Annotated in this window: 107 protein-coding genes, 4 tRNA genes and 2 rRNA genes (1 of these 113 running past the window's edge); 32 read left to right on the forward strand and 81 right to left on the reverse strand. The window is 58.7% G+C overall.

Annotation, left to right across the window (positions count from 1 at the left end; all coding sequences use genetic code 11):
- Positions 1–89 precede the first annotated feature (89 nt).
- The 10 genes from AB9N64_RS14250 to fic all read left to right on the forward strand — a co-directional run bounded on the left by AB9N64_RS14250 (position 90) and on the right by fic (position 11,181).
- Positions 90–1,610 carry an aldehyde dehydrogenase family protein gene (locus AB9N64_RS14250; RefSeq protein ID WP_005791797.1) on the forward strand — a complete coding sequence of 507 codons (1,521 nt, stop codon included), beginning with the start codon at positions 90–92 and terminating at the stop codon, positions 1,608–1,610.
- Positions 1,611–1,826: 216 nt separating this feature from the next.
- Entirely contained in the window at positions 1,827–3,260 is a 1,434-nt protein-coding gene (eat, locus tag AB9N64_RS14255) for an ethanolamine permease (RefSeq protein WP_003194515.1), read from the forward strand.
- A gap of 63 nt (positions 3,261–3,323) precedes the next feature.
- Positions 3,324–4,718 (forward strand): ethanolamine ammonia-lyase subunit EutB, encoded by a 1,395-nt coding sequence (locus tag AB9N64_RS14260; RefSeq protein ID WP_014720103.1) that lies wholly within the window; start codon positions 3,324–3,326, stop codon positions 4,716–4,718.
- Positions 4,715–5,551 (forward strand): ethanolamine ammonia-lyase subunit EutC, encoded by an 837-nt coding sequence (eutC, locus tag AB9N64_RS14265; RefSeq protein WP_102666340.1) that lies wholly within the window; start codon positions 4,715–4,717, stop codon positions 5,549–5,551. Before AB9N64_RS14260 ends, eutC begins: the two co-directional genes overlap by 4 nt.
- Before the next feature lie 98 nt (positions 5,552–5,649).
- Positions 5,650–6,108 carry an N-acetyltransferase gene (locus AB9N64_RS14270; protein ID WP_014720105.1) on the forward strand — a complete coding sequence of 153 codons (459 nt, stop codon included), beginning with the start codon at positions 5,650–5,652 and terminating at the stop codon, positions 6,106–6,108.
- A gap of 321 nt (positions 6,109–6,429) precedes the next feature.
- Entirely contained in the window at positions 6,430–7,086 is a 657-nt protein-coding gene (locus AB9N64_RS14275) for a DedA family protein (RefSeq protein ID WP_003194521.1), read from the forward strand.
- A 6-nt stretch (positions 7,087–7,092) separates the two neighbouring features.
- Complete coding sequence (locus tag AB9N64_RS14280; RefSeq protein ID WP_014720106.1) at positions 7,093–7,908, forward strand: zinc-dependent peptidase; 816 nt, start codon at positions 7,093–7,095, stop codon at positions 7,906–7,908.
- 109 nt (positions 7,909–8,017) lie between these two features.
- On the forward strand, positions 8,018–8,545 hold the full coding sequence (ppa, locus tag AB9N64_RS14285) for an inorganic diphosphatase (RefSeq protein ID WP_003176323.1): 528 nt from the start codon (positions 8,018–8,020) through the stop codon (positions 8,543–8,545).
- A 211-nt stretch (positions 8,546–8,756) separates the two neighbouring features.
- Complete coding sequence (locus tag AB9N64_RS14290) at positions 8,757–9,512, forward strand: helix-turn-helix transcriptional regulator (RefSeq protein ID WP_371359487.1); 756 nt, start codon at positions 8,757–8,759, stop codon at positions 9,510–9,512.
- Positions 9,513–10,059: 547 nt separating this feature from the next.
- Positions 10,060–11,181, forward strand: coding sequence for a protein adenylyltransferase Fic (fic, locus tag AB9N64_RS14295; RefSeq protein ID WP_032904192.1), 1,122 nt, complete (start codon positions 10,060–10,062; stop codon positions 11,179–11,181).
- Positions 11,182–11,245: 64 nt separating this feature from the next.
- Here fic and AB9N64_RS14300 read toward each other — a convergent pair whose 3' ends face one another.
- Positions 11,246–11,482 (reverse strand): DUF6124 family protein, encoded by a 237-nt coding sequence (locus AB9N64_RS14300; protein ID WP_073452042.1) that lies wholly within the window; start codon positions 11,480–11,482, stop codon positions 11,246–11,248.
- 510 nt (positions 11,483–11,992) lie between these two features.
- Here AB9N64_RS14300 and ycaC point away from each other — a divergent pair.
- Positions 11,993–12,625, forward strand: coding sequence for an isochorismate family cysteine hydrolase YcaC (gene ycaC / locus AB9N64_RS14305; protein ID WP_073452040.1), 633 nt, complete (start codon positions 11,993–11,995; stop codon positions 12,623–12,625).
- A gap of 137 nt (positions 12,626–12,762) precedes the next feature.
- On the opposite strand, the gene AB9N64_RS14310 is transcribed toward ycaC, so the two are convergent.
- The 9 genes from AB9N64_RS14310 to AB9N64_RS14350 all read right to left on the reverse strand — a co-directional run bounded on the left by AB9N64_RS14310 (position 12,763) and on the right by AB9N64_RS14350 (position 20,145).
- The gene (locus AB9N64_RS14310; RefSeq protein WP_014720110.1) at positions 12,763–13,920 is read right to left on the reverse strand and encodes a glutathionylspermidine synthase family protein; all 1,158 of its coding nucleotides are present in this window, start codon (positions 13,918–13,920) and stop codon (positions 12,763–12,765) included.
- A gap of 11 nt (positions 13,921–13,931) precedes the next feature.
- Positions 13,932–14,639, reverse strand: a complete 708-nt coding sequence (locus tag AB9N64_RS14315) for a DUF1190 domain-containing protein (RefSeq protein WP_014720111.1) — start codon at positions 14,637–14,639, stop codon at positions 13,932–13,934.
- 18 nt (positions 14,640–14,657) lie between these two features.
- The gene (locus AB9N64_RS14320) at positions 14,658–15,086 is read right to left on the reverse strand and encodes a DUF350 domain-containing protein (protein ID WP_003194539.1); all 429 of its coding nucleotides are present in this window, start codon (positions 15,084–15,086) and stop codon (positions 14,658–14,660) included.
- A gap of 16 nt (positions 15,087–15,102) precedes the next feature.
- Positions 15,103–15,777 (reverse strand): DUF2491 family protein, encoded by a 675-nt coding sequence (locus AB9N64_RS14325; protein WP_014720112.1) that lies wholly within the window; start codon positions 15,775–15,777, stop codon positions 15,103–15,105.
- Positions 15,764–16,798 (reverse strand): ion channel, encoded by a 1,035-nt coding sequence (locus AB9N64_RS14330; protein WP_019818834.1) that lies wholly within the window; start codon positions 16,796–16,798, stop codon positions 15,764–15,766. Before AB9N64_RS14330 ends, AB9N64_RS14325 begins: the two co-directional genes overlap by 14 nt.
- Before the next feature lie 72 nt (positions 16,799–16,870).
- A complete protein-coding gene (locus tag AB9N64_RS14335; protein WP_038451651.1) occupies positions 16,871–17,431 on the reverse strand; it encodes a rhomboid family intramembrane serine protease in 561 nt (186 codons plus the stop codon).
- 156 nt (positions 17,432–17,587) lie between these two features.
- Positions 17,588–18,286: a PspA/IM30 family protein gene (locus AB9N64_RS14340; protein WP_014720114.1), complete on the reverse strand. Its 699-nt coding sequence runs from the start codon at positions 18,284–18,286 to the stop codon at positions 17,588–17,590.
- A gap of 17 nt (positions 18,287–18,303) precedes the next feature.
- A complete protein-coding gene (locus tag AB9N64_RS14345; RefSeq protein WP_083535088.1) occupies positions 18,304–18,885 on the reverse strand; it encodes a YjfI family protein in 582 nt (193 codons plus the stop codon).
- A 228-nt stretch (positions 18,886–19,113) separates the two neighbouring features.
- Positions 19,114–20,145, reverse strand: a complete 1,032-nt coding sequence (locus tag AB9N64_RS14350; RefSeq protein ID WP_106111414.1) for a YhcG family protein — start codon at positions 20,143–20,145, stop codon at positions 19,114–19,116.
- A 174-nt stretch (positions 20,146–20,319) separates the two neighbouring features.
- Here AB9N64_RS14350 and AB9N64_RS14355 point away from each other — a divergent pair, with 174 nt between their 5' ends.
- The 6 genes from AB9N64_RS14355 to AB9N64_RS14380 all read left to right on the forward strand — a co-directional run bounded on the left by AB9N64_RS14355 (position 20,320) and on the right by AB9N64_RS14380 (position 26,584).
- Positions 20,320–20,964, forward strand: a complete 645-nt coding sequence (locus AB9N64_RS14355) for an NAD(P)H-dependent oxidoreductase (RefSeq protein WP_014720117.1) — start codon at positions 20,320–20,322, stop codon at positions 20,962–20,964.
- Positions 20,903–21,280, forward strand: coding sequence for a MerR family transcriptional regulator (locus AB9N64_RS14360; RefSeq protein ID WP_102666618.1), 378 nt, complete (start codon positions 20,903–20,905; stop codon positions 21,278–21,280). Before AB9N64_RS14355 ends, AB9N64_RS14360 begins: the two co-directional genes overlap by 62 nt.
- Positions 21,281–21,436: 156 nt before the next feature.
- Positions 21,437–21,679, forward strand: a complete 243-nt coding sequence (locus AB9N64_RS14365; protein ID WP_003194556.1) for an exodeoxyribonuclease VII small subunit — start codon at positions 21,437–21,439, stop codon at positions 21,677–21,679.
- Positions 21,676–22,563, forward strand: a complete 888-nt coding sequence (gene ispA / locus AB9N64_RS14370) for a (2E,6E)-farnesyl diphosphate synthase (protein ID WP_014720119.1) — start codon at positions 21,676–21,678, stop codon at positions 22,561–22,563. Before AB9N64_RS14365 ends, ispA begins: the two co-directional genes overlap by 4 nt.
- Positions 22,564–22,673: 110 nt before the next feature.
- Entirely contained in the window at positions 22,674–24,572 is a 1,899-nt protein-coding gene (gene dxs / locus AB9N64_RS14375; protein WP_014720120.1) for a 1-deoxy-D-xylulose-5-phosphate synthase, read from the forward strand.
- A gap of 137 nt (positions 24,573–24,709) precedes the next feature.
- Entirely contained in the window at positions 24,710–26,584 is a 1,875-nt protein-coding gene (locus AB9N64_RS14380; RefSeq protein ID WP_371359488.1) for a TonB-dependent receptor domain-containing protein, read from the forward strand.
- A 90-nt stretch (positions 26,585–26,674) separates the two neighbouring features.
- Here the strand turns inward: AB9N64_RS14380 and AB9N64_RS14385 are convergent, their stop codons facing one another.
- The 11 genes from AB9N64_RS14385 to nrdR all read right to left on the reverse strand — a co-directional run bounded on the left by AB9N64_RS14385 (position 26,675) and on the right by nrdR (position 34,850).
- On the reverse strand, positions 26,675–27,460 hold the full coding sequence (locus AB9N64_RS14385; RefSeq protein ID WP_014720122.1) for a cobalamin-binding protein: 786 nt from the start codon (positions 27,458–27,460) through the stop codon (positions 26,675–26,677).
- A complete protein-coding gene (locus tag AB9N64_RS14390) occupies positions 27,457–27,876 on the reverse strand; it encodes a hypothetical protein (protein WP_014720123.1) in 420 nt (139 codons plus the stop codon). Before AB9N64_RS14390 ends, AB9N64_RS14385 begins: the two co-directional genes overlap by 4 nt.
- Positions 27,873–28,490: a GTP cyclohydrolase II gene (gene ribA, locus AB9N64_RS14395; protein WP_005791841.1), complete on the reverse strand. Its 618-nt coding sequence runs from the start codon at positions 28,488–28,490 to the stop codon at positions 27,873–27,875. The genes AB9N64_RS14390 and ribA overlap by 4 nt, the downstream gene beginning before the upstream one ends.
- Positions 28,491–28,619: 129 nt before the next feature.
- Positions 28,620–29,342, reverse strand: a complete 723-nt coding sequence (locus AB9N64_RS14400) for a substrate-binding periplasmic protein (RefSeq protein ID WP_371359489.1) — start codon at positions 29,340–29,342, stop codon at positions 28,620–28,622.
- Positions 29,343–29,396: 54 nt separating this feature from the next.
- Positions 29,397–30,362 carry a thiamine-phosphate kinase gene (gene thiL, locus AB9N64_RS14405; protein ID WP_019818852.1) on the reverse strand — a complete coding sequence of 322 codons (966 nt, stop codon included), beginning with the start codon at positions 30,360–30,362 and terminating at the stop codon, positions 29,397–29,399.
- 18 nt (positions 30,363–30,380) lie between these two features.
- The gene (gene nusB / locus AB9N64_RS14410; protein ID WP_014720126.1) at positions 30,381–30,881 is read right to left on the reverse strand and encodes a transcription antitermination factor NusB; all 501 of its coding nucleotides are present in this window, start codon (positions 30,879–30,881) and stop codon (positions 30,381–30,383) included.
- The gene (gene ribE / locus AB9N64_RS14415; RefSeq protein WP_014720127.1) at positions 30,878–31,354 is read right to left on the reverse strand and encodes a 6,7-dimethyl-8-ribityllumazine synthase; all 477 of its coding nucleotides are present in this window, start codon (positions 31,352–31,354) and stop codon (positions 30,878–30,880) included. Before ribE ends, nusB begins: the two co-directional genes overlap by 4 nt.
- Positions 31,355–31,442: 88 nt before the next feature.
- Positions 31,443–32,534 carry a bifunctional 3,4-dihydroxy-2-butanone-4-phosphate synthase/GTP cyclohydrolase II gene (gene ribBA / locus AB9N64_RS14420; protein WP_003194579.1) on the reverse strand — a complete coding sequence of 364 codons (1,092 nt, stop codon included), beginning with the start codon at positions 32,532–32,534 and terminating at the stop codon, positions 31,443–31,445.
- Positions 32,535–32,549: 15 nt separating this feature from the next.
- Positions 32,550–33,212, reverse strand: coding sequence for a riboflavin synthase (locus AB9N64_RS14425; RefSeq protein ID WP_014720128.1), 663 nt, complete (start codon positions 33,210–33,212; stop codon positions 32,550–32,552).
- A 49-nt stretch (positions 33,213–33,261) separates the two neighbouring features.
- Complete coding sequence (gene ribD, locus AB9N64_RS14430) at positions 33,262–34,389, reverse strand: bifunctional diaminohydroxyphosphoribosylaminopyrimidine deaminase/5-amino-6-(5-phosphoribosylamino)uracil reductase RibD (protein ID WP_019818853.1); 1,128 nt, start codon at positions 34,387–34,389, stop codon at positions 33,262–33,264.
- Positions 34,386–34,850 (reverse strand): transcriptional regulator NrdR, encoded by a 465-nt coding sequence (nrdR, locus tag AB9N64_RS14435; protein ID WP_019818855.1) that lies wholly within the window; start codon positions 34,848–34,850, stop codon positions 34,386–34,388. Before nrdR ends, ribD begins: the two co-directional genes overlap by 4 nt.
- Positions 34,851–34,989: 139 nt before the next feature.
- Between nrdR and AB9N64_RS14440 the strand changes: the two genes are divergently transcribed.
- The 3 genes from AB9N64_RS14440 to trxA all read left to right on the forward strand — a co-directional run bounded on the left by AB9N64_RS14440 (position 34,990) and on the right by trxA (position 37,096).
- Entirely contained in the window at positions 34,990–35,445 is a 456-nt protein-coding gene (locus AB9N64_RS14440) for a YbaY family lipoprotein (protein ID WP_003194586.1), read from the forward strand.
- Positions 35,442–36,098: a methyltransferase gene (locus AB9N64_RS14445; protein WP_014720130.1), complete on the forward strand. Its 657-nt coding sequence runs from the start codon at positions 35,442–35,444 to the stop codon at positions 36,096–36,098. The genes AB9N64_RS14440 and AB9N64_RS14445 overlap by 4 nt, the downstream gene beginning before the upstream one ends.
- A gap of 125 nt (positions 36,099–36,223) precedes the next feature.
- Positions 36,224–37,096: a thioredoxin gene (gene trxA / locus AB9N64_RS14450; protein ID WP_069868792.1), complete on the forward strand. Its 873-nt coding sequence runs from the start codon at positions 36,224–36,226 to the stop codon at positions 37,094–37,096.
- Here the strand turns inward: trxA and AB9N64_RS14455 are convergent.
- A complete protein-coding gene (locus AB9N64_RS14455; RefSeq protein WP_003194591.1) occupies positions 37,093–37,434 on the reverse strand; it encodes a hypothetical protein in 342 nt (113 codons plus the stop codon). The two genes, trxA and AB9N64_RS14455, sit on opposite strands and share 4 nt — an antisense overlap.
- A gap of 129 nt (positions 37,435–37,563) precedes the next feature.
- On the opposite strand from AB9N64_RS14455, the gene AB9N64_RS14460 reads away from it, so the two are divergent.
- The 5 genes from AB9N64_RS14460 to AB9N64_RS14480 all read left to right on the forward strand — a co-directional run bounded on the left by AB9N64_RS14460 (position 37,564) and on the right by AB9N64_RS14480 (position 41,668).
- Positions 37,564–38,163 (forward strand): DUF2796 domain-containing protein, encoded by a 600-nt coding sequence (locus AB9N64_RS14460; RefSeq protein ID WP_047711882.1) that lies wholly within the window; start codon positions 37,564–37,566, stop codon positions 38,161–38,163.
- Positions 38,164–38,311: 148 nt separating this feature from the next.
- Entirely contained in the window at positions 38,312–39,022 is a 711-nt protein-coding gene (locus AB9N64_RS14465; protein WP_371359490.1) for an ABC transporter ATP-binding protein, read from the forward strand.
- 1 nt (position 39,023) lies between these two features.
- Complete coding sequence (locus AB9N64_RS14470) at positions 39,024–40,289, forward strand: ABC transporter permease (RefSeq protein WP_014720134.1); 1,266 nt, start codon at positions 39,024–39,026, stop codon at positions 40,287–40,289.
- A gap of 11 nt (positions 40,290–40,300) precedes the next feature.
- Entirely contained in the window at positions 40,301–40,822 is a 522-nt protein-coding gene (locus tag AB9N64_RS14475; RefSeq protein WP_020302441.1) for a DUF3299 domain-containing protein, read from the forward strand.
- A gap of 147 nt (positions 40,823–40,969) precedes the next feature.
- Positions 40,970–41,668 carry an OmpW family protein gene (locus AB9N64_RS14480; protein WP_014720136.1) on the forward strand — a complete coding sequence of 233 codons (699 nt, stop codon included), beginning with the start codon at positions 40,970–40,972 and terminating at the stop codon, positions 41,666–41,668.
- 164 nt (positions 41,669–41,832) lie between these two features.
- On the opposite strand, the gene AB9N64_RS14485 is transcribed toward AB9N64_RS14480, so the two are convergent.
- Positions 41,833–42,717 (reverse strand): sugar nucleotide-binding protein, encoded by an 885-nt coding sequence (locus tag AB9N64_RS14485; protein WP_072435451.1) that lies wholly within the window; start codon positions 42,715–42,717, stop codon positions 41,833–41,835.
- Between the two features lie 166 nt (positions 42,718–42,883).
- Here AB9N64_RS14485 and AB9N64_RS14490 point away from each other — a divergent pair, with 166 nt between their 5' ends.
- Entirely contained in the window at positions 42,884–47,131 is a 4,248-nt protein-coding gene (locus tag AB9N64_RS14490) for a DEAD/DEAH box helicase (RefSeq protein ID WP_371359491.1), read from the forward strand.
- A 14-nt stretch (positions 47,132–47,145) separates the two neighbouring features.
- Here the strand turns inward: AB9N64_RS14490 and AB9N64_RS14495 are convergent, their stop codons facing one another.
- Positions 47,146–49,236 carry a mechanosensitive ion channel family protein gene (locus AB9N64_RS14495; RefSeq protein ID WP_166406265.1) on the reverse strand — a complete coding sequence of 697 codons (2,091 nt, stop codon included), beginning with the start codon at positions 49,234–49,236 and terminating at the stop codon, positions 47,146–47,148.
- 188 nt (positions 49,237–49,424) lie between these two features.
- Between AB9N64_RS14495 and AB9N64_RS14500 the strand changes: the two genes are divergently transcribed.
- From AB9N64_RS14500 to AB9N64_RS14515, 4 genes are read left to right on the forward strand one after another with little or no spacing between them, the layout of a single operon-like run.
- A complete protein-coding gene (locus AB9N64_RS14500) occupies positions 49,425–50,351 on the forward strand; it encodes a DUF72 domain-containing protein (RefSeq protein WP_019818872.1) in 927 nt (308 codons plus the stop codon).
- Positions 50,348–51,124 (forward strand): endonuclease/exonuclease/phosphatase family protein, encoded by a 777-nt coding sequence (locus tag AB9N64_RS14505; RefSeq protein ID WP_014720141.1) that lies wholly within the window; start codon positions 50,348–50,350, stop codon positions 51,122–51,124. The genes AB9N64_RS14500 and AB9N64_RS14505 overlap by 4 nt, the downstream gene beginning before the upstream one ends.
- Complete coding sequence (clsB, locus tag AB9N64_RS14510) at positions 51,121–52,383, forward strand: cardiolipin synthase ClsB (protein ID WP_020302445.1); 1,263 nt, start codon at positions 51,121–51,123, stop codon at positions 52,381–52,383. The genes AB9N64_RS14505 and clsB overlap by 4 nt, the downstream gene beginning before the upstream one ends.
- The gene (locus AB9N64_RS14515; RefSeq protein ID WP_014720143.1) at positions 52,373–53,338 is read left to right on the forward strand and encodes a lysylphosphatidylglycerol synthase domain-containing protein; all 966 of its coding nucleotides are present in this window, start codon (positions 52,373–52,375) and stop codon (positions 53,336–53,338) included. The genes clsB and AB9N64_RS14515 overlap by 11 nt, the downstream gene beginning before the upstream one ends.
- Before the next feature lie 114 nt (positions 53,339–53,452).
- On the opposite strand, the gene AB9N64_RS14520 is transcribed toward AB9N64_RS14515, so the two are convergent.
- The 3 genes from AB9N64_RS14520 to AB9N64_RS14530 all read right to left on the reverse strand — a co-directional run bounded on the left by AB9N64_RS14520 (position 53,453) and on the right by AB9N64_RS14530 (position 56,448).
- Positions 53,453–54,208: a S9 family peptidase gene (locus AB9N64_RS14520; RefSeq protein ID WP_019818878.1), complete on the reverse strand. Its 756-nt coding sequence runs from the start codon at positions 54,206–54,208 to the stop codon at positions 53,453–53,455.
- Positions 54,198–55,307, reverse strand: a complete 1,110-nt coding sequence (locus AB9N64_RS14525) for a DUF3182 family protein (protein WP_371359492.1) — start codon at positions 55,305–55,307, stop codon at positions 54,198–54,200. Before AB9N64_RS14525 ends, AB9N64_RS14520 begins: the two co-directional genes overlap by 11 nt.
- Positions 55,308–55,476: 169 nt before the next feature.
- Positions 55,477–56,448, reverse strand: a complete 972-nt coding sequence (locus tag AB9N64_RS14530; RefSeq protein WP_073452015.1) for a GlxA family transcriptional regulator — start codon at positions 56,446–56,448, stop codon at positions 55,477–55,479.
- A 96-nt stretch (positions 56,449–56,544) separates the two neighbouring features.
- On the opposite strand from AB9N64_RS14530, the gene AB9N64_RS14535 reads away from it, so the two are divergent.
- Positions 56,545–57,108 (forward strand): cysteine hydrolase family protein, encoded by a 564-nt coding sequence (locus AB9N64_RS14535; RefSeq protein WP_019818884.1) that lies wholly within the window; start codon positions 56,545–56,547, stop codon positions 57,106–57,108.
- A 22-nt stretch (positions 57,109–57,130) separates the two neighbouring features.
- Here AB9N64_RS14535 and tam read toward each other — a convergent pair whose 3' ends face one another.
- The 3 genes from tam to AB9N64_RS14550 all read right to left on the reverse strand — a co-directional run bounded on the left by tam (position 57,131) and on the right by AB9N64_RS14550 (position 59,998).
- Positions 57,131–57,892: a trans-aconitate 2-methyltransferase gene (gene tam / locus AB9N64_RS14540; protein ID WP_020302450.1), complete on the reverse strand. Its 762-nt coding sequence runs from the start codon at positions 57,890–57,892 to the stop codon at positions 57,131–57,133.
- Between the two features lie 186 nt (positions 57,893–58,078).
- Positions 58,079–58,594 carry a single-stranded DNA-binding protein gene (locus AB9N64_RS14545; protein ID WP_003232445.1) on the reverse strand — a complete coding sequence of 172 codons (516 nt, stop codon included), beginning with the start codon at positions 58,592–58,594 and terminating at the stop codon, positions 58,079–58,081.
- Positions 58,595–58,603: 9 nt separating this feature from the next.
- On the reverse strand, positions 58,604–59,998 hold the full coding sequence (locus tag AB9N64_RS14550) for an MFS transporter (RefSeq protein ID WP_014720149.1): 1,395 nt from the start codon (positions 59,996–59,998) through the stop codon (positions 58,604–58,606).
- Positions 59,999–60,176: 178 nt separating this feature from the next.
- Between AB9N64_RS14550 and uvrA the strand changes: the two genes are divergently transcribed.
- Entirely contained in the window at positions 60,177–63,011 is a 2,835-nt protein-coding gene (uvrA, locus tag AB9N64_RS14555) for an excinuclease ABC subunit UvrA (protein ID WP_014720150.1), read from the forward strand.
- A gap of 67 nt (positions 63,012–63,078) precedes the next feature.
- On the opposite strand, the gene bfr is transcribed toward uvrA, so the two are convergent.
- The 51 genes from bfr to AB9N64_RS14810 all read right to left on the reverse strand — a co-directional run.
- The gene (gene bfr / locus AB9N64_RS14560) at positions 63,079–63,543 is read right to left on the reverse strand and encodes a bacterioferritin (protein WP_003176400.1); all 465 of its coding nucleotides are present in this window, start codon (positions 63,541–63,543) and stop codon (positions 63,079–63,081) included.
- 155 nt (positions 63,544–63,698) lie between these two features.
- Positions 63,699–65,147 (reverse strand): catalase, encoded by a 1,449-nt coding sequence (locus AB9N64_RS14565; RefSeq protein ID WP_014720152.1) that lies wholly within the window; start codon positions 65,145–65,147, stop codon positions 63,699–63,701.
- A 237-nt stretch (positions 65,148–65,384) separates the two neighbouring features.
- The gene (gene rplQ, locus AB9N64_RS14570; protein WP_003176402.1) at positions 65,385–65,771 is read right to left on the reverse strand and encodes a 50S ribosomal protein L17; all 387 of its coding nucleotides are present in this window, start codon (positions 65,769–65,771) and stop codon (positions 65,385–65,387) included.
- Positions 65,772–65,812: 41 nt separating this feature from the next.
- On the reverse strand, positions 65,813–66,814 hold the full coding sequence (rpoA, locus tag AB9N64_RS14575; protein WP_003176403.1) for a DNA-directed RNA polymerase subunit alpha: 1,002 nt from the start codon (positions 66,812–66,814) through the stop codon (positions 65,813–65,815).
- A 22-nt stretch (positions 66,815–66,836) separates the two neighbouring features.
- Positions 66,837–67,457: a 30S ribosomal protein S4 gene (gene rpsD / locus AB9N64_RS14580; protein WP_003176404.1), complete on the reverse strand. Its 621-nt coding sequence runs from the start codon at positions 67,455–67,457 to the stop codon at positions 66,837–66,839.
- A gap of 18 nt (positions 67,458–67,475) precedes the next feature.
- A complete protein-coding gene (rpsK, locus tag AB9N64_RS14585) occupies positions 67,476–67,865 on the reverse strand; it encodes a 30S ribosomal protein S11 (protein WP_002555466.1) in 390 nt (129 codons plus the stop codon).
- Between the two features lie 30 nt (positions 67,866–67,895).
- A complete protein-coding gene (rpsM, locus tag AB9N64_RS14590) occupies positions 67,896–68,252 on the reverse strand; it encodes a 30S ribosomal protein S13 (protein WP_003194635.1) in 357 nt (118 codons plus the stop codon).
- Positions 68,253–68,381: 129 nt separating this feature from the next.
- Positions 68,382–68,498, reverse strand: coding sequence for a 50S ribosomal protein L36 (gene rpmJ, locus AB9N64_RS14595; protein WP_002555468.1), 117 nt, complete (start codon positions 68,496–68,498; stop codon positions 68,382–68,384).
- Between the two features lie 28 nt (positions 68,499–68,526).
- The gene (secY, locus tag AB9N64_RS14600; RefSeq protein WP_003194637.1) at positions 68,527–69,855 is read right to left on the reverse strand and encodes a preprotein translocase subunit SecY; all 1,329 of its coding nucleotides are present in this window, start codon (positions 69,853–69,855) and stop codon (positions 68,527–68,529) included.
- Positions 69,856–70,293: a 50S ribosomal protein L15 gene (rplO, locus tag AB9N64_RS14605; RefSeq protein WP_003176407.1), complete on the reverse strand. Its 438-nt coding sequence runs from the start codon at positions 70,291–70,293 to the stop codon at positions 69,856–69,858.
- 3 nt (positions 70,294–70,296) lie between these two features.
- Entirely contained in the window at positions 70,297–70,473 is a 177-nt protein-coding gene (rpmD, locus tag AB9N64_RS14610) for a 50S ribosomal protein L30 (RefSeq protein WP_003176408.1), read from the reverse strand.
- A gap of 2 nt (positions 70,474–70,475) precedes the next feature.
- On the reverse strand, positions 70,476–70,976 hold the full coding sequence (rpsE, locus tag AB9N64_RS14615) for a 30S ribosomal protein S5 (protein ID WP_003176409.1): 501 nt from the start codon (positions 70,974–70,976) through the stop codon (positions 70,476–70,478).
- A 3-nt stretch (positions 70,977–70,979) separates the two neighbouring features.
- On the reverse strand, positions 70,980–71,330 hold the full coding sequence (gene rplR / locus AB9N64_RS14620; RefSeq protein ID WP_003186037.1) for a 50S ribosomal protein L18: 351 nt from the start codon (positions 71,328–71,330) through the stop codon (positions 70,980–70,982).
- A 10-nt stretch (positions 71,331–71,340) separates the two neighbouring features.
- Entirely contained in the window at positions 71,341–71,874 is a 534-nt protein-coding gene (gene rplF / locus AB9N64_RS14625) for a 50S ribosomal protein L6 (RefSeq protein ID WP_003194640.1), read from the reverse strand.
- A 12-nt stretch (positions 71,875–71,886) separates the two neighbouring features.
- Positions 71,887–72,279, reverse strand: a complete 393-nt coding sequence (gene rpsH, locus AB9N64_RS14630) for a 30S ribosomal protein S8 (RefSeq protein WP_003176413.1) — start codon at positions 72,277–72,279, stop codon at positions 71,887–71,889.
- Between the two features lie 208 nt (positions 72,280–72,487).
- Positions 72,488–72,793, reverse strand: a complete 306-nt coding sequence (gene rpsN / locus AB9N64_RS14635) for a 30S ribosomal protein S14 (protein WP_003176414.1) — start codon at positions 72,791–72,793, stop codon at positions 72,488–72,490.
- 13 nt (positions 72,794–72,806) lie between these two features.
- The gene (gene rplE, locus AB9N64_RS14640) at positions 72,807–73,346 is read right to left on the reverse strand and encodes a 50S ribosomal protein L5 (protein ID WP_003194642.1); all 540 of its coding nucleotides are present in this window, start codon (positions 73,344–73,346) and stop codon (positions 72,807–72,809) included.
- A gap of 22 nt (positions 73,347–73,368) precedes the next feature.
- Positions 73,369–73,683 (reverse strand): 50S ribosomal protein L24, encoded by a 315-nt coding sequence (gene rplX, locus AB9N64_RS14645; RefSeq protein ID WP_003176416.1) that lies wholly within the window; start codon positions 73,681–73,683, stop codon positions 73,369–73,371.
- Between the two features lie 11 nt (positions 73,684–73,694).
- Positions 73,695–74,063 carry a 50S ribosomal protein L14 gene (gene rplN, locus AB9N64_RS14650; RefSeq protein WP_002555479.1) on the reverse strand — a complete coding sequence of 123 codons (369 nt, stop codon included), beginning with the start codon at positions 74,061–74,063 and terminating at the stop codon, positions 73,695–73,697.
- A 23-nt stretch (positions 74,064–74,086) separates the two neighbouring features.
- Entirely contained in the window at positions 74,087–74,353 is a 267-nt protein-coding gene (gene rpsQ / locus AB9N64_RS14655; RefSeq protein ID WP_003194644.1) for a 30S ribosomal protein S17, read from the reverse strand.
- Positions 74,354–74,355: 2 nt separating this feature from the next.
- Positions 74,356–74,547, reverse strand: coding sequence for a 50S ribosomal protein L29 (rpmC, locus tag AB9N64_RS14660; protein WP_002555481.1), 192 nt, complete (start codon positions 74,545–74,547; stop codon positions 74,356–74,358).
- Positions 74,547–74,960 carry a 50S ribosomal protein L16 gene (rplP, locus tag AB9N64_RS14665; RefSeq protein WP_003176421.1) on the reverse strand — a complete coding sequence of 138 codons (414 nt, stop codon included), beginning with the start codon at positions 74,958–74,960 and terminating at the stop codon, positions 74,547–74,549. Before rplP ends, rpmC begins: the two co-directional genes overlap by 1 nt.
- Positions 74,961–74,972: 12 nt before the next feature.
- Entirely contained in the window at positions 74,973–75,659 is a 687-nt protein-coding gene (gene rpsC, locus AB9N64_RS14670; RefSeq protein WP_003176422.1) for a 30S ribosomal protein S3, read from the reverse strand.
- Positions 75,660–75,672: 13 nt separating this feature from the next.
- On the reverse strand, positions 75,673–76,005 hold the full coding sequence (rplV, locus tag AB9N64_RS14675) for a 50S ribosomal protein L22 (protein ID WP_003103908.1): 333 nt from the start codon (positions 76,003–76,005) through the stop codon (positions 75,673–75,675).
- A gap of 11 nt (positions 76,006–76,016) precedes the next feature.
- Positions 76,017–76,292, reverse strand: coding sequence for a 30S ribosomal protein S19 (rpsS, locus tag AB9N64_RS14680; RefSeq protein ID WP_002555486.1), 276 nt, complete (start codon positions 76,290–76,292; stop codon positions 76,017–76,019).
- Between the two features lie 16 nt (positions 76,293–76,308).
- Positions 76,309–77,133 carry a 50S ribosomal protein L2 gene (rplB, locus tag AB9N64_RS14685; protein ID WP_003186055.1) on the reverse strand — a complete coding sequence of 275 codons (825 nt, stop codon included), beginning with the start codon at positions 77,131–77,133 and terminating at the stop codon, positions 76,309–76,311.
- Positions 77,134–77,147: 14 nt separating this feature from the next.
- Positions 77,148–77,447, reverse strand: a complete 300-nt coding sequence (gene rplW / locus AB9N64_RS14690; protein ID WP_371359493.1) for a 50S ribosomal protein L23 — start codon at positions 77,445–77,447, stop codon at positions 77,148–77,150.
- Entirely contained in the window at positions 77,444–78,046 is a 603-nt protein-coding gene (rplD, locus tag AB9N64_RS14695; protein ID WP_003176424.1) for a 50S ribosomal protein L4, read from the reverse strand. The genes rplW and rplD overlap by 4 nt, the downstream gene beginning before the upstream one ends.
- 12 nt (positions 78,047–78,058) lie before the next feature.
- On the reverse strand, positions 78,059–78,694 hold the full coding sequence (gene rplC / locus AB9N64_RS14700) for a 50S ribosomal protein L3 (RefSeq protein ID WP_003194649.1): 636 nt from the start codon (positions 78,692–78,694) through the stop codon (positions 78,059–78,061).
- A gap of 81 nt (positions 78,695–78,775) precedes the next feature.
- On the reverse strand, positions 78,776–79,087 hold the full coding sequence (gene rpsJ / locus AB9N64_RS14705) for a 30S ribosomal protein S10 (RefSeq protein WP_003186070.1): 312 nt from the start codon (positions 79,085–79,087) through the stop codon (positions 78,776–78,778).
- A gap of 157 nt (positions 79,088–79,244) precedes the next feature.
- A complete protein-coding gene (gene tuf, locus AB9N64_RS14710) occupies positions 79,245–80,438 on the reverse strand; it encodes an elongation factor Tu (protein WP_003176426.1) in 1,194 nt (397 codons plus the stop codon).
- Between the two features lie 30 nt (positions 80,439–80,468).
- A complete protein-coding gene (gene fusA / locus AB9N64_RS14715; RefSeq protein ID WP_003194651.1) occupies positions 80,469–82,574 on the reverse strand; it encodes an elongation factor G in 2,106 nt (701 codons plus the stop codon).
- A 30-nt stretch (positions 82,575–82,604) separates the two neighbouring features.
- Positions 82,605–83,075 carry a 30S ribosomal protein S7 gene (gene rpsG, locus AB9N64_RS14720; RefSeq protein WP_002555493.1) on the reverse strand — a complete coding sequence of 157 codons (471 nt, stop codon included), beginning with the start codon at positions 83,073–83,075 and terminating at the stop codon, positions 82,605–82,607.
- A 118-nt stretch (positions 83,076–83,193) separates the two neighbouring features.
- Positions 83,194–83,565, reverse strand: coding sequence for a 30S ribosomal protein S12 (gene rpsL / locus AB9N64_RS14725; RefSeq protein ID WP_002555494.1), 372 nt, complete (start codon positions 83,563–83,565; stop codon positions 83,194–83,196).
- Positions 83,566–83,781: 216 nt separating this feature from the next.
- Positions 83,782–87,981 (reverse strand): DNA-directed RNA polymerase subunit beta', encoded by a 4,200-nt coding sequence (rpoC, locus tag AB9N64_RS14730; protein WP_019819137.1) that lies wholly within the window; start codon positions 87,979–87,981, stop codon positions 83,782–83,784.
- 64 nt (positions 87,982–88,045) lie between these two features.
- A complete protein-coding gene (rpoB, locus tag AB9N64_RS14735) occupies positions 88,046–92,119 on the reverse strand; it encodes a DNA-directed RNA polymerase subunit beta (RefSeq protein ID WP_019819139.1) in 4,074 nt (1,357 codons plus the stop codon).
- A gap of 219 nt (positions 92,120–92,338) precedes the next feature.
- Entirely contained in the window at positions 92,339–92,704 is a 366-nt protein-coding gene (gene rplL / locus AB9N64_RS14740) for a 50S ribosomal protein L7/L12 (protein ID WP_003176432.1), read from the reverse strand.
- Positions 92,705–92,782: 78 nt separating this feature from the next.
- Positions 92,783–93,283: a 50S ribosomal protein L10 gene (rplJ, locus tag AB9N64_RS14745; RefSeq protein WP_003176433.1), complete on the reverse strand. Its 501-nt coding sequence runs from the start codon at positions 93,281–93,283 to the stop codon at positions 92,783–92,785.
- A gap of 199 nt (positions 93,284–93,482) precedes the next feature.
- Positions 93,483–94,178 (reverse strand): 50S ribosomal protein L1, encoded by a 696-nt coding sequence (gene rplA / locus AB9N64_RS14750; protein WP_003176434.1) that lies wholly within the window; start codon positions 94,176–94,178, stop codon positions 93,483–93,485.
- Positions 94,178–94,609: a 50S ribosomal protein L11 gene (gene rplK, locus AB9N64_RS14755; protein WP_003176435.1), complete on the reverse strand. Its 432-nt coding sequence runs from the start codon at positions 94,607–94,609 to the stop codon at positions 94,178–94,180. The genes rplA and rplK overlap by 1 nt, the downstream gene beginning before the upstream one ends.
- Before the next feature lie 116 nt (positions 94,610–94,725).
- Positions 94,726–95,259 carry a transcription termination/antitermination protein NusG gene (nusG, locus tag AB9N64_RS14760; RefSeq protein WP_003176436.1) on the reverse strand — a complete coding sequence of 178 codons (534 nt, stop codon included), beginning with the start codon at positions 95,257–95,259 and terminating at the stop codon, positions 94,726–94,728.
- Positions 95,260–95,268: 9 nt separating this feature from the next.
- Positions 95,269–95,637, reverse strand: coding sequence for a preprotein translocase subunit SecE (secE, locus tag AB9N64_RS14765; RefSeq protein WP_003194658.1), 369 nt, complete (start codon positions 95,635–95,637; stop codon positions 95,269–95,271).
- 45 nt (positions 95,638–95,682) lie between these two features.
- Positions 95,683–95,758: transfer RNA gene (locus AB9N64_RS14770), tRNA-Trp, on the reverse strand.
- Positions 95,759–95,901: 143 nt separating this feature from the next.
- Positions 95,902–95,977 (reverse strand) — tRNA-Thr (locus AB9N64_RS14775).
- Positions 95,978–96,003: 26 nt separating this feature from the next.
- Positions 96,004–96,077 (reverse strand) — tRNA-Gly (locus AB9N64_RS14780).
- A 24-nt stretch (positions 96,078–96,101) separates the two neighbouring features.
- A tRNA-Tyr gene (locus tag AB9N64_RS14785) sits at positions 96,102–96,186 on the reverse strand.
- A 142-nt stretch (positions 96,187–96,328) separates the two neighbouring features.
- Positions 96,329–96,775, reverse strand: a complete 447-nt coding sequence (locus AB9N64_RS14790) for a hypothetical protein (protein WP_014720155.1) — start codon at positions 96,773–96,775, stop codon at positions 96,329–96,331.
- 7 nt (positions 96,776–96,782) lie between these two features.
- Complete coding sequence (locus tag AB9N64_RS14795; protein WP_130175060.1) at positions 96,783–97,532, reverse strand: pantothenate kinase; 750 nt, start codon at positions 97,530–97,532, stop codon at positions 96,783–96,785.
- Positions 97,522–98,481 (reverse strand): bifunctional biotin--[acetyl-CoA-carboxylase] ligase/biotin operon repressor BirA, encoded by a 960-nt coding sequence (birA, locus tag AB9N64_RS14800; protein ID WP_014720157.1) that lies wholly within the window; start codon positions 98,479–98,481, stop codon positions 97,522–97,524. Before birA ends, AB9N64_RS14795 begins: the two co-directional genes overlap by 11 nt.
- A 155-nt stretch (positions 98,482–98,636) precedes the next feature.
- A 5S ribosomal RNA gene (gene rrf, locus AB9N64_RS14805) occupies positions 98,637–98,752 on the reverse strand.
- A 156-nt stretch (positions 98,753–98,908) separates the two neighbouring features.
- Positions 98,909–100,613: ribosomal RNA gene (locus tag AB9N64_RS14810) — 23S ribosomal RNA — on the reverse strand (it continues 1,187 nt past the right edge of the window).

Below are 100,613 nucleotides of genomic sequence, written 5' to 3' on the forward strand. Positions count from 1 at the left end.
GCACAGCAGTGGCCCAACCTTTGCTCTACGCTTTATAACGCGCTTGCCGCGCTGTACTCCAATAAACATAAAAGCAGGAGATGCTCACCATGCGTTATGCACACCCCGGTACTGAAGGCGCCATCGTTTCGTTCAAGGCCAAATACGGCAACTACATCGGCGGCGAATTCGTGGCGCCAGTCGATGGCAACTATTTCTCCAACACCTCGCCGGTCAACGGCAAGCCGATAGCCGACTTCCCGCGTTCCACCGCCAAAGACATCGACAAGGCGCTGGACGCCGCCCACGCCGCTGCGGACGCCTGGGGCAAAACCTCGGCCCAGGACCGTTCGCTGGTGCTGCTGAAAATCGCCGACCGCATCGAGCAAAACCTCGAACTGCTGGCCATCACCGAAACCTGGGACAACGGCAAGGCCGTGCGTGAAACCCTTAACGCCGACATCCCCCTGGCTGCCGACCACTTCCGCTACTTCGCCGGCTGCATCCGCGCCCAGGAAGGCAGCAGCGCCGAAATCAATGAACTCACCGCCGCCTACCACTTCCACGAGCCGCTGGGCGTGGTCGGCCAGATCATCCCGTGGAACTTCCCGCTGCTGATGGCCGCCTGGAAACTCGCCCCAGCCCTGGCCGCCGGTAACTGCGTGGTGCTCAAGCCCGCCGAGCAAACGCCGCTGGGCATCAGCGTGCTGATGGAGCTGATCGGCGACCTGCTGCCACCGGGCGTGCTGAACGTGGTGCACGGTTTCGGCAAGGAAGCCGGCGAAGCCCTTGCCACCAGCAAGCGCATCGCCAAGATCGCCTTCACCGGCTCAACGCCTGTGGGCTCGCACATCATGCATGCGGCGGCCGAGAACATCATTCCGTCTACGGTGGAGTTGGGCGGCAAGTCGCCGAACATCTTCTTCGCCGACATCATGAAAGCGGAACCTGCATTTATCGAAAAAGCCGCCGAAGGCCTGGTGCTGGCGTTCTTCAACCAGGGCGAAGTGTGCACCTGCCCTTCCCGTGCTCTGGTGGAAGAGTCGATCTACGACGACTTCATGAAAGTGGTGATGAAAAAGGTCGAGTCGATCAAGCGTGGCGACCCGCTGGATACCGACACCATGGTCGGCGCCCAAGCGTCCGAGCAGCAGTTCGACAAGATCCTGTCTTACCTGGAAATCGCCAAGGGCGAAGGCGCGCAATTGCTCACGGGCGGCAAGGTGGAGAAGCTCACCGGCGACCTGGCCACCGGTTATTACATCCAGCCGACCCTGCTCAAGGGCACCAACGACATGCGCGTATTCCAGGAAGAAATCTTCGGCCCGGTGGTGAGCATCACCACTTTCAAGGATGAAGCCGAAGCCCTGGCGATTGCCAACGACACCGAGTTCGGCCTGGGCGCTGGCCTGTGGACCCGCGATATCAACCGCGCCTACCGCATGGGCCGGGCGATCAAGGCTGGCCGCGTGTGGACCAACTGCTACCACCTGTACCCGGCGCATGCCGCGTTTGGCGGTTACAAGAAGTCTGGCGTGGGCCGTGAAACCCACAAGATGATGCTGGATCACTACCAGCAGACCAAGAACTTGCTGGTGAGCTACGACATTAATCCGTTGGGCTTTTTCTAACTCAGCCTTATAGCAAGCAACCAGTTCCCAACTTGAAATGCAATCAAGTGTGGGAGCTGGCTTGCCTGCGATAACGATGTATCAGCCAAATAAGGGGTAGCAGACAGGCCGCTATCGCAGGCAAGCCAGCTCCCACATTTGATATCACACGCAATTGCTACCTCGTTCGGCACACAGACGCCGAGTCAAAAACAATAAGAATGGAAGGTACTTCCCATGCCTAGCGAACCCACTGGTTCTTCTGTCGACTTCGAAAAAGTCGGCACCGATTATTTTCAACAACGCGAACTGAAAAAAGGCGCCGCCGGCTGGGTACTACTGGTTGGCCTTGGCGTCGCTTATGTTATTTCCGGCGATTACGCCGGCTGGAACTTCGGCCTGGCCCAGGGCGGCTGGGGTGGCATGTTCCTCGCCACCTTGCTGATGGCCACCATGTACCTGTGCATGTGCTTTTCCCTGGCCGAGTTGTCGTCCATGATCCCCACTGCTGGCGGTGGCTACGGTTTTGCCCGCAGCGCTTTTGGCCCTTGGGGCGGGTTCCTCACCGGTACTGCCATCCTTATCGAATACGCCATCGCGCCCGCCGCCATCGCGGTGTTTATCGGCGCCTATTGCGAGTCGTTGTTCGGTATTGGCGGCTGGATGATCTACCTGGCGTTCTACATCATCTTTATCGGCATCCACATCTTTGGTGTGGGCGAAGCCTTGAAGCTGATGTTCGTGATCACCGCCGTCGCCGCGATTGCCCTGGGCGTGTTCCTGGTGTCGATGGTGCCGCACTTCAACGTCGCCAACCTGCTGGATATACCCGTGACCGAGGCCAAGGGCGCCAGCAGCTTCCTGCCGTTCGGCTACGTCGGCGTGTGGGCCGCGATCCCTTATGCCATCTGGTTTTTCCTGGCGGTGGAAGGCGTGCCGCTGGCCGCTGAAGAAACCAAGAACCCCAAGCGCGACCTGCCGCGCGGGCTGATCGGCGCGATTGTGGTGCTGACCAGTTTTGCCCTGTTGATCCTGGTGATCGCGCCGGGCGGTGCGGGCACTTATGCGCTGATCAAATCCGGCAACCCGCTGGTTGAAGCCTTGGCGTTGTCCTACGGCGGTTCCACCTGGATGGGGAGCTTCGTCAACCTGGTCGGCCTGGCCGGTTTGATCGCGAGCTTTTTCTCGATCATCTACGCCTATTCGCGGCAGATCTTTGCCTTGTCCCGTGCCGGTTACCTGCCGCGCAAATTGTCCGAGACCAACAAGAGCAAGGCGCCAGTATTGGCGCTGGTGATCCCCGGGATTATCGGTTTTGGCCTGTCGCTGACCGGCCAGGGTGACTTGCTGATCCTGGTGGCGGTGTTTGGCGCCACGATTTCCTACGTGTTGATGATGGCCGCCCACATCACCCTGCGCATCCGTCGCCCTAAAATGGAGCGGCCATACCGCACACCCGGTGGCATCTTCACCTCAGGCGTGGCACTGGTGCTGGCTTGCGTGGCCGTGGTGGCGGGCTTTCTGGTGGACCCGCGCGTGGTGATTGGCGCGGCGATCATCTATGGAGTATTAATTGCTTACTTTGCTTTCTACAGCCGGCATCACTTGGTAGCAGGCACGCCGGAAGAGGAATTCGCGGCGATCCAGGCCGCAGAGGCCGCCCTGCACTAACTGCCGAAAACCTCGACGCGGCGCCTTGCCCACAGCAGGCGCGCGTCATCAAGGAGACACTGTATGGCAAGCTTTTCCCACGCGGTGGGTGCTCAAACCTACCGCTTCGACAGCCTCAAGGACGTGATGGCCAAGGCCAGCCCGGCACGCTCCGGGGACTTCCTCGCCGGTGTCGCCGCGCAGAATGACGGCGAACGTGTGGCGGCGCAGATGGCGCTGGCAAATATCCCGCTCAAGCACTTCCTGCAGGAAGCATTGATTCCTTATGAAAGCGATGAAGTCACCCGGCTGATCATCGACACCCACGATAAACAGGCGTTTGCAGCGGTCAGCCACCTCACTGTCGGCGGCCTGCGCGACTGGCTGCTCAGCGATGCGGCCGATGAACAGGCCCTACGCGCATTGGCGCCAGGGCTGACACCGGAAATGGCCGCGGCCGTGTCCAAGATCATGCGCGTGCAAGACCTGGTGCTGGTGGCGCAGAAGATCCGCGTGGTCACCCAGTTTCGCGGCACCCTGGGCCTGCGCGGGCGCTTGTCCACGCGCTTGCAGCCCAACCACCCCACCGATGAACCGGCCGGCATCGCGGCGAGCATCCTCGACGGCCTGCTGTACGGCAACGGCGACGCCATGATCGGCATTAACCCGGCCACCGACAGCATCGCCTCGATCTGCGCCATGCTTGAAATGCTCGACGCGATCATTCAGCGCTACGACATCCCCACCCAGGCCTGTGTGCTGACCCACGTCACCACCTCCATCGAAGCGATCAACCGCGGCGTACCGCTGGACCTGGTGTTTCAGTCAATTGCCGGTACCGAAGCGGCCAATGCCAGTTTCGGGATCAACCTGAACGTGCTGCAGGAAGGTTATGACGCGGGCTTAAGCCTCAAGCGCGGCACCCTGGGCCAGAATCTGATGTACTTCGAAACCGGCCAGGGCAGCGCTTTGTCGGCCAATGCGCACTTTGGCGTCGATCAGCAAACCTGTGAAACCCGTGCCTACGCCGTGGCCCGGCACTTCAAGCCGTTTCTGGTGAACACCGTGGTCGGCTTTATCGGCCCGGAGTACCTGTACAACGGCAAGCAGATTATCCGCGCCGGCCTGGAAGACCACTTCTGCGGCAAACTGCTCGGCGTGCCCATGGGTTGCGACATCTGCTACACCAACCACGCCGAAGCCGACCAGGACGACATGGACACCCTGCTGACCCTGCTCGGCGTGGCCGGCATCAACTTCATCATGGGCATCCCCGGCTCCGACGACATCATGCTCAACTACCAGACCACCTCGTTTCACGACGCCCTGTACGCCCGGCAAACATTGGGTTTAAAACCGGCGCCGGAGTTCGAGCAGTGGCTGGCGAAAATGGGCATCTTCACGCAGGCCGATGGCAAAGTGCATTTTGGCAATAGCTTGCCACCGGCCTTTCGTCACGCCTTGGCGCAATTGGGATGAAGGAGCCGACTGTGCAACCAGAAATGCCTGACAACCCGTGGCTGGAACTGCGCCGCCTCACCCCGGCGCGTATTGCCCTGGGCCGCACCGGCACCAGCCTTCCCACCAGCGCCCAACTGGACTTCCAGTTTGCCCACGCCCAGGCGCGGGACGCGGTGCATTTGCCGTTCGATCACACCGGCCTCAGCCGCCAATTGGCCGAACGTGGCCGAGACAGCCTGTTGCTGCACAGCGCCGCCACAGACCGGCACATGTACCTGCAACGCCCGGACCTGGGGCGACGCTTGAGCGATGAGTCGGCGCAAACATTGCGCGACTACGCTTCGGCCCAGCCCGGCGGGGTGGACTTGGCCATCGTAGTAGCCGATGGCCTGTCGGCATTGGCGGTGCATAAACACACAGCGCCGTTTCTGGCGCGCCTGGAAGAACAGACCCACGCCGAAGGCTGGTCCTTGTCACCGGTGATCCTGGTAGAGCAAGGCCGCGTGGCGGTAGCCGATGAAATCGGGCAGCTACTGGGCGCCAAGATGGTGGTGATCCTGATCGGCGAACGACCGGGGCTCAGCTCGCCGGACAGCCTGGGCCTGTATTTCACCTACAACCCCAAGGTCGGCCTCACCGATGCCTATCGCAACTGCATCTCCAACGTGCGGCTGGAAGGCCTGAGTTATGGCATGGCGGCCCATCGCCTGCTGTACTTGATGCGCGAGGCGTGTCGCCGGCAGTTGTCGGGGGTTAATCTCAAGGATGAGGCACAGGTTCAGACCCTCGAATCGGACGACCCGGACCTGATGAAGGGCAATTTCCTGCTCAGCCCGCCCGATGACCGATAGCGGCAAGATTGCGCTTTTTGGCGTCATTAGGCAGCATCGAGTCACGGCCGCTCGTGTGGTCATACCCCACATACCCCATTTGGAAGTTGAGGCCTGGCATGCGGATTACTCAAGCGACCCTGGAACACCTGGACCTGTTGACCCCGTTGTTCGTCAAATACCGCGAGTTCTACGGGGCCCTGCCGTTCCCGGACTCGTCACGGGCCTTTTTGGAAAAGCGCCTGCGGCGCAAGGAGTCGGTGATCTACCTGGCCCTGGCCGACGATGATGACAAGCGGCTGCTGGGGTTTTGCCAGCTCTATCCGAGCTTTTCCTCACTGTCTCTCAAGCGGGTATGGATCCTCAACGACATCTATGTGGCCGAGGATGCGCGCCGGCAACTGGTGGCCGACAACCTGATGCGCACGGCCAAGAAAATGGCCAAGGACACCCACGCGGTACGGTTGCGGGTATCGACCAGCAGCGATAACGACGTGGCGCAGAAGACCTATGAGTCGATTGGGTTTCGCGAAGACACCGAATTCAAAAACTACGTGTTGCCGATCAACGAAGACTGAAAACCGGTAAGCCAAACACCGCAATATCCTTGTGGGAGCTGGCTTGCCTGCGATGGCGAAGTGTCAGCGAGCACTTCTCATACTGACCCACCGCTATCGCAGACAAGCCAGCTCCCACATTGGGTCCGGCGACTGGCTTGAAGCCCAACCCCTTCACAATTTCGCGACACTCCCCGCTACAAAAGCCACACGCTTTTCACCTCTCAATCCGTATAATGCCGACCTTTCAGGGTTGTAAGAACCGCGACAATTACTTGTAGCCTTATTGCCTGAGCTTCCGCACAAGCCCGCTGAGTCGGGCTATTCACACAGGTGCCATCCATGGATTTCAACCCGCTCGACCTTATCCTGCATCTCGACGTTTACCTCGACATGCTGGTAACCAATTACGGTCCGTGGATCTACGCCATTCTGTTCCTGGTGATTTTTTGCGAAACCGGCCTGGTGGTCATGCCCTTCCTGCCAGGCGACTCCTTGCTGTTCATTGCCGGTGCCGTCGCGGCCGGCGGCGGTATGGACCCAGTCCTGCTGGCCGGCCTGCTGATGCTGGCGGCCATCCTCGGCGACAGCACCAACTATGTGATCGGACGAACGGCGGGCGAGCGCTTGTTCAGCAACCCGAACTCCAAGATCTTCCGCCGCGACTACCTGCAAAAGACCCACGACTTCTACGACAAGCACGGCGGCAAGACCGTGACGCTGGCGCGCTTCCTGCCGATCCTGCGTACCTTCGCGCCGTTCGTCGCGGGCGTGGCCAAGATGCCGTATCCACGCTTCTTCGGCTTCAGCGTACTGGGCACCATCCTGTGGGTCGGCGGCCTGGTGACCTTGGGTTACTTCTTCGGCAACGTGCCTTTTATCAAGAAGAACCTGTCGCTGCTGGTGGTGTTCATCATTCTGCTGTCCCTGGTGCCGATGATTATTGGCGTAGTGCGCAGCCGCTTTGGCCGCACGTCCTCCGAAGCCAACCCGCACTGATTGCCCGTGTGGTCCTTCAGCGCCTGGCGTCGCCGGCGCCTGCTGGCCAAGCACCCGATTGCCGATGACATCTGGCAACGGGTGCGCCACCACCTGACCTTCCTCGACGGCATCACGCCGGAGCAAGATCAGTGGCTACGCGAAGCCTGCGTGGTGTTCCTCAGCGAAAAACACCTCACCGCCCTGCCTGGCGTCGAACTGCACCAGGAACAACGCCTGCTGCTCGCCGCCCAGGCGCAACTGCCGCTGATGAACCTGGGCGACCTCGACTGGTACCAAGGCTTTCATGAGATCGTGCTGTACCCCGACGACTTCCTCAGCCCACAACGCCATCGCGATGCCAGCGGCGTCGAACACGAGTGGGACGGCGAACACAGCGGCGAAGCCTGGCAACAGGGCCCGGTGATCCTCGCCTGGCCCGGCGTGCTCGCCAGCGGCCAATGGGAAGGCTACAACCTGGTCATCCACGAACTAGCGCACAAGCTGGACATGCTCAACGGCGACGCCAACGGCCTGCCGCCGCTGCACCACGACATGCGCGTGCAGGATTGGGCCAGCGTCATGCAAGGCGCCTTCGATGACCTCAATCGCCAGTTGGACGCCAACCCGGACGCCGAGACCGAGATAGACCCTTACGCTGCGGAAAACCCGGCGGAGTTCTTTGCCGTCACCAGCGAGTATTTCTTCAGCGCCCCGGATTTACTGGTCAACAGTTATCCACAGGTGTACGCCCAACTCAGCCGCTTTTATCGCCAGGATCCCCTGGCCCGCCTGACCCAACTGCAAGCCAGCGACCTGCGCTACGCGCCACAGGGCGAATGACCGTACGACGCTTAGCGCATGGCATCGGCGTCAGAATATGCCTATAATCGCCGCCACTTTTAGGCCAATCCGGCCATGTCATATGGCCAACTAACGGGGGCAACGCCCAATGAGCTACAGCAAGATTCCGGCTGGCAAAGACCTGCCGAACGACATCTACGTCGCCATCGAAATTCCGGCCAACCACGCGCCGATCAAATACGAAATCGACAAAGACAGCGACTGCCTGTTCGTTGACCGTTTCATGGCCACCCCGATGTTCTACCCGGCCAACTACGGTTTTATCCCTAACACCCTGGCTGACGACGGTGACCCCCTCGACGTGCTGGTCGTGACCCCTTACCCGGTCACCCCAGGCTCGGTTATCCGCGCACGCCCAGTCGGCATCCTGAACATGACCGACGACGGCGGCGGCGATGCCAAAGTCATCGCAGTGCCACACGACAAGCTGTCCCAGCTGTACGTGGACGTGAAGGAATACACCGACCTGCCGCCACTGTTGCTGGAACAGATCAAGCACTTCTTCGAGAACTACAAAGACCTCGAAAAAGGCAAGTGGGTGAAGATCGACGGTTGGGGCAACGCAGACGCCGCCCGCGCCGAGATCATGAAGTCGGTTGCCGCCTACAAAGGCTGATACCCGCGCCTCATTGCCACGGCAATTAAAAAGCCCCGTTAATTCGGGGCTTTTTTATGGGCCGAATTAAACATCAAGTTCAATGTTTATTTGCAGCGTTTAACTAAGTTGCACACCTGAAAGATCCGGCCACAACTAAGCCAAATCCTACAACCGCAAATCAACGCATGGTTTATTTGATTAGACTTTCCGGCCAGTAAACTCTGCGTTTATGAATACATCAGGTGATCGTTTAAAAGCGCTACTACGGGAAGTTCATCTTTCCGCCTCCGACTTCGCCAAGAACCGCGGCGTCACGCCTCAGCACGTGAACAACTGGTTCAAACGCGGGGTCCCCATGGGCCGACTCAACGAGATCGCAGAGTTGCTGTGCGTCTCAAGTCGCTGGTTAAGCGACGGCAAAGGCCCCAAACACCCGCCCGCCAACTACCTGTTGGAAGGCCCCACCGCAAGGATTGCAACCGCCCGCGAAGACACAGGCAAATACCTCACAGGCCCCGCCTGCCGCCCGGAAAAAACCGACGTGGAGATCCCCCTCCACCCCACCTTCACCTCAACCGAACGCATCCGCGTCTCCCTGCACAGCCTGGAAACACTCAACGTAAACCCCGACCGCGCGATAGGCGCCTACATGGTCGACATCATCCAACAAGTCTCCACCCTCGCCATCGACCGAGGCCGTACCCAAATCATCGACGGTGAAATCTACGCCGTCGAACACGACGGCATGCTGCGCATCAAATACCTCTACAACCGCCCTGGCGGCGGCCTGCGCCTGCGCAGCCACAACGCCAGCGAACACCCGGACGAATACCTCAACCACGAGGAACGCTTCGAGCAAAGCTTCAAGATCGTCGGCTGGGTATTCTGGTGGTCCACCCTCAACAACCGCCGCCCACCGGTGCCACTGGATGAACACCTGCTGGGCTGGGAAGGCTCTAAATCGGAACCGGAGGTGGGCAACTGAAGCGAATGTGAGTATCATGCGCCGCACATTTGGCAGGGGTCGCTTCTAGCTGACTCCCTGCTGGCGAAGCGGAGGAGTTCCCGCGGATGCCCTACTATTCAGCCCGACGCAATGTGGGCTGAGCGATTTGAAGGCTGGTGAGGCTTGTCAAAAACAAGCTGAGGCAGTCCCCGAGAAGCCGGCCACAAGCCGGCTTTTTATAATCCCCCCCCTTAAACATCAATCACGTAGCCTTAAAGATCCACTCTGCCCCCCCTGAACATGTCTCTGGTGCAATAGGCAGCCATTCAAAGGCCAGTGGGCTCCAGCAATATCAAAATGACTCGACGCAATCTAGGTGTATTACCCCTTCTTCATTGCTTCACCCAAATAGTCAGCGACCTGATCGATATCCAACATGTCGCCAACAGCGACGCGAGGATGAAACATGTCGCAAAAATACAAAAATAACGACACGTTATGCACGCAGGCTTACACTAGCGACATGACAAGGGCGCTTATAAAAGCGGCCTTACCTTTAACTGGACGTCCTAGTGAGCGTGCGCCCATGACTAACCCCCAACGGCCTTGGCAGGCGGATAGACCCTATAACCAGCTTCCACCCTTGCCGCCAAAGGCAGAACTGGAAACCCGAGCAGTCCTCAAACGCTGCATCGAAGCTCGAGCAGCCTTGGCCGAATTGAAACAAGCAGCCGAGCTGATTCCTAACCAGACGATGCTGATCAATACGATCCCGCTGCTGGAAGCCAAGGACAGCTCCGAGATCGAAAGTATTGTCACTACTACAGATTTACTCTTTCAGCATGCCCAGGATTGCGCCAATCATGCAGATCCCGCGACCAAAGAAGCCCTCCGGTACCGCAAGGCTCTACATAACGGTTTCCAGTCTCTGGCTGAACGTCCACTCTCTACCGGCACAGCAGTAGAGATCTGTCGAACGCTCAAGGGTGTAGACATGGACATCCGTCGAGTGCCAGGCGTCCAGCTAGCCAATGATCGGACCGGAGAAATCATCTATACCCCACCAGAGGGCGAAGATCGCTTACGCGACTTGCTCACCAACTGGGAACGTTTTCTACACAACGAGACAGACCTCGACCCGCTGGTTCGCATGGCTGTCGGACACTATCAGTTCGAGGCTATTCATCCATTCACAGACGGCAACGGTCGTACCGGGCGCGTGCTAAACACCCTGTATCTGATCCAGGAAGGTCTGTTGAATCTACCGATTCTTTACCTTAGTCATTTCATCATTGCGCATAGAGCCGATTACTATCGACTACTGCTTGATGTCACACGCGAACAGGCCTGGGAGCCCTGGCTGCTGTACATGCTTACTGCCGTGGAAGAAACCGCTCGCTGGACCAGTGCAAAAATTGCCGCCATTCGCAGCCTGTCCGAGCACACCAGCCAATTTGTTCGCGAACGTTTGCCGAAAACCTACTCACGCGAATTGGTGGACGTGATTTTTGAGCAGCCCTATTGCCGTATTAGCAACGTCGTCGACAAGCAGATCGCTCAGCGCCAGGCTGCTTCTCGCTACCTCAAAGAGCTGGTCTCCATTGATGTTCTGCAAGAGGTTCAGGTCGGAAAGGAAAAACTGTTCATTCATCCAAAGCTGATGCAGTTGCTGATTCGCGACAGCAACGAATTCAAGCCCTATTTCTGAGCCGAAATTAAGGAAATCGTGAATAAGTCGCCTGGACGATCAAAACCGAACAGGCGACGTCATATCACCTAGGCTGCAAACACTCCACCGCCCTATCCGCCACCATCTTCGCCATCTCCACCAAGTGCATTACCGCCCTCTGTGGTGCAGCCACTGACTCGCTGATCACTTGCGACGTAGCCAGCGCACAATGCAGCAGCTCAGCCACCTGCACCCAGGCATCCTCGAAGCTCAGTTCTTCATTGACCGTGAAGGGGTTGGTCAGGTGTGACGACAGCGTATCTGAACAAACGTTATCCATAGCAAAACTCCTAGCAGTAAGTGACTACCACCGTCCTTTCGCGACTAAACGAGCAGAGGTGGCGGCTGTACGCAGGTTAGTCGACCGGCCGCTAGGCACCGGCGCACCCGAGGGTGCCCTGCGCACAGCCACCATAAAGTGCAGGCAAGAAGACACCTGTCTTTGGGATGGCGCGTGCGCCTAGCGAGGTCCGGGCGACTAAACCCGATCACTGAATTAGCAGTGACGGTCAGCAGCCTAGACACCCAATTCCACTGGCGCAAGCGGTTGGGATTTTCTCGGAAACGTCCTGCAAATGAAAGGGATCGGACCTGCTGGCTACTCAAAATCAGGCAATTCACTCCTGTTCTGCACAGCAACCCGGAGGCCTGAAATCGGGCGTCAACCATTGTCCACTTTAAGTTGACAGTAAGACTCCTCCCACCCGATTTATCCCTCGTCACCCACCCATTAATCTGTGTCCATGTTGAACGCAACGCCCAACCAACCTAAACAAAAAAGGATTCAACCATGAGCACTACAACCTACAACCGCTTGAACAAAGACGACGCCATTGTTCTGCTGGTCGACCACCAAACCGGCCTGATCTCCCTGGTGCAGGACTTCTCTCCCAACGAGTTCAAGAACAACGTGCTGGCCCTGGCTGACCTGGCCAAATTCTTCAACTTGCCGACCATCCTCACCACCAGCTTTGAGCAAGGCCCTAACGGCCCGCTGGTGCCGGAGTTGAAGGAGATGTTCCCGGACGCGCCGTATATCGCTCGCCCTGGTCAGATCAATGCCTGGGACAACGAGGATTTCGTCAAGGCGATCAAGGCCACCGGGCGTAAGCAGATCATCATTGCCGGTGTGGTGACGGATGTGTGTGTGGCGTTCCCGACATTGTCGGCGCTGGCAGAAGGGTTTGAGGTGTTTGTGGTGACGGATGCGTCGGGCACGTTCAACACCACGGTGCAGCAGGCGGCGTGGAGCCGGATGACACAGGCCGGTGCACAGTTGATGAACTGGTTCTCGGTGGCGTGTGAGTTGCACCGCGACTGGCGCAACGATATCGAAGGGCTGGGGAATCTGTTGTCCCAGCGGATTCCTAACTACCGCAATTTGATGAACAGCTACTCGGCCCTGTCTGCTCGCCAGAGCTAAGACTGCCATGCTCCGTATTGAGCCTGCCTGAAAAGGCAGGCTTTTTTATGGGTGTAGATTGAGAGGCGTGCGGGTGACGCAGAGCGTCACTGGATGCGTTACCACGCGGAGCGTGGGAACGAACCCGTCAGACGTCCCTAATCCAGGATCAAGTGCGGCAGAAACCGGCTTGAATCCTTGGTGATCAAGCTATTGTCCTCGCGCACACCGATGCCGGCGGCCTGGTCGCCAATGACCCAAGAGCCGATCAGCGTGTAGCTGTCACCAAATTTTGGCAGCGGTGCGAACTCTTGAAGGATGAAGGGCGCATCCGTGTAGGGGCCGTCTTCTTTTACGGTCAGGCCTTCGGCGGTTTGCAGTTCGATGTTGGCGCCTTCACGGGAGAAGAACGGCTTGCGCACCCAGCCTTTTGGCACGGCTTTGCCTGGGTCGGTGTCCAGGTGGGACGCGAGCAGGTTGGGGTGGCCTTTGTTGAATTCCCACAGCAGCGGCAGGATGCCTTTGTTGGAAATAATGGATTTCCACGCGGGCTCGAAGAACTGTGTGTCGCTCTGGGCAATCGCGGCACCAAAGGGTTCGTGGAAGATGAACTCCCAGGCGTGCAGTTTGAACAGGTGGGGAATCCAGCGATCTTCAAGGTCGACGAAGCGGCCTTCGCTGTTCAGGCCGATGTCTTCGATGTCGATGTGGCGCGATTCGATGCCGACCTTTTCAGCGACCAGGCGCAGGTAGTCGGTGGTGCCTTTGTCTTCGATCGAGTCTTTCATCGAGGCGAAGTAGAACGGCTGGTTGACCTGCAGTTGCGCGAAGGCCTGGTGCAGTTTGGTGTCGATGCTATTGAACTGGTCGGCGTGCTTGGGCAGCAGGCCGCGTTCGATGCATTGTTCCAGCCAGCCCCACTGAAACGCGGCTGCTTCGTAGAGGCTGGTGGGGGTGTCGTAGTTGAGCTCCAGCAACTTGGCGGGCCCGCTGCCGTTGTAGGAGAAGTCCATGCGCCCGTAAAGGTGCGGGTGGCCTTCGAGCCATGAGGTTCGGATCATGTCGTAGAAAGGCGCGGGGATGCTCAGGCGTTCAAGCAGTTCTTCGCTGTGGACCACGCGGGCGACGAGGTCCATGCACATGTCATGGAGCTCGGTGGTCGGGTCTTCGAGGTCGCGCTCGATTTGCTTGAGCGTGAACTGGTAGTACGCGCTTTCGTCCCAGTAGGGTTCGCCGTCGATGGTATGGAACAGGAAGCCGAGGCTCTCGGCGGTGTGTTTCCAGTCATGACGCTCTGCGCATTGGATCTTCTTCATGGCCGGTTTCCTTAGCTGCTCGACCCGCCGCCCCAGCCGCTGCGTGCGCTGGCTTTGCTGCCGAAGCCGCCGCGGGAGGTGGCCGATGAAACCGAGCTCGACTTAGGTGAAGATCGCAGCGTGCTGGTGTAATTGCTGCTGCCGTAGCGGGCTTGGTTGGAACGGCCAAAGGTCGCGCCATTGGACACGCGTTGGTTGAGCGTCGAGTTACCGTAGTTGCCGCGATCATCGCGGTAGCGGTACACCGGCTCGGAACGGTAGCTGTTGCGGTTGTTGCTCAGCATGTTGCCGATCAGCAAGCCGGTCAGCAGGCTGCTGGTGGAGAAGCCTGAGCCGCCGCTGGCCTGAGCGTTGGCCGCTTGCGCATTGGCAGCGTCGACTTGGGATTGGGTCACCTGGCCTTCGGCGGTCAGTTCGAAACCGCCCAAGCGCGGGATGAATTTGCCGGTGGAGTCTTGCTGGCACCAGTCAGCGACAAAGTCGGCGTCGCAATCGGCCTGGCTGTCATACACCGGCGCAATGCGGCGATGCTCGGCCATGGCCGTCATGTAGGCGTCCGAGCAGACGTCTACCGGAAGTTTCTCATCGGCGCATTGCTGTACCGATTGGAAGTTGTACTTCTTTTGCAGGTCGTAGGTTTTTTCCGTTGGGCCACAGCCGGATATCGCCATGGCGACCGACGCTGCCAGCGACAGCTGGACGTACTTGCTTCGTTTCATCGGGAGCTCCGTGGGCAATCAGTTCGAGGTGGGCGTCATGCACGCGGCATTCAGCATGCCGACGCTGATGGCCACCGCGGCCACGTAGATACCGGCCGCCAGTTCGCCCTTCTTGATGCGCTCGGACGTGCCCTTGAGCACCAGGCTGGTCAGCAGGAACGCCAGCAGTTGGACGACGGCGGCGATCACGGCCCAGACGATGAAGTCGAGAACGTTGATCGAGTAGGCAATCACATTGCTGGCCGGAATGGCGAAACCGACGATGGCACCGCCCAGGGCGACCGCTGCGGAGGTGTTGCCCGCACGGATCAGTTCGAACTCCTTGTGCGGGGTGATGCGGGTGTAGATGAACTGGAACAGCGCGAACAGTACCGCAGCCCCCAGGATGTAGAGGACAAAGCCGAGCACCGCAGCTTTGTTGAGGGAGATGGAGAGTGCTTCTAGCATGGACGGCTTCCTTTTTTTAGAGCGTAGTCAGGTCGGTGGTGTACAGCGAAATGCCTAGGGATGTGCTCAGGCTGATGGTGCCTTCGGCATCTTCTTCGACGGAGAACAGCAGGAACTCTCGGCGGTCGGTCAAGCCGGTGTCGCGGGCGTATAGCATCGAACGGTGCTCGATGCTGTAGGTGGCTTCTGGGCTGATGACCTGTTCGCTCATCGCCACCAATTCAGTCTGGCCATCTTCGCTGCCCCACTCCCGGAAGAACTCGACGCCGTCGTGGGTGTAGGTCGGCAAACCGATCAGGCTTTGTGGGCCCGCAAGCCTGCTCAGTTCCGCTTCACTGCTGATGGTGACGTAACTCAGGTAGTTGAACAGAATCACTGACTCGACCTGGCCCGCTATCTGGCCGGTGGTGTGCACCTGCAACCAATAATCTTCGTCGTTCATGTAATAGCGCGACAGCCAGGTGGACTGGCCGAGGTCGATGGTGCCGTTGCTCCAGATTTCCTGGGAGCCGGGGATCACCACGTTGGTTTTTTCATCGAGCAGCAATTTCAGAGTCGTGTCAAACATCACGCCCTTGCCCGGCGCCAGGCCCAAAGGGCCGGTGGCGGGCAGGCTTGGGCTGGCGGTTCGGCTCGAGTCGGTAGTGGCTTTTGGGGCCTCAAGCCCCATCAACTGTTTAAGCCATCCCATGAAAGATTTCCTTAAGGCGAGTGGAAGCGATGTAGAAGAGTTCGCCGCCTTTGACCGCTGTGGCACTGGGCGGGTTGATCGACGGCTGCTGAACACCTTTGGCGCGATAGCCAATGAGGGTGGCGTTGTGGCGCTCCTTCATCTGCGTGTACAGCTCGCCGAACGTTGCCTCAAAGGCGTCGGGCAATTTCATCAGGTACTGGGTGGCGCCCTGCCCCACGCACAGCAACTCATTGATGACCACCGACGAGCCCGGATCCTGAGAGGCGCGCACCAGCATTTCGATCGCCATGCTGGACGTGCATTCCAGGCGCGGGGCGTAGGAGCTGGCCAGTGCAGCGATTTCACTTTCGTTGAAGTGGGCGACCACATGCCCGACGGGGCTCAGTTGATTCACCGCCAGCACGGTGGCCAGCGTCAGGTCATCAGACGGGGTCCGCACCAGCACACGCTCGGCACCGGGCACACCGGCACGCAGCAACAGTGCGGTGGAAGACAGGCTTTCGCCGCGGATGAACGCTGCTTTGCCCGGCATCGGGTTTTCTTCAAGGCTGCAATCGCAGATCACGATCAGGTTGTCGTTCGAGGTTTCGTCTTGCAGCAACAACTCAATCACCCGCTCGCTGGACGCGCCCTCCCAGCCGATCAGCACGGTATGGCCGACCTTGCCGGTGAAATCACCTTTGCCCTTCATGCCCTTTCTCCATGCATCGATAACACTGCTGGTGGTTTTGCCGATGGCTGCCGTGAGCAGCGCAATGCCCCCGAGCATGACCCAGGCCGCCACGAAAATTCGCCCAGCAGACGTCTGCGGCGCGAGGTCGCCATAGCCGACGGTGAGTGTGGTGGTGAGATAGAAGTAGATAAACGTGGCGGCAGCGGTGAGGTGTTGTTCGCCCAGCAACACCAGGCCCAGGTAAGCGGTGCTCAGGTGGACACCCAAGGCAACGATCAGGCCTGCCCAACCGAAGCGATGAAAGAGGGACGAGGCGTACATGCGTAGCAGTAGGAAAATCGACATTTAGCCCCTGGCTCCCTGGGTACTTGAATCCTGACGACAGCATCGCCTCGACGTCTGGATGCTCAAGTGCGTTCACCCGGCATTAAACCCGCTGCGCGGCGTGGATAGAAGTACCTTGGCTGCAATAAATCCGGCGAGCGCACCAAACAGATGCCCTTCGAAGGAAACGCCCTGCCGCGGAAGGAAGCCCACGACCAGTCCGCCATACAGCAAAGCCACAACAGCGGCTGTTAGCAGGTTGCCCCAGCTTCTGTGAAACCAGGCGCGAGACAGCAGATAGGCCCATAGCCCGAACACCCAGCCGCTGGCGCCGACGTGTACGCCTGAAAAACCGAACAGCCAGACCAACAAGCCGCCCAGCAGAATGACGATGGCACTGACGGCGATGAACCGGTTGACCCCTTCGATGATGACCAGAGAGCCCAAGACCAAAAAGGCAATCAGGTTGGCGCTCAGGTGAGCGAAGGAGGCGTGCAAAAACGGCGAGGAGAGTATGCCGAACAGACCCTGCACCGTTCTAGGGATCAGCCCGAATGCCATGAGGCTGTAACCGGTCGCCACATTGAGCAGTTGCAGCGCGACCATGAAGAGGGCCAGGCCTGCGATTGTCTTGAAACCCTTCAAGGCGTTCATCCTGACCTCAACATACAAAAGAAGAGCACTGCGACTGTGGCGAGGGAGCTTGCTCCCGCTGGGGCGCGAAGCGGCCCCAAAAACAGGACTGCTGCGCAGCCCAGCGGGAGCAAGCTCCCTCCCCACAGAGTTGCAGGCTTAACTGACCTGCGTTGATTACTCAGCCGACTTTTGCTTCAGACGCTCCAGAATCGCATTGGCACTGCCTTCGTTCGGCGTGATGCCGGCATCGCGCAGTTTGCGTTCCAGGTCTGTCCCCGTCGACGCTTCAGCCAGCTCATCCTGGGCTTGCAGCTCAGCGGCGCGTTGTTGCTGTTTGGCCTGCAAGCGATTGAGCGTACCGACGGCGGTTTCCAGCTTGCCGTTGGCACCGCCGCTGGCAATGGAGGCACTGACCTGGGCCTTTTGCACGCTGTCGCGAGCCTTGGCCATGTCCACTTGCTGGCGCAGGCTTTTGATGCGGCTTTCGGCCTTGGTGATGTCTTTGCGCATGCTCTCAGCGTACCCACCGAACTCGGTGGTCTGCTTTTGCTCAACGTCCCGCTCGTTGGTCAGGGTCGAAATGGCTTCGGCCACTTCCAGGGCGAGGTCTTCACGGTTGGCCTGGATAGCGGCCATCGCCTTGGATTCCAGGTCTTTGATCTTGGCGTCGTACTCGCCAACACGATCAGCCGCCAGTTTGTGCTTGGCCATGATGCTCACCAGCTCACGCTTGGCGTTGGCCAAGGCGCTGTCTGCATCGCGAATTTCCTGGTCAAGGATGCGCAGGGCCTGTTGGTCGACGATCGATTCGCCGACTTCGCTGGCACCGCCACGCAACGCGGTGAACAATTTGCTCCAGATGGACTGAGTCATTGGGTTTTCCCGAATAATTAAATGAAGAAACGTTCGAAGGCTTCGCTGGCGCGCTGCACGTTATCAACCAGGGTTTTCACCTCGGTCACGATGTTGGTCAGGCTGGAGTCGGAGCTGAGCGCACCGAACATGTTGTAAACCACCTGCCCGTTCGGCATGGACTCGATACCGATCGACGACAACGGGAACATCTCCCGGCTGCGCAGCACGGCGTCATTGAAGGCCGGCACGTCGTTGATGGACTCGGCGTCGACCAGGACGGTATCCACGATGATTTGCTCGCCCACCACCGCGATGTAAATCGGCAAGCCACCAAAGTCGTTCATTTCCAGCTTGATGCTGGACTCGGAGCCTTGGACGAGAGAAAGCGTAATGTCATGGGACGTCACGTCATCCAGCGCCTGAAGAGCACTGAAGAGGCGATCGATATTCCAGTTAGTACCTGCGCTCATGAAATTCTCCGACATGAATGAGCCAGCCAGGATCGGTTGGCGTAGCTGTTTCTCCATTTGCTTGAGCAGGCTTCGGTTTTCGGGAAGCACCCAAGTCTCGTGTTTCACATAACCGGCCGCCGCCAGCCCCGCACGCATCTGCTTCATGTAAAAGCTCGACGGCTTTTTTGCGGACGGCTTCAAGCGCTCTCCCTTGAGGCTTGTTGAATCGGTATCGGGCCCAGTTGATGGGCTCGATGGAGAGCTGCTGTTCATGGTACTGACCTCGCTGTGAAAAACTCACGCGTGAGAAAATCTACAGGCAATCCGCAAGGTACTCAATAGCTCACGCGTGAGATTTTTCCTTACATTTTTCAGCCACCGAAAAGACCCAGCCTACCCCGCCAACTCTCGCTCGATTTGCTCGATGCTAGGCAAGCTCGATTGCAGTTCGGCTGGCAAAGACTCCATCAGTTGATATTGCGCCACACCAATAGGCCGGTTGTTATCGCGCAGTGCGTATTCAGCCACCACTTCATTTTTACCCTTGCACAACAAGAGGCCGATAGTCGGGCCATCCTGTGGGTGCTTTATCTCGGCATCCACCGCCGCAAGATAGAAGCTCAATTTGCCCAGATGCTCGGGCTTGAACTTGCCTGCCTTGAGTTCGATCACCACATAGCAACGCAGCTTCAGGTGATAGAACAACAGGTCGATGAAGAACTCATCGCCGCCTACATTCAGCAGCACTTGCCGGCCAACGAAGGCAAAACCTGCGCCCAACTCCAACAAGAAGTCAGTGACATGCTTGATCAGGGCGTTTTCGATTTCGCGCTCTTGTGCATTCTGGCCCAGGCTGAGGAAATCAAAGCGGTACGGGTCTTTGAGGGATTCGCGCGCCAGGTCGGATTGCGCTTTGGGCAGATGGCTTTCGAAGTTGCTGACGGCCTTGCCACTGCGCTCCAGCAGGCGATTTTCAATGTGCATCACCAGTGTGTTGCGCGACCAGTTATGTTTTAAGGCCTGGATGATGCACCAACGACGAGTTTCGGGGCCGGGAAGCTTATCGAGCAGCACCACGTTGTGGCCCCAAGGCAATTGTGCAGCAGCCTGTTGCACAAATTCCGAATCCGGCCACGCCTCGGCAAAAGCACGCATGTATTTCAGATTGCGCGGCGAAAAACCCTTGATGTCAGGAAAGGCCGCCCGCAGATCTTGCGCAAGGCGGTCGATCACTTTACTACCCCAACCTTGAGCGTGCTGACGCGCCAAAATATCGTGACCGAGCTGCCAGTAGAGCAGCACCAGCTCACGATTAACGGCAATTGATGCGCGCTGTTGCGCCTGATGGATACGGCCCTTGAGGTCTGTCAGCCAATCGCCGTAGCCCTCAGGAGGCGCGATCAACCCGATAGAAGTTTCGCTCATGCCTTTTTTACTCTGGTGTTTTCGGCAGGCTAGCCAGCCGACAGTACCGTCACAAGCATTCGAGAACAGTTCAGGAAGGGTCCTGCGTACCTCACAGAAAGGTCCTGCTGGCACTTGACTCTCCCCTATACGGCACCCCCTACCCTGAATGCCCTTTTCTCAGAACTTATCACCATGAGTCAGCGCATTCTGGTCATTCTCGGCCACCCGTCCGCCGATAGCTTTTGTTCCGCCCTCGCGCACACTTATATCCACGCTGCTAAAACGGCCGGTCACGAAGTCCGCGTCCTGCGCCTGGGTGATCTCAGGTTCGACCCCATCCTTCATCATGCTTACACCCAGGTTCAAGCGCTGGAACCTGACTTGCTCAGCGCCCAAGCCGACATCCTTTGGGCCGAGCATCTGGCCTGGGTTTTCCCTGTCTGGTGGGGCGGTATCCCGGCACTGATGAAGGGCTTTATCGACCGCGTTTTCCTCCCCGGCTTTGCCTTCAAGTACCGCGCAGGCAAGGCATTCCCAGACAAGCTGCTAAAGGGCCGAACCGCGCACTTGTTAGTGACCCTCGACACGCCGCCGTGGTATTACCGCTGGGTTTATCGCATGCCGGCCATCCACCAAATGCGGCGCACCACGCTGGCGCTGTGCGGCATCGCGACGAGCAAGACGCTGCTGTTGGGGCCGGTGCTGGGCTCTTCGCTGACGCAGCGGGCCAAGTGGCTGAAACAGGCCGGCGCACTATTTGAAAAAGGGAGTTTTCATGTACATCGGCAAAGCCGCGCAGTTGTCCGGCACGACCATCAAGGCGATTCGTCACTATGAGGCAATCGGGCTGATGCCAGCGCCTGCGCGTCGGGGCGGTTATCGCGTTTATACCGAGCAGAGTGTCGAGCGGCTGCTGTTTATAAAGTGCGCGCAACAGCTGGGGTTCAAGCTCAAGGAATTACAGGAGATTTTGCAGGGGTACGAGGGTGATGCGCTTCCCTGGGACAAGGCTGACCAAGCCATCGCCAATAAGAAGCAAGCGTTAGCCATGCAAATTGTGGCATTGCAGAATATGCATCAGGGTTTATTGGTCTTCGAGGCCCAATTGAAAGCGGCGCAGGGGGAGTGCTGGGTCGCCACGAAGGCAAGCTGAGACTCGGTGAGCCGAATAAGGTCGCTAATCGGCTCATGGGGTGAGCCGAATAAAACCATCAATCGGCTCACATCACCGTGTGTGCGCCACTCATTTGCCCCAATCCCCCATGTCTGCTAGTGTCGCGCCGGTTTACCGTCTACCGGAATTGCCGCCATGGCCCGCAAAAAAGTTGCACTCGATTTCGAACAATCCCTCGCCGACCTGCAAGCCCTGGTCGAGCGTCTGGAGAACGGCGAGTTGTCGCTGGAAGACTCGTTGACAGCGTTTGAGCAAGGCATCGGCCTGACCCGCGACTGTCAGAGCGCGTTGGCGCAGGCGGAGCAGAAGGTCCAGGTGTTGCTGGAGCGTGACGGGGAGTTGGCCGAAGAGCCTTTCGATGCGGAACAGCCGGAATGATCAGCGCATACCAAGCCAGTAGCCAAGCCCGGGTGAATGCCGCGCTGGAGCCCCTGTTTGTTGCGCCAAGCCCGGAAATGACGCGCCTCTATGAAGCCATGCGCTACAGCGTGATGAATGGCGGCAAGCGGGTGCGCCCGTTGCTGGCCTATGCCGCCTGCGAAGCTCTCGGGGCGCCGGCAGCCGAGGCGAATGGCGCGGCCTGTGCGGTCGAGTTGATCCACGCCTATTCCCTGGTGCATGACGACTTACCGGCAATGGACGACGATGATTTGCGTCGCGGCCAGCCCACCACCCACAAAGCCTTCGATGAGGCCTATGCAATTCTGGCCGGAGATGGCTTGCAGAGCCTGGCGTTCAGCGCATTGCTGGACCCGACGCTAAGCAGCGTCAACGCCGAGATCCGCTTGCGCATGGTCACCGCCCTGGCCCATGCAGCGGGCCCGGCTGGAATGGTCGGCGGGCAGGCCATCGACATGGGCTCGGTCAGCCTCAAGCTCGATCAAAAAGCCCTCGAACACATGCATCGCCACAAGACCGGTGCGCTGATTGAGGCCGCCGTGCAACTGGGCGCCCTGGCCAGTGGCCGTGCCGACGCCGAGCAATTAGCGGCGCTGCAGACCTATTCTCGCGCTGTCGGCCTGGCCTTCCAGGTACAGGACGATATCCTCGACGTGGAAAGCGACACCGCCACCCTCGGTAAACGCCAGGGCGCCGATATCGCACGTGACAAGCCGACTTATCCTGCCTTGCTGGGGCTGCAAGCCGCCAAGGCCTATGCCATCGAGCTGCGTGACCAGGCTCTGGATGCCCTGCGACCTTTCGACGCGGCGGCCGAGCCACTGCGTGACCTGGCGCGGTATATCGTCGAACGTCGCCACTGACAGCCGCGGCCATTTGCGCTGCATATCGGCCAAGTTCGGCCCTCTGCGTGGGCAGTTTGCACGGCTTGAGGTAAACTGCCGCCTCTTCTATACCTATAACGATTCGCCTGATGCCCACGACGTTTCAAGAGATTCCCCGCAAACGCCCGTCTACGCCCCTGCTCGACCGTGCTGCCACGCCGGACGGCCTGCGTCGACTGGGTGAAGCCGAGCTGGAAACCCTGGCCGATGAGCTGCGCCTGGAATTGCTCTACACGGTCGGCCAGACCGGTGGGCATTTTGGCGCCGGGCTGGGCGTGATCGAGCTGACCATCGCCTTGCATTACGTGTTCGACACCCCGGACGACCGGCTGGTGTGGGACGTGGGCCACCAGGCGTATCCGCATAAAATCCTCACCGGCCGTCGCGAGCGCATGGCCAGCCTGCGCCAGAAGGACGGCCTGGCCGCCTTCCCACGCCGTGCCGAGAGCGAGTACGACACCTTTGGCGTCGGCCACTCCAGCACGTCCATCAGTGCAGCACTGGGCATGGCGATTGCCGCCCGCCTGCAAGGCAGTGAGCGCAAGGCGATTGCGGTGATTGGTGATGGCGCGCTGACCGCCGGCATGGCCTTCGAAGCGCTGAACCATGCGCCGGAAGTGGACGCCAACATGTTGGTGATCCTAAACGACAACGACATGTCGATTTCGCGCAACGTGGGTGGCCTGTCCAATTATCTGGCGAAGATCCTCTCCAGCCGTACCTACGCCAGCATGCGCGAAGGCAGCAAGAAAGTGCTGTCGCGTCTGCCTGGCGCATGGGAAATTGCGCGCCGCACCGAAGAGTATGCCAAGGGCATGCTGGTACCCGGCACCCTGTTCGAAGAGCTGGGCTGGAACTACATCGGCCCTATCGACGGCCACGACCTGCCGACCCTGATCGCGACGTTGCGCAACATGCGCGACCTCAAGGGCCCGCAGTTCCTGCATATCGTCACCAAGAAAGGCAAAGGTTTCGCTCCGGCGGAAGTCGACCCGATTGGTTACCACGCGATCACTAAGCTCGAACCCCTGGACGCTCCCGCCGCCGCGCCGAAAAAGGCCAGCGGGCCGAAGTATTCCGGGGTGTTTGGCGAATGGCTATGCGACATGGCCGCCGCCGACCCGCGTCTGGTGGGTGTTACCCCGGCGATGAAGGAAGGCTCCGACCTGGTGGCGTTCAGCGAGCGTTTCCCGCTGCGTTACTTCGACGTGGCGATTGCCGAGCAACACGCCGTGACCTTCGCGGCCGGCATGGCCTGCGAAGGCGCCAAGCCGGTGGTGGCGATCTACTCCACCTTCCTGCAACGCGGTTATGACCAATTGGTTCACGATGTGGCGGTGCAGAACCTCGACGTGCTGTTCGCCATCGACCGTGCCGGCCTGGTGGGCGAAGACGGCCCGACCCATGCGGGCAGTTTCGACCTGTCGTACCTGCGCTGCATCCCCGGCATGCTGGTGATGACCCCGAGCGACGAGAACGAACTGCGCAAGATGCTCAGCACCGGCCACCTGTACAACGGCCCGGCCGCTGTGCGGTACCCGCGCGGCACCGGCCCGAACGCCGTGATCGAAAAAGACCTGGAGCCGATCGAAATCGGTAAAGGCATCGTGCGTCGCCAAGGCAGCAAAACTGCGTTCCTGGTGTTTGGCGTGCAACTGGCTGAAGCCTTGAAAGTCGCCGAGAAGATCGACGCCACCGTGGTCGACATGCGGTTCGTCAAGCCACTGGATGAAGCGTTGGTACGCGAAATTGCCGCCAGCCATGAGCTGCTGGTGACCGTCGAAGAGAACGCCATCATGGGCGGCGCCGGTGCGGCGGTCAGTGAGTTCCTGGCGCGGGAGAACATCCTCAAGTCGGTGCTGCACCTGGGCTTGCCAGATGTATACGTCGAACACGCCAAGCCGGCGCAGATGCTGGCTGAATGCGGGCTGGATGAAGCGGGTATCGAGGCGTCCGTGCGCGAGCGCCTGGCGCTACTGAATCTGTAATCAGCCCCAACTGTGGGAGCTGGCTTGCCTGCGATGACGGCGGCACATTCGCTAACAATGTGTCAGATACACCGCTATCGCAGGCAAGCCAGCTCCCACAGTGGTTTTGCATGACCTTCGAATGCTATGGACAGCCCATGAAACGCCTGTGCCTTGCCCTGCTACTGCTTCCCTGCGCCGACCTGCTCGCCGACACCCGCGACCAGGCCCTGAAGCTCTCCGACGTGGTCATCAGCGCCAACCGCCAAGTCCAGGCGCGTAATGACAGCAGCGCCGCCAACACCGTCTTCACCCGCGCCGACATCGACCGCCTGCAACCCACCAGCGTCACCGACCTGCTCAGCCGCGTGCCGGGCGTGCAAGTTGCGCCGACCGGTGGGCGTGGCAGTTTGCCGGGGATTTTCATTCGCGGCACCAAGTCGGCGCAGAGCCTGGTGCTGGTGGACGGCCAACGCATCGCCAACACCACCTCCGGCGACAGCGGCTTGCAATACCTCAACGTCGATCAGATTGAACGGGTGGAAGTGCTGCGCGGTTCACGTTCGGTCATTTACGGCAGCGATGCGATTGGCGGGGTGATTCAGGTGTTCACCCGGCGCAATGCCGAGCAAGGCTTGCAGCCGCGCCTGAAACTTGGCTTTGGCAGCAACCAGACCTGGGAACGCAGCCTGGGCCTGTCAGGCGGCGATGAACACACGCGCTTCAACCTGGGCGCGAGCCTGGATGAAACCGCCGGCATCAACGCGAGCCACGCGTCGTTCCCCAGTGACGGCGACCATGATGCCTACCGCAACCAGTCCGTCAGCCTGAACCTCAGCCACTCGTTCAGTGATGAGCTGGAGGTGGGCTTCAATCTGCTGGATAACCGTGGCAAGTCGGAGTACGACAACAGTTATGGCCGCTACGACGGCGCCACCGGGCAAAGCCTGGGCCAGAAACCCTACACCGACTACACCGTGAGCAGCGCCAGCGGCTATGTCGATGCCAAGCTCAATGACAGCTGGCAGTCGCGCCTAGAGCTGGGCCACAGTGAAAACCGCGACACCAAGCGCGATACCCTCAGCGATGATTACAGCGCATTCAACACCTACCGCGACTCGGTCAATTGGCAGAACGACCTGATCCTGGATGAGCAAAACAGCCTGATCGTCGGTGGCGACTGGTATGAAGACCGTTTCCACGGTTCCACCACCTTTACCGAGAACAGCCGCTGGAACCGGGCGGCCTTCGTGCAGCACCGCTTCCAAAGCCAATGGTTTTCCACCGAGCTGGGCCTGCGCCGTGACCAGAACCAGCAGTTCGGCGGCCAGAACAGTTGGAGCGGCACCCTGACCTTGCCGGTCAACCCCGACAATGACTTGCTCTTGAGCTACAGCGAAGGCTTTCGTGCGCCAACCTTCAACGACCTCTATTACCCCGACACGCAGTACAGCAACCCCAACCTGCAGCCCGAGACATCAAAGAGCTACGAGCTGCAATGGCGCAGCCAACTGACCGACAGCACACGCCTGGAAGCCTCGCTGTATCGCACCGACCTGAGCGACGCGATCATCCTTGACGCCGGCAAGCCGCAAAACGTGGCGTCGGCGCGGATCAACGGCTTTGAAGCGGCGCTCAAGCAAGAACTGTTTGGCTGGCAGGGCAACCTGGGCCTGTCGCTTATCGACCCGCGTGACCGTGACAGCGGCCACACCCTGGCACGTCGCGCCCGGCGAACGGTGAACCTGGATCTGGACCGGCAATTTGATCAACTCGGTCTCGGCGCCAGCTGGCAAGCGATCAGCAGCAGCTACGACGATGAAGCCAACCGCAACCGTCTGGGCGGTTATGCCTTGTTGGGGCTGCGCAGTAGTTGGGCGTTGAACCGGGAGGTGTCGTTGTCGCTAAAGATGGATAACGCGCTGGACAAGTCTTATGCACGGGCGAAGTACAGCTACCTCGGGGAAAACCAGAATTATCGTGAAGAAGGTCGGGTGTGGATGTTCGGGGTGACGTGGACACCTGAGCTCTAAGTAGCCTGATCCGGCGTCATCGCAGGCAAGCCAGCTCCCACAATTGAAATGCATTCCCCTGTGGGAGCTGGCTTGCCTGCGATAGCGTTGTCACAGGTTCGGCGCAATCACCTGGCACAACCGCCCCACCGCCTCCAACATCTGCCCGCTGGGCCGCTCAAGGCCCTTGTCCGGCACTAACCGCACCCGAGCAGCCATCGCCGGCCATGCCGTCCAGGCCTCCCTCTGAGCCTGATCCCCCACCAGGATCACCTCGGGGTCTCGCGCCAACACCGATTCGATATTCACCTGCGGCGCCGGCAACTTCAGGTCATCGAACACATTGCGCGCCCCGCACACGCTGAGGGCATCGCTGATGATCTGCCCACCGCCCACGGTGTACAGCGGCTGGTTCCACACTTGGTAGAACACTCGCAGCGGCTCGGCCCGCTGGTAGCGCTGGCGCAACTCGGCCAAGCGCTGGCGCAATTGTGCCGCGCGCTGGTGCCCGGCCTCGGCGCGGCCCAATTGCTCGGCAATGGCCTGCACCTGCGCGGTCAGTTGTTCAAGGCTGTGGGGTTCGGCGACGTACACCGGGATATTCAATCGTTGGAGCTGCTCGCGCTGGGCCGGGCCGACGCTGCCAGGCCAGAGCAGGATCAGGTCGGGCTTGAGGCTGAGCAGGCGCTCCATGTCCAACTGGCCGTAGTGCCCGACCGAGGGCACCTTCGCCAACGCCGCCGGGCGGTCACCACCATCAAGCACGCCGACCAGCAAGTCCTCGGCGCCCAGTTCAAGCACGATTTCAGACAGTGACGGCGCCAGGCTGACAACCCGCTCGACCGGCCAGCCCTGGGCACTGAATACCAGCAGCAGCGCCAGCCAATAGCGCTTCATCCCAACTGACGCGGTATGCGATAGAGATAGAACAACACCAGCGTCGACAGCGCCAACAGAAACAGCGGCACCGCCTCCAGGCCGACGAACACCGCCAGCGCGCCAATCCAGGCCGGTAACGCTGCAACCAGCAACGCCGTGCGCCGACGCGCCGCCAGGGTGATCCAGGCTGCCGGCTCTTGAGCAGTATCAAGGGCTTTGGAGGTGGCGATCAGCGCGTGTTTGTAGGCGTGAAAATAACGCAGGCTGAGAAACATCGAGGCCACGCCGGCGATGAAGAATGGCATGGCCAAGACGGGCAACAAGGATTCAGCCCGGCCAAACAGCAGGTTGATCACGAACAACGGCAGCAATGCCAGGGCCAGGTACTGCCACCAGTTGAAGGACAGTCGCCGTTTCACCTGGCCACGGGTCACGCGCGGTCGACCTCGCCCTGGTGCTCGTTGCCCATCATGTGGTCGAGCTTGCTGGCTTTGGTGGCCAGGTAGAGTTTGTTGTGCGGGTTGTGCCCGGTGTGTAGCGGCACGCGCTCGGCCACGGTGATGCCCATCTCGGTCAAGGCTTTGACCTTGCGGGGGTTGTTGGTCATCAGGCGCAGGGATTTGACCCCCAGGTGCTCGAGCATCGGCAGGCAGATGGCGTAGTCGCGCTGGTCGGCAGCAAAGCCCAGGCGCTCGTTGGCCTCGACGGTGTCGGCGCCGCCGTCTTGCAGTTCGTAGGCGCGGATCTTGTTCAACAGGCCAATGCCGCGGCCTTCCTGACGCAAGTACAGCAACACGCCACGGCCTTCACGGGCGATGGCTTGCAGTGCAGCCTCCAGTTGCGAGCCGCAGTCACAGCGCTGGCTGAACAGCGCATCGCCGGTCAGGCACTCGGAATGCACACGCCCCAGCACCGGCGCGCCATCCGTGATGTCGCCGAGGCTGAGCACAACGTGCTCGCGCCCGGTGGCTTCTTCAAGAAAGCCGTTCATGGTGAACGTGGCAAAAGGGGTAGGCAGCTTGGAAGCGGCGACGAAAACGACGGGCACCGTGTGCTCCTGATTTCAGATTTCACAGAGGCGGGCATTGTAACAGCACGTTCCTACAGACGCTTAAGCTGAATTATCGCTGATAAAGATCAATAGGTTCGATTGGCCTTTGAGTCAGTTCTATGGGCGTCAGAACGGATACGGCTGTTTCCAGCGTTCGAAAATCGCTTTCAGCTCACCGGTCTGGACCAGGATGCCCAAACGCTGGTCATACATGGCCATCAATGCCCTGCCGCGCGCGGTGTCGGCAAAGCCTACGTAGAGCGGCAGTTCAGCAATATGGGTGAGTTTGAACAGCGCCGGGTCTTGCGCCTGGCTGAGCACGTATTTGGCTTCGGTGAGGGCGTCGATATAAAAATCGGCACGGCCGTGTTTTAGCATCGGCAGAATGCCGCTGCGCCGCTCGATCTGGTTGAAGCGGCGCACGGTGGGCAGGTATTCCTCGTATTTATAGCCGCGCACCCAGGCCAGGCGATAGTTGCCCAAGGTCGCCAGGGTCGGTGTCGGCGCAGTGGCCAACCCGAGGGCGTAGACATGATCGGCGTCGAAGTTCCTGCGGGGGTACAACACACCGCTGGCCTCATCGCGATAGGTGCCGACACAACCATCCACCTCACCACGCTGGGCCAGGCCGACCGAGCGGGTATAGGGTACGCTGCGGATGTGCACGGTGATGCCAGCCGGTTCAAAGACTTGGCGCAACAGGTCCCAGGCCAGGCCGCTGCCATCTTTGTTGGTGTAGTCGTTCCACTCCTCACTGGCCAGCACGATTTTGCCGGGCATGGGAGTGTCCGCCTGGGCCAGGGAAGCGAAGGTACACAGCACGATCAGCAGCCAGCGGCATGCAGCCATAGTCACGGCCTCTTACTTGGGATAATCGTATAAAGGGTAGCGCAGACCGCCGGCTTAGGGCGCCTGGCGAAAATGCTGGTAGCCGCGCACAGCCGGGGTGATGTCCTGGCCGTGGACGTCGAGCAGCGTTACGCCCTGCCCCGCTTCGACCCGGCCGACCACATGCACCGGCCAGCCATCCGCCTGCAACGGCGCTAACTCGGACGGTGGCAAGGTGAACGCCAGCACATAGTCGTCGCCCCCACTCAACGCCGCCACGTGAGCCTGGTCTTCACCAACAAACGCCAGCAAGGCCTCGGACAACGGCAACCGGTGGCGCTCAACCACCAGGCGCACCGCTGACGCCTTGGCGATATGCCCACAGTCGGCCAACAGCCCATCGGAGATATCCATCGCCGCTGTCGCCTTGCCCCGCAGCGCAAGCCCCAGGGCCAACTGCGGTTGCGGCGACCAGTAATGCGCCAGCAGCGGCTCGGCGATTGCCGCGTCAGCCGTGCGTTGCCCCAATACCAGCGGCAACGCGCCAGCGGCATTGCCTAACTCGCCGCCGACACACAGCAGGTCGCCCGGCTGTGCACCGCTGCGCGTCAAGGCCTGGCCAGCCGGCACGCGGCCGAACACGGTCAGGGTCAGGCTCAGCGGCCCACGGGTGGTATCGCCGCCCACCAGGCCCACGCCGCAGTTTTGCGCCATGGCATTCAAACCTTGGGCATAGCGTTGCAGCCAATCGGCTTCGACGCTCGGCGTGGTCAGGGCAAGGGTAAAGGCGAGGGGGTGGGCGCCCATGGCGGCCAGGTCGCTCACCGCCACGGCCAGCGAGCGCTGGCCGAGCAGGAACGGGTCACAGGGGTCGGCAAAATGCACGCCAGCCACCAGCGTATCGGTGGAGACTGCCAGTTGCTCCCCGGCGGGAAGCGCCAGCAAGGCGCAGTCGTCGCCGATCCCCAGGGCAATGCCTTCGCCACCTTGCGCACAGGGCGCGGCGGCGAAGTATGTGCGGATCAGCTCAAACTCACCCATTGAGGAATCAAGCGCAGATTAGCGCTTGTGTTCCTTCACTTCGGCTTCACGCAGGCGCGGGGCCAGCTTGTCGAGCACGCCGTTGACGAACTTGTGGCCATCGGTCGAACCGTAGACTTTCGCCAGCTCGATGCCTTCGTTGATCACGACGCGGTACGGCACGTCAACGCGCTTGAGCAACTCCCAGGTAGACAGGCGCATCACGCACAGCTCAACCGGGTCGAGCTCTTCGATGGTCAGGTCCAGGCATGGCGCCAGGGCTGTGTCGATCTCGGTCAGGTTGGCGTGCACGCCGTGCAGGATGTCGTGGAAGTAGCTCTGGTCGGCGAAGGTGAAATCGTTATCGACGCGAAACTGTGCCTCGATTTCGTTCAGCGAAGCGCCCGCCAGGTGACGCTGGTACAGCGCCTGGGTCGCGAGTTGACGCGCCTTGCGGCGCTTCTCGCTCTTGGACGGTTTGCCGGCATCGGCAGGACGCGGGTCCTGAGGGTTGAACTGATCGCTTTCGTCGGAAATCACTTGGCCTCCAACTGCGACAGCAGGCTGACCATTTCCAGGGCGGACAAGGCAGCTTCAGCGCCTTTGTTACCGGCTTTGGTGCCGGAACGCTCGATGGCTTGCTCGATGGAATCAACGGTCAGTACGCCGAAAGCGACTGGCACGCCGAATTCCATGGACACCTGGGCCAGGCCCTTGGTGCATTCGCCGGCCACGTATTCGAAGTGCGGGGTGCCGCCACGAATGACCGCGCCCAGGGCGATGATCGCCGCGTATTCACCCTGCTGAGCAACTTTTTGCGCAACCAGTGGAATTTCGAAGGCGCCAGGCGCGCGGATAAGGGTGATATCGCTCTCGCTCACACCGTGGCGAACCAGGGTGTCAACCGCACCGCTTACCAGGCTTTCAACCACGAAGCTGTTGAAGCGGCCAACCACCAGGGCATAGCGGCCTTTGGGGGCGATGAAGGTACCTTCGATGGTCTTCAGGGTCATTCGACAAATCTCTTAAAGAGCCGGGACGCGAAAAGTGCGTCCCTCAGTGATGATTTAACCGCGAACAAGGGGCAAGAATCGCCGGCCTTTATTCGGAGGGCACGTATTCTACAACTTCCAGGTCGAATCCGGATATCGCATTAAATTTCATCGGTGCGCTCATCAGGCGCATTTTGCGCACACCCAGGTCGCGCAGGATCTGCGAACCGGCACCGACGATGCTGTAGGTGGTCGGTTTTTTCACCGGCACGGCGTCAGCGGTTTCGCGGATATGCGCCAGCAATACATCACCGTCCAGCGGGTGGCCGAGCAACAGCACCACACCGCTGCCAGCCTCGGAAACCGCAGCCATGGCGGCGCGCAGGCTCCAGCGGCCCGGCTGCTTGACCATCAACAGGTCACGCAGTGGGTCCATGTTATGGACGCGTACCAGGGTCGGTTCTTCGGCGCAAATGTTGCCCAGGGTCAGGGCCATGTGCACATCGCCTTCCACTGAATCACGGTAGGTCACCAAATTGAATTGGCCCAGTTCGCTGTCCAGGGGCTGCTCGGCAATCCGCTGAACGGTACGTTCGTGGATCATGCGGTAGTGAATCAGGTCGGCGATCGTGCCGATCTTGAGGTTGTGCTCGGCGGCAAAGGCTTCGAGTTCAGTACGACGGGCCATGGTGCCATCGTCGTTCATCACTTCGCAGATCACCCCGCTTGGCTCGAAACCGGCCATGCGCGCCAGGTCGCAGGCGGCTTCGGTGTGGCCGGCACGGGCCAGGGTACCGCCCGGTTGGGCCATCAGCGGGAAGATGTGGCCGGGGCTCACGATATCTTCGGCCTTGGCGTCTTTCGCGGCGGCGGCTTGCACGGTGCGGGCGCGGTCAGCGGCGGAAATGCCGGTGGTGACGCCCGTGGTGGCTTCAATGGATACGGTGAACTTGGTGCCGAAACCCGAGCCATTGCGCGGCGCCATCAACGGCAGCTTGAGCAATTCGCAGCGTTCGCGGCTCATGGGCATGCAAATCAGCCCACGGGCGTGCTTGGCCATGAAGTTGATGTGCTCGGGCTTGCACGCTTCGGCGGCCATGATGATATCGCCTTCGTTCTCGCGATCTTCGTCATCCATGAGGATGACCATCTTGCCTTGGCGGATGTCTTCAACCAGTTCTTCGATGCTATTGAGCGCCACGCGGCACCCCCTTGGTCAGGATTTCAGGTAGCCGTTAGCGGCCAGAAAACTTTCGGTGATGTTGCCTGATGCAGGCTCTGCGGCCTTTTCGCCCAGCAACAGGCGCTCCAGGTAACGGGCAAGCAAGTCCACTTCCAGGTTCACCCGGCGACCCGGCTGGTACGAGGCCATGATGGTTTCGCTGAGGGTGTGGGGAATGATGGTCAGTTCAAATTCGGCGCCATTCACGGCGTTCACGGTCAGGCTGGTGCCGTCGACGGTGATCGAGCCTTTGTGGGCGATGTACTTGGCCAGCTCTTTGGGCGCGCGGATGCGGAATTCCACCGCGCGGGCGTTTTCGCTGCGGGCCACCACTTCGCCGACGCCGTCGACGTGGCCGCTGACCAGGTGACCGCCCAGGCGCGTGGTGGGCGTCAGGGCTTTTTCCAGGTTGACCGGGCTGCCGGCCGCAAGATCGTTCATCGCGGTGCAGTCCAGGGTTTCCCGGCTGACATCGGCAGCAAAGCCGTTGCCCGGCAGCTCGATGACGGTCAGGCACACGCCGCTGACGGCGATGCTGTCGCCCAGCTTGACGTCGCCGAGGTCCAGCTTGCCGGTTTCAACCAGCAGGCGGACATCCCCGCCTTTGGGGGTCATTGCACGGATGCTGCCGATGGATTCGATAATGCCGGTGAACATTTCGTTCTCCTGAAAACGAGGGGGCTGACGCTCAAGCGCAGGCCGGGAATTATACGCTCACTGCTGGGACGGGGATGGCAGTGACTCGCCAGTCGTCGCCCACAGCGCGCATTTCGGTGATCTTGAGTTGGGGAGCATCGGCCAACTTATCAAGCGGCCAGTCCAGCAACGGGCGGGCAGCGGAGCCGAGGAACTTGCCGGCGATGAATATCACGTATTCATCCACCAGGCCTTGTTGGGCAAACGCGCCGGCCAGGCTTGGGCCGGCTTCCACCAACACATCGTTGACGCCACGGGCAGCCAGGGCGACCAATGCCGAGCGCAGGTCAACCTGGCCCTCCACACCTGGAACCACAAGGCACTCAGGGCCGCGGGGGAACTGGTTTTCCGGAGTCACGCAGGTGATGACCAATGCCGGGCCGGCCTTGAAGAACGGTGCGTTGAGCGGCACCCGCAGGCGGCCATCGATCAGCACGCGCAACGGCGGGCGCGACATGGCCAGGGCGGTGGTTGCGTCGTCCAGGCCCAGTTCGGCGGCGCGTACGGTCAAGCGGGCACCGTCGGCCAGTACCGTGTCGGCACCGGTCAACACCACACTGGCCTCGGCACGCAAGCGTTGCACCGCAGCACGGGCGGCGGGGCCGGTGATCCATTGGCTTTCGCCGCTGGCCATCGCCGTGCGGCCGTCCAGGCTCATCGCCAGCTTGACCCGCACAAACGGCAGACCGTGCTCCATGCGCTTGAGGAAGCCGGGGTTAAGCGCCCGCGCTTCGGTTTCCAGCACACCGCTACGCACCTCGATACCGGCCTGGGCCAGGCGTTGCATGCCTCGGCCAGCCACTTCGGGGTTCGGGTCCTGCATGCCGGCCACCACCCGCGCGACGCCGGCGGTCACCAGCGCATCGGCACAGGGCGGCGTACGGCCATGATGGCTGCACGGTTCAAGGGTCACGTACACCGTCGCGCCACGGGCCTTGTCGCCAGCGGCGCGCAGGGCATTGGGCTCGGCATGGGGCTCGCCGGTGCGCTCATGCCAGCCTTCGCCGACAATCTGCCCGTCACGCACGATCACACAGCCAACCCGCGGGTTGGGGTGGGTGGTGTACAGGCCCTTGCGCGCCAATTCGAGGGCACGGGCCATGTAGTGGGCGTCGAGCACAGCCTGTTCAGATGTCATTGTTTGGAGGGCTCACGGGCCAGGCGGTCGATCTCTTCGCGGAACTCATTGAGGTCCTGGAAGCGTCGATACACCGAGGCAAAACGGATATAGGCGACTTCGTCGAGCTTTTGCAGCTCGCCCATCACCAGCTCACCGACCACCAGGCTCTTGACCTCGCGCTCGCCGGTCGCCCGCAGCTTGTGCTTGATATGCACCAGCGCCGCTTCCAGGCGCTCGACACTCACCGGGCGCTTTTCCAGGGCGCGCTGCATACCGGCGCGCAGTTTTTCTTCGTCGAAAGGCTGGCGGCTGCCGTCGGACTTGATCAGACGCGGCAACACCAGTTCGGCGGTTTCGAAGGTGGTGAAACGTTCACCACAGGCCAGGCATTCGCGCCGGCGACGCACTTGGTCGCCCTCGGCGACCAGACGCGAGTCGATGACCTTGGTGTCGTTGGCACCGCAGAAGGGACAGTGCATGGTTGGCAGGCAACAAAAAATGGGAGGGCCATGGTAGCGCATCCCTGTGGCAAGACAAGCCATAGCCTTTACGGTATATAGGCAGGCTTATATGTTTCATATTTTTAAGCCACGGATTTTGTCCTTTCTGGAGCCGTACATGCAGTTACGACCACTCGTTCTACTCAGCCTGTTCAGTTTTCTGGTCGCCTGCAGCAGCGAAGCCCCCAAGCCGGCCGCGCCTCAACCAACACCGGCGCAAGAGAAAAAAGTGCCGGGCATTGAAGACCTCGGCCCCCTGCCCGCCTATCAGCGCGAAATCAGCGGCAGCCTGACCAACGTGCCCGCCGGTGCCGAAGTCGAGATGGCGCTCTTGGTGATCGACGACCGTTCGCGCCCGCAGCAACTGCTCGCCAGCAGCGTACTGAGCGGCAACGGCAAGCCCTTGGCCTTCCGCCTGCGCTTCAACCCTGAAGCCTTCCCGGCCGGTGCCCGCGTGGAATTGCGCGGCCGCGCCAGCCAGTCCGGCCAGCTGATCCTGCATCTGCCTGCCGTGCGCGTCACCCAGGCGATCACCCAGAGCACCGGCCCCCTGCAACTCGTCAAGGCGCCATGACGCCACCGCTGGGCCTGCAACACGCCTTGAGCGCGTTGATTGGCGATGCGCAATTGGTGCCCTGCCCGTTGCCGGGTACCGCGTTGTCGTTGTGGTTGCTGGACGCCGACAACATGGACCGTGCCTTCAGCCAGGAAGAAACCCGGCGTATCCTGCATGAGCCGCCCTACTGGAGCTTTTGCTGGGCCAGCGGCCTGGCGTTGGCGCGTTACCTGGCAGCGCATCCTGAGTGGGTCGCCGGCAAACGCGTGCTGGATTTCGGCGCAGGTTCGGGCGTAGCCGGGATCGCCGCCGTCAAGGCTGGCGCCCTGGAGGTGGTGGCCTGCGACCTGGACCCACTGGCCTTGGCCGCTTGCCGTGCGAATGCCGAACTCAACCAGGTGGCGCTGAGTTATTCGGCAGACTTTTTTGCCGAAGCCGACCGCTTCGACCTGATTCTGGTGGCCGACGTGCTCTATGACCGCGCCAACCTGCCGTTGCTGGATCAGTTCCTCACCCGTGGCCGCGAAGCGCTGGTGGCGGATTCGCGGGTACGGGATTTCCAGCATCCGGATTACCAGCGGCTGGAGATCCTCGAGGCCTTGACCCTGCCAGACCTGGCCGAGCCGTGGGAGTTTCGCAAAGTGAGCCTGTACCATTCGCGGCGTGCTTGAGGCCATCGCGGGCAAGCCGGCTCCCACAGGGGAATGCATTTCAAGGTGGGAGCTACCACGATGCTTTCAGCCAACCTCGCCAGCCCTTATAGTTGCCCCCATTCCCGCTTTATTCGAGACGCCCCATGAGTGAGCCCACGCCGTACATCTTCGACGTCACCACCGCCAACTTCGATCAGGCCGTTATCCAGAACTCCTTCGAAAAGCCCGTATTGGTCGATTTCTGGGCCGAGTGGTGCGCACCCTGCAAAGCACTGATGCCAATGCTGGCGAAGATTGCCGAGAGTTATCAGGGTGAGTTGCTGCTGGCCAAGATCGACTGCGAAGCCGAACAGGACATCGTGGCGCGTTTTGGCATTCAAAGCCTGCCGACGGTGGTGCTGTTCAAGGATGGCCAACCGGTGGACGGCTTTGCCGGTGCACAGCCGGAGTCGGCCGTGCGGGCGATGCTGGAGCCCCATGTGCAAATGCCACCGCCGGCTGCGGCGGACCCGTTGGAGCAGGCTCAGGCGCTGTTCAGCGAAGGGCGCATCAGCGAGGCCGAAGCGTTGCTGGTGCAATTGTTGGGCGAGGACAATACCAACGCCGCCGCCCTGATCCTCTATGCACGCTGCCTGGCCGAGCGCGGTGAGCTGGGTGAAGCCCAGGCCGTGCTCGACGCGGTCAAGAGCGACGACCACAAGGCTGCCCTGGCCGGGGCCAAGGCACAAATCACCTTCCTGCGCCAGGCGGCGGATTTGCCGGACGCTGCCGAGCTGAAAAGCCGCCTGGCGCAAAACCCGCAGGATGACGAAGCGGCCTATCAGTTGGCGGTCCAGCAACTGGCGCGCCAGCAATACGACGCGGCGCTGGAAGGTTTGCTCAAGTTGTTTATCCGCAATCGCAGCTACAGCGAAGGCCTGCCCCACAAGACCTTGCTGCAAGTGTTCGAATTGCTGGGCAATGATCACCCGCTGGTCACGGTGTACCGCCGCAAGTTATTTGCCGCGCTGTATTAATCACCGATCCAACTGTACAGCGGCGTATCCCCGCCGCTGCTCACCTTCACCTTGGCGCTGTGGCGCAGGCGCACCAGCAGGCGCTTGCCCGCCCCGGCATCGCCAGCCAAGCCTTCGAGTTGATCGAGCAATTCCAGACCATTGAGTTGTCCGGCCTTGCGCAGCAAATCCTGGGCGTTCTGCCACAGGTCCTCGTTCTGTTTGACCGGAGCCGCAGTGGGCGCGCTGGGCGTTGGCGTGGCCTGCAGTTGGGCACCCAATCGCGCCCAATCGCCGTCGTCCAGCTCCAGGGTCAAGTCCACTGGCAGGTCGCCGATGGTTCCACGAATTCGCAACATCGTCCTTACTCCTGAATTTTTCTGACGGGCATGCTCCCATGCAGCTTGCGCAACACCAAGCGGGCGGTCAAACTCTCGGATCAATTGTTATAAGATCACATAACAAAACTTTCATCCTGGAGCCCTCTCATGCGCCGTTTGCTGCTTGCTTTGCCGTTTGCCCTGCTGCCACTGGCTGTCGCTCATGCCCATGAAGACCATGACCACGAGCACGGCAGCCTCGGCGCCCATGAACATGGCGTCGGGCGCCTGAATGCCGTACTGGACGGCCAGGCCCTGGAGCTGGAACTGGACAGCCCGGCCATGAACCTGGTGGGCTTCGAACATGTAGCGACCAGCGCCGCCGACAAAGCCAAGGTCGCCGCCGTGCGCAAGCAACTGGAAAATCCATCGGCACTGTTCAACCTGCCCAAGGCCGCAGGTTGCGTGGTCAGCAGCCAGGAACTCAACAGCCCGTTGTTCGGTGACAAACCAGAAGCCGAGCATGACGATGATGACCACGCCACCGACGGCAAAGGCGCCGCCGCCCACAAGCATGATCACGACCACAGTGAAATCCACGCCCATTACCAGTTCACCTGCGCCACGCCGACGGCCCTGGGCAACCTGGACTTGAGCCAAGTGTTCAAGACCTTCCCCGCCACCCAGAAAATTCAGGTACAACTGATCGGCCCGAGCGGTCAGCAAGGTGTTGACGCGACGGCCACCGCCGCCACCCTGAAGTTCTGACTTGAAAGCACAGTCCCTGTGGGAGCTGGCTTGCCTGCGATACAGGCGATGCGGTGCAGCAGGCACACCGTAGCGATGCCATCGCAGGCAAGCCAGCTCCCACAGTGGATCGGCGCCATTTTCGACTACCAGGCGACACTGAATTCCCATGACTCAAGCGTTAATCGAACTGTCCGACCTGGGCTTCAACTGGCCCGGGCACCCGCGGTTGCTGGACGTCCCCGCGTTCCGCCTGGAACCCGGGGAAACCCTGTTCCTCAAGGGCCCGAGCGGCAGTGGCAAGACCACTTTGCTCGGGCTGTTGGGAGGCGTGCAGAAACCCAGCCAAGGCAGCATCCGCCTGCTCGGCCAGGAGTTGACCGAACTCTCGGCCGGCGCTCGTGACCGTTTCCGTGTGGACCACACCGGTTATATCTTCCAGCAGTTCAACTTGCTGCCGTTTCTGTCGGTACGCGAAAACGTCGAGCTGCCTTGCCACTTTTCCAAGCTGCGCGCGCAACGGGCCAAACAGCGCCACGGCAGTGTCGACCAGGCCGCCGCGGCCTTGCTAGCGCACCTGGGTTTGAAGGACCCGAGCCTGCTGGAACGCCGCGCCGATTCGCTGTCCATTGGCCAGCAACAACGGGTGGCCGCTGCCCGAGCGCTGATCGGCCAGCCAGAACTGGTGATTGCCGACGAACCCACCTCGGCCCTGGACTACGACGCCCGCGAAGCCTTCCTGCAGTTGCTGTTCGCAGAATGCCGCGAAGCGGGCGCCAGCCTGTTGTTTGTCAGCCATGACCAGAGCCTGGCGCCGCTGTTCGACCGCAACCTGTCGCTGGCCGAACTCAATCGCGCCGCCATGCCCGCAGAGGTTTGAGATGTATCTGTTCCGTCTAGCCATGGCCAGTCTGGCTAACCGCCGCTTCACCGCGATCCTCACTGCGTTTGCCATCGCGCTTTCCGTCTGCTTGCTGCTCGCGGTGGAGCGTGTGCGCGTCGAGGCGCGCAACAGTTTCGCCAGCACCATCAGCGGTACCGACCTGATCGTCGGTGCCCGCTCCGGCTCGGTCAACCTGCTGCTGTACTCGGTGTTCCGCATCGGCAACGCTACCAACAACATCCGTTGGGACAGCTACGAGCACTTCGCCGCCAGCCCTCAAGTGAAATGGGCGATTCCCATTTCCCTCGGCGACTCCCATCGCGGCTACCGGGTGATGGGCACCAACGAATCCTATTTCGAGCACTACCAGTACGGGCGAAAGCAAAACCTCGCGCTGGCCAGCGGCCGCGCCTTCGCCACCGACCCATTCGAAGTGGTGCTCGGCGCCGAAGTGGCCGACGCCCTGCATTACAAGCTCGGTGACAAGCTGGTGCTGGCCCACGGCGTGGCGGTGGTCAGCCTGGTCAAGCATGACGACAAGCCGTTTACGGTGGTGGGCATTCTCAAGCGTACCGGCACGCCGGTGGACCGCACGCTGCATATCAGCCTCGGCGGCATGGAAGCGATTCATATCGACTGGCACAACGGCGTGCCGGCCCAGGGCAAAGGCCGCATCAGTGCCGACCAGGCCCGCAATATGGACCTGACGCCGCAAGCCATTACCGCGTTCATGCTCGGCCTGAACAACAAGATTTCCACCTTTGCCTTGCAAAGAGAGATCAATGAATTCCGTGGCGAGCCAATGCTGGCGATCCTGCCAGGCGTGGCGTTGCAAGAGCTGTGGAGCATGATGGGCACCGCCGAAAAAGCCTTGTTCGTGATTTCGCTGTTTGTGGTGCTGACCGGTTTGATCGGCATGCTCACGGCGATCCTCACCAGCCTTAACGAGCGTCGCCGCGAGATGGCGATCCTGCGGTCGGTGGGTGCGCGGCCTTGGCACATCGCAACGCTGCTGATCTTCGAAGCCTTTGCCCTGGCCTTGTCTGGCGTGTTGGCGGGCCTGGGGTTGCTGTACCTGTGCATAGCCGCATCACGGGGTTATTTGCAGGCCAACTACGGCCTGGACCTGCCGATGTCGTGGCCGAGCGAATATGAATGGACGTTGCTCGCCGGTATCCTAGCAGCCGCCCTGTTGATGGGCAGCGTGCCCGCGTGGCGCGCCTATCGACAATCTTTGGCCGATGGCCTGTCCATCCGTTTATGAGGAAGGCTCCGATGCGTCGTGCCCTGTTTGCCCTGTTGCTGCTGACGGCCGTTCCGGTGTGGGCGGATGAACAGCCCAAGGATTTGTCCTGGCAGGAGATGATCCCGCCGGACGCGCCGCCGGAAGTGCCCAATATGAAGCCGCTGCACGACCTGTCGAACATGGCCGATGCCTTGTCCGTCGAGGCCGCGCCCGCAGCCAAGCAGGACCTGCCCAACGCGCCGGTAGTGCAGAGCCTGGACGGCCAGCACATTCGCTTGCCGGGGTATATCGTGCCGCTGGAAGTCAGCGAAGAAGGCCGCACCACGGAGTTTCTGCTGGTGCCGTATTTCGGCGCCTGTATCCATGTGCCGCCACCGCCGTCGAACCAGATCGTGCATGTGAAAAGCGAGGTGGGGGTGAAGCTCGATGAGCTGTATCAGCCGTACTGGATCGAAGGCGCGATGCAGGTCAAGCCATCGTCCAGCGAATTGGCCGATGCCGGTTACCAGATGGATGCCCAGAAGATTTATATGTACGAGCTGGAGGAATAACCCCCACCAGCAACACACTGAAGCTCCCACAGGTTTTGATCAGTGCCGAAAGTGACTGATCACCCTTTCATTGAGCTGAGTCAAAAGACCGAACGGAACGATCTTTACCATTGGACGTACAACTTTTAAACGTCCTTTGGAGCTCCCATGAACAAGTCTCTGCTCGGCGCGTCCCTCTTCGCGCTCGCCCTCGTCGCCCCCGTCGCCCACGCTCACCAGGCGGGCGACATTCTGGTTCGCGCCGGTGCAATTACCGTGAACCCGAAGGCCGACAGCAGCAGCGTCAAGGTTGACCAGGGCCCATTGGCCGGTACCAACCTGGGCGGCAAGGCGACCATGAGCAGCGACACCCAATTGGGCTTGAACTTCGCCTACATGATCACCGACCACGTCGGCATCGAATTGCTTGCGGCCACGCCGTTCGAGCATGACGTGAAGATCAAGAACACCGCCCTCGGCGCCGCCAACGGCAAGCTCGGCACGCTGAAACACCTGCCGCCGACCTTGAGCGTCGTGTACTACCCGCTGGACCACAAGTCCGCGTTCCAGCCGTATGTGGGCGCCGGTATCAACTACACCTGGATCTACGACGAGCACGTGGGCAGCCGCGCCGAACAGGCCGGCTTCAGCAACTTCAAGGCCGAGAACTCCTGGGGTTGGGCTGCACAGATCGGCGCCGACTACATGATCAACGACAAGTGGATGATCAACGCCCAGGCGCGCTACATCGACATCAGCACCAAGGCGACTGTGGATAACAACGCGCTGGGCCAGGGCACTCGGGCCAAGGTCAATGTGGATGTAGACCCGATGGTTTACATGGTGGGTATCGGCTACAAGTTCTAAGTCCCGTTTACGCCACACCGCATAACCCAAGTGGGAGGGGGCTTATGTGGGAGCCGGGCTTGCCCGCGATGCAGACACCACGGTGTATCAGTGATACCCAGGTGATGCTATCGCAGGCAAGCCAGCTCCCACATAAGTCCCCTCCCACTTTTGGTTTTGGGGTGTCAGCTATGGCGGTAGAAGCGATCCAGAAGCGCCGGCAAGCCTGCCCGCCATGCCCTGGGCTTGATGCCGAAGGTATGCAGGATTTTCTTGCAGGCCAACACCGCGTGCTGCGGTTCTTCTGCCGCGTCCGGCCGCGCCGCGTGGGCCTGGGCGGTGGGGGACTCGATGGCCAACGGATGGAAGTTGCGCGCTTCAGTCAGAATCGCCTGCCCCAGCGCCAGCGGGGTAGTCGCCTCGTGGCCGGCGTAATGGTAAGTGCCCCACAGCGGCGCGGCGCAATCGAGTTGCTTGAGCACCGAGATGATCACCCGCGCCGCATCGTCCACCGGCGTCGGATTGCCGCGCCGGTCGTCCGCCATCAGTAACTCATCGGGTTTCTCGGCCCGGGCCAGGAAACGCCCGAGGGTGCCGTCGACGCTGTCATCGAGCAGCCAGCCAAACCGCAGCAGCACATGCTGCGGGCACGTAGCGCGCACGCTTTGTTCGATACGCCACAACGCCTGGCCGCGCAGGCCCAGGGGCACCGGCTCGTCTTTCTCGCTGTAGGCCGTGGCGCGGGAGCCATCGAACACACGATAGCTGGACGGTTGCAGCAGGGTGATGCTGTGGTGCTGGCACAGTTCGGCCAGGCGCTCGATGGCGAATTCCTGGCCGGCCAGGCGGGTTTCGCTTACGGCTTCGGCCTGGAACCAGTCGAAATAGTAGGCGAGGTTGATCAACGCATCGGGACGGGTGTCGTCGAGCAATTGGGTGAGGCTTGCGGCATCCCAGCCGTCTTGGGGCGGTTTGGGGGCGAGGAAACCGATGTCTTCCTCCGCACCGAGGCGAATCAGCGCCTGCCCGAGGGCATTCCCGCCGCCCAGTAACATAAGGCGCATTCGCATAGATTGAGCAGGCCCGGTCTGTTTGGAACGATGGTTATTAACGACAGGCATGTGCGCCTTGCCGTAGGTAGTTGCCAGAATCGTTGCATTTTGCGGGTTTGTAGCGCAACCGTCACGGATAAAGTGCGGGGTTGCAACTTGGCCCGGCCGGTTGCATATAGGGTGAATGAACCTTCCCGAATCAACGGACAAGGGTTTGCACGGCTTTCACCCCGCCGTCAGCACTTGGTTCCGTAGTACCTTTCCTTCGGTGACCAACGCCCAGGCCCAGGCGTGGCCGTTGATCCGCCAGCGCCGCTCGACGCTGATCGCCGCGCCCACCGGCTCCGGCAAGACGCTGACGGCCTTCCTGGCAGTGCTAGACGACCTGGTGCACCAAGGCCTGGCCAACGGCGGCGAACTGCCGGACCAAACCCTGGTGGTGTATGTGTCGCCGCTCAAGGCGCTATCCAACGATATCCAGATCAACCTGCAAAATCCGCTGGCCGGCATTACCGAACATCTAGAGAAGCGGGGGCTGCCGCCGCTGGTAATCCGCACCGCTGTGCGCACCGGCGACACCCCGCAAAAAGACCGCGCCCAGATGCGCAAACGCGCACCGCATATCCTGGTAACCACTCCTGAATCGCTCTACGTGCTGCTCGGCTCGGATTCCGGCCGGCACATGCTCGCCAGCACACGTACGGTGATCGTCGATGAGATCCACGCCATCGCCGCTGGCAAGCGCGGCAGCCACTTGGCCTTGAGCCTGGAGCGCCTGCAAGGGCTGTGTGCCGAGCCATTGACCCGTATCGGCTTGTCGGCCACGCAAAAACCCATCGAAGCCGTCGCGCGCTTTTTAGTCGGCACCGAACGTGATTGCGCCATTGTGGATATCGGCCACGCCCGCCCCCGTGACCTGGCGATCGAAGTGCCGCCGGTGCCGCTCTCGGCGGTGATGGCCAACGACGTGTGGGAGTTGGTCTACGATCGCCTCGCGCAATTGGCCCGTGAACACCGCACCACCCTGGTATTCGTCAACACCCGGCGCCTGGCCGAACGCCTGGCCCGGCACTTGAGCGAGCGCCTGGGCAAGACCGCCGTGGCCGCTCACCACGGCAGTCTGGCCAAGGAGATGCGCCTGGACGCCGAACAGCGCCTCAAGGCCGGCGAACTGCAAGTGTTGATCGCCACGGCGTCCCTGGAGCTGGGGATTGATATCGGCGAAGTGGACCTGGTGTGCCAGATCGGCTCACCCGGTTCCATCAACGGCTTCCTGCAACGGGTCGGCCGTTCCGGGCACCAGGTCGGCGGCACGCCCAAGGGGCGCCTGTTTGCCACCACCCGCGACGACCTGATCGAGTGCGCCGCGCTGCTCGACTGCGTGCGCCGTGGCGAGCTGGATACCTTGCATATTCCGGTGGCACCGCTCGATGTACTCGCCCAGCAGATCATCGCCGAGGTCAGCGCCCAGGAATGGCCGGAACAGGCGCTGCTGGCGCTTATCCACCGCGCCGCGCCTTACGCCGAACTGGATGAACGCCACTACCAGGCCCTTTTGCAGATGCTCAGCGAGGGCTACAACGGCCGCCAGGGCATGCGCAGCGCCTACCTGCACCGCGACGCCGTGGCCCACACCCTGCGCGGCCGCCGTGGCGCCAGGCTCACGGCGGTAACCAGCGGCGGCACGATCCCCGACAATGCCGACTACAGCGTGTTGCTGGAGCCGCAAAGCCTGAATATCGGCAGCGTCAACGAAGACTTTGCGGTGGAAAGCATCGCCGGGGATATCTTCCAGCTCGGCAATACCTCCTATCGCATCCTACGGGTCGAAGCCGGCAAGGTGCGGGTCGAAGATGCTCAGGGCCAACCCCCGACCATTCCGTTCTGGTTGGGTGAAGCCCCCGGGCGCAGCAACGAGTTATCGGTGGCCGTGGCCCGCTTGCAAGGGCAATTGGACAGCTTGCTCGGCGCCACGCCCGGCGACCTGCAACCGGCCCTCGACTGGCTTACCGGCACCCTGGGCCTCAATGTCGCCAGCGCCGACCAACTGTTGGATTACCTCGCCCGGTCGCGCCAGGCCCTGAGCGCCTTGCCGTCCCAGGACACATTGATCATGGAACGGTTTTTCGATGCGTCCGGCGGCACCCAACTGATCATCCACACGCCGTTTGGCAGCCGCATCAACCGCGCCTGGGGCCTGGCCTTGCGCAAGCGCTTTTGCCGTACCTTCAATTTCGAGTTGCAAGCGGCGGCCAGTGAAAATGCCATCGTGCTGTCGTTGTCCACCAGTCACAGCTTCGCGCTGGATGAGGTGTGGCGTTACCTCAACAGCAACAGTGCCGAGCACATCCTGATCCAGGCCGTGCTGGATGCGCCACTGTTCGGTGTGCGCTGGCGCTGGAATGCCGGCGTGGCCCTGGCGCTGCCGCGTTATACCGGCGGGCGCAAGGTGGCGCCACAGATCCAGCGCATGAAGAGCGAAGACCTGATCGCCAGCGTATTTCCCGACCAGATCGCCTGCCTGGAAAACCTCGCCGGCGAACGCGAAATCCCCCACCACCCGCTGGTGGAGCAAACCCTCGACGACTGCCTGCACGAGGCCATGGACAGCGACGCCTGGCTGGCGCTGCTGCGGCGCATGGAACGCGGCGACGTGCGGTTGATCAGCCGCGACCTGCCCGCGCCCTCGCCCATGGCCGCAGAAATCCTCAGCGCTAAACCCTATACCTTCCTCGACGACGCCCCCCTGGAAGAGCGCCGCACCCAGGCCGTGCTCAACCGACGCTGGAGCGACCCGCAGAGCACCGACGACTTGGGCGCCCTGGATGCCGACGCCATCGCCGGTGTACGCGAAGAAGCCTGGCCGGCGCCCAATGGCCTGGATGAAATGCATGAAGCGTTGATGAGCCTGGCGTGCATCGCAGCGGGCGAAGTTACGCCGCAATGGGCCCAATGGTTGCAGGCACTGCGCAAGGCCGGGCGGGCCTATCAGTTGCCCAACGGAATGTGGAGCGCCGTAGAGCGCTTGAATTGTTTGCAGGCGCTGTATCCCAACGATCTGCCGTTGCTGCCGGGGTTCGATGAGCCCTGGTCCTTTGATGACGCGCTGGTGGAAGTGCTGCGTGCGCGCCTCAGTGGTTTCGGCCCACTGACCCTGGTCGAAATCGCAGCGCCCCTGGCATTACCGGTGGTGGCGCTTACCCAGGCCCTGGCACGCCTGGAACAAGACGGCTACGTGCTGCGCGGTCACTTCAGCCCCGGCATGGGTGAAGAACAATGGTGCGAACGTCATTTGCTGGCGCGCATTCATCGCTACACGGTCAAGCGCCTGCGCCGGGAAATCGAGCCGGTGGCATTGCAGGATTTCATGCGCTTTCTGTTCGATTGGCAACACCTGTCCGACAGCACCCGCGGCCAGGGCAGCGCCGTGTTGCCGCAAATCGTCGGCCAGTTCGAAGGCTATGCCGCCGCCACGTCAGCCTGGGACACAGACCTGCTCAGCGCCCGCATCAAGGATTACTCATCGACCTGGCTCGATGACCTGTGCCGCAGCGGCAAGCTGGTCTGGACGCGCCTGAGCAACAAGGCCGGCGCCACGGCGTTGCGCAGCACCCCGGTGGTTTTGCTCCCCCGTAGCCAGGTAGCGTTGTGGAGCGGGCTGACCGAGCCTACCGACAGCACCACCTTGTCGCCCAAGACGCAGAAGGTCCACCTGGCCCTGCGCGAACATGGCGCGCTGTTTTTCGATGAACTGGTACACGAGGCCCATTTGCTGCGCAGCGAGCTGGAGACAGCCTTGCAGGAATTGGTAGGCGCCGGCTTGGTGAATGCTGACAGCTTCGCCGGCCTGCGCGCCTTGACCACCCCCGCCAGCAAACGCCAGGCGCGCAGCAGTCGACGTGGGCGCGGGGCGTTTGTCGGCGGTATGGACGACGCCGGGCGTTGGGCCTTGGTTCGCCGCTCGGCGACCGCCGCCGGCGCGCATACGGCCGAGACCCTGGAGCATGTGGCGATGACCCTGCTGCGCCGCTATGGCGTGGTGTTCTGGCGGCTGCTGGAGCGCGAGGCGGATTGGTTACCGAATTGGCGCGAGTTGCTGCGCACTTTCCATCGGTTGGAGGCGCGAGGCGAGATCCGTGGCGGGCGGTTTGTCAGTGGGTTGGCGGGAGAGCAGTTTGCATTGCCGGAGGCGATACCGTTGCTGCGCGAGGTGCGGCGACGACCCCATGATGGCAGTTTAATCGCGGTGTGTGGGGCGGATCCGTTGAATCTTGTCGGCACGCTGTTGCCGGGAGCCAAGGTGCCAGCGGTAAGCGGTAACCGGGTTGTGTACCGTGATGGGGTGCCGGCGGCGGTGATGGTAGGGGGCAAGCAGCAGGTTTTGTTGGAGGTGGATCAGCAGGCGGTGCAGGAGAAGTTGATCAGGCGCTGACCTTGAGGGCCTCATCATTGAGACCTGGGCTGCTCCGTCAACACCACCGCGTCCTGCTCATGCTCCTGCGCCACACGCTTAGGCAACAACACCTGCTGTGGATAAGTCTGCGCAAAATGCACCTCATCACAGTTATCCACAAGCTTTTTCAACCGTTGATTAAACGCCCGGCTGACCGCATATTGCCCACCCGACACCGTACGGAACTGTGCGGTGAGCACCACGCCATTGAGGTCCATCTTGTCCACCCCGAACACCTCCAACGGCCCTTGCAGGTTGTACTTGAGGAACACATCGTCGCGGATCGACTGGCCGGCCTCGCGGATCAGCTCCACGGCCTTGTCTACGTCGGTGTCGTAGGTGAACTGCACCGAGAAGAACGCGTAGGCGAATTGACGCGACTGGTTGGTGACCGCCTTGATCTGCCCGAACGGCACCGAATGTACAAACCCCTTGCCGTCACGCAGGCGCAGGGTGCGGATGGTCAGGCCCTCCACGGTGCCGGCGTGACCAGAGTCGAGCACCACCCAATCGCCGATGGACAGGGTGTCTTCGATAATGATGAACAGGCCAGTAATCACGTCCTGCACCAATTGCTGGGAACCGAAACCGATCGCCAGTCCCACCACCCCGGCGCCCGCCAGCAAAGGCGCGACATTGATGCCCAGGTTGGCCATGGTGGTAATCGCGCAGATCACCACCAGGATGATCTTCACTGCATTGCGCAGCAGCGGCAGGATGGTTTTGACCCGGGTGCTGGGCTGGCGACTGGAGCGTTTATTCACCGGTGGTTTGAGGGCTTCCTGAATCGCAGTGTCGAGCACCACCCAGAACAGCCAGGTCACCAACAGGATCAGGCCGATACTGCTGAGGGAATCACTGATGGCCCGGCCCACCGAGTTGCGCTGGGCGAATTCGAACAGCGAAACGCCCCAGATACGCCCGAGTATCTCGATAAACGCGATGGCCATGACGATACGCAAAATTGCGTGCAGCAAACTCAGGAAGCGTTCCTTGTAGGCACTGCTGCGCTGGATCGATACCTGGCTGCGGGACTTGAACAGGTGTTGCAGCACGGTGCTGAGAAACACCGTGCCGATCAGTAACAAGGTGGTGAGCAACGCGCAGCGCAGGGCCTCTTGGTTGTCGTCACCGGCGCCAATCAGGTTGACCGCCGACACCAGCACCATCAACAGAATCGGCCAGTACCAGAGCCCGGAAAACACCCGCAGCGACTGTTGCAATGCTGGATGTTTGAGGCGCTGGGCCAGTGGCCGATTGCGGATCAAATGGGCCACCGGCCGCCGCAGGCGTACCACCAGCACGCCAAAGATGACCGCGGCAAACAGGCCGGTAAACACGGCGATGCTGCTGGTGATATTGCCGCCCAACTGACGAGCGATTTGCGGGCTGGTCAGCGCATCGCTGAGGGCCGCGAGAAAGCCGATCAGGAACAGCGGCTTGGGGCAATAGTCACGAATGATCTGCACGGCAGGTCGCTTGTGGCCGACGTTGAACATGACAATGACGCACAGCAACAGCGAGGTGGAAAAGATGCCACTACTGGTGGCGTAGGCAAAACACAGTGCCAGGGCTCGGCCGACAGACGTGGGTAAAAAGTGACTGACATAAAGGGTCAGCGGCAGGCAGATCAGCGCTGGAATCGTGTAGGGAACTACATAGCCCAGCAAGCCTTGCAGCCGTTGGCGCCGCGCGAGGAATGGGCGGCGGCTCGAGCGTTGCACAACCAGGCGCCCAAGTATCGTCAAGACCGCAAAGGCACCGACCCACACCCCAGACAACAGCAGGAAATCGCCCGCCACGCTCCACGGCGAGCGTGCGGCTGTCTGGTCTACCAGGCGCCCTACTTCGTCCGCGGCGCGATCAGCACGCAGGCGCCAGGCGTCGATGAGGTTCTGGTCGAGGTCGAGCTTGTTCTGCACGTCGTCGATGCTGGAACTGATGGCCCCGAGCAGCCCGCCTTCTACCAGCAGTTCCGGCTTGGCCGGCGTTTCGGCAGCGGGCGCCGTTGCCGCGGCTTGCAGGGCGCCATTGCCGCAGAGCAGCAGCGCGACGAGCAGTAATGCAGTCTTTGGATTCAGCAAAACAGCAAGCTCCTTCAGCAGGGTCTGTAAGGAACTGACGAGCTTGGGCCCTTATCGTTCCCTGCGTTTGCAATGCCCCTCCCACATTTCACCCCCTGTACCGCCTGTAGGAATGTGGAAACTTTCAGCCAAATAGCGCAGTCATCCCATAACGGAGGTCACCTCACCCACCATCCACGGGAGTAAACATGGCGGCGATTCACATCGGCATTTCCGGCTGGCGCTACACGCCCTGGCGCGGGGACTTTTACCCCGAAGGGCTGACCCAGAAACGCGAGTTGCAGTTTGCGTCACGCGCCGTCAACAGCATCGAAATCAACGGTTCGTTCTACGCGCTGCAAACCCCCAAGCGCTATGCCGAGTGGTATGCCGATACGCCCGAAGGTTTCCTGTTCAGTGTCAAGGCGCCCCGTTTCATCACGCATATCCTGCGCCTGCGGGACGTGCACAAGCCGATGGCGAACTTCTTCGCTTCCGGGGTGCTGGAACTCAAAGAAAAACTCGGCCCCATCCTCTGGCAGTTTCCGCCCAGCTTCAAATTTGACGCCACGCTGTTCGAAACCTTCCTGGCCCAATTACCCACCGATACCCAACAGGCGGCGGCCCTCGCCCGCCAGCATGAGCCACGCCTGAACGGCAAGGCGAGCATGAAGGCCTATGCCAAGAAACCTTTGCGCCATGCCGTGGAGATTCGCAACATGAGTTTTGCCGTACCGGAGTTCATCCAGATGCTGGATAAACACGGAGTGGCCCTGGTGGTCGCGGACACCGCAGGCAAGTGGCCGTACATGGAAGACGTGACCGCCAACTTCATGTACCTGCGCTTGCACGGCGACAAGCAGTTATACGCCAGTGGTTATAGCGCCGAAGCGCTCCAGCGCTGGGGTGACCGCATCGAACGCTGGGCCCAGGGCAAGCAGCCTGCCGATGCACACCTGGTCGACCCGCACCACACACCCCGCAGGCGTAAACAGCGCGATGTGTTCTGTTTTTTCGACAACGACATCAAAGTTCGCGCCCCCTTCGATGCACGCCAATTGCTGCAACGCTTCGGACTGGACGAACACCTGCTCACCGAGCCTGGCCGACTGCCGGAACCAGGAGTATTGCCATGACGCATCCAGAGCTGATCCCCACCCCGCCGACCACCGCCATCACCCGTTTCACGGTGCTGACGGTCAATATCCACAAGGGTTTCACCGCACTGAATCGCCGCTTCATTTTGCCCGAACTGCGTGAAGCGGTGCGCAGCGTGGGCGCCGACATGGTGTTCTTGCAGGAGATCCATGGCACTCACGAACGCCATCCCCAGCGCTACAGCGACTGGCCAAAAATGCCGCAGTATGAGTTCCTGGCCGACAGCATCTGGCCGCAGTTTGCCTATGGGCGCAATGCGGTGTACCCCCATGGCGACCATGGCAATGCACTGCTGTCGAAATTCCAGATCATCCGCTACGACAACCTCGACATTTCGCAAAGCGGCCATGAAAACCGCGGCCTGCTGCATTGCGTGTTGCGCCTGCCGGGCAGCGGCCAGCAGGTGCACGCGATCTGCATCCACCTGGGCTTGCGCGAGGTGCATCGCCAACAACAATTGCGGTTGCTGGAACAACGTATCAGCGAGATTCCGGCCGATGCGCCGTTGGTGGTCGCTGGCGATTTCAACGACTGGCGGCAAAAAGCCGACCTGAGCGAAAGCGGTTTGCAGGAAGTGTTCATGCACACCCTTGGCAAACCGGCGCGCACCTTCCCGGCACGCCTGCCACTACTGCCGCTGGACCGCATTTATGTGCGCAATTTGACGGTGCACAACCCGCGCGTACTCACCACTCGCCCTTGGTCCCATCTCTCAGACCATGTGCCGCTGTCGGTGGAGGTTGAGCTATGAACGTTGCGGTAGACCATATCGCCACAGACCAACCGCCAGATGACAGCAAAGCGCGGGATCTGGATTACGGCTGGCAGAGCGGCAACCAGGTGGCGTTGCTGGAGAACGGCGAGGCGTACTTTCCCGCTGTGTTCGAGGCTTTGCGGGCGGCAGAGCGCGAGATCCTGCTGGAGACCTTCATCCTCTTTGAAGACAAGGTCGGCTTTGAGCTGCACAGCATCCTCATCGAGGCGGCCAAGCGTGGGGTAAAGGTGGTGGTCAGCCTCGACGGTTTTGGTTGCGGCGAGCTGAGCCCGGGCTTCCTGCGGGAGTTGGCCGAAGCCGGGGTGATGGTGCAGATGTTCGACCCGGCGCCCAAGACCTTCGGCATACGCACTAACTGGTTTCGCCGCCTGCACCGCAAGATTGTCGTGGTGGATGCCCGCGTGGCGTTTATCGGCGGGATCAATTTTTCTGCTGACCACTTGGCGGATTTCGGCCCCGAAGCCAAGCAGGATTACTCAGTACAGGTGATCGGCCCGGCCGTGGCCGACCTGCACCATTTCGCCCTCGCCCAAAGTGGCCGCCAGGTGCGCAGCCGTCGCGGTTGGCGACGGCGCCAGCAACGGCCTTCGCCCTGGACGAACGAGCCAGGCGACGGCCTGGTGCGCCTGATTTATCGCGATAACATTCAGCATCGTGACGATATCGAGGAGGCGTATATCCACGCCTTGAGCCAGGCTCGGCGGCGCGTGGTGATCGCCAACGCGTATTTCTTCCCCGGCTATCGCCTGCTTCGCGAGATCCGCAACGCGGCGCGCCGTGGCGTGCAGGTGCAGTTGATCATGCAGGGCCAGCCCGACGTGCTGTTGGCGAAACTGGCCGCGCGCATGCTCTATGACTACTTGCTCAAGGATGGCGTGGTGATTCACGAATACTGCCAACGCCCGCTGCACGGCAAGGTGGCGCTGGTGGATGACGAATGGAGCACCGTCGGTTCGAGCAACCTGGACCCACTGAGCCTGGCATTAAACCTGGAAGCCAATGTGCTGATTCGCGACCGGGCTTTCAATCAGCAGCTCTACGAACGCCTGGAAGCCCTGGCCCGAAATCATTGCCAGACCATGCCGGAAAAGCGCAAGCCGCGCCTGTGGCTCTGGCGCTTGACCGTGGGTTTCCTGGTGTTTCATGTGATGCGCCATTTCCCGGTACTGGCCAGTTGGTTACCGGCCCACAAACCGCGCTTGAAACCTTTTGAGGCCACGCCCCATGACGTCTGAAGCCCGCCCCCAAGCGCAAGCCTCTGGGTTCAAGCGCTGGAAGAAGCCGCTGACGATCGCGTTCTTCGTGCTGCTGATCGTGTTGTTTACCCTGCTGGCCCGGCGCATCGACTGGAGCGAAGTGTTCCAGACCCTGAGCGAGTTCAAGCTGCGCACATTGTTCATCGCCGGCGCGCTGACGCTGTGCAGTTTTATCGTCTATGCCTGCTTCGACTTGATCGGCCGCACCTACATTCGCCAGCCGTTGCGTTGGAAGCAGATATTGCCGGTGGGTTTCATCAGCTACGCGTTCAACCTCAACCTCAGTGCCTGGGTCGGCGGCATCGCCATGCGGTATCGGCTGTATTCACGCCTGGGCGTGAGCACCAGCAATATCGCCAAGATCCTCGGCCTGAGCCTAGCCACCAATTGGTTCGGCTATATGGCGTTGGCCGGGGTGGTGTTCAGCAGCGGGTTGGTGACCCTGCCGCCGGGCTGGAAGCTCAGCAGCGGCGCCTTGCAAGGGGTCGGGGGGTTGTTGGTGCTCGCGAGCCTGGGCTACCTGGCGGCGTGCCGGTTTTCGAAAAAGCGCGCGTGGTCGATCCGCGGTATCGAGATCAACTTGCCGTCGCTGCGTATGGCCTGTTTGCAACTGGCCCTGGGTGCGTTGAACTGGTCGTTGATGGCGGCGGTGATATTTGCCTTGTTGCCCGCCAAACTGGATTACCCCCTGGTGCTGGGGGTGCTGTTGATCAGCGCAATTGCCGGGGTGGTCACCCATATTCCCGCCGGCTTGGGGGTTTTGGAGGCGGTGTTCATTGCGCTGTTGCAGCATGAGGCGTCGCGGGGGAGTTTGCTGGCCGGGCTGATCGCGTACCGGGCGATTTATTTTATCTGCCCGTTGTTGATTGCACTGGTGATGTATTTGGGGGTGGAGGCCAAGGCCAAGGCGTTGCGGGTTAAGAAAACTGCCTGATGAGACGGTGGTGACTGTGGAATCGCTTTCGCGGGCAAGCCCGGCTCCCACAGGGGAATGCATTCCCAGGTGGGGAGCCGGGCTTGCCCGCGAAAGCGATCACAAGGGCAACGACTATCGAGCCTGAATGATGCTCAACCGCTCCCCCACCACCATCTCGGTAATCCAGTCCACCAGGATCGAGGTGTAGGCCTGTTGCGACACCGGGTCGCTCAAGGAATGGTCGGCGCCGTCGATGATGCGGTGGGTCAGGGAGTGGGTTTGCTGGCACGCCGCGCGGTAACTCATGATGGTGGCGTGAGGCACATGGTCGTCGGTTTCCGATTCGACAATCAGCACATCGCCGGTAAATTGCGCGCAGGCATGCAGGGCACGGTTGGTTTCGGCGTGCACGAGGGTGCCGCGGTAATCCATCAGGTCGGCTTTATCCAAGTCGCGCTTGGGCTTGAGCCATTCCTGATCGCGGTACAGCGCCGGCACTCGCAGCGCCAGCCAACGTACCGGGCGCAATGAGGTGAGGATCGCTGCAAGGTAGCCGCCATAACTGGTGCCCACCACTGCCACCGCCGAGGTGTCGATAGCCGGGTGGGACAGCAGGCGGTCGTAGGCGGCCAGCAGGTCGCGCAGGTTGTCTTCGCGGGTGACGCGCGACAAAGGGATGCCGGTGCCAGCATGGCCACGCAGGTCGAAGGTCAGGCACACACACCCAAGGCCTGCGATACCTTTGGCCCGCTCCAGGTCGCGCTCCTGGCTGCCACCCCAGCCGTGCACGAACAACACGCCGGGCACTTTGGACTTGGGACTGAGGAATGTCCCGCTCATCTGTTCGTCGTCTATATCGATGGTGATGCTCTCGCTTCTAGCCGTCATAAGTCTTGACCGTCACATACTTGAGTAGAAAGTCGCTGTTTTCGGCCGGGCCTCGGTATACCTCGATGGCATCCGCCGGCAGCGCCTGGTCTACATAGGTTTCTACCGAGGACACACGGATGGCTTTAAGGCCCGGATGGTTGATAAAACTCTGCAACGCCGCGACCTCCGCGCTGCTGGCTCCGCCCATGCGCCACGATTGTTCGAGCACGCCACTACGGCGCTGGCCTGTGCTGTCCAGGCCTTGGGCGATGTCGTAGTTGCGGCGCGAGGCGAAGAAGCTTGGGTAGGCTTCGTCCGCAGCACGGTCGAAAACCAGCGCCTGTTCGATGGCCTCACGCACGTCTTCACGCAGATCCAGTTTGAGCAGGGCAGCATAATCACCGGGGACGACCAGCAGATCGGAACCGCCGTAGACCTCTTCCCCCTGCCCGTCTTGGGTCAGGTGCTGCTCGCCGCAGTAGCTAATGAGGTGATCGCCAATAAAACTCTGGCCCACGCTGTGGGTGACCACCGCGTGCAGGTCTTGTTCCAGCACCACGCCTTCATTGAACATTCGGGCCGCTTCCGGGCGCGCCACTATCGCGTCGAACTCATCCAGGCTGTGGATAACTTCCTGCCCGCGCCCTGCACAGGCGTTCACGGGTTTCAGACGAATCGGGCCACTGTAGAGCAAGCGGGTCGCGGCAGGCCGCGCGTCCTCAAGGGCGAACACACTCACGCCGTCCAACACTACGTCACGCACGCGCTCGCACAATGTCGGCGACCAGCCTTCGGGCGCCTTGGCCTCGGGACTCAGCAGGCCATGCGTGATGGCCTTGGTGCAGATAAAAGCGTGATCGACATAGCCGCCCCACAGATCGCCAGGCCCCTTGATATTGAGCTGGCGCGCTTGGGCTGGCCCGACCAGGGTTTGCGTGGGCAGCAGATACAATTCCCGGCCCGCATGCAAGGCCGGGTCGTAACTGCCACCGAACTTGAGCCCCAAGATCTGCGCCAGCCAGCGTGCGAGGGCGCGGTTGGTTTCGATTTCATGCAGGGGCGCCCCCTCTCGCATGGAGTGGGCGACCACCAACTTCTTGCGACTTATGGGGGTCATGCGGTCCCCTTTTCCATCAACCTTTGTGTAGCAGTGAGGTTGCATGGATCAGGCCAACGCGGGGGTTGAGGGGAGAGCTGTTAAATCAATCAGTTGCGCAAAAAGTGATGGCCGTTAGCCTGTTTTATTCTGCACGACCCGGGGCGAACCCTGCGGCGTTCTGCACGATTCAAACCCCAAAGCGGTTGCGGTAATCGCTGGGGGACAGGCCGGTGATTTTCTTGAAAATGGTACGAAAGGCACCGGGGTCTTGATAGCCCACGGTCCAGGCAATGTGATCGATGGTGCCGTTGGTGAACTCCAGCATCTGCCGCGCCTTGCCGACCCGCAGGTGTTGGCAGTACTCGGTGGGTTTCAATCCGGTGGCGTTGCGAAAGCGCCGCAGAAAGGTGCGCTCTTCCAGGTTCGCCTCCTGCGCCATCGCTGCCACGGACACGTCCACCGCGCCACTGGCTTGCAGCCAATGCTGGACCTTGAGGACCGCACCATCACCGTGCCTGAGAAGCGGCGCAAAGTTACTCCCACATTGGCTGGCGCTGGCGCTGTGTTCGATCACCAGAAAACGCGCCGTATCGGCCGCCACGCTCGGGCCCATCAGCCGGTCGACCAGGCGCAGGCCCAGTTCGGACCAGGCCATCAGCCCCGCGGAAGTGATCAGGTCGCCGTCATCGACAATGGGTTTATCCGCTTCCAGGCGCACCGCCGGGTAACTGGCCGCAAAAGACTTCGCGGAGGACCAGTGGGTGGTGGCGCTGCGGCCATCCAACAGGCCGCTGCGCGCCAGCATGATCGAGCCGATGCACACGCCGCCAAGCACGGTGCCGCCCGCATGTTGCAGGCGCAGCCATTCCAGCAGCGCAGGCGGCGCCTGGTCTTCGGTGAACTCTGCAATCGAGGGCGGCACCAACACGGCCATCATCGGTTGGTCGGGGCCTGGGTGGCTGTCGAACGTGCGCGCGGGCGTGCCGTGGGCATCTACCTGCCAGTGGCTGACCCGCAGCAGCGGCAGTTGCGCAGAGTCATGCTCGGCGGCGATGCGGTTAGCGACCCCGAACAGGTCAGTCAGCCCGTGGACTGCGGCGAGTTGCGCACCTTGGTAGATCAACACACCCAGCTCGACAGTGCTGCGTTGCGCGGCCATTGTCAGTTTTCCCCCTGTTATTGTCGGTGCGGCCAATTCTCGGCGTGATCGCCAGCTAAGATACTAGGCCCATCAACCCATCACGAGGCAACACACATGGCCAAGCAGGCGCTCATCCTAATCGATATCCAGAACGACTACTTCCCCCAGGGCAAGTGGCCGCTCGACGGCGTGGAAGCCGCAGCGGACAAGGCAGCGCAGGTGCTACAGGCGTTTCGACAAGCAGGCGATGCGGTGATTCATGTACGGCATGAGTTCGCTGGCGACGACGCACCGTTCTTCACTCCGGGCTCCGAAGGCGCGCACTTGCATGCCAAGGTGCTCAACGAGGGCGAGGAACCGGTGGTGCTCAAACACTTCGTGAATGCGTTTCGCCAAACCAACCTGCGCGAACTGCTGGAACAGCGCAGCATCACCGACGTGGTGGTGGTAGGCAGCATGAGCCATATGTGCATTGACGCCGTGGTACGGGCGGCGGCGGACCTGGGCTACAAGGTTACGGTGATCCATGATGCCTGCGCGACCCGCGACCAGGAATTCAACGGGCAGGTGATTCCGGCGGCGCAGGTGCACGGGGCGTACATGGCCTCCCTGGCATTTGGCTATGCAGGTGTAGTGTCGGCAGAGGAATATCTGCAGGCCCAAGCAGCGGCTGCGTGACCGCCACCCGGGGCTGATCGCTTTAGCGTGTGGCGATGATGAACAGGCGCGGAAAGGGCAACAACACCGTGCCATCGGCCAGGGCTGGATAAGCCTGGGTAATTCGCGCCTGGTATTGCTGCAGGAAGGCGGCTTTTTCATCGTCGGTCAACGGTGCGAGAAAAGGCCGCAATGCCGAAGCCTTGAACCACTCCACCACCGCCGTGTGGTCCGCCAACGGGTGGTGATAGGTGGTGCGCCATACATCCACGGTACTGCAATACTTGCTCAACAGTTCGTAGTAGTAACTGGCGGTGTGCCGCTCATTGTGTTTGACCGCCCCTATCTTCGCCGACCACGGGCCATCGGCCGCAACTTCACGGGCCAGGCGATGGGCGGGCTCGTCAAGGTTGTCCGGGGTTTGCACCGCCAGCGTACCGCCTGGGTTCAGTTGGTGGACCAAGTGCGGGTAGAGCGTGGCGTGGTCGGGCAGCCATTGCAGCGAGGCATTGGCCAGAATCACATCCAAGCGTTGCGCAGGATGCCAGGCGCCGATATCTGCCAGCTCGAAGTTCAACCTGGGCAGGCGCTTGCGGGCGTCTACCAACATGTCATCGGAGCTGTCCATGCCAGTGACGTGCGCTTGGGGGAAACGCTCGGCCAGCACTTCGGTGGAGTTTCCCGGCCCGCACCCCAGGTCGACTGCGGTGCCCACGTCGGTGTTGGGAATTGCCGCAATCAGGTCACGGACAGGGCGAGTGCGCTGCTGTTCGAACATCGTGTACTGCTTGGCGGACCAGGTCATCACAGCTTTCCTTCTTTCTTAGAGGTGGCGACAGCCTAAATCTTGTGAGCCATGAGAACAAATGCTGGGGTTGGTGTGCTGCCTGCAAAAAGGCAGCGCGTGCACCGACGCCTGTTCATCGCCCATAAAAAAACCCCGATGCTTTCGCTATCGGGGGTTTTGTTTGTTCAGGGTCGGTCTTGGACCTTAGAACGGGATATCGTCATCAAAGCTGTCGAAATCCGGAGCCGGTTGCGGAGCAGCCTGCTGTGGTGCTGGGCGCGACTCACGCTGTGGCTGCTGGCTTGGCTGCGGACGCGACTGCTGTGGGCGCGGTGCCGAGTTGGACATGCCGCCCTGGCCCTGTTGGTCGCCCTGTGGACGGCCACCCAGCAGTTGCATGGTGCCTTGCATGTCGACCACGATTTCGGTGGTGTAACGCTTGATGCCGTCTTTTTCCCACTCACGGGTTTGCAGTTTGCCTTCGATGTAGACCTGCGAACCTTTGCGCAGGTATTCACCGGCGATCTCTGCGACCTTGCCGAACATCGACACGCGGTGCCATTCGGTCTTCTCGACCTTCTGGCCGGTCTGCTTGTCGGTCCACTGTTCGCTGGTCGCCAGGCTCAGGTTGGTCACGGCGTTACCGTTAGGCAAGTAGCGAACTTCGGGATCCTGGCCGCAAGTACCGACCAATATGACTTTGTTAACCCCACGGGCCATAACGTTCTCCTAGGCTGGGCGCGCTGTCGGCACTGGGTTGACCAGTTGCTCGAGCGTCGCGCGATCCAATAATTCGGTGTCCAATTTGATGTAAATGGCCGCCTCTTCAGCGACCACGACTGCATCCGTTACCCCTACGACAGCCTTCAGGCGCTCTACCAGGCCGGCTTCGCGGATCGCCTCGGGCGATAGCGGCAAACGCAGACTGGTGACGTAGGGAGGTTCGCGCATGGTAACAGCAAAGACCAGCCAAAGTGCAGCCAGCCCGGCGCATCCGAGGAACACAACCGACAAACCGCCATGCTGGAACATCCAGCCGCCCATGATGCCGCCCAACGCGGAACCCAGGAACTGGCTGGTGGAATATACCCCCATGGCCGTGCCCTTGCCGCCTGCCGGTGAAACTTTACTGATCAGTGACGGCAACGACGCTTCGAGCAGGTTGAAGGCGGTGAAAAACACCACCGTACCGATCACCAATGCTCGCAGGCTGTCGCCGAACTGCCAGAAGAATAGTTCAGTGAGCATCAATGTCGCGACGGCGCCGAGTAAAACTCGTTTCATTTTGCGTTTCTTCTCGCCATAGATGATGAACGGGATCATGGCGAAGAACGAAATCAACAGCGCAGTGAGGTAGACCCACCAGTGCTGTTCCTTGGGCAGACCGGCTTTTTCCACCAGGGCCAGGGGCAAGGCGACGAAGCTGCACATCAGCATGGCGTGTAATACGAAGATACCTAAATCCAGGCGCAGCAGGTCCGGGTGCTTGAGCGTCGGCAGCAACGCCTTGCGTGCGACGCCCGATTCACGATGCTGCAGGGTGCCGGTGGAGCGCGGCACCATAAAAGCCACGATCAGGATGCCGAACAACGCCATGCCGCCCGTGGCCAGGAACAGCCCATGCAAGCCGAACGCGCGCGTGAGCAAGGGGCCGACCACCATGGCCACGGCAAACGACAGGCCGATGGTCATGCCGATCATCGCCATGGCCTTGGTGCGGTGTTGTTCGCGGGTCAGGTCCGACAGCAACGCCATCACGGCGGCGGAAATTGCCCCTGCGCCCTGCAGGATGCGCCCGGCGATCACGCCCCAGATCGAATCGGACTGGGCCGCTAGCACACTGCCAAGGGCGAATACGATCAGCCCGAGATAGATCACCGGGCGACGGCCAATGCGGTCGGAAATAATCCCGAACGGAATCTGGAAAATTGCCTGGGTCAGGCCATAGGCGCCAATCGCCAGGCCGATCAAGGCGGGGGTCGCCCCTGCGAGATCCATCCCATAGGTGGCCAGCACCGGCAACACCATAAACATGCCCAGCATACGGAAAGCGAACACCAGGGCCAGACCGCTTGCCGCTCGGGTCTCGCCGCTACTCATGCGTTCGCTGTGGGGATCGTGCATGGAAAAACCTCGTGTGAACCGGCGGCGATTCTACCAGTCCCATCGATTGAGAGGGTATATGCGGCGCTTTGCCGCGCAGCTTTCATGTAAGGCTGCAAGCGGCGTTTTGACAGTGTATATTCATCCAGTCTTTAGCCGTATACTCCGGCATCATTTACGCCCGCCGTGCGAGGCCATCTTGGACAAGATCCTGATTCGTGGGGCTAGAACCCACAACCTGAAGAACATCGACCTGACCCTGCCCCGGGACAAACTGATCGTCATCACCGGCTTGTCCGGCTCCGGCAAATCGTCCCTGGCGTTCGACACGCTGTATGCCGAAGGTCAGCGTCGCTATGTGGAATCCCTGTCGGCCTACGCCCGGCAGTTCCTGTCGATGATGGAAAAGCCCGATGTCGACACCATTGAAGGCCTGTCGCCGGCTATTTCCATCGAGCAGAAATCCACGTCCCACAACCCGCGCTCCACCGTGGGTACCATTACCGAAATCTACGACTATCTGCGCCTGCTGTATGCGCGCGTGGGCATTCCGCGCTGCCCGGACCACGATATTCCCCTGGAAGCCCAAACCGTCAGCCAGATGGTCGACCTGGTACTGGCCCAGCCAGAGGGCGCCAAGCTGATGCTGCTGGCGCCCGTCATTCGCGAGCGCAAGGGTGAACACCTGTCGGTCTTCGAAGAACTGCGTGCCCAGGGCTTCGTGCGGGCGCGCATCAACGGCAAGCTCTATGAGCTGGACGAAGCGCCGAAGCTGGACAAGCAGAAAAAGCACTCCATTGATGTGGTGGTCGACCGATTCAAGGTGCGCGCCGACTTGCAGCAGCGTTTGGCGGAATCGTTCGAAACCGCGCTGAAGCTGGCCGATGGCATTGCCCTCGTAGCGCCGATGGATGACGAGCCGGGCGAAGAGATCATCTTCTCCGCGCGCTTTGCGTGCCCCATCTGTGGCCATGCCATCAGTGAGCTGGAACCCAAGCTGTTTTCCTTCAACAACCCGGCCGGCGCCTGCCCGACTTGCGACGGCCTGGGTGTGAAGCAGTTTTTCGATATCAAGCGCCTGGTCAATGGTGACCTGACCCTGGCCGAGGGGGCGATACGCGGATGGGACAGGCGTAACGTCTACTATTTCCAGATGCTCGGGTCATTGGCCTCGCACTACAAGTTCAGCCTGGAAGTGCCGTTCAACCAGCTGCCGGCAGACCAGCAGAAGGTCATTCTGCATGGCAGCGGTTCGCAGAATGTCGACTTCAAGTACCTGAACGACCGTGGCGACATCGTCAAGCGCTCGCACCCGTTCGAAGGCATCGTGCCGAACCTGGAGCGTCGCTACCGCGAGACCGAATCGGCAAGCGTGCGTGAAGAACTGGCAAAATTCCTCAGTACTCAGCCTTGCCCGGATTGCCGTGGCACCCGCCTGCGTCGTGAGGCACGTCACGTGTGGGTAGGCGAAAAGACCCTGCCAGCAGTAACCAACCTGCCAATCGGCGATGCGTGTGAATACTTTGGCGTACTCAAGCTCACCGGGCGACGCGGGGAAATTGCCGACAAGATCCTCAAGGAAATTCGCGAGCGTCTGCAGTTCCTGGTCAACGTTGGCCTGGATTACCTGTCGCTGGACCGTAGCGCCGATACCTTGTCGGGCGGTGAAGCACAGCGAATCCGCCTGGCCAGCCAGATTGGCGCGGGCCTTGTGGGCGTGCTGTATATCCTCGATGAGCCGTCGATTGGCTTGCACCAACGGGATAACGACCGCCTGCTGGGCACGCTGAAACACCTGCGCGATATCGGCAATACCGTGATCGTGGTCGAGCATGATGAAGACGCTATCCGCCTGGCGGACTACGTGGTCGATATCGGCCCGGGCGCGGGTGTGCATGGTGGTCATATCGTTGCCGAGGGCACGCCTGCCGAAGTGATGGCACATCCGGACTCGTTGACCGGCAAGTACCTGTCTGGCCGGGTGAAGATCGAAGTGCCCGCCAAGCGTACGCCGCGCAACAAAAAGATGGCTCTGCACCTCAAGGGCGCGCGCGGGAACAACCTGCGCAATGTCGACCTGGAGATTCCGCTGGGCCTGCTGACCTGCGTGACCGGTGTTTCCGGTTCGGGCAAGTCGACGCTGATCAACAACACCTTGTTCCCACTGAGTGCCACCGCCCTGAACGGCGCGACCACTCTGGAAGCTGCGGCCCACGACAGCATCAAAGGCCTGGAGCATCTGGACAAGGTCGTCGACATCGACCAGAGCCCGATTGGACGCACACCGCGTTCCAACCCAGCCACCTACACCGGGCTGTTTACGCCTATCCGCGAGCTGTTCGCTGGCGTACCCGAGTCGCGCTCACGAGGTTATGGGCCGGGCCGGTTCTCGTTCAACGTCAAGGGTGGGCGCTGCGAAGCCTGCCAGGGCGACGGCCTGATCAAGGTGGAGATGCACTTCCTGCCCGACATCTACGTGCCGTGCGATGTGTGCAAGAGCAAGCGCTACAACCGCGAGACCCTGGAGATCAAGTACAAGGGCAAGAGCATCCATGAAACCCTGGAGATGACAATCGAGGAAGCTCGCGAGTTCTTCGACGCGGTGCCGGCGTTGGCGCGCAAGCTGCAGACGCTGATGGATGTAGGCCTGTCGTACATCAAGCTGGGGCAATCAGCGACCACGCTGTCGGGTGGTGAAGCGCAGCGGGTCAAGCTGTCTCGCGAGCTGTCCAAGCGTGATACCGGCAAAACCTTGTACATCCTCGATGAGCCGACCACTGGCCTGCACTTCGCGGATATCCAGCAGTTGCTGGACGTACTTCACCGCTTGCGGGACCACGGCAATACCGTGGTGGTGATTGAGCACAACCTTGATGTGATCAAGACGGCCGACTGGTTGGTAGACCTGGGGCCGGAAGGTGGTTCGAAGGGTGGCCAGATCATCGCAGTGGGCACGCCAGAGCAGGTTTCCGAAATGCCGCAGTCGCACACCGGTTACTACCTGAAACCATTGCTGGAACGCGATCGGGCCTGATCTTTTCATCGTCCAATAAAAAGCCCCTGCCACTTTGCGGTGACAGGGGCTTTTTTATAGCCGGGAATCAGAACTGCGATTGCAGGTAATTCTCCAGGCCGATCAGCTTGATCAGGCCCAACTGCTTTTCCAGCCAGTAGGTGTGATCTTCTTCGGTGTCATTCAACTGCACCCGCAGTATTTCCCGGGTGACATAGTCGTTGTGCTGCTCACAAAGCTCGATGCCCTTACAGAGTGCAGCACGGACCTTGTACTCAAGGCGAAGATCGGCAGCGAGCATGTCAGGCACTGTGGTACCCACGTCCAGATCATCAGGACGCATACGCGGCGTGCCTTCGAGCATCAGAATGCGGCGCATCAGGGCATCAGCGTGCTGTGCCTCTTCTTCCATTTCGTGGTTGATACGCTCGTAGAGCTCGGTAAAGCCCCAGTCTTCGTACATACGCGAATGGATGAAATATTGGTCACGAGCTGCCAGTTCGCCCGTCAGCAACGTGTTGAGGTAATCGATTACGTCGGGGTGACCTTGCATCGCCCTACATCTCCCTGCTTGAAAGACTGTAGTTTGAACCATGCTGACTTGAAGGTCACGGGACAAACGGCAGAAAAGTGAAGATTTCCGGAGAAAAGTAGCTGAAATAACGCAAAAACCGCCCAAATGAGGGCGGTTCTGCTTATCGTTTAGAGTCAGTTAAGCGATACACCCAGTGCCTTTGCGATTGCTTCTCCATAAGCCGGGTCGGCCTTATAGAAGTGCTGCAGTTGACGCTGGACCACATCGCTGGAAACGCCACCCATAGCACCGGCGATGTTATTGGTGAGCAGGGCTTTCTGCTCATCATTCATCAGACGGAACAGCGCACCGGCGTGGCTGTAGTAGTCCGTATCTTCGCGATGATCGTAGCGATCAGCCGCGCCGCTCAGGGTCAATGCTGGCTCTGCATACTGCGGGGCTTGTTTCGGTGCGTCTGCATAGCTGTTTGGCTCGTAGTTCGGAGCCGCACCGCCGTTACTACCGAAAGCCATGGAGCCGTCACGCTGGTAGCTGTTAACCGGGCTACGTGGTGCGTTCACCGGCAGTTGCTGGTGGTTGGTGCCCACACGGTAGCGGTGCGCATCGGCGTAGGCAAAAACCCGACCTTGCAGCATACGGTCCGGCGACAGGCCAACGCCTGGGACCATGTTGCTTGGGCCAAATGCGGCCTGCTCGACTTCGGCGAAGTAGTTCTGCGGATTACGATTGAGCTCCAACTCACCCACTTCAATCAACGGGAATTCTTTTTGCGACCAGGTCTTGGTCACGTCAAACGGGTTCTCGTAATGGGCGTTCGCCTGTGCCTCGGTCATGATCTGGATGCACACGCGCCACTTGGGGAAGTCACCGCGCTCGATTGCACCAAACAGATCACGCTGGGCGTAATCAGGATCGGTTCCCGCCAAGCGGGCGGCCTCGGCGGGCGCCAGGTTCTTGATGCCTTGCTTAGTCTTGTAGTGCCACTTCACCCAATGACGCTCACCCTGGGCATTGATCAGACTGTAAGTGTGGCTGCCGAAACCATGCATGTGGCGATAGCCGTCCGGGATGCCACGGTCCGAAAACAGAATGGTGACCTGATGCAGCGCCTCTGGTGAGTGCGACCAGAAGTCCCACATCATCTGCGCGCTTTTCAGGTTGCTCTGCGGCAGGCGTTTCTGGGTGTGGATAAAATCCGGGAATTTCAGCGGATCACGAATAAAGAACACGGGAGTGTTGTTACCCACGATGTCCCAGTTACCCTCTTCGGTATAGAACTTCAGGGCAAAGCCACGTGGATCACGTTCAGTGTCAGCAGAACCGCGCTCACCGCCTACAGTGGAGAATCGCAGGAATGTCGGCGTTTGCTTGCCAACAGATTCGAACAGCTTGGCGCTGGTGTATTGGGTGATGTCACGGGTGACTGTGAACGTACCGTAGGCGCCCGATCCTTTGGCGTGCACGCGACGCTCAGGGATGTTTTCACGGTTGAAGTGAGCGAGCTTCTCGATCAGGTGGAAATCGTCGAGTAACAACGGACCACGAGGGCCCGCGGAACGGGAGTTCTGGTTATCCGCAACGGGAGCACCGCTGGCGGTGGTAAGGACTTTATTCTGGCTCATGCTCAATCTTCCTCAGGTCGGACTTGGAACTGCCGGCTAATCGGCTTGGAGGGAGTATTGATCATCAACACCACGCCTACAAATTCATTAAATTGCAGGCATCGATAGAGAATAACTAACAACACTCCGTTCGCTATAGTGCAGCGCCCGGCCTATGGAAGCTTGTATAAGTTGCGCTTTTGTTACGCGCACAAAAAACCGGGCACTAGGCCCGGTTTTTCGTTGCAGCTTGTCGTCTTACTCGGCGCTTACAGCTTCGCCGGCAGTAGCACGATCAACCAACTCGACGTACGCCATAGGCGCGTTGTCGCCAGCGCGGAAACCGCACTTGAGGATGCGCAGGTAGCCACCCTCACGGGTAGCGTAACGCTTGCCCAGGTCGTTGAAGAGCTTACCAACGATAGCTTTCGAACGAGTACGGTCGAAAGCCAGACGGCGGTTAGCCAGGCTGTCTGTCTTGGCCAAAGTGATCAGCGGCTCAGCAACGCGACGCAGTTCTTTAGCTTTCGGCAGTGTAGTTTTGATCAGCTCGTGCTCGAACAGCGACACCGCCATGTTTTGGAACATGGCCTTGCGGTGCGAGCTGGTACGGCTCAGGTGACGACCACTTTTACGATGACGCATGGTTCATTCCTTACCAAACTCACGTTCGGTGATTACGACGATCAGGCAGTCGCCTTGTCGTCCTTCTTAAGACTTGCAGGCGGCCAGTTGTCGAGGCGCATGCCGAGGGACAGACCGCGGGAGGCCAGAACGTCCTTGATTTCAGTCAAGGATTTCTTGCCCAGGTTCGGAGTCTTCAACAGTTCTACTTCGGTGCGCTGGATCAGGTCACCGATGTAGTAAATGTTTTCCGCCTTAAGGCAGTTAGCCGAACGTACAGTCAGTTCCAGATCGTCAACCGGGCGAAGCAGGATCGGATCGATCTCGTCTTCCTGCTCGATTACCACTGGTTCGCTGTCACCTTTGAGGTCGACGAACGCAGCCAACTGCTGTTGCAGAATGGTTGCAGCGCGGCGGATAGCCTCTTCAGGATCCAGGGTACCGTTGGTTTCCAGATCAATAACCAGCTTGTCCAGGTTAGTACGCTGCTCGACACGGGCGTTTTCCACCACGTATGCGATACGGCGAACCGGGCTGAACGAAGAGTCAAGCTGCAAGCGACCGATGCTGCGGCTTTCGTCTTCATCGCTCTGACGCGAGTCGGCCGGTTCATAACCACGACCACGAGCTACAGTGAGCTTCATGTTCAGGGCGCCGTTAGACGCCAGGTTAGCGATTACGTGATCGGGGTTAACGATCTCGACATCATGATCCAGCTGAATATCGGCAGCGGTAACCACCCCCGAACCCTTCTTCGACAAGGTCAGCGTAACTTCGTCACGGCCGTGCAGCTTGATAGCCAGACCTTTAAGGTTCAACAGGATTTCAATTACGTCTTCCTGTACACCTTCGATGGCGCTGTACTCGTGGAGCACACCGTCAATCTCGGCCTCGACTACTGCACAGCCGGGCATTGAGGACAACAGGATGCGGCGCAGCGCGTTGCCCAGGGTGTGGCCAAAACCACGCTCGAGAGGCTCGAGAGTAATTTTGGCGCGGGTTGGACTGACAACCTGCACATCAATGTGGCGGGGTGTCAGGAACTCATTTACCGAAATCTGCATGGATGCACCTATTTTCTAGCCCTTACTTGGAGTAGAGCTCGACAATCAGGCTTTCGTTGATGTCGGCGGACAGATCACTGCGAGCAGGAACGTTCTTGAAAACGCCCGACTTCTTCTCAGTGTCTACTTCTACCCATTCTACGCGGCCACGTTGGGCACACAGATCGAGAGCTTGGACAATGCGAAGTTGGTTTTTTGCTTTCTCGCGAACTGCGACCACGTCACCAGCACGAACCTGGTAGGACGGAACGTTTACGGTCTGACCGTTAACGCTGATCGACTTGTGCGATACCAGCTGACGGGATTCGGCACGAGTCGAACCGAAGCCCATACGGTATACAACGTTGTCCAGACGGCATTCGAGCAGTTGCAGCAGGTTTTCACCGGTTGCACCTTTTTTGCCAGCAGCTTCTTTGTAGTAGCCGCTGAACTGACGCTCGAGAACGCCGTAGATACGACGGACCTTCTGCTTTTCACGCAGTTGGGTGCCGTAGTCGGACTGGCGACCGCGGCGTTGGCCGTGGATACCAGGTGCTGCTTCAATGTTGCACTTCGATTCGATCGCGCGCACGCCGCTCTTCAGGAAGAGATCGGTGCCTTCGCGACGAGCGAGTTTGCATTTTGGACCAATGTAACGAGCCATTCTTTACAATCTCCTGGATTACACGCGGCGCTTCTTCGGCGGACGGCACCCGTTGTGCGGGATTGGCGTCACGTCGGTGATGCTGGCGATCTTATAGCCACAGCCGTTCAAAGCACGGACAGCAGACTCACGACCTGGACCTGGACCCTTGACGTTAACGTCGAGGTTTTTCAGGCCGTATTCCAGCGCAGCTTGACCAGCACGTTCAGCAGCTACTTGAGCAGCAAACGGGGTGGACTTGCGGGAACCGCGGAAACCCGAACCACCGGAGGTAGCCCAAGAAAGCGCGTTACCTTGACGGTCGGTGATGGTCACGATTGTGTTGTTAAAAGATGCATGGATGTGGGCGATGCCATCAACCACTGTCTTTTTAACTTTTTTACGAGGACGAGCAGCAGGTTTTGCCATGATAATTTTCCTGTCGATTCGCTGGGGCGATTACTTGCGGATCGGCTTACGCGGACCTTTACGGGTACGCGCGTTAGTCTTGGTACGCTGACCGCGTACTGGAAGACCACGACGATGACGCAGACCGCGATAGCAACCGAGGTCCATCAAACGCTTGATTTTCATGTTGATTTCGCGACGCAGGTCACCTTCAGTGGTGAACTTCGCCACTTCGCCACGCAGCTGTTCAATCTGCTCGTCGCTCAGATCCTTGATCTTAGCGGCTGGGTTTACCCCAGCAACTGCGCAAATTTTCTGCGCAGTAGTGCGACCAACACCATAGATGTAGGTCAGCGAGATAACAGTGTGCTTGTTATCTGGAATGTTAACGCCTGCAATACGGGCCATTCAGTGGGACTCCAATTGACAGCTACCTACGCCCCGGAAGCCAAGAAATAGGGCGCGAGATAATATCGCTGTAATAACAAATAATCAACCCGGCAGCGCACTAGCTGCCGGGCTTCAAGCGGATCACACTCAGCCTTGGCGCTGTTTGTGACGCGGTTCCGCGCTGCAAATTACTCGAACAACACCTTCGCGGCGAATAATCTTGCAGTTACGGCACAGCTTTTTCACCGATGCACGAACTTTCATCACCAACTCCTCGAACCTTATGGGGTACTCAGCGCAACATGCCGCTGCCGTAGCCCTTCAGGTTGGCTTTCTTCATCAGGGATTCGTACTGGTGCGAAACGAGGTGCGATTGTACTTGGGACATGAAGTCCATCACAACCACGACCACGATCAGCAACGAGGTCCCGCCAAGGTAGAACGGAACGTTTGCTGCAACCACCAGGAACTGGGGCAACAAGCACACGGCCGTCATATATAGAGCACCGAACAGGGTCAAACGAGTCAGAACGCCATCAATGTAGCGTGCCGACTGCTCACCTGGACGGATGCCCGGAATAAAGGCACCGGACTTCTTCAGGTTTTCCGCTACGTCTTTCGGATTGAACATCAACGCCGTATAGAAGAAGCAGAAGAAAATAATCCCTGCACTAAACAGCAGAATATTCAACGGCTGACCAGGAGCGATCGACTGAGAGAGGTCCTGCAGCCAGCCCATATTTTCAGACTGACCAAACCAGGTACCCAACGAAGCCGGAAACAGCAAGATGCTGCTCGCGAAAATTGCCGGAATAACACCGGCCATATTCACTTTCAGCGGCAAGTGGCTGGTCTGCGCAGCGAAGACCTTACGGCCCTGCTGACGCTTGGCGTAGTGAACAGCAATACGACGCTGGCCACGCTCAATGAACACCACAAAACCGATAATCGCTACTGCCAGCAAACCGATGGCAACCAAGGCGAAGATATTGATATCACCCTGACGCGCAGACTCGAAAGACTGCCCGATTGCTCTCGGAAGACCGGCGACGATACCTGCGAAAATCAACATCGAGATACCGTTGCCAACACCACGCTCAGTAATCTGCTCACCCAGCCACATCATGAACATCGCACCAGCCACAAACGTGGATACCGCGACGAAATGGAAGCCAAAGTCACCAGTGAACGCAACGCCCTGCCCCGCCAGGCCAACGGACATGCCGATAGCTTGAACCAGGGCGAGGACGACAGTGCCGTAGCGGGTGTACTGGCTAATCTTGCGACGGCCAGCTTCACCTTCCTTCTTCAACTGCTCCAGCTGCGGGCTGACGGCTGTCATCAGTTGCATGATGATCGATGCCGAAATGTACGGCATGATCCCCAGTGCAAAGATGCTCATCCGCTCCAGCGCGCCGCCGGAAAACATGTTGAACAAGCTAAGAATGGTCCCCTCATTCTGTCGAAACAGGTCTGCGAGTCGGTCCGGGTTGATACCTGGAACCGGGATGTGTGCGCCTATTCGGTAGACGATAATCGCCAGGAACAGAAAACGCAGACGAGCCCAAAGTTCAGACATACCGCCTTTGCCGAGCGCTGAGAGAGCACCTTGCTTAGCCATTTATTCCTCGAACTTGCCGCCAGCTGCTTCGATAGCCGAACGCGCACCTTTGGTGGCGCCGATTCCCTTGCCGATAGTGACAGCGCGAGTCACTTCACCGGACAGCATGATTTTCACACGCTGTACGTTGACGTTGATCACGTTGGCATCTTTCAGGGTCTGCACAGTAACGATGTCGCCTTCCACTTTAGCCAGCTCGGACAGACGCACTTCTGCGCGATCCATGGCTTTCAGGGATACGAAACCGAACTTAGGCAGGCGACGATGCAGCGGCTGTTGACCGCCTTCAAAGCCTGGAGCAATGGTGCCACCGGAGCGGGAGGTTTGACCCTTGTGGCCACGGCCACCGGTCTTACCCAAACCACTACCGATACCACGGCCCGGACGATGCTTTTCGCGACGGGAACCCGGCGCTGGACTCAGATCATTGAGTTTCATCGATTAACCCTCTACACGCAGCATGTAGTAAGCCTTGTTGATCATCCCGCGATTCTCGGGAGTATCCTGGACTTCTACAGTGTGACCGATGCGACGCAGACCCAAACCTTTAACGCACAATTTGTGGTTAGGGATGCGGCCGGTCATGCTTTTGATCAGCGTTACTTTAACGGTAGCCATGATCAGAAGATCTCCTTGACAGTCAGACCACGCTTGGCAGCGATGGACTCAGGAGATTGCATAGCCTTCAGACCCTTGAAAGTGGCGTGAACCACGTTTACCGGGTTAGTCGAGCCATAGCACTTGGCCAGAACGTTCTGAACGCCAGCAACTTCGAGGACAGCACGCATAGCGCCGCCAGCGATGATACCGGTACCTTCAGAAGCAGGCTGCATGTACACCTTCGAAGCGCCGTGAGCGGACTTCATTGCGTACTGCAGAGTGGTGCCGTTCAGATCAACTTGGATCATGTTGCGACGAGCAGCTTCCATTGCCTTCTGGATCGCGGCAGGCACTTCACGTGACTTGCCACGGCCGAAGCCAACACGCCCTTTACCATCACCCACCACGGTCAACGCGGTGAAAGTGAAGATACGGCCGCCTTTAACGGTTTTGGCTACGCGGTTAACTTGAACCAGCTTCTCAATGTAGCCTTCGTCGCGCTTTTGGTCGTTATTTGACATAACTTAGAACTCCAGCCCAGCTTCACGAGCAGCATCAGCCAGCGCTTTCACGCGGCCGTGGTACTTGAAGCCAGAGCGGTCGAAAGCCACTTGCGAGACGCCAGCGGCCTTAGCACGCGTAGCGACCAGCTGGCCAACCTTTGTGGCCGCGTCGATGTTGCCAGTGGCACCATCACGCAGTTCTTTATCCAAAGTCGAGGCGCTTGCCAGGACTTTGTTGCCGTCGGCCGAGATGACCTGGGCGTAGATGTGCTGCGACGAGCGGAACACGCAGAGACGCACGACTTCGAGTTCGTGCATTTTCAGGCGTGCTTTGCGAGCGCGACGCAGTCGAGTAACTTTTTTGTCGGTCATTTGCTATGCCCTACTTCTTCTTGGCTTCTTTACGACGGACGACTTCGTCCGCGTAGCGCACACCTTTGCCTTTGTACGGCTCTGGTGGACGGAAGTCGCGGATCTCAGCGGCCACTTGACCTACCAGCTGCTTGTCGATGCCCTTGATCAGGATATCGGTCTGGCTAGGAGTCTCAGCAGTGATGCCCGCTGGCAGTTCGTAATCCACTGGGTGCGAGAAGCCAAGGGCAAGGTTCAAAACCGTGCCTTTTGCTTGCGCTTTGTAACCAACACCGACCAGCTGGAGCTTACGCTCGAAGCCTTGGCTTACGCCTTGGACCATGTTGTTTACCAACGCACGCGTGGTACCGGCCATTGCGCGAGTTTGTTGATCGCCATTGCGAGCAGCGAAACGCAGCTCACCAGCTTCTTCAACGATCTCAACGGACGAATGGATGTTCAGTTCAAGAGTACCCTTGGCACCCTTCACCGAAAGCTGTTGGCCTGCGAATTTGACTTCGACACCGGCTGGCAGCTTAACGGGGTTCTTAGCGACGCGAGACATGCTTATCCCCCCTTAGAACACAGTGCAAAGAACTTCGCCGCCGACACCGGCAGCGCGCGCAGCACGATCCGTCATCACACCTTTGTTGGTGGAGACGATAGACACGCCCAGACCGCCACGAACTTTCGGCAGATCTTCAGCGGACTTGTACTGACGCAGGCCTGGACGGCTAACGCGCTTCACTTCCTCGATGACCGAACGGCCTTCGAAGTACTTCAGCTCGATGGACAGCAGTGGTTTGATTTCGCTGCTGATCTGATAACCCGCAATGTAGCCTTCGTCTTTCAGGACTTTGGCAACAGCTACCTTCAACTTGGAAGATGGCATGCTTACGACGGACTTTTCAGCCATCTGGGCATTACGGATACGAGTTAGCATGTCCGCTAACGGGTCCTGCATACTCATGGGCTAGACGCTCCTAATACAAAAAAATTAGCCTTGCGGCTACATATGTCGCCGAGAATCTCCGAGCACAAAAAACACGGGCTCAGGCGAGCCGCGTATTTTAGACATACTCCAGAAATGAAACAAGCCCCAAAAGGGGCTTGATCCAGATTCAAGGTCACCGGCGGTCAGTATCTTGCGATTCCGACCACCTGGACGTTGAAAGTACTTACCAGCTGGCTTTAACCAGACCTGGTACGTCACCACGCATTGCCGCTTCACGCAGTTTGTTACGGCCGAGGCCGAACTTGCGGTAAACGCCGTGTGGACGACCGGTCAGGCGGCAGCGGTTACGCATGCGCGAAGCGCTTGCGTCACGTGGCTGCTTCTGCAGAGCAACTGTAGCTTCCCAACGCGCTTCTGGACTTGCGTTCAGATCAACGATGATTGCTTTCAGTGCTGCACGCTTCTTGGCGTACTTGGCAACCGTGAGCTGACGCTTCAGCTCGCGGTTTTTCATGCTCATCTTGGCCATGGTCCTACTCCAATCAGTTGCGGAACGGGAATTTGAACGCACGCAGCAGAGCGCGGCCTTCATCATCGTTCTTGGCAGTGGTGGTCAGGGTGATGTCCAGACCGCGGAGAGCATCGATCTTGTCGTAGTCGATTTCCGGGAAGATGATCTGCTCTTTCACGCCCATGCTGTAGTTACCACGACCATCGAAGGACTTGGCATTCAGGCCGCGGAAGTCGCGGACCCGAGGCAGGGAGATCGACAGCAGACGATCCAGGAATTCGTACATACGCTCACGGCGCAGAGTCACTTTGACGCCGATCGGCCAACCTTCACGGACTTTAAAGCCAGCGATGGATTTCCGAGCGTAAGTCACAACGACTTTTTGACCGGTGATCTTTTCCAGGTCAGCAACAGCGTGCTCGATGACTTTTTTGTCGCCGATCGCTTCGCCCAGACCCATGTTCAGGGTGATTTTGGTGACGCGCGGAACTTCCATCACGTTCCCGAGCTTAAGTTCTTCCTTAAGCTTAGGGGCGATTTCCTTCCGGTAAATCTCTTGTAGTCGTGCCATGGTCTAATCTACCTAGCAGTGTTCAAGCATCAACCGCTTTTTGGGTCGACTTGAAGACACGAATTTTCTTACCGTCTTCTACTTTGAAACCAACGCGGTCAGCCTTGTTGGTTTCGCCGTTGAAGATGGCGACGTTAGAAGCGTCCAGCGGAGCTTCTTTCTCGACGATACCGCCCTGCACGCCCGACATCGGGTTAGGCTTGGTATGACGCTTGACCAGGTTCAGACCACCGATAACCAGACGGTTATTGGCGAGAACCTTAAGCACCTTACCGCGCTTACCTTTGTCTTTGCCGGCGATCACGATGATCTCGTCGTCACGACGAATCTTTTGCATGTCGGATCTCCTTACAGCACTTCTGGGGCGAGCGAGACGATCTTCATGAACTTCTCAGTACGAAGTTCACGGGTCACTGGCCCAAAGATACGGGTGCCGATCGGCTCTTGCTTGTTGTTCAGAAGAACAGCAGCGTTGCCATCAAAGCGGATAATGGAGCCATCAGCACGACGTACGCCGTGACGAGTGCGGACTACAACAGCAGTCATCACTTGGCCTTTTTTCACCTTACCGCGAGGAATTGCTTCCTTCACGGTAACTTTGATGATGTCACCGATACCAGCGTAACGACGATGGGAGCCACCCAGCACCTTGATGCACATAACACGGCGAGCGCCGCTGTTATCGGCCACATCGAGCATGGATTGAGTCTGAATCATATAATTTCTCCGACCCCTAGTCCTTAGACTTCCACAGCGCGTTCGAGAACATCAACCAGTGCCCAAGACTTGGTCTTGGCCATCGGACGAGTTTCACGAATAGTGACCTTGTCGCCGATGTGGCACTGATTGGTTTCGTCGTGCGCGTGCAGCTTAGTCGAACGCTTAACATATTTACCGTAGATCGGGTGCTTAACGCGACGCTCGATCAAAACGGTGATGGTTTTGTCCATCTTGTCGCTGACAACACGGCCAGTCAGCGTACGGACAGTCTTTTCGGCTTCAGCCATGATCACTTACCTGCCTGCTGGTTGAGCACAGTCTTCACGCGAGCGATGTCACGCTTAACTTGCGAGAGCAGATGAGACTGCCCCAACTGGCCAGTTGCTTTCTGCATACGCAGATTGAACTGGTCGCGCAGCAGGCCGAGCAGTTGCTCGTTCAGCTGCTGTGCGGATTTTTCACGAAGTTCATTCGCTTTCATCACATCACCGTCCGTTTAACAAAGGAGGTGGCGAGCGGCAGCTTTGCAGCAGCCAGGGCGAAAGCCTCACGCGCCAGCTCTTCAGAAACACCCTCGATTTCATACAGGACTTTGCCTGGCTGAATCTGGGCTACCCAGTATTCCACGTTACCCTTACCTTTACCCATCCGAACCTCGAGAGGCTTTTTGGAGATCGGCTTGTCCGGGAATACACGGATCCAGATCTTGCCGCCACGTTTTACGTGACGGGTCAGAGCACGACGCGCTGACTCGATCTGACGAGCGGTGAGACGACCACGAGCTACAGACTTCAGCGCGAACTCGCCGAAGCTGACTTTGCTACCGCGCTGAGCCAGACCACGGTTGTGGCCTGTCATCTGCTTGCGGAACTTCGTACGCTTAGGTTGCAACATTTGGCGTACCCCTTACTTAGCAGCTTTTTTACGAGGCGCTGGTGCTTGTGGTTTCAGTTCTTCTTGGCGACCACCAATTACTTCGCCTTTGAAGATCCAAACCTTTACACCGATCACACCGTAAGTGGTGTGAGCTTCGTAGTTGGCATAGTCGATGTCGGCACGCAGGGTGTGCAGTGGCACACGACCTTCGCGATACCATTCAGTACGTGCGATTTCAGCACCGCCGAGACGACCGCTCACTTGGATTTTGATGCCTTTGGCACCAATGCGCATGGCGTTCTGTACGGCGCGCTTCATAGCGCGACGGAACATTACGCGACGCTCCAGCTGCTGAGCTACGCTCTGCGCAACCAGCATACCGTCGAGCTCCGGCTTGCGGATCTCTTCGATATTGATGTGCACAGGCACACCCATTTGCTTGGTCAGGTCCTGACGCAGTTTCTCAACATCTTCACCTTTCTTCCCGATAACGATACCTGGACGAGCGGTGTGGATGGTGATACGTGCAGTTTGGGCCGGACGATGGATATCGATACGGCTTACGGACGCGCTTTTTAGTTTGTCTTGGAGATACTCACGCACCTTCAGATCAGCGAACAAGTAGTCCGCATAAGTCCGACCGTCTGCGTACCAGACGGAGGTGTGCTCCTTGACGATTCCCAGGCGAATGCCAATGGGATGTACTTTCTGACCCATCTCTTCGACTCCGTTACTTGTCAGCAACCTTGACAGTGATATGGCAAGACCGCTTGACGATGCGATCAGCACGGCCTTTGGCACGTGGCATGATGCGCTTCAGCGAACGCCCTTCGTTGACGAAAACGGTGCTGACCTTCAGGTCATCAACGTCTGCGCCTTCGTTATGCTCGGCGTTGGCTACGGCCGACTCCAGCACTTTCTTCATGATCTCGGCGGCTTTCTTACTGCTGAAAGCCAACAGGTTGAGCGCTTCGCCCACCTTCTTCCCGCGGATCTGGTCGGCGACCAAGCGGGCTTTCTGGGCGGAGATTCGAGCGCCCGACAACTTAGCGGCTACTTCCATTTCCTAACCCCTTAACGCTTGGCTTTCTTGTCTGCCACGTGCCCACGATAAGTGCGGGTACCGGCAAACTCGCCCAGTTTGTGGCCGACCATGTCTTCGTTAACGAGAACTGGGACGTGTTGACGACCGTTGTGTACTGCGATGGTCAGACCGACCATTTGTGGCAGGATCATCGAACGACGCGACCAGGTCTTAACTGGTTTGCGATCGTTCTTTTCCGCCGCCACTTCGATCTTCTTCAGTAGGTGAAGATCAATAAAAGGACCTTTTTTCAGAGAACGTGGCACTGTCGTATCCCTCTATTTACTTGCGACGACGGACGATCATTTTGTCGGTACGCTTATTACCACGAGTCTTCGCGCCCTTAGTCGGGAAGCCCCATGGCGATACCGGATGACGACCACCAGAGGTACGACCTTCACCACCACCGTGTGGGTGGTCAACCGGGTTCATGGCAACACCACGAACGGTTGGGCGAACGCCACGCCAGCGTTTGGCACCAGCTTTACCCAACGAACGCAGGCTGTGCTCGGAGTTCGAGACTTCGCCCAGGGTCGCACGGCATTCAGCCAGTACTTTACGCATCTCACCAGAACGCAGACGCAGGGTCACGTAGACACCTTCACGAGCGATCAGCTGAGCCGAAGCGCCAGCGGAACGAGCGATCTGTGCGCCTTTACCTGGCTTCAATTCGATGCCGTGTACGGTGCTACCAACTGGAATGTTACGCAGTTGCAGAGCGTTGCCCGGCTTGATCGGTGCCAGAGCACCTGCGATCAGCTGGTCGCCAGCACTCACGCCTTTAGGGGCGATGATGTAGCGACGCTCGCCATCTGCGTACAGCAGCAGAGCGATGTGAGCAGTACGGTTTGGATCGTATTCGATACGCTCGACAGTGGCAGCGATGCCATCTTTGTCGTTGCGACGGAAATCGACCAGACGATAATGCTGCTTATGGCCACCACCGATGTGACGAGTGGTAATGCGACCATTGTTGTTACGACCACCAGACTTCGATTTTTTCTCGAGCAGCGGTGCGTGAGGAGCGCCTTTATGCAGCTCCTGGTTGACCACCTTGACCACAAAACGGCGGCCAGGGGAAGTCGGTTTGCATTTAACGATTGCCATGATGCACCCCTTCCTTACTCAGCACTGCTGGTGAAATCGAGATCTTGGCCTGGCTGAAGGGAGATAACTGCCTTCTTCCAGTCATTACGCTTGCCCAGACCGCGAGCAGTGCGCTTGCTCTTACCCAGAACATTCAGGGTAGTAACACGCTCTACTTTCACGCTGAACAGGCTTTCGACGGCCTTCTTGATTTCCAGCTTGGTTGCGTCAGTTGCAACCTTGAAAACGAACTGGCCTTTCTTGTCAGCCAGAACCGTAGCCTTTTCGGAAACGTGCGGGCCAAGCAGAACTTTAAATACGCGTTCCTGGTTCATCCCAGCAGCTCCTCGAATTTCTTCACGGCCGACACGGTGATCAACACCTTGTCGTATGCGATCAGACTAACTGGATCGGAACCTTGCACGTCACGTACATCAACGTGTGGCAGGTTGCGAGCAGCCAGGTACAGGTTCTGATCAACAGCTTCAGACACGATCAAAACGTCGGTCAGGCTCATGTTGTTCAGTTTGCCCAGCAGATCTTTGGTTTTTGGACTTTCAACAGCGAAGTCCTGAACCACGACCAGACGATCAGTACGCACGAGTTCAGCAAGGATGGAGCGCAGTGCTGCGCGGTACATCTTCTTGTTGAGCTTCTGAGAGTGATCCTGTGGACGAGCTGCGAAAGTGGTACCGCCGCCACGCCAGATTGGGCTACGGATAGTACCGGCACGAGCACGGCCAGTGCCTTTCTGACGCCAAGGGCGCTTACCGCCACCACGTACGTCGGAACGGGTCTTTTGCTGCTTGCTACCTTGACGGCCGCCGGCCATGTAGGCCACGACTGCTTGGTGAACGAGCGTCTCGTTGAATTCGCCGCCAAATGTCAGTTCGGAAACTTCGATCGCTTGAGCGTCATTTACATTTAATTGCATGTCAGCTTCCCCTTAACCGCGAGCCTTGGCCGCTGGACGTACAACCAGGTTGCCGCCAGTAGCGCCAGGAACAGCACCCTTGACCAACAACAGATTGCGTTCAGCGTCGACGCGCACTACTTCGAGGGACTGCACGGTCACGCGCTCAGCGCCCATATGACCGGACATTTTTTTGCCCTTGAATACACGACCAGGAGTCTGGCACTGGCCAATAGAGCCCGGGACGCGGTGGGAAACGGAGTTACCGTGAGTGTTGTCTTGACCACGGAAATTCCAACGCTTGATCGTACCCTGGAAGCCTTTACCTTTGGACTGACCGGTTACATCAACCAGTTGACCAGCGGCGAAGATTTCAGCGTTGATCAGATCGCCAGCCTGGTAGTCGCCGTCTTCAAGACGGAACTCCATGACAGTACGACCAGCTGCAACGTTTGCTTTAGCGAAGTGACCTGCTTGAGCAGCAGTCACGCGCGAAGCACGACGCTCGCCGACAGTGACTTGCACTGCACGATAGCCATCGGTTTCTTCAGTTTTGAACTGGGTGACGCGATTCGGTTCGATCTCAATGACCGTGACCGGAATGGAGACACCTTCTTCGGTGAAAATACGGGTCATACCGCATTTACGACCGACTACACCAATAGTCATGTTGTAAACCTCATGAGTGTACGGGGCTTTCACCCGCTATGGCCGCCCATTTCAGAGCGTTACACGACTAAGACCCAAGTCTTAGCCGAGGCTGATCTGTACTTCCACACCGGCCGCCAGATCGAGCTTCATAAGTGCATCAACGGTTTTATCCGTTGGCTGGACGATGTCCAGTACGCGCTTATGAGTACGGATCTCGTACTGGTCACGCGCGTCTTTGTTGACGTGCGGGGAGACCAGAACGGTGAACCGCTCTTTACGGGTAGGCAGTGGAATTGGACCACGCACTTGAGCACCAGTACGTTTCGCGGTTTCCACGATTTCCTGGGTGGATTGGTCGATCAGGCGATGGTCAAAAGCCTTCAACCTGATACGGATTTGCTGATTTTGCATTGGATTTCAGACTCCGGCTGCTATTCCCACCGGGCGCAATACGCCCGTTAAAAGGAGGCGCAATTCTATAGACGCCCTAGATAGGTGTCAACCCAATAAAAAAGCCCCCGCTAAGCGGGGGCTTTCTCAAAACATCAAAGCTCACTCAAAAGAGAGATTACTCGATGATTTTAGCTACAACGCCAGCACCAACGGTACGGCCGCCTTCACGGATTGCGAAACGCAGACCGTCTTCCATAGCGATGGTTTTGATCAGGGTGACAACCATTTTGATGTTGTCGCCTGGCATTACCATTTCTACGCCTTCCGGCAGTTCGCAGTTACCAGTCACGTCAGTAGTACGGAAGTAGAACTGTGGACGGTAGCCTTTGAAGAACGGAGTGTGACGACCGCCTTCTTCTTTGCTCAGTACGTATACTTCAGCTTCGAACTTGGTGTGCGGCTTAACCGAACCTGGCTTGACCAGAACCTGGCCACGCTCAACGTCGTCACGCTTGGTACCACGCAGCAGAACGCCGCAGTTCTCGCCAGCACGACCTTCGTCGAGCAGCTTACGGAACATTTCAACACCGGTGCAGGTGGTGACGGTAGTGTCACGCAGACCAACGATTTCCAGTGGATCTTGAACCTTGACGATACCGCGCTCGATACGACCAGTTACAACAGTACCGCGACCGGAGATCGAGAATACGTCTTCGATTGGCATCAGGAACGGCTTGTCGATAACACGGACTGGATCTGGGATGTAGCTGTCCAGAGTCTCAACCAGTTTACGAACGGACGTGGTGCCCATTTCGTTATCGTCTTTGCCTTCCAGAGCCATACGAGCAGAACCGATGATGATCGGAGTGTCGTCACCTGGGAAGTCGTAAGTGCTCAGCAGATCGCGCACTTCCATCTCAACCAGTTCCAGCAGCTCAGCGTCGTCTACCAGGTCAGCCTTGTTCAGGTAAACCACGATGTACGGAACGCCAACCTGACGGGACAGCAGGATGTGCTCACGGGTTTGTGGCATCGGACCATCAGCGGCCGAGCAAACCAGGATTGCGCCGTCCATCTGGGCAGCACCGGTGATCATGTTCTTCACATAGTCAGCGTGACCTGGGCAGTCAACGTGAGCGTAGTGACGGATCAGCGAGTTGTATTCAACGTGCGCGGTGTTGATGGTGATACCACGAGCTTTCTCTTCTGGCGCGCTGTCGATTTTATCGAAATCAACGATTGCGGAACCGAATACTTCGGAGCAAACGCGAGTCAGAGCAGCAGTCAGAGTGGTTTTACCGTGGTCAACGTGACCGATGGTGCCAACGTTGACGTGCGGTAGGGAACGATCAAATTTTTCTTTAGCCACGACAATTAACTCCTTGCCTAAAGGACTGAATCAGCCTTGTTTTTTGGATACAGTTTCAGCGATGTGCGCCGGAGCTGTGTTGTATTTTTTGAATTCCATAGAGTAGCTTGCGCGACCCTGGGACATGGAACGAACGTCGGTCGCATAACCGAACATCTCGCCCAACGGAACCTCGGCGCGAATCACTTTGCCGGAAACCGTGTCTTCCATACCCAAGATCATGCCGCGACGACGGTTAAGGTCGCCCATGACATCACCCATATAGTCTTCAGGTGTAACAACTTCTACCGCCATGATTGGCTCAAGCAACTCACCACCGCCCTTCTGGGCCAGTTGCTTGGTTGCCATGGAAGCAGCCACCTTAAACGCCATCTCGTTGGAGTCGACGTCGTGGTAAGAACCGTCAAAAACGGTTGCTTTCAGGCCGATCAGCGGATAGCCGGCAACAACACCGTTCTTCATCTGCTCTTCGATACCCTTCTGGATAGCAGGGATGTATTCCTTAGGAACAACACCACCTACTACTTCGTTCACGAATTGCAGACCTTCCTGACCTTCGTCAGCAGGAGCAAAACGGATCCAGCAGTGACCGAACTGACCACGACCGCCGGACTGACGAACGAACTTGCCTTCGATTTCACAGTTCTTCGTGATGCGCTCACGATAGGAAACCTGAGGCTTACCGATGTTGGCTTCGACGTTGAACTCACGGCGCATCCGGTCAACCAGGATGTCCAGGTGCAGCTCGCCCATGCCGGAGATGATCGTTTGACCAGTCTCTTCATCAGTCTTGACGCGGAAAGATGGATCTTCCTGAGCAAGCTTGCCCAGAGCGATACCCATTTTTTCCTGGTCATCCTTGGTCTTAGGCTCTACGGCAACCGAAATAACCGGCTCCGGGAAGTCCATGCGAACCAGGATGATTGGCTTGGCAGCGTCGCACAAAGTCTCACCAGTGGTGACGTCCTTCATGCCGATCAGGGCCGCGATGTCACCAGCGCGTACTTCCTTGATCTCTTCACGGGCGTTTGCGTGCATTTGCACCATACGACCCACGCGCTCTTTCTTGCCTTTAACCGAGTTGATCACGCCGTCGCCGGAGGCCAACACGCCCGAGTAAACGCGGACGAAGGTCAAAGTACCCACGAATGGGTCGGTAGCGATCTTGAACGCCAGAGCCGAGAACGGCTCGTTGTCATCGGCGTGACGCTCCATTTCTTCTTCCTCGTTATCAGGGTTGGAACCCTTGATAGCAGGAATGTCGGTTGGAGCAGGCAGGTAGTCGATAACGGCGTCGAGAACCAGGGGAACACCCTTGTTCTTGAACGAGGAACCGCAAACAGCCAAGACGATCTCACCAGCGATAGTACGCTGACGCAGAGCGGCCTTGATTTCCACGTTGGTGAGTTCTTCACCTTCGAGGTACTTGTTCATCAGCTCTTCGCTGGCTTCGGCAGCAGCCTCAACCATGTTGTTGCGCCACTCGTCAGCCAGTTCCTGAAGCTCTTCAGGGATAGGCTTACGAACAGGAACCATACCTTTGTCGGAATCATTCCAGTAAACAGCTTCCATGTTGATCAGATCGATCTGACCCTGGAAGTTGTCTTCGGAACCGATAGCCAACTGGATAGGCACCGGAGTGTGACCCAGACGCTGCTTGATCTGACCGATCACGCGCAGGAAGTTGGCACCAGCACGGTCCATCTTGTTTACATAAACAAGACGTGGAACGCCGTACTTGTTGGCTTGACGCCATACGGTTTCCGACTGAGGCTCAACACCCGAGGTGCCGCAGAACACAACGACAGCGCCGTCGAGTACGCGCAGGGAACGTTCAACTTCAATGGTGAAGTCTACGTGGCCCGGGGTATCGATTACGTTGAAGCGATGCTCGTCTTTGTACTGCTTCTCGGAACCTTTCCAGAAGGCGGTAATAGCAGCAGAAGTAATGGTAATACCACGCTCCTGCTCCTGAACCATCCAGTCTGTGGTCGCGGCGCCGTCATGCACCTCGCCCATTTTGTGACTTTTGCCGGTGTAAAACAGTACGCGCTCGGTGGTGGTGGTTTTACCAGCATCCACGTGAGCGACGATACCGATGTTACGGTAGCGGCTAATCGGAGTAGTACGAGCCATAAAGCCCTCGCAAAATTAGTGAAGCTAAAATTAGAAGCGGTAGTGCGAGAAAGCTTTGTTGGCTTCAGCCATACGGTGCACGTCTTCACGCTTCTTAACAGCAGCACCTTTACCTTCAGCAGCGTCCAACAGTTCGCCGGCCAAACGCAGAGCCATAGACTTCTCGCCGCGCTTACGGGCGAAGTCTACCAACCAGCGCATTGCCAGAGCGTTACGACGGGACGGGCGAACTTCAACCGGAACCTGGTAAGTAGCACCGCCTACACGGCGCGACTTCACTTCGACCAGCGGAGCGATGGCGTCGAGAGCTTTCTCGAAGATTTCCAGGGGGTCGCTGTTCTTGCGTTCTTTAACCTTTTCCAGCGCGCCATAAACGATACGCTCGGCAACGGCTTTCTTGCCGCTTTCCATCACGTGGTTCATGAACTTGGCCAGGATTTGGCTTCCGTATTTTGGATCGTCAAGCACTTCGCGCTTGGCTGCTACGCGTCTTCTTGGCATGGATAAGCCCTCAAACGGTCTTCAGGTTCGCTCGGAATCGGTGCCCTTTCGGGACGCCTCCGACCTTACTCTTATCGACTCAGAAAATAAGATGATTCAGGTTTACAAAAAGCCGCTACTACTTAGGCTTCTTGGTACCGTACTTCGAACGACCCTGGTTACGACCTTTAACGCCGGAAGTATCCAAGGAACCGCGTACGGTGTGATAACGAACACCTGGCAAGTCTTTTACACGACCGCCGCGGATCAGTACCACGCTGTGCTCTTGCAGGTTGTGGCCTTCACCGCCGATGTACGAGGAAACCTCGAAACCGTTGGTCAGACGCACACGGCATACTTTACGCAGTGCCGAGTTAGGTTTTTTCGGCGTGGTGGTATACACACGGGTGCATACGCCACGACGTTGCGGGCAGTTCTGCAGCGCAGGTACGTCGGATTTCTCGACGATACGCTTACGCGGCTGACGTACCAGCTGGTTGATAGTTGCCATCTACTAGCTCCACTGTTGTCTTGCGACGCTATTGTCTTGCAAGAAAAGCAAAATGGCAGGAACGAATTCCCGCCAAATTTAGGGGTACAAGAGTCTAAAGAGGATCTTGTCCCCAGTCAAGGCAAGGCCCCGACCTCCCCTCGCGTCGAACCGGGGCAAAAATGCCTCGATCCGACGAACGGGAGTGCCAGGGCCCAGACTCATCTATCGCAGAACTCAGTTACCGCTTGAGTTCAGCGCTTCGGTCAGTGCAGCTTCCACTTCACTGGCGCTTACGCGCAGCGGCTTGTCAGCATCACGGCGACGCTTACGCTCGCTGTGGTAAGCCAAACCGGTACCTGCCGGGATCAGACGACCCACGACTACGTTTTCTTTCAGGCCGCGCAGGTAATCGCGCTTGCCGGTTACCGCTGCTTCGGTCAGTACGCGAGTGGTCTCCTGGAAGGAGGCCGCCGAGATGAACGACTCAGTGGACAACGACGCCTTGGTGATACCCAGCAGCACGCGAGTGAACTTGGAGACAAATTTCTCTTCGTTCGCCAGGCGCTCGTTTTCTACCAGTACGTGAGTCAGTTCCATCTGGTCGCCCTTGATGAAACTGGAATCGCCGGATTCAGCGATTTCAACTTTACGCAGCATCTGACGCAGGATGGTCTCGATGTGCTTGTCGTTGATCTTCACGCCTTGCAGACGGTAAACGTCCTGGATCTCGTTAACGATGTACTTGGCCAGCGCACTCACACCCAGCAGACGCAGGATGTCGTGTGGATCGCTCGGACCGTCGGAGATAACTTCGCCGCGGTTTACCTGTTCGCCTTCGAACACGTTCAGGTGACGCCACTTCGGAATCAGCTCTTCATACGGATCGCTACCGTCGTTCGGGGTAATAACCAGACGGCGCTTGCCTTTGGTTTCTTTACCGAACGCGATGGTGCCGCTGACTTCAGCCAGAATCGACGCTTCTTTCGGACGACGAGCTTCGAACAAGTCGGCAACACGCGGCAGACCACCGGTGATGTCACGGGTCTTCGAAGTTTCTTGCGGGATACGCGCGATAACATCACCGATCGCGATCTTCGCACCATCCGCTACACCGACCAGGGCGTTGGCTGGCAGGAAGTACTGAGCGATTACGTCAGTGCCTGGCAGCAACAGATCCTTGCCGTTGTCATCGACCATCTTCACGGCAGGACGGATGTCCTTACCAGCAGCTGGACGATCTTTGGCGTCGAGTACTTCAATGTTGGTCATACCGGTCAATTCGTCAGTCTGACGCTTGATCGTGATGCCTTCTTCCATGCCCACGTAGGTCACGGTACCTTTCATTTCGGTAACGATTGGGTGAGTGTGCGGATCCCACTTGGCCACGATTGCGCCAGCGTCGACCTTGTCACCTTCTTTAACCGAAATCACAGCACCGTACGGCAGCTTGTAACGCTCACGCTCACGACCGTAGTCATCAGCGATGGCCAGCTCACCGGAACGGGACACAGCAACCAGGTGACCATCCACTCGCTCAACGTGCTTGAGGTTATGCAGGCGGACGGTACCGCCATTCTTCACCTGAACGCTGTCGGCTGCGGAGGTCCGGCTTGCCGCACCACCGATGTGGAACGTACGCATGGTCAGCTGGGTACCCGGCTCACCGATGGACTGGGCAGCGATAACGCCGACCGCTTCACCGATGTTCACCTGGTGACCACGAGCCAAGTCACGGCCATAGCACTTGGCGCAGATGCCGTAGCGGGTTTCGCAGCTGATCGGCGAGCGAACGATCACTTCGTCGATGCTGTTGAGTTCGATGAACTCGACCCACTTCTCGTCAACCAGGGTGCCGGCAGGAACGATAACTTCCTCGGTACCTGGCTTGAATACGTCACGGGCAATAACACGACCCAATACGCGCTCACCCAGCGGCTCTACAACGTCACCGCCTTCAATGTGCGGCGTCATCAGCAGGCCGTGCTCGGTGCCGCAATCGATCTCGGTTACAACCAGATCTTGTGCAACGTCTACCAGACGACGAGTCAGGTAACCGGAGTTAGCGGTTTTCAACGCGGTATCCGCAAGACCCTTACGAGCACCGTGAGTGGAGATGAAGTACTGAAGTACGCTCAAACCTTCACGGAAGTTCGCAGTGATCGGCGTTTCGATGATGGAACCGTCCGGCTTGGCCATCAGGCCACGCATACCGGCGAGCTGACGGATCTGCGCAGCAGAACCCCGTGCGCCCGAGTCGGCCATCATGTACATCGAGTTGAAAGACTCTTGATCGACTTCGACGCCATGACGGTCGATGACTTTCTCTTTCGAGAGGTTGGCCATCATCGCCTTGGACACTTCGTCGTTGGCCTTGGACCAAAGGTCGATCACTTTGTTGTACTTCTCGCCCTGGGTTACCAGGCCGGAGGCGTACTGGCTCTCGATCTCTTTCACTTCGTCAGTGGCAGCACTGATGATGCGGGCTTTTTCATCCGGGATAACGAAGTCGTTAACGCCGATGGAAACGCCGGAGATAGTCGAGTAAGCGAAACCTGTGTACATCAACTGGTCAGCGAAGATAACGGTCTCTTTCAAACCAACCACGCGGTAGCACTGGTTGATCAGCTTGGAGATCGCCTTTTTCTTCATCGGCAGGTTGACGACGTCGTACGACAGACCTTTTGGCACAACCTGGTACAACAACGCACGGCCGACAGTGGTGTCGACGATGCGGGTGTTGCTCACGCTGCCGCCGTCACGGTCGTTGACGGTTTCGTGGATCCGCACCTTGACCTTGGCGTGCAGTGCGGCTTCGCCGGCACGGAACACACGGTCAACTTCTTGCAGGTCAGCGAACACACGACCTTCGCCTTTGGCGTTGATCGCTTCACGAGTCATGTAGTACAGACCCAATACAACGTCCTGCGACGGAACGATGATTGGCTCACCGTTGGCTGGCGACAGAATGTTGTTGGTCGACATCATCAACGCACGCGCTTCCAACTGGGCTTCCAGTGTCAGCGGTACGTGCACGGCCATTTGGTCGCCGTCGAAGTCGGCGTTGTACGCGGCACAGACCAGAGGGTGCAGCTGGATAGCCTTACCTTCGATCAGTACAGGTTCAAACGCCTGGATACCCAGACGGTGAAGGGTCGGTGCACGGTTGAGGAGAACCGGGTGTTCGCGAATCACTTCAGCGAGAACGTCCCAAACCTCTGGCAGTTCGCGCTCGACCATTTTCTTGGCCGCTTTGATGGTGGTCGCGAGACCGCGCATTTCCAGCTTGCCGAAGATGAACGGCTTGAACAGCTCGAGTGCCATCTTCTTAGGCAGACCGCACTGGTGCAGACGCAGGGTCGGGCCTACGGTAATTACCGAACGACCGGAGTAGTCAACACGCTTACCGAGCAAGTTCTGACGGAAACGACCTTGCTTACCCTTGATCATGTCAGCCAGGGATTTCAGAGGACGCTTGTTCGAACCGGTGATAGCGCGGCCACGACGACCGTTGTCGAGCAGGGCATCGACCGCTTCTTGCAACATACGCTTTTCGTTGCGCACGATGATGTCCGGAGCGGACAGATCAAGCAGGCGCTTCAAGCGGTTGTTACGGTTGATCACGCGGCGGTACAGGTCGTTGAGGTCGGACGTCGCGAAACGACCACCGTCCAACGGTACCAGCGGACGCAGGTCTGGCGGCAGAACCGGCAGAACGGTCAGCACCATCCACTCTGGCAGGTTGCCGGAACCCTGGAAGGCTTCCATCAACTTCAGACGCTTGGACAGCTTCTTGATCTTGGTTTCGGAGTTGGTTTGCGGAATCTCTTCACGCAGACGACCAATCTCGTGCTCCAGGTCGATAGCGTGCAGCAGTTCGCGGACAGCTTCGGCACCCATGCGGGCATCGAAATCGTCGCCGAACTCTTCCAGCGCTTCGAAGTACTGCTCGTCGTTCAGCAGCTGACCTTTTTCAAGGGTGGTCATGCCTGGATCGATAACGACATAGCTCTCGAAGTAGAGAACGCGTTCGATATCACGCAGGGTCATGTCCATCAGCAAGCCGATACGGGACGGCAGCGATTTCAGGAACCAGATGTGGGCAACCGGCGAAGCCAGTTCGATGTGCGCCATGCGCTCACGACGAACCTTGGCCAGCGCTACTTCAACGCCGCACTTCTCGCAGATCACACCACGGTGCTTCAAGCGCTTGTACTTACCGCACAGGCACTCGTAATCCTTTACCGGGCCAAAGATCTTGGCGCAGAACAGGCCGTCACGCTCAGGTTTGAACGTACGGTAGTTGATGGTTTCCGGCTTTTTAACTTCACCGAACGACCACGAACGGATCATCTCAGGCGATGCCAACCCAATACGGATGGCGTCGAACTCTTCGACTTGACCCTGGTTTTTCAGCAAATTCAGTAGGTCTTTCAAGGCCTTTCCTCCTGGCGGAGCAGAGAGCGGGCTAAACAGCCCCGCTCTCGATTCGCGTCACGTGTTATTCGGTTTCCAGATCGATATCGATGCCGAGGGAACGAATTTCTTTGATCAACACGTTGAAGGACTCGGGCATGCCCGGCTCCATACGGTGATCACCGTCCACGATGTTTTTGTACATCTTGGTACGACCGTTCACATCGTCCGACTTCACTGTGAGCATTTCTTGCAGAGTGTATGCAGCACCGTATGCTTCCAGTGCCCAGACCTCCATCTCCCCGAAACGCTGACCACCGAACTGAGCCTTACCACCCAGCGGCTGCTGGGTAACCAGGCTGTACGAACCGGTAGAACGAGCGTGCATCTTGTCGTCTACCAAGTGGTTCAGCTTCAGCATGTACATGTAGCCAACAGTAACCGGGCGCTCGAACTTGTTGCCGGTACGGCCGTCGAACAGCTGCATCTGGCCGCTTTCTGGCAGGTCTGCCAGTTTGAGCATGGCCTTGATTTCGCTTTCCTTGGCACCGTCGAACACCGGGGTAGCCATTGGAACGCCGCCGCGCAGGTTCTTCGCCAGATCCAGGATTTCCTGGTCGGAGAAGGTGTCCAGCTCTTCGTTGCGACCGCCGATCTCGTTGTAGATCTCGTGCAGGAACTTACGCAGGTCTGCGACTTTGCGCTGCTCTTCGATCATACGGTTGATCTTCTCGCCCAGACCTTTGGCCGCGAGGCCCAGGTGGGTTTCAAGGATCTGACCAACGTTCATACGCGAAGGTACGCCCAACGGGTTGAGGACGACGTCGACCGGGGTGCCATTGGCATCGTGCGGCATGTCTTCAACCGGCATGATCACAGAGACCACACCCTTGTTACCGTGACGACCGGCCATCTTGTCGCCCGGCTGGATGCGGCGACGGATTGCCAGGTAAACCTTGACGATTTTCAGCACGCCTGGAGCCAGGTCATCGCCCTGCTGCAGTTTGCGCTTCTTGTCTTCGAACTTGTCGTCCAGCAGACGGCGGCGATCAACGATATAGGCCTGGGCCTTCTCGAGCTGCTCGTTCAGAGCATCTTCAGCCATGCGCAGTTTGAACCACTGGCCGTGCTCAAGACCGTCGAGGATTTCGTCGGTGATGTCCTGACCTTTCTTCAGGCCCGCGCCGCCTTCAGCCTTGTGGCCTACCAGAGCGGAACGCAGACGTTCGAAGGTCGCGCCTTCAACGATACGGAACTCTTCGTTCAGATCCTTGCGGATCTCGTCGAGCTGGGTCTTCTCGATGGACAGTGCACGAGCATCACGCTCAACGCCGTCACGGGTGAAGACCTGTACGTCGATGACAGTACCCTTGGTACCGGTAGGTACACGCAGGGAGGTGTCTTTCACGTCGCTGGCTTTTTCACCGAAGATGGCACGCAGCAGCTTCTCTTCCGGCGTCAGTTGGGTCTCGCCTTTCGGAGTGACTTTACCGACCAGGATGTCGCCAGCGCCAACTTCAGCACCTACATAAACGATACCGGCTTCGTCCAGCTTGTTCAGTGCAGCTTCACCCACGTTCGGGATGTCTGCAGTGATTTCCTCAGGCCCAAGCTTGGTATCACGCGCCACACAGGTCAGTTCCTGGATGTGGATCGTGGTGAAGCGGTCTTCTTGAACCACACGCTCGGACAGGCAGATGGAGTCTTCGAAGTTGAAGCCGTTCCATGCCATGAACGCGATGCGCATGTTCTGGCCGAGAGCCAGTTCACCCATGTCGGTGGACGGGCCGTCAGCCATGATGTCGCTACGCTGAACGCGATCACCCTTGCTCACCAGCGGACGCTGGTTGATGCAGGTGTTCTGGTTCGAACGGGTGTATTTGGTCAGGTTGTAGATGTCGACACCGGCTTCGCCAGTTTCTACTTCGTCATCGGCAACACGAACCACGATACGGCTGGCATCAACGGAGTCGATCACGCCGCCACGACGAGCCACGACGCAAACGCCGGAGTCACGGGCTACGTTGCGCTCCATGCCGGTACCTACCAGCGGCTTGTCAGCACGCAGGGTCGGTACAGCTTGACGCTGCATGTTGGAACCCATCAACGCACGGTTGGCGTCATCGTGTTCCAGGAACGGGATCAGCGACGCTGCAACCGACACTACCTGCTTCGGAGAAACGTCCATCAAGGTGACGTCTTCCGGCGCCTTGACGGTGAACTCGTTCAAGTGACGAACAGCTACCAGCTCGTCGATCAGGACTTTCTTGTCGTTCATCGTGGCCGAAGCCTGAGCGATCACGTGATCAGCTTCTTCGATGGCGGACAGGAACACGATCTCGTCGGTGACCAGAGCGTCTTTCACCACACGGTACGGGCTTTCGAGGAAGCCGTACTGGTTGGTGCGCGCATAAGCGGCCAGGGAGTTGATCAGACCGATGTTCGGACCTTCCGGCGTTTCGATCGGGCAAACACGACCGTAGTGCGTCGGGTGTACGTCACGAACTTCAAAGCCTGCACGCTCACGGGTCAGACCGCCCGGGCCCAGTGCAGAAACACGGCGCTTGTGGGTGATCTCGGAGAGCGGGTTGTTCTGGTCCATGAACTGCGAAAGCTGGCTGGAACCGAAGAACTCTTTCACCGCCGCAGCCACTGGCTTGGCGTTGATCAGGTCTTGCGGCATCAGGCCTTCGCTTTCAGCCATCGACAGACGCTCTTTGACCGCACGCTCAACACGTACCAGGCCAACGCGGAACTGGTTCTCGGCCATTTCACCTACGCAGCGAACACGACGGTTACCCAGGTGGTCGATGTCATCGACGATGCCTTTGCCATTACGGATGTCGACAAGGGTCTTCAATACCGCGACGATGTCTTCCTTGCACAGCACGCCCGAACCTTCGATCTCGGTACGACCGATACGACGGTTGAACTTCATCCGGCCGACCGCAGACAGGTCATAGCGCTCAGGGCTGAAGAACAGGTTGTTGAACAGGGTTTCGGCAGCGTCTTTGGTTGGTGGCTCACCAGGACGCATCATGCGATAGATCTCGACCAGTGCTTCCAATTGGTTGCTGGTGGAGTCGATCTTCAGTGTGTCGGAGATGAACGGACCGCAGTCGATATCGTTGGTGTACAGGGTCTCGATGCGAACAACCTGGGCCTTGGCGATCTTGGCCAGGATCTCGGTGTTCAGCTCGGTGTTGCACTCAGCCAGGATTTCGCCTGTAGCCGGGTGAACGATGACCTTGGCGGTAGTGCGACCCAGGACGTAGTCCAGTGGCACTTCCAGCTCTTTGATACCGGCTTTTTCGATCTGGTTGATGTGGCGCGCAGTGATACGACGGCCAGCCTCAACGATGACCTTGCCTTTTTCGTCCTGGATGTCCAGGACAGCAATTTCACCACGCAGACGCGAAGCGATCAGCTCCAGCTTGAGGGTTTCATCCTTCAGGCTGAATACGTTGGTGGTGTAGAAAGCGTCCAGCACCTGCTCAGTGGTGTAACCGAGCGCACGCAGCAATACCGAGGCCGGCAGCTTGCGACGACGGTCGATACGCACGAACACGCAGTCTTTCGGGTCGAACTCGAAGTCCAACCACGAACCGCGGTACGGAATGATCCGCGCGGAGTACAGGAGTTTGCCGGAGCTGTGCGTCTTGCCGCGGTCGTGGTCGAAGAACACGCCCGGGGAACGGTGCAGCTGGGAAACGATTACACGCTCGGTACCGTTGATTACGAAGGTACCGTTTTCAGTCATCAGTGGGATTTCGCCCATGTAGACTTCTTGCTCTTTGATGTCCTTGATCGCTTTGTTCGACGATTCTTTGTCGAAAATGATCAGACGGACTTTTACCCGCAAAGGTACGGCGTACGTAACGCCACGCAACACGCATTCTTTGACATCAAATGCCGGTTCGCCCAGGCGATAACCGACGTACTCCAGCGCAGCATTGCCGGAGTAGCTGATGATCGGGAAAACGGATTTGAAGGCCGCATGCAGGCCCACGTCGCGGAACTGATCTTTGGTCGCTCCCGCCTGCAAGAATTCACGATACGAATCCAGCTGGATAGCCAGAAGGTACGGGACATCCATGACGTCCGGCAACTTGCTAAAGTCCTTGCGGATACGTTTTTTCTCAGTATATGAGTAAGCCATCAGCGTTCCCCAGCTTGGTCACCTGCTTGTTTGGCCCCTCCGACGGGAGCAGCCAGAAAATCTTGCAAACCCCATGGTTTGCACCACCGCTTCGGGTGGCTACAGCGCGTTAATGGCGGCGACCGAGTCGACAGCCAAGAACGGAAAAAGGCCGGTGGCAAGAGCCACCAGCCATCAGCCTTCAGCTTAACGCTTGGGCTGGAGACGCAAGGTCGATGCTTACTTCAGCTCGACTTTAGCGCCTGCTTCTTCCAGAGTAGCTTTGGCTTTGTCAGCGGCGTCTTTCGACACTGCTTCCAGAACCTGGGCAGGAGCGCCGTCAACTACAGCCTTGGCTTCTTTCAGGCCCAGACCGGTCAGTTCACGTACTGCCTTGATCACGTTTACTTTCTTCTCGCCAGCTTCCAGCAGCATGACGTTGAATTCGGTTTGCTCTTCAGCAGCGACAGCAGCAACAGCTGGGCCAGCGGAAGCAGCGGCAGCGGAAACGCCGAATTTTTCTTCGAAAGCTTTGATCAGCTCAACAACCTGCAGAACCGACATTTCAGCTACGGCGTTGAGGATATCGTCTTGGGAGATAGACATTGCTGTATTTCCTGAATTGGGGGACGGCCTACGCGGCCATCGAAATAAACAAAAATACGCGAGAGAATTTGCTCAGCCTTAGGCTGCGGCAGCTTCTTTTTGCTCGCGAACTGCAGCCAGAGTACGAGCCAGCTTGCTGGTAGCGCCTTGAATCACGCTCATCAGCTGCGAAATAGCTTCGTTACGGGTCGGCAGTGTTGCCAGTACGTCGATTTGGTTAGCTGCGAGGAACTTGCCCTCGAACGCAGCTGCCTTGATCTCGAACTTATCCTGACTCTTGGCGAATTCTTTGAACAAACGGGCAGCAGCGCCTGGATGATCTTTAGAGAACGCGATCAGAGTCGGGCCGGTGAACACGTCGTTGAGAACACTGTATTCAGTGTCAGCAACGGCGCGCTTGAGCAGGGTGTTACGTACAACACGTACGTATACGCCAGCTTCACGAGCCTCTTTACGGAGTCCGGTCATAGCGCCTACTGTCACACCACGGGCATCAGCCACGACAGCGGACAGAGCAGCTTTGGCAGCCTCGTTGACTTCAGCGACGATGGCCTTCTTGTCTTCGAGATTAATTGCCACGGGTTTAACTCCTGCTTGTTACCGTTTCATCTGGCCTAGGCCTGATGTCGTTTTGGTGTCTGATTCGGTAAGGAACCGGGAGCACCATCTGCGTAGGCTTGTTGGTTTAAGACTTGCGTCGCCTACGGTCTTGGATAGCCCCCGCCAGGCAGGGACCCCAATCTTTCAATTGGCGCAATTACTTGCGCCAATTTATGTCTTATACGTCCAGCGAGCCTTGGTCGATGACCAGACCTGGGCCCATAGTGGTGCTCAGGGTAACGCGCTTGACGTAGATACCTTTCGAGGAAGCAGGCTTGATACGCTTCAGATCAGCGATCAGGGCTTCAACGTTTTCCTTCAGCTTGACGGCATCGAAGCCGACTTTGCCAACGGAGGTGTGAATGATGCCGTTTTTGTCGGTGCGATAACGAACCTGACCAGCCTTGGCGTTTTTAACCGCGGTAGCTACGTCTGGAGTTACGGTGCCGACTTTAGGGTTAGGCATCAGGCCACGTGGACCGAGGATCTGACCCAACTGACCTACAACACGCATTGCATCCGGGGAAGCAATAACGACGTCATAGTTCAGGTCGCCGCCTTTCATTTCGGCAGCCAGGTCGTCCATGCCAACGCGATCAGCACCAGCGGCCAGAGCAGCTTCAGCAGCTGGGCCTTGGGTGAAGACAGCAACACGTACAGTCTTGCCAGTGCCGTGTGGCAGCACAGTAGCGCTACGAACGACCTGGTCGGATTTACGTGGGTCAACACCCAGGTTTACAGCAACGTCAACAGACTCGCTGAACTTGACAGTCGACAGCTCGGTCAGCAGGGCAGCAGCGTCTACGAAGTTGTAGGACTTGCCTGCTTCGATCTTGCCGGCGATAGCCTTTTGGCGCTTGGTCAGCTTAGCCATTACACACCCTCCACGTTAAGGCCCATGCTACGAGCAGAACCGGCGATGGTACGCACGGCTGCATCCATATCAGCTGCAGTCAGATCCGCGTTTTTGGTTTTCGCGATTTCTTCCAGCTGAGCACGGGTTACGGTGCCAACCTTAACGGTGTTAGGACGAGCGGAACCGCTGGTCAGACCGGCAGCTTTCTTCAGCAAAACCGAAGCCGGGGTCGACTTGGTTTCGAAGGTGAAGCTACGGTCGCTGTATACAGTGATGATCACTGGAGTCGGCAGACCTGGCTCAAGACCCTGAGTACGGGCGTTGAAGGCCTTGCAGAATTCCATGATGTTCACGCCGTGCTGACCCAGAGCCGGACCGACGGGTGGGCTAGGGTTGGCCTGAGCGGCCTTCACTTGCAGCTTGATGTAAGCGGTAATCTTCTTGGCCATGAGGCACTCCAATTACGGGTTCAAACGCCTCGAAAGGCTCCCCGGTTACTTGCGCGTTTATCCCAGTGACGACAAAACCCCACAGCCTAGGCTGCGGGGTTGGGATGCTTGCCCAGCTAGACCTTTTCGACCTGGCTGAACTCCAACTCTACCGGGGTAGAGCGACCGAAAATGAGCACTGCCACTTGGATCCGGCTCTTTTCGTAGTTAACTTCTTCGACCGTACCGTTAAAATCAGCGAACGGACCGTCTGTAACGCGAACAACCTCACCCGGCTCGAACAATGTCTTCGGCTTGGGCTTGTCGCTACCATCAGCAACACGACGCAGAATTGCTTCCGCCTCTTTGTCGGTGATCGGAGCAGGCTTGTCGGCAGTACCGCCAATGAAGCCCATGACGCGAGGGGTATCCTTGACCAAGTGCCAAGTACCTTCGTTCATGTCCATTTGTACCAGCACGTAGCCAGGGAAGAACTTGCGTTCGCTTTTGCGCTTCTGCCCATTCCGCATTTCAACCACTTCTTCAGTGGGAACCAGAATTTCGCCGAAGCCATCTTCCATGCCTGCCAGCTTTACGCGCTCCAGCAAAGAGCGCATAACATGCTTCTCGTAACCCGAGTAAGCATGCACAACGTACCAACGCTTAGCCACGGGACACCCTTAGCCAACAATCAAGGAAACAAGCCAGCCGAGCAGGGAATCAAGCCCCCACAACAGCAACGCCATAACCAGAACAACAGCCACGACAATCAATGTGGTCTGAGTGGTTTCTTGGCGAGTCGGCCAAACGACTTTACGGATTTCGGTGCGAGCTTCCTTAACCAGTACCGCGAACGACTTGCCTTTGGCAGTCTGCAGGCCTACAAAGGCAGCTACAGCAGCGAGGGCAAGCAAAGCGAGTACACGGTACAGGATCGGCGAAGCAGAATAGTACTGATTGCCAACAACGCCTACGACCACCAAGGCGACTACAGCGAGCCACTTTACCAGATCGAAACGAGAGCTTTGAGCTTCAGCCTTAGGAGTCATCTATGAAGATCCTGTGAAAAGAAAGCCAGACACACCACGTGAATCTGGCAGGTCAGGAGGGAATCGAACCCCCAACCTACGGTTTTGGAGACCGTCGCTCTGCCAATTGAGCTACTGACCTAAAACAAAATCAGGCCGACCATTATGCAGGCCTGAAAAAGACTTTACAACAACCAACCCCACAAGACCTGAAACATCGAACAACATTCAAGCCGAGGCAGCTGTTAAAACAAAGGCAGATATTTTCATATCTGCCTTGTCATATGGAGCTCTTGAGCGGATTTGAACCGCTGACCTCACCCTTACCAAGGGTGTGCTCTACCAACTGAGCTACAAGAGCGAAACACCTTGCACAACCTGCAAACTTGGAGCGGGTAGCGGGAATCGAACCCGCATCATCAGCTTGGAAGGCTGAGGTTCTACCACTAAACTATACCCGCGGAGCTTGCAGCTCACGCTAAAAATGGTGGAGGGGGAAGGATTCGAACCTTCGAAGTCGTAGACGTCAGATTTACAGTCTGATCCCTTTGGCCGCTCGGGAACCCCTCCTAAGCGAGCCGGCATTTTACATCACGCCGACCTTCTGTCAAGCATTTTCTCATTTAAATTATGAGGTTAGCTGCATTGACGGTCGCTTTGCACTGTAGCCCTTAAAGGTCTTCACTGCGAAGCGGGCGCCATTCTATGCAAACTATTCGAGAGTTGCAATGCCTTCACACAGCATTATTTTATGTTTTAACTCATTGAATTCATTAGCAAGGCTTTCAAAGGGCAGATCGTCAGCCAGGCGACGGCTCTCAGGGGCTACACGCAACCAATAACCCGAGGCGTCCGGCGCATTCAGCAACTGTACTTTGACCTTGATATCCAGGCTGGTGAGCCTCTGCTCGAGAGAGGAGGCTTGGCGTCGATCAGTGAACCCACCGATGTACAAGCAGGTATTCTGCGCCTCTGCCGGCCTCGCTCGATCACGCCGCGCCACCGCATCTGCCGACTCACTCAGGAGGCGAATATCTTGTTGTGCCCCCCGATGGAGACTCAAGGGCGTGACATCCTTGGCCCGCAATGGCGCCTCTTGCTGATGCCAGACGTAATAGAAAACATTGAGGACCAGTAAAAGTAAAAACAGCCAGCGCATAATCACCTCAAGACAAAGGACACGCCATTGCCAAACCAACAAACACCAGATCCGGGACCAGCCGAGCCTGAGGCGCAGCATCCCTCACCAGGTCAGCATCGCCGCCAGTGAGGAAGACCGTGAAATCCTCCCCCCAATAGCCTCGCGCCAACTCGAGCTGGGTCAGCACAAACCCTCTAAGCATGAGCGTACACCCACGCTCGACGGCCTCTACGGTCGTACGACCAGGAGAGAGACGTTCCACAGCCCGCTCAGCGGCCGCGTCGTCATAGCGTATCTTGCGGGTATGGGTTCGCAGTTGATTACGCATAAGCGGCATACCCGGGCAAATAAACCCACCCAGGTGCCCACCGTCCGGACCAATAAAATCTGCTGTCGCCGCTGTACCAAAGTCGAGTACCAGGCATGCACCTGACGCCAACTTAAACGCGCCTAGCATGGCCAGCCATCGATCCATCCCCAGGCGCTGGAAGTCTTCGTAGCCGTTGCGCACTCCGCCCATTTCTTGAGCAGAGGTTGCACAGGAAACAGCAACGCCAAATGCCGCTACCAAGGCAGCTATCAGCTTATCGGTCTCCTCAAGCGCGCGAACACTCACTAACCGACAACGCGTGAGCAATAGACGAGGCAAAGCCACCAAACTATCGATCAGCTCGATATCTGAACCTGCGATACCTTCCGCGCGAACAGTTGCCTCACTCAACTCAAGAACACGCCATTTGATAAAGCTATTTCCACAGTCGAGCTCAAGAATCATCACGCAACCTCAGGCTTAACTCACCACCGCTGTATATTTTCTCAACGCCACCGACATCCAAACGCAAGGCGCCCTGACGATCCACGCCCAGCACAACCCCATCAATCTGATTGACGCCCGCGATAAGCGACACGGACTTCCCCTGCCACGCGTGATGCTGCTCCCATTCGTCTTGCAACCCTGCAAAACCCGCAGCCTTGTGTCGATCTAGGTAGGCTTGGAGTTGCAAACCCAGTCGCGCCACCAGGTGATTGCGATCAACTGAAAAGCCCGTCTCAAGCTGCATCGAGGTCCACTGCTGATCAACATCAGCTGCCCTCTGCATATTCACATTGATACCTATCCCTAGCACAACGTGACAGATATCCGCGGGATCTCCCACCAGCTCAAGCAAGATGCCTGAGATTTTCTTGTGCCCAACCAAGACGTCGTTTGGCCACTTCAAAGCCGCGCCCTGCACACCCGACTCACGCAGAGCCTGCAGGACTGCCAGTCCTACCACCAGACTCAACCCTTCCAGTTGCCGCAGACCACCCTCAATACGCAATACAAGGCTGTAGTAAACGTTTTGCGCAAATGGGCTGACCCATTTACGGCCTCTGCGCCCCCTACCAGCCGTCTGCTGCTCCGCTAGCACAACAAAAGGTGCCGCACTACCCGCATCGACAAGACGTAAAGCCTCGGCATTAGTGGAGTCAATGGAATCGAAAATATGAACGGGCCAAGATAGGGAAGTCGCCTCCCGAGAAACCTCCTGCGCATTCAAAAATACCAATGGCGCAGCCAATCTATACCCACGACCCCGAACCTTATGGATAGGAAGATTCAATTCTGCCTCAAGATGCTGAAGCTGCTTCCACACGGCACTGCGACTAACGCCCAGGGCGGCGCCAAGCGCTTCTCCAGAATGGAACTGACCATCTTTCAGAAGTTTCAACAACGTCAGCATGCACATATCGCCTCAGAATGAGGCACGCATGATAGCCATGCGCAGGGTCATTGCATAGAAAGGGTGAATATCAGTACTGATCGACGCCCCACAAGATTTTCGAGCGCCCAAAACAAAACCCCAACTGCTTTCGCAATTGGGGTTTCGGAATTTAATCTTGACGATGACCTACTCTCACATGGGGAAACCCCACACTACCATCGGCGATGCATCGTTTCACTGCTGAGTTCGGGATGGGATCAGGTGGTTCCAATGCTCTATGGTCGTCAAGAAATTCGGGTACTGAGTCGTGGCCAGCTGGCCTCGCTTCAGCAAATTGGGTATGTGATAGATCGTGGTGTTTTGTGAGCGTCGAACTTTCGGTTCATTGCGTCTTCACACACCGCAATCTGGTCTCTCTCGAGTTCGCAAATTGCTTGGGTGTTATATGGTCAAGCCTCACGGGCAATTAGTATTGGTTAGCTCAACGCCTCACAGCGCTTACACACCCAACCTATCAACGTCGTAGTCTTCGACGGCCCTTCAGGGAACTCAAGGTTCCAGTGAGATCTCATCTTGAGGCTAGTTTCCCGCTTAGATGCTTTCAGCGGTTATCTATTCCGAACATAGCTACCCGGCAATGCCACTGGCGTGACAACCGGAACACCAGAGGTTCGTCCACTCCGGTCCTCTCGTACTAGGAGCAGCCCCTCTCAAATCTCAAACGTCCACGGCAGATAGGGACCGAACTGTCTCACGACGTTCTAAACCCAGCTCGCGTACCACTTTAAATGGCGAACAGCCATACCCTTGGGACCGGCTTCAGCCCCAGGATGTGATGAGCCGACATCGAGGTGCCAAACACCGCCGTCGATATGAACTCTTGGGCGGTATCAGCCTGTTATCCCCGGAGTACCTTTTATCCGTTGAGCGATGGCCCTTCCATACAGAACCACCGGATCACTAAGACCTACTTTCGTACCTGCTCGACGTGTCTGTCTCGCAGTCAAGCGCGCTTTTGCCTTTATACTCTACGACCGATTTCCGACCGGTCTGAGCGCACCTTCGTACTCCTCCGTTACTCTTTAGGAGGAGACCGCCCCAGTCAAACTACCCACCATACACTGTCCTCGATCCGGATAACGGACCTGAGTTAGAACCTCAAAGTTGCCAGGGTGGTATTTCAAGGATGGCTCCACGCAGACTGGCGTCCACGCTTCAAAGCCTCCCACCTATCCTACACAAGCAAATTCAAAGTCCAGTGCAAAGCTATAGTAAAGGTTCACGGGGTCTTTCCGTCTAGCCGCGGATACACTGCATCTTCACAGCGATTTCAATTTCACTGAGTCTCGGGTGGAGACAGCGCCGCCATCGTTACGCCATTCGTGCAGGTCGGAACTTACCCGACAAGGAATTTCGCTACCTTAGGACCGTTATAGTTACGGCCGCCGTTTACCGGGGCTTCGATCAAGAGCTTCGCGTTAGCTAACCCCATCAATTAACCTTCCGGCACCGGGCAGGCGTCACACCCTATACGTCCACTTTCGTGTTTGCAGAGTGCTGTGTTTTTAATAAACAGTCGCAGCGGCCTGGTATCTTCGACCGGCATGAGCTTACGGAGCAAGTCCTTCACCCTCACCGGCGCACCTTCTCCCGAAGTTACGGTGCCATTTTGCCTAGTTCCTTCACCCGAGTTCTCTCAAGCGCCTTGGTATTCTCTACCCAACCACCTGTGTCGGTTTGGGGTACGGTTCCTGGTTACCTGAAGCTTAGAAGCTTTTCTTGGAAGCATGGCATCAACCACTTCGTTACCTAAAAGGTAACTCGTCATCAGCTCTCGGCCTTAGAATCCCGGATTTACCTAAGATTCCAGCCTACCACCTTAAACTTGGACAACCAACGCCAAGCTGGCCTAGCCTTCTCCGTCCCTCCATCGCAATAACCAGAAGTACAGGAATATTAACCTGTTTTCCATCGACTACGCTTTTCAGCCTCGCCTTAGGGACCGACTAACCCTGCGTCGATTAACGTTGCGCAGGAAACCTTGGTCTTTCGGCGTGGGTGTTTTTCACACCCATTATCGTTACTCATGTCAGCATTCGCACTTCTGATACCTCCAGCAAGCTTCTCAACTCACCTTCACAGGCTTACAG

The organism is Pseudomonas sp. KT_2_4 (assembly GCF_041410225.1).
GTDB lineage: Bacteria > Pseudomonadota > Gammaproteobacteria > Pseudomonadales > Pseudomonadaceae > Aquipseudomonas > Aquipseudomonas paracarnis.

Bases quoted from the DNA above. Each gene is read 5' to 3' on its own strand.
- AB9N64_RS14250 (WP_005791797.1), top strand. From the start codon at position 90: ATGCGTTATGCACACCCCGGTACTGAAGGCGCCATCGTTTCGTTCAAG.
- eat (WP_003194515.1), top strand. From the start codon at position 1,827: ATGCCTAGCGAACCCACTGGTTCTTCTGTCGACTTCGAAAAAGTCGGC.
- AB9N64_RS14260 (WP_014720103.1), top strand. From the start codon at position 3,324: ATGGCAAGCTTTTCCCACGCGGTGGGTGCTCAAACCTACCGCTTCGAC.
- eutC (WP_102666340.1), top strand. From the start codon at position 4,715: ATGAAGGAGCCGACTGTGCAACCAGAAATGCCTGACAACCCGTGGCTG.
- AB9N64_RS14270 (WP_014720105.1), top strand. From the start codon at position 5,650: ATGCGGATTACTCAAGCGACCCTGGAACACCTGGACCTGTTGACCCCG.
- AB9N64_RS14275 (WP_003194521.1), top strand. From the start codon at position 6,430: ATGGATTTCAACCCGCTCGACCTTATCCTGCATCTCGACGTTTACCTC.
- ppa (WP_003176323.1), top strand. From the start codon at position 8,018: ATGAGCTACAGCAAGATTCCGGCTGGCAAAGACCTGCCGAACGACATC.
- AB9N64_RS14290 (WP_371359487.1), top strand. From the start codon at position 8,757: ATGAATACATCAGGTGATCGTTTAAAAGCGCTACTACGGGAAGTTCAT.
- fic (WP_032904192.1), top strand. From the start codon at position 10,060: ATGACTAACCCCCAACGGCCTTGGCAGGCGGATAGACCCTATAACCAG.
- AB9N64_RS14300 (WP_073452042.1), bottom strand. From the start codon at position 11,482: ATGGATAACGTTTGTTCAGATACGCTGTCGTCACACCTGACCAACCCC.
- ycaC (WP_073452040.1), top strand. From the start codon at position 11,993: ATGAGCACTACAACCTACAACCGCTTGAACAAAGACGACGCCATTGTT.
- AB9N64_RS14310 (WP_014720110.1), bottom strand. From the start codon at position 13,920: ATGAAGAAGATCCAATGCGCAGAGCGTCATGACTGGAAACACACCGCC.
- AB9N64_RS14315 (WP_014720111.1), bottom strand. From the start codon at position 14,639: ATGAAACGAAGCAAGTACGTCCAGCTGTCGCTGGCAGCGTCGGTCGCC.
- AB9N64_RS14320 (WP_003194539.1), bottom strand. From the start codon at position 15,086: ATGCTAGAAGCACTCTCCATCTCCCTCAACAAAGCTGCGGTGCTCGGC.
- AB9N64_RS14325 (WP_014720112.1), bottom strand. From the start codon at position 15,777: ATGGGATGGCTTAAACAGTTGATGGGGCTTGAGGCCCCAAAAGCCACT.
- AB9N64_RS14330 (WP_019818834.1), bottom strand. From the start codon at position 16,798: ATGTCGATTTTCCTACTGCTACGCATGTACGCCTCGTCCCTCTTTCAT.
- AB9N64_RS14335 (WP_038451651.1), bottom strand. From the start codon at position 17,431: ATGAACGCCTTGAAGGGTTTCAAGACAATCGCAGGCCTGGCCCTCTTC.
- AB9N64_RS14340 (WP_014720114.1), bottom strand. From the start codon at position 18,286: ATGACTCAGTCCATCTGGAGCAAATTGTTCACCGCGTTGCGTGGCGGT.
- AB9N64_RS14345 (WP_083535088.1), bottom strand. From the start codon at position 18,885: ATGAAGCAGATGCGTGCGGGGCTGGCGGCGGCCGGTTATGTGAAACAC.
- AB9N64_RS14350 (WP_106111414.1), bottom strand. From the start codon at position 20,145: ATGAGCGAAACTTCTATCGGGTTGATCGCGCCTCCTGAGGGCTACGGC.
- AB9N64_RS14355 (WP_014720117.1), top strand. From the start codon at position 20,320: ATGAGTCAGCGCATTCTGGTCATTCTCGGCCACCCGTCCGCCGATAGC.
- AB9N64_RS14360 (WP_102666618.1), top strand. From the start codon at position 20,903: ATGTACATCGGCAAAGCCGCGCAGTTGTCCGGCACGACCATCAAGGCG.
- AB9N64_RS14365 (WP_003194556.1), top strand. From the start codon at position 21,437: ATGGCCCGCAAAAAAGTTGCACTCGATTTCGAACAATCCCTCGCCGAC.
- ispA (WP_014720119.1), top strand. From the start codon at position 21,676: ATGATCAGCGCATACCAAGCCAGTAGCCAAGCCCGGGTGAATGCCGCG.
- dxs (WP_014720120.1), top strand. From the start codon at position 22,674: ATGCCCACGACGTTTCAAGAGATTCCCCGCAAACGCCCGTCTACGCCC.
- AB9N64_RS14380 (WP_371359488.1), top strand. From the start codon at position 24,710: ATGAAACGCCTGTGCCTTGCCCTGCTACTGCTTCCCTGCGCCGACCTG.
- AB9N64_RS14385 (WP_014720122.1), bottom strand. From the start codon at position 27,460: ATGAAGCGCTATTGGCTGGCGCTGCTGCTGGTATTCAGTGCCCAGGGC.
- AB9N64_RS14400 (WP_371359489.1), bottom strand. From the start codon at position 29,342: ATGGCTGCATGCCGCTGGCTGCTGATCGTGCTGTGTACCTTCGCTTCC.
- thiL (WP_019818852.1), bottom strand. From the start codon at position 30,362: ATGGGTGAGTTTGAGCTGATCCGCACATACTTCGCCGCCGCGCCCTGT.
- ribE (WP_014720127.1), bottom strand. From the start codon at position 31,354: ATGACCCTGAAGACCATCGAAGGTACCTTCATCGCCCCCAAAGGCCGC.
- AB9N64_RS14425 (WP_014720128.1), bottom strand. From the start codon at position 33,212: ATGTTCACCGGCATTATCGAATCCATCGGCAGCATCCGTGCAATGACC.
- ribD (WP_019818853.1), bottom strand. From the start codon at position 34,389: ATGACATCTGAACAGGCTGTGCTCGACGCCCACTACATGGCCCGTGCC.
- nrdR (WP_019818855.1), bottom strand. From the start codon at position 34,850: ATGCACTGTCCCTTCTGCGGTGCCAACGACACCAAGGTCATCGACTCG.
- AB9N64_RS14440 (WP_003194586.1), top strand. From the start codon at position 34,990: ATGCAGTTACGACCACTCGTTCTACTCAGCCTGTTCAGTTTTCTGGTC.
- AB9N64_RS14445 (WP_014720130.1), top strand. From the start codon at position 35,442: ATGACGCCACCGCTGGGCCTGCAACACGCCTTGAGCGCGTTGATTGGC.
- trxA (WP_069868792.1), top strand. From the start codon at position 36,224: ATGAGTGAGCCCACGCCGTACATCTTCGACGTCACCACCGCCAACTTC.
- AB9N64_RS14455 (WP_003194591.1), bottom strand. From the start codon at position 37,434: ATGTTGCGAATTCGTGGAACCATCGGCGACCTGCCAGTGGACTTGACC.
- AB9N64_RS14460 (WP_047711882.1), top strand. From the start codon at position 37,564: ATGCGCCGTTTGCTGCTTGCTTTGCCGTTTGCCCTGCTGCCACTGGCT.
- AB9N64_RS14465 (WP_371359490.1), top strand. From the start codon at position 38,312: ATGACTCAAGCGTTAATCGAACTGTCCGACCTGGGCTTCAACTGGCCC.
- AB9N64_RS14470 (WP_014720134.1), top strand. From the start codon at position 39,024: ATGTATCTGTTCCGTCTAGCCATGGCCAGTCTGGCTAACCGCCGCTTC.
- AB9N64_RS14475 (WP_020302441.1), top strand. From the start codon at position 40,301: ATGCGTCGTGCCCTGTTTGCCCTGTTGCTGCTGACGGCCGTTCCGGTG.
- AB9N64_RS14480 (WP_014720136.1), top strand. From the start codon at position 40,970: ATGAACAAGTCTCTGCTCGGCGCGTCCCTCTTCGCGCTCGCCCTCGTC.
- AB9N64_RS14485 (WP_072435451.1), bottom strand. From the start codon at position 42,717: ATGCGAATGCGCCTTATGTTACTGGGCGGCGGGAATGCCCTCGGGCAG.
- AB9N64_RS14490 (WP_371359491.1), top strand. From the start codon at position 42,884: ATGAACCTTCCCGAATCAACGGACAAGGGTTTGCACGGCTTTCACCCC.
- AB9N64_RS14500 (WP_019818872.1), top strand. From the start codon at position 49,425: ATGGCGGCGATTCACATCGGCATTTCCGGCTGGCGCTACACGCCCTGG.
- AB9N64_RS14505 (WP_014720141.1), top strand. From the start codon at position 50,348: ATGACGCATCCAGAGCTGATCCCCACCCCGCCGACCACCGCCATCACC.
- clsB (WP_020302445.1), top strand. From the start codon at position 51,121: ATGAACGTTGCGGTAGACCATATCGCCACAGACCAACCGCCAGATGAC.
- AB9N64_RS14515 (WP_014720143.1), top strand. From the start codon at position 52,373: ATGACGTCTGAAGCCCGCCCCCAAGCGCAAGCCTCTGGGTTCAAGCGC.
- AB9N64_RS14520 (WP_019818878.1), bottom strand. From the start codon at position 54,208: ATGACGGCTAGAAGCGAGAGCATCACCATCGATATAGACGACGAACAG.
- AB9N64_RS14525 (WP_371359492.1), bottom strand. From the start codon at position 55,307: ATGACCCCCATAAGTCGCAAGAAGTTGGTGGTCGCCCACTCCATGCGA.
- AB9N64_RS14530 (WP_073452015.1), bottom strand. From the start codon at position 56,448: ATGGCCGCGCAACGCAGCACTGTCGAGCTGGGTGTGTTGATCTACCAA.
- AB9N64_RS14535 (WP_019818884.1), top strand. From the start codon at position 56,545: ATGGCCAAGCAGGCGCTCATCCTAATCGATATCCAGAACGACTACTTC.
- tam (WP_020302450.1), bottom strand. From the start codon at position 57,892: ATGACCTGGTCCGCCAAGCAGTACACGATGTTCGAACAGCAGCGCACT.
- AB9N64_RS14545 (WP_003232445.1), bottom strand. From the start codon at position 58,594: ATGGCCCGTGGGGTTAACAAAGTCATATTGGTCGGTACTTGCGGCCAG.
- AB9N64_RS14550 (WP_014720149.1), bottom strand. From the start codon at position 59,998: ATGCACGATCCCCACAGCGAACGCATGAGTAGCGGCGAGACCCGAGCG.
- bfr (WP_003176400.1), bottom strand. From the start codon at position 63,543: ATGCAAGGTCACCCCGACGTAATCGATTACCTCAACACGTTGCTGACG.
- AB9N64_RS14565 (WP_014720152.1), bottom strand. From the start codon at position 65,147: ATGAGCCAGAATAAAGTCCTTACCACCGCCAGCGGTGCTCCCGTTGCG.
- rplQ (WP_003176402.1), bottom strand. From the start codon at position 65,771: ATGCGTCATCGTAAAAGTGGTCGTCACCTGAGCCGTACCAGCTCGCAC.
- rpoA (WP_003176403.1), bottom strand. From the start codon at position 66,814: ATGCAGATTTCGGTAAATGAGTTCCTGACACCCCGCCACATTGATGTG.
- rpsD (WP_003176404.1), bottom strand. From the start codon at position 67,457: ATGGCTCGTTACATTGGTCCAAAATGCAAACTCGCTCGTCGCGAAGGC.
- rpsK (WP_002555466.1), bottom strand. From the start codon at position 67,865: ATGGCAAAACCTGCTGCTCGTCCTCGTAAAAAAGTTAAAAAGACAGTG.
- rpsM (WP_003194635.1), bottom strand. From the start codon at position 68,252: ATGGCCCGTATTGCAGGCGTTAACATTCCAGATAACAAGCACACTGTT.
- rpmJ (WP_002555468.1), bottom strand. From the start codon at position 68,498: ATGAAAGTTCGTGCATCGGTGAAAAAGCTGTGCCGTAACTGCAAGATT.
- secY (WP_003194637.1), bottom strand. From the start codon at position 69,855: ATGGCTAAGCAAGGTGCTCTCTCAGCGCTCGGCAAAGGCGGTATGTCT.
- rplO (WP_003176407.1), bottom strand. From the start codon at position 70,293: ATGAAACTCAATGATCTGAGTCCAGCGCCGGGTTCCCGTCGCGAAAAG.
- rpmD (WP_003176408.1), bottom strand. From the start codon at position 70,473: ATGGCTACCGTTAAAGTAACGCTGATCAAAAGCATGACCGGCCGCATC.
- rpsE (WP_003176409.1), bottom strand. From the start codon at position 70,976: ATGTCAAATAACGACCAAAAGCGCGACGAAGGCTACATTGAGAAGCTG.
- rplR (WP_003186037.1), bottom strand. From the start codon at position 71,330: ATGACCGACAAAAAAGTTACTCGACTGCGTCGCGCTCGCAAAGCACGC.
- rplF (WP_003194640.1), bottom strand. From the start codon at position 71,874: ATGTCTCGCGTCGCTAAGAACCCCGTTAAGCTGCCAGCCGGTGTCGAA.
- rpsH (WP_003176413.1), bottom strand. From the start codon at position 72,279: ATGAGTATGCAGGACCCGTTAGCGGACATGCTAACTCGTATCCGTAAT.
- rpsN (WP_003176414.1), bottom strand. From the start codon at position 72,793: ATGGCCAAGATGAGCATGAAAAACCGCGAGCTGAAGCGTCAGCTCACG.
- rplE (WP_003194642.1), bottom strand. From the start codon at position 73,346: ATGGCACGACTACAAGAGATTTACCGGAAGGAAATCGCCCCTAAGCTT.
- rplX (WP_003176416.1), bottom strand. From the start codon at position 73,683: ATGCAAAAGATTCGTCGTGACGACGAGATCATCGTGATCGCCGGCAAA.
- rplN (WP_002555479.1), bottom strand. From the start codon at position 74,063: ATGATTCAGACTCAATCCATGCTCGATGTGGCCGATAACAGCGGCGCT.
- rpsQ (WP_003194644.1), bottom strand. From the start codon at position 74,353: ATGGCTGAAGCCGAAAAGACTGTCCGTACGCTGACTGGCCGTGTTGTC.
- rpmC (WP_002555481.1), bottom strand. From the start codon at position 74,547: ATGAAAGCGAATGAACTTCGTGAAAAATCCGCACAGCAGCTGAACGAG.
- rplP (WP_003176421.1), bottom strand. From the start codon at position 74,960: ATGTTGCAACCTAAGCGTACGAAGTTCCGCAAGCAGATGACAGGCCAC.
- rpsC (WP_003176422.1), bottom strand. From the start codon at position 75,659: ATGGGTCAGAAAGTACATCCCATTGGCATTCGCCTGGGAATCGTCAAG.
- rplV (WP_003103908.1), bottom strand. From the start codon at position 76,005: ATGGAAGTAGCCGCTAAGTTGTCGGGCGCTCGAATCTCCGCCCAGAAA.
- rplB (WP_003186055.1), bottom strand. From the start codon at position 77,133: ATGGCAATCGTTAAATGCAAACCGACTTCCCCTGGCCGCCGTTTTGTG.
- rplW (WP_371359493.1), bottom strand. From the start codon at position 77,447: ATGAACCAGGAACGCGTATTTAAAGTTCTGCTTGGCCCGCACGTTTCC.
- rplD (WP_003176424.1), bottom strand. From the start codon at position 78,046: ATGCAATTAAATGTAAATGACGCTCAAGCGATCGAAGTTTCCGAACTG.
- rplC (WP_003194649.1), bottom strand. From the start codon at position 78,694: ATGACTATTGGTGTAGTCGGTCGTAAATGCGGTATGACCCGTATTTTC.
- rpsJ (WP_003186070.1), bottom strand. From the start codon at position 79,087: ATGCAAAATCAGCAAATCCGTATCAGGTTGAAGGCTTTTGACCATCGC.
- fusA (WP_003194651.1), bottom strand. From the start codon at position 82,574: ATGGCTCGTACTACTCCGATTAGCCGCTACCGTAACATCGGTATCGTC.
- rpsG (WP_002555493.1), bottom strand. From the start codon at position 83,075: ATGCCAAGAAGACGCGTAGCAGCCAAGCGCGAAGTGCTTGACGATCCA.
- rpsL (WP_002555494.1), bottom strand. From the start codon at position 83,565: ATGGCAACTATCAACCAGCTGGTACGTCAGCCGCGTAAGCGTATCGTC.
- rpoB (WP_019819139.1), bottom strand. From the start codon at position 92,119: ATGGCTTACTCATATACTGAGAAAAAACGTATCCGCAAGGACTTTAGC.
- rplL (WP_003176432.1), bottom strand. From the start codon at position 92,704: ATGTCTATCTCCCAAGACGATATCCTCAACGCCGTAGCTGAAATGTCG.
- rplA (WP_003176434.1), bottom strand. From the start codon at position 94,178: ATGGCTAAGCTGACCAAGCGCCAAAAGGCTATCGCCGGCAAGATCGAA.
- rplK (WP_003176435.1), bottom strand. From the start codon at position 94,609: ATGGCCAAGAAGATTACCGCTTACATCAAGCTGCAAGTGAAGGCCGCT.
- secE (WP_003194658.1), bottom strand. From the start codon at position 95,637: ATGACTCCTAAGGCTGAAGCTCAAAGCTCTCGTTTCGATCTGGTAAAG.
- AB9N64_RS14790 (WP_014720155.1), bottom strand. From the start codon at position 96,775: ATGCGCTGGCTGTTTTTACTTTTACTGGTCCTCAATGTTTTCTATTAC.
- AB9N64_RS14795 (WP_130175060.1), bottom strand. From the start codon at position 97,532: ATGATTCTTGAGCTCGACTGTGGAAATAGCTTTATCAAATGGCGTGTT.
- birA (WP_014720157.1), bottom strand. From the start codon at position 98,481: ATGCTGACGTTGTTGAAACTTCTGAAAGATGGTCAGTTCCATTCTGGA.